Source organism: Xanthobacter wiegelii (genome assembly GCF_043193855.2).
GTDB classification, from domain to species: Bacteria; Pseudomonadota; Alphaproteobacteria; order Rhizobiales; family Xanthobacteraceae; genus Xanthobacter; species Xanthobacter flavus_A.
Map to the genome: position 1 here is coordinate 4403191 of NZ_CM195529.1, position 84310 is coordinate 4487500.

Consider the following 84310-nt stretch of genomic DNA (forward strand, 5'->3'; position numbering starts at 1 on the left):
TGGACCCGCGACGGCACCGTGCGGGCCTATGTGGTCACCGTCGCGCCGCAGATCTCGGGGCGCATCGTGGAGCTGCCGGTGAAGGCCGACCAGTTTGTCCACAAGGGCGATCTCCTGATGGTCATCGAGCCCGCCGACTACCAGAACGCCCTCGCCAGCGCCGAGGCCGCCGTCGCCCGCGCCAAGGCCGATCTCGAGAACAAGAAGGCGGAGGCGGAGCGCCGCACGAAGCTCAGCGCCATCGCCGCCTCGGAAGAGGAAAAGGAGAGCTTCGCGGCCTCGGCGGACATGGCGGTGGCGGCCTATCAGCAGGCGCTCGCCGACCGCGACCAGGCGAAGCTGAACCTCAGCCGCACGCGCATCGTCTCGCCGGTGAACGGCTATGTCACGAACCTCCTCACCCAGGTCGGCGACTACGGCATCAGCGGCCAGCGCGCCCTCTCCGTGGTGGACAGCGACAGCTTCTGGGTGGACGGCTATTTCGAGGAAACCGTCCTCTCCGGCATCCATCTGGGCGACACGGCGAAAGTGGCGCTGATGGCCTATGGCGCGCCCCTCACCGGGCATGTGAGCGGCATCGGCCGGGGCATCGCCATCCCCAATGTGGCGCCGGACGTTTCCGGCCTCGCCTCGGTCAACCCGGTGTTCACCTGGGTGCGCCTCGCCCAGCGCGTGCCGGTGCGCATCGCGCTCGATCCCGTGCCGCCGTCTGTCACCCTCTCCGCCGGGCTCACCGCGACGGTCACCATCACCGGCAAATGATCGCCGGCGCGCAGGGACGGCCTGCCCCGCAACGGGCGGGCCGCGTCCGCTTCCCGTGGCCTGATCTTTCCCCGAAATGACTGTGCCGCGCCATACCAAGGTATGCGCCGGACATATGTGAAGCCCATTTATTGCAGCCGACCCCGCAGGTCATCATTGGCTCGTCTTCCGGTTACTTCCGAACCGGCGACGCGCGCCGTCGAGCAGGACGCGCGCAAGAGCCTCTCACCCCTGCTGCGGGAGCCGCCCATGGGCATCGCGAAAACCATCCGTCCCTATCACGAGCCCGCCGGCGGCTGGGGCGCCCTGAAGGCCATGGGCAGCGCGCTGGTGGAGCAGCACGTCGCCGTGTCCGGCATGGCCACCCTTGCCCGCATGAACCAGCCGGGCGGCTTCGACTGCCCCGGCTGCGGCTGGGGCGATCCCAAGCACACCTCGCCCTTCGAATATTGCGAGAACGGCGGCAAGGCGGTGGCCTGGGAGGCGACCACGAAGCGCTGCACGCCTGAATTCTTCGCCGCCCACACAGTGACCGAGCTCGCCGCCCTCGGCGATTACGAGCTGGAGATGGAAGGCCGCCTCACCCATCCCATGCGCTACGACGCGGCAAGCGACCGCTACGTGCCGGTGCGCTGGGAGGAGGCCTTCGCCCTGGTGGGCCGGCATCTCAATGCCCTGTCCGATCCGAACATGGCGGATTTCTACACGTCTGGCCGCGCCTCCAATGAAGCAGCCTTCCTCTATCAGCTCTTCGCCCGCGAATACGGCACCAACAACTTTCCCGACTGCTCCAACATGTGCCACGAGGCGACCAGCGTCGGGCTGCCCCAGTCCATCGGTGTCGGCAAGGGCACGGTGCTCCTAGAGGATTTCGCGCGGGCGGACTGCATCTTCATCTTCGGCCAGAACCCCGGCACCAACTCACCGCGCATGATGAGCGAGCTGCGCAACGCCTCGCGGCGCGGCGCCACCATCATGTCGTTCAATCCCTTCCGCGAGCGGGCGCTGGAGCGCTTCCAGGCGCCGCAGAACCCGGTGGAGATGGCGACGCTGACCTCCACGCCCATCTCCTCGCGCATCTTCCAGGTGCGCGTCGGCGGCGACGTGGCCCTCCTCAAGGGCATGATGAAGCACCTCGTGGCGGCGGATGAGGCGGCCCGCGCGCAAGAACTGGCGCCGGTGCTCAACTGGGACTTCATCCGCGGCCACACCGCCGGCATCGACGCCCTCGTCGCCGATCTCGCGGCGACCGCCTGGGAGGATATCGAGCGCAAGAGCGGCATCGCCCGCGCCGACATCGAGACGGCGGCCGAGGCCTACATGCGGGCGGAGCGGGCGATCCTGGTTTACGGCATGGGCATCACCCAGCATCGCCATGGCACACAGAACGTGCAGCAGATCGCCAATCTCACGCTGCTCAAGGGCAATGTGGGGCGCGAGGGCGCCGGCATCTGTCCGGTGCGCGGCCATTCCAACGTGCAGGGCGACCGCACGGTGGGCATCACGGAAGTGCCCTCCGACGCGCTGCTCGCGGCCATCGAGGCGCGCTTCGGCTTCACCCCGCCGCGCGCGTTCGGCCACAACGTGGTCACCGCGCTGGAGGCCATGCTGCGGGGCGAGACGAAGGTGTTCATCGGCCTCGGCGGCAATTTCGCCGCCGCCATCCCGGATTGGCAGCTGACCCAGGAGGCCATGCGCCGACTGGACCTCACCGTCCACATCGCCACCAAGCTCAACCGCAGCCACCTCGTCCACGGGCGGGACGCGCTGATCCTGCCCTGCCTCGGGCGGACCGAGATCGACATGCAGGCGAGCGGGCCGCAGTCGGTCACGGTGGAGGATTCCATGTCCATGGTCCACGCCTCCAGGGGTCACAACCCGCCGGCCTCCGAGCATCTGAAGAGCGAGCCGGCGATCATCGCCGGCATGGCGCGGGCGACCCTCGGCAGCCGGTCCAGGGTGAACTGGGAGGCGCTGACGGCGGATTACGCGCGGATCCGCGAGGACATCGAGGCGGTGTTCCCCATCTTCCAGGGCTACAACGCCCGCATCCGGGAGCCGGGCGGCTTCCACCTCACCTCCACCGCCCGCGAGCGCATCTGGGCGACGGCCTCGGGCAAGGCGAACTTCATCGTCTGCGAGGGCCTGTGCGAGGACCCCGGCGTCACCGGTCACCCGCTCTGGCTCACCACCATCCGCAGCCACGACCAGTACAACACCACGCTCTATTCGCTCTCCGACCGCTATCGCGGCGTCCATGGCGCGCGCGACGTGATCTTCCTTGGCGAGACCGAGATGGAGAAGCGCGGGCTGAAGCCCGACGACCGCGTGGACATCGTGACCCTCTCCACCGACGGCATCGAGCGCGCGGTGCGCGGCTTCCGTGTCGTGCTCCATCCGTTCCCGGAGGCGAGCTGCGCGGCCTACTACCCCGAGACCAACCCCCTCGTGCCGCTCTACGCGCACGACCCGCAGAGCTTCACCCCGGCCTCGAAGGGCGTCCCCGTGCGCCTCGTGAAATCCGCCCCCGCCACCGGAGCGAAATGACCATGGACGCCCTTGCGCTCTCGCGCCTGCAATTCGCCTTCACCGTCGGCTTTCACATCCTGTGGCCGACGCTCACCATCGGCACCGCCTGGTTCGTCACGCTCCTCAGCTTCCTGTGGTGGCGGACCGGCAGGACGGTCTATCGCGACCTCATGCGCTTCTGGATGCGCCTGTTCGCCCTCGTCTTCGGCATGGGCGTGGTGACCGGCATCGTGCTGAGCTACGAGATCGGCACCAACTGGGCCGGCTTCTCGCGCTCCGTCGCCAACGTGCTCGGCCCGCTCCTCGCGTATGAGACCATGACCGCCTTCTTCCTGGAGGCGGGCTTCATCGGCATCATGCTGTTCGGCGAATCCCGCGTGTCGAGGGGAACGCACTTCTTCGCCTGCCTCATGGTGGCGGGCGGCGCGCTCATCAGCACCACCTGGATCATCGCCGCCAACAGCTGGATGCAGACCCCGGCCGGCGCCGTCGCGGATGCCGGGGGTATCTTCCATGTGGTGGACTGGTGGCAGGTGATCTTCACCGCGTCCTTCCCCTATCGCCTCGCCCACATGGTGTGCGCCAGCTTCCTCACCTGCGCCTTCATGATCGCCGGCGTCTCCGCCTTCCATCTGTGGCGCGGCCGGCATGTGGCCGCCTCCCGCACCGCCTTCTCCATGGCGCTGTGGCTGGCGCTGGTGCTGGCGCCGCTCCAGATCTTCATCGGCGACCTGCACGGCCGCAACACGCTGGTGGAGCAGCCGACCAAGCTCGCCGCCATGGAGGGCCTGTGGGACACCACCCGCGGCCCGGCCATGACGGTGATCGCCTGGCCCGACATGGCGGCGCAGAAGAACCTTTACGCGCTCGAAATCCCCCACCTCGCCAGCCTCTACCTCACCCACAGCTGGGACGGCGAGGTTCAGGGCCTGAAAGCGGTGCCGCCCGCCGACCAGCCCAACGTGCCGATCGTGTTCTTCGCCTTCCGCATCATGGCCGGCATCGGCATGCTGCTGCTGGTGACGGCGGTGACGGGGCTGGTGCTGCGGATGCGCGGCCGGCTCTACGACACCCGCTGGTTCCAATACCTCGCCATGGCGACCACCCCCCTCGGCCTCGTCGCCGTGCTGGCCGGATGGACGGTGACGGAGGCCGGCCGGCAGCCCTGGATCATCTACGGCGTGCTGCGCACCGCCGATGCCGTCGCCCCGGTCGCCGCCGGGGCGGTGACCACCAGCCTCCTCATCTTCTTCGCCGTCTACAATCTGCTGCTGCTCGCCTTCCTCTGGTTCGCCGGACGGGTGGCGTTCAAGGGCCCGACCGACACGTCGCCCGAGGTGGCCGAGCGCCCCGGCATGGAGCGCGCCAGCGTCGGCCTCTTCACCAACTCCCCCACCCGTCCGTCGCCCGTCCCCGGCGTCGGACAAGCGAAGGCCTGACCATGACCGAGCTGATGCAGGCGGACCATGTGCCGCTCCTCTTCGCCGCCGCCGCCCTCTTCTGCGTCACCGTCTACGTGCTCGCGGACGGGCTCGACCTCGGCGTCGGCATCCTCTTCCTCGCCGCCCCGCGCGATCAGGACCGCGACGTGATGATGGCCTCCATCGAGCCCGTCTGGGACGGCAACGAGACGTGGCTGGTGATGGGCGGCACGCTGCTCTTCGCCGCCTTTCCCGCCGGATACTACATCCTGCTGCCGGCCTTCTATCTGCCCATCATGTTCATGCTGTTCGCCCTGATCTTCCGGGGCGTCGCCTTCGGCTTCCGCCTGCAGGCGACGCGGTTCCGGCCGGTGTGGGATGCCGCCTTCTTCGCCGGCTCCCTCCTCGCCACCTTCTGCCAGGGGCTCATCCTCGGCGGGCTCATCGACGGGGTGCCGGTGGAGAACGGCATGTTCGCGGGCGGCGCCTTCAGCTTCCTGAGCGTGCTCGGCGTGCTGTGCGGCATCGGCCTCGTGGGCGGCTATGCGCTCATCGGCGCCGGCTGGCTCATCTGGAAGGCGGAGGGGCCGACGCAGGTGTTCGGCCGGGAGATCGCCCGGGCGGCGCTGATCCTCACCGCGGCGATGATGCTGCTGGTGAGCCTGTGGAGCGCCTGGAGCGTGCCCGAGGTCGCGGCGCGCTGGTTTGCCCTGCCGAACCTGTTCTGGCTCGCGCCCGTACCGCTCCTCACCGTGGCGGTGATCGCGTGGATCTGGTGGGCGATCTGGAACGGCCGCGAGGCGCAGACCTTCGCGCTCGCCCTCGTGCTGTACGCCCTCGGCCTGTTCGGCCTCGTGGTGAGCCTGTGGCCCTATGTGGTGCCGCGTCAGGTCACCGTCTGGGACGGCCTGTCCGATCCCCGGTCGCTCGCCTTCCTCGGGGTGGGCGTCATGGTCATCATCCCGGTGGTGCTGGCCTATCAGGCGCACGCCTACTGGATCTTCCGGGGCAAGGTGCAGCACGAGGCGGACGGCGCGCACGGCGGCTACGGCTGATCCGCACTGTTCACCTGACAGGCCCGGCCGAAACAGAGACGCCCCGCGCGATGGTGGTCATCGCGCGGGGCGTTTTTCTATTGGGGGGAGATTGAGATGGAGGGCCCGGCGAAAATCGCCGAGTCCTTCGTTCTACGCAGCTAGCGGAAATCGCCTGTGGCGACGGGGTCGGAGGCCGGGAAAGTCTCCTCCAGCGCCTCGTCCAGCAGCGCCGCGTCGGCGGTGGGGTAGTCGATGTAGCCCTCCGGTCCCTGCGTGTACCAGGTCTCCATCTGGTCCGGCGCCAGCGGGATGCCGCGCCGGATACGGGCGGGCAGGTCGGGATTGGCGAGGAAGCCCCGTCCGAAGGCGATGGCGTCGGCCTCGCCCGTCTCCAGCGCGGCAGCGGCGCGGGCGCCATCGAAATCGGAATTCAGCACCAGCGGCCCGTCGAACACGGCGCGGATCTCGGGATGCACCGGCGGATGGTCGGGCTTGCCCCGGGTGCCGTCCGGCGGCGGCTCGCGCAGTTCGAGGAAGGCGATGCCGATCTCCGACAGGAGCTTGGCGGCGTGGCGGAACAGCGGCACCGGATCGGGATCGTTGACGCCCTGGCTCTCGCCGTTGGGCGAGAGGCGCACGCCGGTGCGGTCGGCGCCGATCTCGCCGGCCACCGCCTCCGTCACCTCGCGCAGTAGCCGCGCGCGGTTCTCGATGGAGCCGCCATAGGCATCCGTGCGGTGATTGGCCGAGGCGCGCAGGAACTGGTCGATGAGATAGCCGTTGGCGGCGTGGATCTCCACGCCGTCGAAGCCGGCGAGGCGGGCGTTGCGCGCGCCCCGGCGATAGTCGTCGAGCAGGCCGGGAATCTCGCTCGCGTCGAGGGCGCGCGCCTCGGCGTGGGGCTGCTTGCCGTCATAGGTGTGGGCGTAGGCGGGCGCCGTGGTGGCCGAGGCGGAAACCGCCTTGGCCCCATCGAGGAAGCTCGGATGCACGATCCGCCCCATGTGCCAGAGCTGGCAGACGATGCGCCCGCCGGCCTGCTTCACCGCTTCCGTCACCGGCCGCCAGGCTGCGACCTGCTCGTCGCTCCAGATGCCGGGCGCGAAGGGCCAGCCGGTGCCCTGCCGGCTGATGCCGGTGGCCTCGGAGATGATGAGGCCGGCGCTGGCGCGCTGGGCGTAATACTCCGCCATGATCGGGGTGGCCGCATGCTGGCGCGTGCCGCGTGCGCGGGTGAGCGGCGCCATGAACATGCGGTTCGGCGCCGCGATGGCGCCGAGCTGGATGGGATCGAACAAGGTGGGCATGGGCGTTCTCCTTGGCAAGTGCGTTCTCCTGGATATGGCCGGCACCACGCGTGAGGCGTCTTTGCGCGCCGGACGTGCGGAACCGGGAGGCAAACGAACACGCCGGCGCCCCACGAGGAGACGCCGGCGATAGACATCAATGGGCCGCCCGACCTGAGGCCGGGCGGTGGGCTGGCGCATCAGCGCGGCAGCAGATTGGTCTCGGCGAGGTCGATCACCTCGTCGCCGCGCCCGCTCATCACCGCGCGGATCAGCCAGAGGCTGAACCCCTCCACCTCCTCCGCTGCGATGGTGGGCGGCATGGAGAGTTCCTGCCGCGCGGTCACCACGTCGAGCAGCGCGGGGCCGTCGTGGGCAAGGATGTCGTCCAGCGCGCCCGGCAGGTCGCCCGGATCCTCCACCCGGATGGCGTGGATGCCGATGGCCCGCGCCATGGCGGCGAAGTCCGGATTTTCGAGGTCCACGCCCGTCTCCAGGAAGCCGCCGGCCTTCATCTCCAGCGCCACGAAGCCGAGCACCCCGTTGTTGACGACGACGATCTTCACCGGCGTCTTCGTCTGCACCAGCGTCACCAGCTCGCCCATGAGCATGGTGAGGCCGCCGTCGCCGGAGAAGGAGATCACCTGCCGGCCCGGCTGGGCGGCCTGGATGCCCATGGCCTGCGGCAGGGCATTCGCCATCGAGCCGTGGACGAGGGAGCCCACCAGCCGCCGCTGGCCGTTCATCTTCAGGTAGCGCGCGGCCCAGATGGTCGGCGTGCCCACGTCGAAGGTGAACACGGCGTCCTCGTCGGCCGTGTCGCTCAGCATCTTCGCCAGATACTGCGGGTGGATCGGCTTGTTGCCGGGCGTGCCAGTGGCGAGGCTGTCGAGGCCCTCGCAGGAGGTCTTGTAGGCGGCGAGCGCCGTATCGAGGTGGCTGCGGTCGTCCTTGACCGTGAGGCGCGGCTTAAGCGCCCGGAGCGTCGCGCCCACGTCGCCCACCACGCCGAGATCGAGCTTGCAGCGCCGGCCGAGCTGCTCGGGACGGATGTCGACCTGCGCGATGCGGATGCCGGTGGGCAGGAATTGCTTGTAGGGGAAATCAGTGCCCAGCATCAGCAGAAGGTCGCAGGAATGCATGGCGTCGTAGCCGGACCTGAAGCCGATGAAGCCGGTCATGCCCACGTCGTAGGGGTTGTTGTACTCGACCCACTCCTTGCCGCCGAGGGCGTGGACGATGGGGCTCTTGAGGGTCTCGGCGAGCGCCATCAGATCGGCGTGGGCGCCGGCGCAGCCCCGGCCGCAGAACAGGGTGACGCGTTCCACCCCGTTCAGCAGGTCCGCCAGCGCGTCGAGATCCGCATCGGCGGGGGTCACGACGGGCGCCGGCGGCAGCAGGCCTGCGGGGGCGGAAGGGCCGCGCTCGGGCGCGGGACGCAGCGCCACGTCGCCGGGGATCACCACCACCGCCACGCCGCGCTTGCCGACCGCCGCGCGGATCGCATTCTCAAGCACATAGGGCAGCTGGCGCGGGTCGGACACCAGCTCGCAATAGACGCTGCATTCGGCGAACAGCGACTGCGGGTGCGTCTCCTGGAAATAGCCGCCGCCGATCTCCGCCGAGGGGATCTGCGCGGCGATGGCCAGCACCGGCACGCGGCTGCGCTGGGCATCGAACAGGCCATTGATGAGATGCAGGTTGCCCGGCCCGCAGGAGCCGGCACACACCGCGAGCCTGCCGGTGATCTGCGCTTCGCCCGCCGCCGCGAAGGCCGCCGCCTCCTCGTGGCGCACATGGAACCAGTCGATCCCGCCATGGCGCCTCAGGGCATCGGTGAGACCGTTCAGGCTGTCGCCGACGACGCCGAAGATCCGCTCGACGCCGGCGCCGGCCAGAACATCGACCATCAGATCCGCAACCTTGCGTCCCATTCGCAAACTCCTTCTGCATCCTGCATGACAGTGTCAGCGGCAGGCGGCGGCAGGCTTGGACGATCGCGCCGGCGTTGGCGTTTCCCGTCCCGGGTCGCAGCCATCACCTCTCACACCGAAGGGATGGTGCAGCAACCCGCCCGGTGCCATCGCGCCCACGACCATGATCGTTCAAGGCGACCGGACTAATCGACAAGAGACCGGCCCCTTCGCTTGGCAAGATCGCGGCGATTTGTGCAATGCGCCACGTGCGAGACCCGATGACTGCGAACGAGGCGGAGCCCGCCTTCATGATTGCCCGTCCCTCCCTGTGGCGCACGTCGCGGCACGCCTTGACGCGGGCGTCGTCACATGAGTTATTTGATCGAATGATAAATAGCAAGGTGCCTGCGTTTCCGCGCCTGTTCGCGCGGCGGCAAAATCGACGGGGGGACACCAGAGGGCGTTGCGGGGAGCCCTGCGTATTCGCAACCGGATGCGACCTGGCAACCGGATGCGACCTGGCAACCGGATGCGACCTGCAGGTGTCGTTGTACTGATCGGATGAAAGATCGCCAGTGGATAGAGCGCGCACCTTCGACGGCACCAGCCCCCTGCTTCGCAGCGGCGGGATGGATGCCGCATCCTTCGACCGCCTCGCGCTGACGTCCGAGACCATCCGGGACGGCAGAAGCGACGGGCTTGAATCCTTCCTCGCGCAGGACGAGCTGACGGGCGAGCGCTGGCGGGTGAGATCCGCGCTGCGCGGCAGCCCGGCGGCGGCGCGTCTCGATCGGGAAGCGGCGCTGGCGCTCGGGCTGCAGCCCGACCTCGCGGACCCGCCCCAGCGGCTGGAGCACCGCAACCGTTTGATCCTCCTCTACCCGGATCGCCCGATGGCGACCCTCGCGGACCTGACCCCCGGCACGCTTGCCCCTGACGCGCTGCTCGATCTCGGCATGGCGATCGCCGGCGCGCTCGCCCGGCTGCACGCCCTCGGCGCCGTCCATGGCGGCCTCAGGCCGCCCTGCGTGCTGCTGGAGGAACGGGGACGGGTGCGGTTCCGCCATCTCGTCGGCGCCACGGGCAGCGACATGCCGGGGTTGGCGGCGCCCGATGCCATCGCCTACGCCGCGCCGGAGCAGGCGCGGCTCCATCGTCCGACCTGCGATGCCCGCAGCGATCTCTATGCGCTGGGCGTGCTGCTCTACACGCTGCTGGTCGGCCGGCTGCCGCTGCAGGCCGGCAGCATGGCCGAATGGCTGCACGCCCATGTGGCGGTCGAGCCGCCGCGCCCCGGCGCCGTGCGCGCCGACGTGCCGTCGGTGATCGATGCCATCCTCATGAAGCTCATCGCCAAGGATCCGGAGCAGCGCTACCAGAGCGCGGACGCGCTCGGGATCGACCTGCGCCTCGCCCGCGCCGCGCTGGCGGCGGGCGACGGCGCGGCGAGCTTCCCCCTGGGCCGGGGCGAGCTGGCGCGGCAGGGTATCGCGGCGCGCGGGCTGTTCGGCCGGGCCACGGAGCTGTCGCAAGTGGTGGACGCCTTCGGGCGCGTCTCCCGCACGGGCTCCGGCGAGCTGGTCCTGATCCACGGCGAGGCGGGGGCGGGCAAGTCCGCTCTGGTCGAGCATTTCGCGAAGGCCTGGCTGCCGGCGGACGCGCAGTTCGCCGCCGGCAAGAGCGTGCTCTTGCAGGAGGGAATGCCCTATGCGCCGTTCGCCCAGGCGCTGCGCACCCTCATCATGCGCGCGCTGGGGGAAAGCGCCGACGTGCTGGACGGGATCAGGGAGCGCCTCGCCTCCCACCTGACGGGCTATAGCCGCCTCCTGATCGATCTCGTGCCCGAAGCGGAATTCATCCTGCCGGACAGCGGCGCCCTGCCCGAGGTAGCCGCGAGCCTGGCGCAGGCGCGCCTGGCGCGGGTGGTGATCCAGACCCTGAAAACGTTCGCGACGCCCGCCCGTCCCCTCGTCCTGTTCCTCGACGACCTGCAATGGATGGATGCGGCGAGCCTCGGCGCGCTTCAGGCGCTGATCCGCGAGGCGCCGCCCCATGTCCTGGTGATCGGCAGCTATCGCGCGGAGGAGGCGGCCCGCCATCCAGAGCTTTCGCGCCTGCTGACGGAGGCGCGCGACGGCCCGCTGCCGGCCACCGACATCCACATCGGCCCCCTGTCGGTGGCCGAGACGCTGGACTGCATCGCGAGCGCGCTGAACGGCGCGCCGGAGGACCTCGGCGAACTCGCGGACATCATCCATCGCAGGACCGGCGGCAACGCGTTCTTCATGAGGCAGCTTCTTCAGACGCTGTTCGACGACAAGGTTCTCGCCTTCGATCCCGAGACGCGGCGCTGGCACTGGGATGCGCGGCGCTTCGGCGCCTACGCGTCGGTGTCGGACTTCATGCTGCAGCGGCTCGATGCCCTGCCGCCGGCCCAGCGCGGCATCCTGCAACGGCTCGCGAGCGTGGGCGGGCGCTTTCCGGCAGCCCATGCCACGCGCCTCATCGACCGGTCCGAGGACGAAACGGCGCACATCGCGGCCGCGCTCATGGAGGCCGGCCTGCTCCTGCGGCAGGATGCGGACTACGTCATCGCCCACGACCGCGTTCTCGAAGCCGCTTATGCCTCGCTTCCCGAGGCGGATCGCCCCGCCGAGCATCTCGCCATCGCCCGCCGCCTGATGGAGATCGCGCGCGACGGGGATGCGGACTGGGCCTTCGCCCTGGCCGCGCAGATCGAACGGGCGGACCGCTCCGCGCTCGACGCGGCGGAGCGCGTGACCTTCGTGACGGCCTTGAGAACCGCCGCCCGCCGCGCCCGCAATGCCGGCGCCGTCCATCAGGCGGCAGGCCATATCGAGACCGCCCGCAGCCTCATGCCTGCCGACTGGCAGGTGAGCCACCACGCGCTGTTCGTCGAGGTGAAATGGCTGCATTGCGACAGTCTGCTCACCCTTGGACGGACGGATGAGGCCCTGCCGGCCATCGACAGGCTGCTCGCGATCGCCGCCAATCCCATCGACCAGGCGGACCTCTACCGCCTCAAGGCCACCGCGCGGACCATCCGGTCGGACTACGAAGGGGCGATCGACGAGGCCTTGGTGGGGCTCGCGCTCCTCGGTGTCGAACTCGAGCGGTCCGTGACGGACGAACAGCTCGAGCAGGCCTATCAGGCCTGTAGCGCCCGCCTCAACGCCCTCGACGTGTCCGCACTGCGCGACCTGCCGGAGAGCGCCGATCCCGCGCTGCGATCGGCGATGGCTCTGCTCTCCACCCTCAGCGCGTCCTTCTTCGTGCGTGGCAGCCTGCGCCTGCTGCACCTGATCAAGATCGTCGAGCTGACACTCGACCACGGATTGACGCCCGAGGGGGCCTACGGCTTTGCGTGGTTCGGCGTGTTCAGCGCCGATCTTTACGGCGACTACGAGGACGGGTTGAGCTACGCCATGATGGCGCAGGAGATCGTCCAGCGGGATGGCTACGAGGCGCAGCGGACGGCGACGCTCCTGGCCCTCGACCAGGTGAGCGTCTGGACGCGGCCGCTGCGCTTCGCTCTCGACCGCGCGCGCGAGGCCGCGCAGATCGGCCTCACGGCCGGCGATCTCGGCTGGGCCTGCTACGCCCGCAACCACATCGCGTCCAACATGCTCATGCTGGGCGCGCCCCTCCCGGCCGTGCGGGAGGACATCGAGGAAGGCTTGGCGTGGACGCGCCAGTACAGGTATCGCGACATCGAGTTCATCCTGGCCGCGCAGCTCCGCCTCGCGGACACCCTCGCCTCCGGGGACTATGACGGCGCGCAGGTCGTTCCGGATCACGAGATCACGTCGCTCGCCACCCTCTTCTGGGTACAAAATTATGCGGGAGTTATCTCCTTCCTGTTCGGCGATTTCGACCGCGCCCTGCTGCATCTGGAAAGGGCGGCGTCGCTGAGCTGGGCGGCGCCGGCGCACATCGACACGGCGGCGTGCGCGCTCTTCCTCGCCCTCGCGGTGGCGCGCACCAGCACCGGCCCGGCCGCCCGGAAGGGCGCGCTGGAGCGGCTCGACGCCATGCGGCAGTGCTTCGCCGACCGGGCGCGGCGCAATCCCTCCACCTTCGAGTGCAAGCACCTGCTGCTGGAGGCCGAGGCCGCGCGGCTCGCCGGCCGGACGGCGGAGGCGCAGCGCCTCTATGAGCAGGCCGCGGACGCGGCGGCGGCCTGCGGCTTCGTGCACGAGCAGGCGCTGGCCTACGAGCTGGCGGCTCATTGCTGCCGGGAGGCCGGGCTCGAGATTCCCGCCGGCGGATACATGCAGGCGGCGATCAGCCACTACCGGCACTGGGGCGCTGCGGGCAAGGCGGACCAGCTGCTGCGCGCATTCCCGCTTCTCGCCGGCGGCGGGGCCGGCGCGCGCCTGCTCCCGGCGGGCGACGCGACGCCGGAGCCGGCGGGACAGGACGGCCTGAACCTCGAAGTCATGACCCGCGCCGCGCAGACGCTCGCCGAGACGGTGGGGCTCGATCAGGTCATTCGCACCCTCATGCGGGAAATGATCGTCCATGCCGGGGCGCAATATGGCCTTCTGATGCTCATGCGCGCGGACCAGCCGGTGATCGAGGCCTCGGCGCGCATCGAGAACCAGCAGGTGGACGTGGACCTCCGCTCGGCCGTTCCCACCGCGCAAAACCTCCCGCTGGCCCTGCTCAACACGGTGATGCGCACGCGCCGCACCACCGTCTTCGCCGACGCCGCCAGCGAGGAACCGGGCCTGCGCCCGGCGGGACACGGAGGCGTGCCCGCGCGCTCGCTGCTGTTCATGCCGCTCATCAAGCGCGGCAGCCTCGTCGGCATCCTCTATCTGGAGAACAGCCTCGCGGCGGATGTCTTCACGCCGAACCGCACGGCGCTGCTGGAGCTGCTGGCGACGCAGGCGGCCATCTCGCTCGATGCCGCCCGCCTCTACAACGATCTCATGGACGAGAACACGCGGCGGGCCAGCGCGGAGTTCGACCTGCGCGAGGCGCGGGCGGAGCTGGGGCGGGCCTCCCGCATGATGGCCATGGGCAATTACGCCGCCTCCATCGCCCACGAGATCAACCAGCCGCTGACCAGCATCGTGGCGAGCGCGGACGCGGCCACGCGCTGGCTCAGGAGGGCCGAGCCGGACGTGGGCGAGGCGCTGCAGGGCGTCGAGCAGATCCGGGCCTCGGGCATGCGCGCGGCGGGCATCGTCAAGTCCCTGCGCGCCCTCGCCAAGCGTTCGGCGCCGACGCTGGAGCCGATCCGCCTCGAAGACCTCGCCGAGGACGTGCTGCGGCTGGTGGTCAAGGATCTCCAGGCGAACGGCATCGTGCTCGACGCCCGCCTGGCGGAGGACCGGCGTCTTGTGGAGGCCGATCCGGTGCAGCTCCAGCAGGTGGTCTTCAACCTCATCACCAACGCCATCCACGCCATGGAGACGGCCGATCCCGGCCGGAGGCGGCTGACCATCGAGACGGTGCAGGAGGCGGGAGAGGTGCGCCTGAGCATCGCCGACACCGGCCGCGGCATGAGCGAGGACGTGCTCGCCCGCATCTTCGAGCCCTTCTTCACCACCAAGCACGCGGGCATGGGCATCGGCCTGTCCATCTGCCGCTCCATCATCGACGCGCACGGCGGCGTGCTGCGGGCGCGCTCGACCGTGGGAGAGGGCAGCGTCTTCTTCTTCAGCCTGAAGGCGCTCGATGACACCGCCCGGCCGGAACCGGACGCGCAAACCTGAGTATAGAAGACGCGGGCGGCCCGACCGGCCATAAGATGCGGGCGGCCCGCGCAGACGCCAGCGCCGGAGCACCATTCCCGGACCGGAGGTCATCGTGACGACGACCAACGCGCGCGAGCACCAGATGTTTCCCGCCTTCACTCCGCAGCAGATCGCCGTCGCGCGGCGCTTCGCCAGCGGCCCGGAGCAGCATTTCGCGGCCGGGGAGGCCCTCTACGAGATCGGCGCCGTGGACGCCCCTACCTGGCTGGTGATCTCCGGGACGATCGAGGTGGTGCGGCGCGACGGGCTGTCGGGCGAGGCGCCCGTCACGGTCCACCATGCCGGGCAGTTCTCGGGCGAGGTGAGCCAGCTGGACGGGCGGCCCGCCATCGCCTCCGGCCGCGCCGGGGCGCAGGGCTGCACTGCCCTGCCCTTCGACGCCGCCCATCTGCGCGCCCTCGTCATCGGCTCGGCCGAGCTGGGCGAGATGATCATGCGCGCCCTCATCCTGCGCCGGGTCAATCTGATCGCCGAGGGCGGATCGGGGACGATCCTGATCGGCGTGCCGGACAGCCGGGAGGTGCTGGAGCTGCAAGGCTTCCTGAACCGCGCGGGCCTGCCCAACCTCGTCCTCGACGTGCGCAACGACGAGGAGGGCCGCGCTCTGGTCGCCCGCACCGGCGTGCAGCCGGACGAGCTGCCGCTGGCGGTATGCCCCGCCGGCGCGCTGCTGAAGCGTCCGACCATCGAGGAACTGGCCGGATGCCTCGGCATCGTGCCGCCGCTCGATCCCGAACGGCTCTACGACGTGGCCATCGTCGGCGCCGGGCCGGCAGGCCTCGCGGCGGCGGTCTATGCGGCGTCCGAAGGCCTGTCCGTTCTCGTGCTCGACGCGCGGGCCACGGGCGGGCAGGCGGGCGCCTCGGCGCGGATCGAGAACTATCTCGGGTTTCCCACCGGCATCTCGGGCCAGGCGCTGGCGGGACGCGCCTTCAACCAGGCGGTGAAGTTCGGCGCGGAGGTCGCCATTCCGGTCGCCGTCGAGCGGCTGGACTGCATCGGCGGCGCGCTGTCTCTGGCCTGCGCGGGCGACCGGCGCGTGCAGGCGCGCGCGGTGGTGATCGCCTCGGGCGCCCGCTATCGCCGGCCCGACGTGCCGGGCCTCGCGACGTTCGAGGGGGCGGGCATCTCCTATTGGGTGTCGGCGGTGGAGGCGCGCCTGTGCGGCGGGGAGGAGGTGGCCCTCGTCGGCGGCGGCAATTCGGCCGGGCAGGCCATCGTCTATCTCGCACCGCATGTGAAGAAACTGCACGTGGTGGTGCGCCGCCCCCTCGCCGACACCATGTCGCGCTATCTCATCGACCGCATCGACGCGCTGCCCAATGTGGAGCTGCATGTGGGCAGCGAGATCGCGAGCCTCGAAGGCGACCGCACCACGGGCCTCACCGCCGCCACCTTCCGCGACCGGCGCGACGGCAGCCTGCACCGGCGAGAATTGCGGCACATGTTCCTGTTCATCGGCGCGGACCCCAACGCCGCATGGGCCACCCCCTGCGTGGAGACGGACGGCAAGGGCTTCATCACCACCGGCGCCGGCCGCCGCCCGCTGGAAACGAGCGTGCCCGGCGTCTTCGCCATCGGCGACGTGCGGGCGGGCTCCGTCAAGCGCGTCGCGGCCGCCGTGGGCGAGGGCGCGGCGGTGGTGGCGCAGATCCATGCCATGTTCGCCGAGGCGGCCGGCGACGAGGCTCCGAGATGAGCTGCACGCACAAGAGAGCCATCCAAGAGGTGACGCCGAGCGCGAAGGGGTGCGAGGAGTGCCTGAAAATCGGCAGCGCGTGGGTACACCTGCGGCTGTGCCGGACGTGCGGCCATGTGGGCTGTTGCGACGACTCCCCCCACCGCCATGCACGCGCCCATTTCCGGGCCACCGGGCATCCCATCATCGAGGGCTATGATCCCCCCGAAGGCTGGGGCTGGTGCTACATCGATGCGGAGGAGGTGGACCTGCCCGACCAGACCCCGCAGGTCGGGCCGATCCCGCGCTTTTCCTGACGCCTGTCCGGCGCGTTCCGCCTGCGATGCGCGCGGCATACTTTGGTTTGCCGCCATCCAACGCAGGTGTCGTGCGAAGCAATCTTCATGCGATTTCAGGGAGGTGCCCCGCCGGGGAAGATGGGCCGATCCAACCGAGCCATCCGAAGCGGAGCGCATGATGTCCCTCGCCACTTCCCGCCCGAACGGCCCTTCCGCCATCCCCGCCGGCCTGGTGGTCGCCGGGCTCCTCGCCGATGCGCGCGAGGTCGTGGCCTTCGATCCCACGGTGGCGCGCTCGCTGCTCGCGCGGGCCATCGAGATCCTCGACACCGTGCCCGAGGCGCCCCGCGCGTCCGGCCTCGCCCCCTGGCAGATCCGGCGGCTGGAGGCGTTCGTGGCGGCGCACATCGCCAGCAGCATCACGCTGGAGCGCATGGCGGCCTGCGTCGGTCTCAGCCCCAGCCATTTCGGGCGGGTGTTCAAGATCGCCCTGGGCGAGACGCCCCATGCCTTCGTGCTGCGCAAGCGGGTGGAGCGGGCGCGCACGCTGATGGTGGAGAGCGCCCTGCCGCTGGCCGAGATCGCCCTCGACTGCGGCTTCTCGGACCAGAGCCACCTCAACCGCATCTTCCGCCGCCACAGCGGCATGAGCCCCAACGCCTGGCGCCGGATGACGCGCGCCTGACGCGCGGCCATCCGGTTGTCTCTGACGCGGCGCGCTCAGGCCGGCAGCGCGGCGACGAAATCCCGGGAATTGGACACCGCGCCGAAGACACCGCCCTGCATCTTCACCATCTTCACCGCGGCGGCATGGTTGCCGGCGTCGGTGGCGCCGCAGCAATCCTCCAGCAGCAGGCATTCGAAGCCGCGGTCATTGGCCTCGCGCATGGTGGTGTGGACGCAGACATCGGTGGTGATGCCGGTGAGAACCAGATTGCGGATGCCCCGCGTGCGCAGGATCATCTCCAGGTCGGTGGCGTAGAAGGAGCCCTTGCCCGGCTTGTCGATGATGATCTCGCCCGGCAGCGGGGCCAGTTCCGGCACGATGTCCCAGCCCGCCTCGCCGCGCACCAGCACCTTGCCGCACGGCCCCGGATCGCCGATGCCGGCGCCGATCTGCCGCGACCGCCAGCGCTTGTTCTCCGGCAGATCGGAAAGATCGGGACGGTGCCCCTCGCGCGTATGGATGATCCAGTATCCCGCCGCCCGCATGGCCGCGAGCACGCGGGAGATGGGCTCCAGCGGCGCGCGGGTGAGCGAGATGTCGTACCCCATCGCATCCACATAGCCGCCGGGGCCGCAGAAATCGGTCTGCATATCGATGACGACCAGCGCGGTGTCTTTCGGCGAGATCACGCCGTCGAAGGGCCAGGAATAGGGGTCGGCGGCAATCACGGGCACGGGTTCCTCCAGATCGATGGGACGCGCAGCAGGCGCCCTCTCGACCGCAGCAAGATGCGGGCCGCCCGCGGGCGCGGTTTAAAAATACGATGTTTTGCAGAGGCTTATATCGACTTCCGGTCACGCAGTCGCCGGCCAGAGCGGGCCATTGCCGCTGCATTGCATGCACAGTGCATGCATATGCCTATCTATTGTGCTTATTTTAGCACGCACGCTCTAAATCAGAGGTAGCAACGCGCGGCCGTTACGCCCAAACCGTCGCCCGGCAGGCCGGCGCCGCCTCTCTTCGTAAACCACTCTGCGAGCGTGGTTTTCCTCTCGGGCGTTCAGGACATGACAAAAATTGCGTGTGTCGCGGTGGCAGATGGCCCCTCGCTTGCTTTGGTCAGGACGATCGAGCCGTCCAGTCCTCGCCCGGCGAGCGAGATGGCGCACGATCGTTCACGATGATCCCGGTATGCAACTGACCATTTCTGATCGAATAATAGGCAAATAAATGCAGTCGGACATTTCGGGCTGGCGCCGCTGGGGGTACATGGCCATCGGGCCGCTCGCCCTCTTCCTGATCTGGTACGGCGTGTTCGCCGCCGGCCTCGTCACGCCCAAGCTGCTGCCCTCCCCCGTGCGCACGCTCCAGGCCATCTGGGAGAACATGGGCGCCGGGCTCGGGCAGGATTTTCTCTACACGCTGGAGCGCACGCTCCACGCCTTCGCCCTCGCCGCTTTGCTGGGCGTGCCGCTGGGCATCGTGGTGGGGGCGAGCGAGAAGGTCTACCGCTCCATCGAATTCCTCATCGACTTCTTCCGCTCCACGCCCGCCACGGCCATGTTCCCGCTGTTCATGATCATCTTCGGCCTCGGCGACTTCTCGAAGATCTCGGTGGCGGCCTTCGCCGCCTTCCTCGTCATCCTGTTCAACGTGGCCTATGGCGTGATGCACGCGCGCCCCACCCGTGTGCTCGCCGCCCGCGTGATGGGCGCCTCGCGCCTGCGCGTGTTCAAGGACGTGATGTTCTACGAGAGCCTGCCGCAGACCTTCATCGGCCTGCGCACCGGCGTCTCCATGGCGCTGGTGGTGATCGTGGTGGCCGAGATGTTCATCGGCTCCGACAACGGCCTCGGCAAGCGCATCATCGACAGCCAGATCACCTTCGACCTGCCGCAGCTCTACGGCACCATCCTGGTGTCCGGCATCCTCGGCTACGGCCTCAACCTCGTCTTTCTCGCCACCGAGAAGCTGCTGGTCCACTGGTCCGGCCGCTGATCTCCCGACCTTTTCGCCCTGCCCGCCCTGCCCTGAAGGAACCGACCATGACCACCCGCCGCAACTTCGTCCTCGGTGCCGGCGCCGCGACGCTCGCCGCCGCCTCGTCCTTCCCGCGGCCGCTCCGCGCCCAGCCGAAGGAGAAGGTGGTGGTCTCCTGGCTGCCCATCATGCAGTCCTTCGCCTATTACGTGGCGCTGGAGCAGAAGCTGTTCGAGAAGCGCGGCATCGAAATCGAATCCGTGCGCTTCCAGGCGCCCAACCAGATCATCGATTCCCTCGTCTCCGGCCGGGCCGATGCCGGCGCGCCGGGCGCCGCCGCCGGCATCGCGGTGATCGCCGAGACGCAGTTTCCCGGCACCTTCAAGGTGTTCGGCCTGCAGGGCGGCGGCATCAAGGTGAACCGCATCAACGATGCGCTCATCGTCGCCAACAACTCTCCCATCGCCACCTTCGCCGACCTGAAGGGCAAGTCGCTGGGCCATCTGCCGGGCATCCAGTGGCGCACGCTGTCGCGCTACATGGTGCGCAAGGCCGGCCTCGACCCGGACAAGGACGTGCGCCTCGTGGAACTGGCGGTGGGCCTTCAGGTGCAGGCCGTGATCGCCGGCACGGTGGACGCGACGCTCTCGCTGGAGCCGGTGGGCTCCATCGCCGTGGCGCTGGGCGAGGCGAAGCGCGCCATCACCAATCCCATGTCGATGGCGGTCTATGATCCCTTCTATTCGGGCGTGTCGCTGCTCACCACCAAGTTCATCACCGAGCGGCCCAAGGTGGCCAAGGCCTTCGTGGAGGCGCTCGACGAGGCCACCATCATGGCCGAGAAGAACTATACCTCGCTGCGCACCATCCTGCCCGCCTACACGGCGGTGAAGCCGGACCAGGTGGCGATCGTCGCCCAGCCCTATTTGCGGCCGTGGGCCGAGCTGAACGAGACCGACCTCACCTCCTACCAGACCTTCGTCAACGTGTTCCGCTCCGAGGGCGCGCTGAAGCAGGACTTCGACATCAAGCCCTTCATCCTCAAGCCGTCGGACCTGTCGTGAGCGCCTTCGCCATGACCGCCACGGAGCGCAAGACGCGGGAGCCGGCGGGGGAGACCCTGCCGGACCTCACCTGGTTCACGCCCGGCACCCACATCACCATCCGCGGGCTCACCAAGACGTTCCGTGGCAACCCGGTCTATACCGGCTTCGACATCGACTTCCCGCGCGGCGGCATCGTCTCCATCTTCGGGCCGAACGGCTGCGGCAAGTCCACGCTCATCAACATGATCTCCGGCATCCTGCCCTATGATGCCGGGCAGATCCTGTTCGACGGCAAGACCATCGCCGAGACGCGCATCGGCTATGTGTTCCAGAACTATCGCGAGGCGCTGTTTCCCTGGCAGAGAGCCATCGACAACATCCATTATCCGCTGAAGATGATGGGCGTGCCCAAGGCCGAGCGGGAGCGGCGCATCGAGAAGCTGGCGGCGCAGTTCGACCTCAAGTTCGACCTCCACCGCTACCCCTATGAAATGTCCGGCGGCCAGCAGCAGACCGTCTCCATCATGCGCGCGCTGGTGGTGGACCCGGAAGTGCTGTTCCTCGACGAGCCCTTCTCCGCGCTCGATTACGAGATGACGCTGACCATGCGCGACCTGCTCCAGAAGGTGCTCACCGAGACGCGCACCACCACCCTCCTCGTCAGCCACGATCTGGAAGAGGCCGTGTGGCTCTCCGACAAGGTGCTGCTGCTCACCCGCAGGCCGTCGCGCATCGCCGAATACATGGACATCGACTTGCCCCGGCCGCGCAATTCCGAGACCATATCGGACCCGCGCTTCGTGGCGCTGAAGGCCCATGCGCTGGAGGTGTTCCAGACGGCGGTGAGGAGCAGCGCCCCATGAATGCCACCACGAGTTCGACCAGTTCAGAAGCGCCCCCCTATCGCGGCTATCACGACATCGGCGGCCGGCCGGCCGGACCGGTGGTGAAGGACGAATACGCCTTCGCCGACTGGCAGAAGCTCTCGGAAGCCATGCGCGGCGCGCTGGAGGCCAAGGGCCGCATCGTCTCCCTCGACGAAATCCGCCGCGTGTTCGAGAGCTTCGGCGAGGACCTGTACAATACCCTCGGCTTCTACGAGCGGCGGGCGGAAGCCCTCACCGTGCTGCTCGACGAGAAGGGCATCGTGCCCCGCGCCGCCGTGCTCGCGCGCATGGACGCCATCGCCGCCATGGAATGCCGGCAGGTGGACCACGAGGCCAAGACGGTTTCCGGGAAGAGCGCCCCGCCCACCGGGATCGAAGCGCCATGAGCGCGCCCCGCTTCGCCCCCGGCGACCGCGTGCGCATCCTCGACATCGGCAAGCCGGGCCACGTGCGCATTCCCTGGTATGTGCGGCACAAGGTGGGGGTGGTGGAGCGCCATTGCGGCGCCTATCCCAATCCGGAAGAGCTTTCCTGCGCGCGGCCGGGCCTGCCGGCCATCGACCTTTATCGCGTGCGCCTCGGCCAGCGTGATCTGTGGCCCGATTATGCCGGCGCATCCGACGACACGCTGGAGATCGAAGTCTACGACCACTGGCTCGCGCCGGCACAGGACGACGCCCCATGATTGCGACACCCGCCTCCCCCGCCGAGATGAGCGCCGTTCCCGTGATCGAGGGGCATCAGGGCTCCGACTATTACGCCCTGATGACCCGTGCCCTGCACCAGATCCTGCTGGAGGAGGGCCTCCTCGCCCCCGAGGAGACGGACAGGGTGATCGCCGCCCTCGAGGCGCCCCGGCCGGAATGGGGCGCGCGGCTGGTGGCCCGCGCCTGGGTGGACCCCGCCTTCAAGGCCCGCCTGCTGAAGGACGGCGCCGGCGCCGCCGCGGAGCTGGGCTTCACCATCAAGGAGGCGCAGCTGGTGGTGGTGGAGAATACGGACGATCTCCACAACGTCATCGTCTGTACCCTGTGCTCCTGCTATCCGCGCTCGCTGCTGGGCCAGCCGCCGTGGTGGTACATCTCGAAATCCTACCGTGCCCGTGCCGTGCGCGCGCCGCGCGACGTGCTGAAGGAATTCGGGCTGGACCTGCCGGAGAGCGTGAAGGTGCGCGTCCACGACAGCAATGCGGACATGCGCTATCTGGTCCTGCCCCGCCGCCCCGCCGGCACCGAGGACGCGAGCGAGGCGGATCTTGCCCGCCTCGTCACCCGCGACAGCATGATCGGCACCGCGATCGTCGCGCCGTAACAGGCCCGTCTCAGCCGTCCGCGTCGTCGGCGCCGGAATCGGGAAGGGTGGCGGCCAGCCGTTCGGCGGCTTCCTTGAGGTTGGGCACCAGCGTCTTCGCCTTCTCCAGCGAGAAGCGCGGCAGCGGGCCGTGGCAGGCGACCGCCGCGACCACCGTGCCGCGCCTGTCCTTCACCGGAACGGCGATGGCGACGAGGCCCTCCAGAAACTCCTGATCGTCGGTGCTGTAGCCATTCTTCGCGATGCGCTCCAGCTCGGCGTCCAGCGCCTCCACGGTGGTGAGGGTGTTGGGGGTCTGCGCCTTCAGGTGCAGCGTTTCGAGGATGCGCCGGCGCTGCACGGGGCGCATGGCGGAGAGGAAGAGCTTGCCGGAGGCCGTGCAGTGCATGGGCACGCGCGAGCCCACCTCCAGATGCAGGCGCAGCGGCCAGGCGGCTTCCACGCGGTCGAGATAGATGGCTTCCGAGCCGACCCGGGTGACGAAATTGCACGTCTCGCCCGCCACCTCCACCAGCGCCTCGAGGATGCCCCGCCGCTCGGCGCTCACCGAATTGCGCAGCATGTCGAAGCCCATGCGCAGGAAGCGCGGCCCCGTCGCGAAGCGCCGGCCGTCCGGCTCGCGCAGCAGATAGGATTCCGCCTCCAGCTTCTGGCACAGGCGATGAACGGTGGGCTTGGGCAGGGACAGCCGCACGCACAGCTCCGGCACGCCGAGGGGCGTCTCCGATCGGGCGATCTCGCCGAGCAGATCCAGCGCCCGCAGCATGGCGGAGGCGTTGTCGCGCTCCTCCGGCTTCTCGGGCTTCTCCTGCGTCTCCAGCTGCTGCTTCGCTGCCTTGGCCATTTGAATCGCCAGCCTTTCGCTGCGTGCAGCCTTAGCGGCTGGCGGCGGGGTGTCAAACGCAACGCAGGTGCACACGGCGCCGCTCGCACTGCACAACATAAATCTCACTCAATGAGACGTTTCAGTTCAAAAAATGCATTGACTCATCTCATCCCTTCGTCGCATCGTCTGTTTCGCAGAGAGGAAACTGCCCATGCAAGGCGAGGAAAACTTCGACTTCGTCGTCGTCGGCGCCGGGTCGTCGGGGTGTGTTCTGGCCAACCGGCTGAGTGAAGACGGCAAAAGCCGCGTCGCTCTGGTCGAGGCCGGCCCCAAGGACACGAATCCCTGGATTCACGTGCCCATCGGCTACGGGAAGACCATGTGGAACGATCGCCTCAACTGGCGCTTCCACACCGAGCCGGAACCCACCATGGGCGACCGGCGCATCTACTGGCCGCGCGGGCGGGTGCTCGGCGGCTGCTCCTCCATCAACGGCCTCATCGTCATCCGCGGCCAGCAGGAGGATTACGACGGCTGGGCCGCGCGCGGCGCCACCGGCTGGGGCTTCGAGGATGTGCTGCCCTATTTCCGCAAGCTCGAGGACAATCCCGCCTTTGCCGGCGATCCCCTCCACGGCACCGGCGGGCCGGTGCGCATCAGCTCCATTCCGCGCAAGCACGAGCTGATCGAGGTCATCAAGGAGACCGGCGGCAAGCTCGGCGTGCCGGAAACCCAGGACTTCAACGGCGCCCGGCAGGAGGGCGTCGGCTATTACCAGCTCACCACCCGCAGCGGCTTCCGCATGAGCGCGGCGAGGGCCTATCTCTCCCCCGCCAAGGGCCGCGCCAACCTCTCCATCCTGACCGAGACGCAGGCGCGCCGCGTGCTGTTCGAGAACGGGCGGGCGGTGGGCCTGGAGGTGAGCACCGGCGGACAGGTGAAGGTCATCCGCGCGCGCCGCGGCGTGATCCTCTCGGCGGGCTCGGTGCAGTCGCCCCATCTGCTCATGCTCTCGGGCATCGGGCCGGCGGAGCACCTGAAGGCCAACGGCATCGGCGTCCATGTGGACAGCCCCGGCGTCGGCGGCAATCTGCAGGACCATCTCCAGTTGCGCCTGCTCTATCGCTGCACGAAGCCCATCACGACGAACGATGCGCTGAACTCCCTGTTCGGGCGCCTCAGGATGGGGCTGGAATATCTCCTCTTCCGGGGAGGGCCGCTCGCCATCGGCATCAACCAGGGCGGACTGTTCACCCGCGTGCTGCCGGAATCGAAGACCCCCGACATCCAGTTCCACATCGGCACCCTTTCGGCCGACATGGCCGGCGGCAAGGTGCATGATTATTCCGGCTTCACCCTCTCGGTGTGCCAGCTGCGGCCGGAAAGCACCGGCTGGGTGCGGCTCGGCTCGGGCGACCCGCTCGCGCCGCCGAAGATCACCGCCAATTATCTCGCCACCGAGACGGACCGGCGCTGCGCCGTCGCCGCCATGACATTCGCGCGCAAACTCGCCGCCACCGAGCCGCTGAAGAGCTATGTGGCGGAAGAGAAGCTGCCGGGACCGGGCGTCACCGACGACGAGGGCCTCCTCGCCTTCGCCCGCGAATACGGCGCCACCATCTTCCACCCCGCCGGCACCTGCCGGATGGGCCCCGACGCCGACCGCGACGCGGTGGTGGACCCGCGCCTAAGGGTCCGTGGCGTCGATGGCCTGTGGGTGGTGGATTGCTCCGTGATGCCGAGCCTCGTGTCCGGCAACACAAATATTCCCGCGATCATGATCGGAGAAAAAGCCGCTGACATGATCCGGGAAGACGTGGCGAACAACAGAAATGGGCGAGACAACGCCCCAAATCAAATCAATGACGGGAGGACACAACAATGGCTGGGCAAGCGGGAGCTTCAAGTCGCGAGCTGAGGCGCGTGGTCGGCGCCAGCGTCATCGGCGCGACCATCGAGTGGTACGACTTCTTCCTGTACGGCATCGTCGCCGGCATCGTCTTCAACAAACTGTACTTTCCGGCCGACGATCCGGTCGTTTCCATCCTGCTCGCCTACACCACCTTCGCGGTGGGCTTCGTGGCGCGGCCGGTGGGCGGGCTCATCTTCGGCCATTTCGGCGACAAGCTGGGCCGCAAGAGCATGCTCATCATCACGCTGATGATCATGGGCGTGGCGACGGTGGCCATCGGCCTCCTGCCCACCTATGCGCAGATCGGCATCGCCGCGCCCATCCTGCTGCTGCTCCTGCGCATCGCCCAGGGCATCGGCATCGGCGGCGAGTGGGGCGGCGCGGTGCTGATGGCGTATGAATACGCGCCGGAGAACAAGCGCGGCTTCTTCGCCTCCATCCCGCAGATCGGCCTCGCGCTCGGCCTGTGCCTCGCCTCGGGCGTCACCGCCATCGTCTCCATGCTGCCGGACGAGCAGTTCATGGCGTGGGGCTGGCGCGTGGGCTTCATCGGCTCCATCGTGCTCATCATCGTGGGCATGTACATCCGCCTGAAGGTGCACGAGACGCCGGAGTTCGAGCAGGTGAAGGCCGCCAACAAGGCGGAGGCCATCCCCTTCTTCACCATGCTGCGGGAGTATCCGCGCAACGTGCTCCTGGGCATGGGCGTGCGCTACATCGATGGCGTGTTCTTCAACGTCTTCGCGGTGTTCTCCATCGTCTATCTGGCGAACTACGTGAAGATCCCGCGCACGACCGCGCTGTGGCTGGTGACGCTCGCCGCCTTCGTGATGGTGTTCACCATCCCCATGTTCGGCAAGCTCTCCGACAAGTGGGGCCGTCCGCGCACCTATGCGGTGGGCTCGGCGCTCCTGGCCCTGGTGGTGTACCCGGCCTTCTGGCTGTTCTCCACCGGCTCGCTGCCGCTGATCGCGCTCGGCATCGTGTTCCCGTTCGGCGTGCTCTACGCCATGTGCTACGGGCCTGAAGCCGCACTCTTCTCGGACCTGTTCGACGCCCGGGTGCGCTACACCGGCATCTCGTTCGTCTACCAGTTCTCCGGCATCGTCGCGAGCGGCATCACCCCCATCATCGCCACCTATCTGCTCGCCCGTGGCGACGGACTGCCCTGGCAGGTGTGCGCCTACGTGGTGTTCGCCGCGCTGGTCTCCATGCTCTGCGCTTTGGCGATACGGGTGCCGGCCCCCGGCACCCAATTATCGAAGGCCGCGCGGGCCACCACTGAGGCGGCCCGGCAGCCGGCGCGCTGAGCCTCGGGACAGCGCGCAATCTGGAGGCGGCGCGTGGCCGCCGCCTCCCACTCCCCCAAGCACTCAAGATCTCACTGCAAGATCTCCAAAGGTTCCAAAAGGATTTTCCGTCATGAGGATGACCACCGAAGAGGCGTTCATCAAAGTCCTGCAGGCGCACGGCATCAACGAGGCCTTCGGCATCATCGGCTCGGCCATGATGCCGGTCTCCGACCTCTTCCCCAAGGCCGGCATCCGCTTCTGGGATTGCGCCCACGAGACCAATGCGGGCCTGATCTGCGACGGCTACACCCGCGCCACCGGCCGCATGGCCATGGCCATCGCCCAGAACGGGCCGGGCGTGACGGGCTTCGTCACCGCCATGAAGACCGCCTACTGGAACCATACGCCCATGCTGCTGGTGACCCCCCAGGCCGCCAACAAGACCATCGGCCAGGGCGGCTTCCAGGAAGTCTCCCAGATGGCCATGTTCCAGGACATGGTGTGTTACCAGGAAGAGGTGCGCGACCCCTCCCGCGTCGCCGAGGTGCTCAACCGCGTCATCGAGAAGGCCTGGCGCGCCTGCGCCCCCGCGCAGATCAACGTGCCGCGTGATTTCTGGACCCAGGTGGTCGATATCGAGCTGCCGCAGATCGTGCGCCTCGAACGTCCCGCCGGCGGCCGCAACGCCATCGCCGAGGCGGCGGAAATCCTCTCGCAGGCAAAGTTCCCGGTGATCCTGAACGGCGCGGGCGTCGTCATCGGCAACGCCATCGGCGAGGCCATGGCGCTCGCCGAGCGGCTCGATGCGCCGGTGTGCGCCGGCTACCAGCACAACGATGCCGCCCCCGGCAGCCATCCGCTCGCCGTCGGCCCGCTCGGCTACAACGGCTCGAAGGCCGCCATGGAGCTGATCGCGCAGGCCGACGTGGTGCTGGCGCTCGGCACCCGCCTCAACCCCTTCTCCACCTTGCCCGGCTACGGCATCGACTACTGGCCGAAGCAGGCCAAGATCATCCAGGTGGACATCAATCCGGACCGCATCGGCCTCACCAAGAAGATCACGGTGGGCATCTGCGGCGACGCGAAGGAAGTGGCCGGCCAGCTGCTCGACCGGCTCGCCCCCGGCGCCGGCGATGCCGGCCGGGCGGAGCGCCGCGCGCTGATCCACCAGACCCGCTCGCGCTGGCTCCAGCAGCTCGCCTCCATGGACCATGAGGACGACGATCCCGGCACCCGCTGGAACGAGGACGCCCGCGCCCGCGACAAGGGCCGCATGTCGCCCCGTCAGGCGTGGCGGGCGATCCAGGCGGCGCTGCCGAAGGACGTCATCATGTCCACGGACATCGGCAACAATTGCGCCATCGGCAATGCCTATCCGAGCTTCGAGATCGGCCGGAAATATCTGGCGCCGGGCATGTTCGGCCCGTGCGGCTATGCCTTCCCGGCCATCATCGGCGCCAAGATCGGCTGCCCCGACGTACCGGTGTTCGGCTTCGCCGGCGACGGCGCCTTCGGCATCTCCATCAACGAGATGACCTCCATCGGCCGCGAGGAATGGCCGCCGGTGACCATGGTGGTGTTCCGCAATTTCCAGTGGGGCGCCGAGAAGCGCAACACCACGCTCTGGTACGACAACAATTTCGTCGGCACCGAGCTGGACCCCAAGCTCTCCTACGCGAAGATCGCCGAGGGCTGCGGCTTCAAGGGCGTGCGCGTGGACACGCCGGAGAGCCTCAAGGAGGCCATCCACACCGCCGCCGAAGAGCAGAAGGCCGGCATCACCACCTTCATCGAGGTGGTGCTGAACCAGGAGCTCGGCGAGCCGTTCCGCCGGGATGCCATGAAGAAGCCGGTGCCGGTGGCCGGCATCGCCCGCGACGACATGCGCGCGCAGATCGCCCGCTGACCCGCCTCCGGGCGGGGATGGCCCCTCCGCACGCCCCGCCCGGCCTTTTCTGCCCCACCGAGATCACGGCCATGCTCGCCCTCGACCGGATCATCGACGCCGCCCGTGCCGCGCCCCGCAGCATCGTCCTGCCGGAGGGGAGCGACCCGCGCATCGCGGCCGGCGCCCGCCGCGCCGTGGACGAAGGCATCGCCCGGCCCATCCTCCTCGGCGCCCACGAGGAGGTGCTGGCGGCCCTCGGTGGCGATGCGCGGGGCATTGCCATCGAGGATCCCGCCACCGCGCCGCGCGGCGAGGCCTATGCGGAGGCCCTGCACCTCCTGCGCCACGCCAAGGGCATGGACCTTCCCGCCGCCCGGCGCCGCATCCGCGAGCCTTTGGCCTATGCCGCCATGATGGTGCGGCAGGGCGATGCGGACGGCACGGTGGGCGGCGCGGTCGCCACCACGGCGGAGACGGTGCGCGCCGCGCTCCAGATCATCGGCCTCGCGCCCGGGGCGAAGATCGTCTCCAGCTTCTTCCTCATGATCCTGTGCGAGGAGTATCACGCGCAGAAGGGCGCCTATGTGTTCTCCGACTGCGGGCTGGTGATCGACCCCGATGCGGCGGAACTCGCCGACATCGCCCGCGCGGCGGCGCACTCCTATACGGCCATGACCGGCGAGGCGCCGCGCGTCGCCATGCTCTCCTTCTCCACCAACGGCAGCGCGCGCCACCAGAGGGTGGACAAGGTGGTGGAGGCCGTGCGCCTCGTGCGACAGGCCGAGCCGGATCTGGTGATCGAGGGGGAATTGCAGTTCGACGCGGCCTTCGTCGCCACGGTGGGCGCGGCCAAGACGGCGCCGGGCTCGCAGATCCGGGGCGATGCGAACGTGTTCGTCTTCCCCAATCTCGATGCCGCCAACATCGGCTACAAGATCGCCCAGCGCATGGGCGGGGCGAAGGCCATCGGGCCGGTGCTTCAGGGCCTCGCCAAGCCCGCCAACGATCTCTCGCGCGGCTGCTCCCAGGACGACGTGTTCCACATGATCGCGCTCACCTGTGCGCAGGCTTCTCGCGCAGACGCGGGGCGAGCGCTTCCATCGGCGATGCCGGCGCGCGTCGACAGCCTGTGGCAGAGCCCTCGACCGTCAACGGATCTCGGCGTGACACGCGCGGGCTGAAGGGACGAAATCAGTTGCCCAGCTGGAGCAGGGGCGCAGCGTCCGCATAGGCCTCGCCCCACTGGGCGAGCGACTTGGAGACGGCCGACAGCGAGATCGGCTGCCCGGCCGCGCGCGGCGCCGCGGCGGCAAACAGCGCCGCCACCAGTACGAGCGGCAGGAAAACCTTGCGCAAGTCGTCTTGGGTCATCTCTGGTCACGGACGTGGTTTCGAAGGGATGAATATACACCTTGCGCGACCGCCCGCCAAGTGCGGCGCAACATCACTCCTATTGCACCGCACAATCGACCTCAGCCCGACCGCCGGCCCTCGCGCGCCGCATGGTGGCGGGCGAGATGGATGCGGTCGTCCAGCGTCGAGAAGGCCACCGCCAGAACGATGCCGATGCCGGCGCCCACCAGCGTGTCGAACACCCGTTCCGGCGCCATCGCTGTCCCGGCGGCGCCGGGGGCGGCGAGGTAGCTCATCAGCAAAGCCATGGGCGTGACCAGGATCTGGCCGAGCGCGTAATTGGCGCCGATGATCAGCTCGGTGGTGAATTGCAGCAGCACCAGCAGCGCGATGACGCTCCCCACCGAGGGTTCCTGCGCGAGGATCACCCACACGAGGCCGGCCCCGACCACGGTGCCCGCCATGCGCTGCAGGGCGCGGTTCATGCTGATGTGCAGATGGGCGCCCTGCATCACCGCCACGGTGCCGAGCGCCGCCCAGGCGGGATGCGCCGCGCCGGCCCCATAAGCGGCGAAAGCGGCGATGCCCGAGCCGAGCGCGATGCGCGCGGCCGCGATCAGCCGGTGATCCAGCGGCCGCAGCGGGTCCACCGGAAACGGCGCCTCATCCGAAGCCTGCCGGCGGAAACGCTCCGTCGCGGCGCAGATCAGCCAGGTGAGGCCCGCCGCCACCGCCGTCGCGGCGGCACGCTCGATCACGTCCCGCCCGGTCGTCGCATGGCCCATGGCGGCACCGGCGGCGAAGACGAAGATCAGCGCGCCGGGCGGTCCATATTGGCCGGTGGTGGCGACGAAGAAGAAGAATCCGCAGGCGACGGCCAGCAGCCCGAGTTGCACGGTGAAGGACGCACCGAGCCACGCCGCCGCGGACATGGCGAGCACCGCCCCCGTCAGCCACAAGGCGCAGGCGAGCACGATGCGGCCCCGTCCCGCCTGCGGGGCAAAGCGGCCGAACAAGGCGGCGAGCGTGCCCAGCGCCGCGAAGCCGACAAGATGCGGCCAGGGCGAGACCAGCGTCAGCGGCAAGGCGATGGCGGCGGCCAGCGCCGATTGCAGGCCGGCCAGCCCCGCATTGCGCAGCCACGGCTGCGGGGCGAGGCCCCAGCTTTCGCGGATCTGGTGCGGCTTCAACAGATGGCGCGCGGCATCGCGGCGGCGGGTCGGCAGCGTCGCCGCATCGGCGGAGGACGCGCGCGCGGGCTCGGGCGGGGTCATCACGTCACCTGTTCCGCGCGCTGCGCCTGAAGGGCCTGGAGCCGCTGCTCGATCAGCTGGAAATTGCGGAGCATGGCCGCGATGTCGGCGTCCGAAAGATCGGCCAGCATTTCCGCCTCTCCCTTCTCCAGCTCGCGGCGGATCTCCGCGACGCGCGCGCGGCCGGCGTCGGTGAGATGGACCAGCCGGGCGCGGGCGTCGGCCGCATCCACCCGCCGCTCCACGAGGCCCTGCCGACACAGGATGTCGAGCAGGCGCACGAGGCTCGACCCATCGATGCCCACCAGCGCGGCCAGCTCCTTCTGGGTGATGCCGTCACCGGATTCATGGAGATGGACCAGCGGCACCCAGGTGGCATCCGAGAGCCCCGCCTCGGCCAGACGGGCATCGAGCGCCCGGCGCCAGCGGCGGGCGAGAAGGGCGAAGCGCACGCCGAAACGGGCGCGGGGCGAGGTGGAGGCGGGGGCAGATTCCATGCCCGATGGAAACCAGAATATAATTTGAATTGCAATACAAATTATATGGGGATCTGGCCGGCTTATGCCATAGCGCGGAGAGCCTCGCGCCCTTTGCCGGCCGCGCCGCGTCGGGCGGGAGCTTGAGCGTCTCCGTATTGCCTTCCCCCCTCCGCGCCTGTACGCCCCCGCGACGCGGCGGGGGCTGGTGCGGCGAGGGCATCGGCCGGACGGCAGGAGGGGTCATGAACGAGCGGAATCCGAGGGCCGAAGCGGGGGGCGGCCGGGCGGCGGCGCTGAAGGAGATGGCGCTCCGGCAGGCGCGCAGCTTCCTGTTCCTGTTCCTCTATCTGTGGGTGCTACTCGGCCTGTTCGTGCTCAACCAGGCGCTGGTGGAGCGCGCCCACGGCAACGCCGTCACCTTCCAGGGCTTCGCCTTCCTCAACGCGCTGGTGCTCGCCAAGGTGATGCTGGTGATCGAGGAACTGGAGGTCGCCCGCTGGCTCAGGGGCCGCCCCCTCATTCTCGTCATCCTCTACGAGGCGGTGATCTGCACCCTGTTCTTCCTCGTCTTCCACGTCATCGAGCGGTCGGTGATCGCGAAGTTCAGCGGCCACGCCATCACCGCCAGCGCGGTCGAGGTCGGCGGCGGCGGGGTGGGCACGGTGATCGTCACCGTGATCCTGTTCGTGTCGCTGCTGCCCTTCTTCGCCTTCAAGAACGTCACGCGCGCCATCGGCGCGGACCGGATGCGGCAGATCCTCTTCCGCCGGCACACCCCCGCCGACTGACGGGACGGCGCCCGCTCAGGAGTGCGAGCGCTCGACGGTGCTCAGCGTCGCCGCCACGTCCTGGTCGAGGTTCGCCTTCAGGAAGTGCTCGGTCTCGGGCAGGATGAGGTGGAAGTCGGTGAGGTTCTCCACCGCGATCTTCAGCGGCCCCGCCTCCACCTCCAGCACATGGCCGCCCTGGCTGCGGTCGTCCGAGAGGAAGTGGAAGTGGTAGCCCTCCACGCTGAACTCGGCGGAGTATGAGGGCGACCAGATGCCCACCAGCGTGCCGTCCACGTCCTCGAAGGTGAATTCGCTCTGCGTCTTCGCCGCCTCGGCGAGCGGCGTGCCGGGCTTGGGCGGGCACACGGCGCGGGCCTTCACCTTCCTGAACCGCCCATCGAGCCGCACGGCGTGGAAGATGTTGTCGGAGGCGCGGAAGCAGTCGCAGGCGGCGCCGAGGCCGTCGAAGCTGGTGACGCTTTCGGTCTCCCCCACCCGATCGGCGGAAAAGCGCGTCACCACCGCGAAGGGCGAGCCGGCCTCCGCCGGCGCCTCATGCACCGCGCCGCTGCCGCGCACCTGGAAGGCCTTGCCATCCAGCACCACCATCTCGCCGTCGAGCCCGGCGAAGGTGCCGAGGCCGAAATCGCCGTGCTCCAGCAGCGTGCCGACGCTCACCTCCCGGTCGTACACGCCGGCCACCAGCGCGCCCGAGGTGGACACCTGGAACACGGTGTGGACCTCGGCCTTCAGATGATCGGCGAGGATGGCGCGAATGTGCGTGCCGAGATCCTTCCCGGCGCGGGCGGCTTCCTGTTCCAGCGCGGTCTTCAGGGAGAGCGGCAGATCGATCTCGACGCGCGGCATGGGTCCATCTCTCCGGGGGCTGGGAGCAACGGCCTTCAAGAGCAGATTTGCGGCGGGGAGGCAACGCGCCTCAAATCCCCAGATACGCCTCCCGCACGCGCGGGTCGGCGATCAGCTCCGCCGCCGGTCCCACCATCGTCACGCGGCCGGTCTCCATCACATAGCCGCGGTCGGCCACCGAGAGCGCGCCGAAGGCGTTCTGCTCCACGAGCAGCACGGTGACATCCAGCGCTTTGAGCCCCTTCACCACCTCGAAGATCTGCGCCACCAGGATGGGCGCGAGGCCCATGGAGGGCTCGTCCAGCAGGAGGCAGGCGGGCCGTCCCATAAGGGCGCGGGCGATGGCCAGCATCTGCTGCTGCCCGCCGGAAAGGCCTCCGGCCAGCTGGTTGCGCTTCTCCTTCAGGATGGGGAACATGGCGAAGGCGTCCGCCATGTCGCGCTCCACCCGCGCGTCGGCGAAGACGAAGGCGCCGAGGCGCAGGTTTTCCTCCACGCTGAGATTGGTGAAGATCTGCCGCCCCTCCGGCGATTGCGCCAGCCCCCGCGCCACCCGGCGATAGGCCGGCACGGCCGTCAAAGCCTCGCCGCGGAAGGTGATGGAGCCGCCCGACACCGGCTGCACGCCGGAGAGGCAGCGCAGCAGCGTCGTCTTGCCCGCCCCGTTCGCCCCTACCACGGTGACGATCTCGCCGGAGCCGACGAACAGGTCCACCCCGTGCAGCACCTCGATGCGCCCGTAGCGCGAGCGCAGCCCCTCAACCGTGAGCATTCAGCGCCTCCGTCGTGCCGGCGCCGAGATAGGCCTCGATCACCTTCGGGTCGCGGCTGACGACGGCGGGATCGCCCTCGGCGATCTTCTCGCCATGGTCCAGCACCACGATGGTGTCGGACAGGCGCATCACCAGCTTCATGTCGTGCTCCACCAAGAGGATGGCGACGCCGGTCTTCGCCACCTCGCAGATGAGGCGGTCGATCTCCTCCGTCTCCACCGCGTTGCAGCCGGCCGCCGGCTCGTCCAGCAGCAGCACGCGGGGGCTGGCGGCGAGCGCGCGGGCGATCTCGAGGCGCTTCAGCGCGCCGTAGGAGAGGGCGCCCGCCTCGCGCTCGGCCGCCCGCTCCAGCCCCACCCGCTCCAGCAGCACCCGCGCGCCCTCGGCCGCCGCCCGTGCCCGCTTGCGTGATCCGGGCAGGCCGAAGAGATCGGCGAGCACCGGCCCGCGCTCGTGCATGTGGAAGCCGACGATGACGTTCTCCAGCACGCTCATCTCGTGGAAGATCTGAAGGTTCTGGAAGGTGCGCGACATGCCCCGCACCGCCAGCAAATCCGGGCGCAGGCCCGTCACGTCCTCGCCGTCGAGGCGCACCCGACCGGATTTCGGCAGGTAGACGCCGGAGATCATGTTGAACAGCGTGGTCTTGCCCGCCCCGTTGGGGCCGATGACGGACAGGATCCTGCCCGTCTCCAGCGCGAACGACACGTCGTTGACCGCCGTGACGCCGCCGAAGGAGATGCCGAGGCCTTCCACTTGCAAGAGGCTCATTCCCCCCTCCCCCGCAACAGGCGCCGGGCGCTGGGGATGAGCCCCGCCGGCAGGAAGATCATCACGAGCATCATCACGAGGCCGAGGACCACGTGCTCGTAATCCTGCAGCACGGTGAGCACCTGCGGCAGGAGCGTGAGCAGCGCCGCGCCGAAGATGCCGCCCAGCACCGATCCCGCCCCGCCCAGCACCGCCATGGTGACCAACTCGATGGAGTGCATGAAGCCCGCCACGTCCGGCGTGATGAGCCGGTTCTGCAAGGCCAAAAGGGAGCCGGCAACCGAGGCATAGACGGCCGAGATGACGAAGGCGTTCAGCTTCGCCTTCGCGACGTCGATGCCCGCCGTGCGCGCCGCCACCTCCGAGCCGTGCAGCGCGCGCAGCGCCCGGCCGGTGGGGCTTTCGCGCAGGTTCAGCGCGAGCCAGGCGCCGATGAACAGCACGAGGCCGCAGAAGGCGTACCAGAATTGCGGGTTGGTGAGTTCGATGCCCGCCTGTTCCAGCAGCGCGCGCAGGCCGGGGTCCGGCACCTTGATGCCGTCCGGCCCGCCCGTCAGCCAGCCTTCATTGGCGAGCACCATGGAGACGAGCACGCCGAAGCCGAGCGTCGCCACCGCGAGGTAATAGCCCTTCAGCTTCAGGATGGGCCGGCCCACCCCGTAGGCGATGGCGCCGGAAATCGCCGCCCCGGCCACCACCGCGAGCGCGGGCGGCAGGCCGACATGCGCCGGCAGCAGCGCGCAGGCATAGCCGCCGATGCCGAGGAAACCCGCATGGCCGAGGCTGATCTGCCCGGCATAGCCGGTGAGGATGACGATGCCCACCACCGCGATGGAATTGACGAAGACCAGAGAGCCCACGCGGTAATAATAGTTCGACGGGAAAAAGAAGGGACTGGCGATGATGAGCACCGCCAGCACCAGCAAGGTGGACTGCTTGGAGGAGAGCCGCATGGTCACACGCGCTCCACCGGATTGCTGCCGTAAAGGCCGCGCGGGAAGGCGAACAGCACGGCGAGGATGACGAAGAAGGCCACCGCATCCTTGTAGTGGGAGGAGATGTAGCCCGCCGTCAGCGCCTCCATGAGGCCCAGCAGCAGCCCGCCTGCGAGCGCGCCCTTCGGGTTGCCCATGCCGCCCAGCATGGCGGCGGCGAAGCCCTTCAGCGCCAGCGTGATGCCGATCTCGAAGCTGGTGGGCAGGATGGGGGTGATGAGCACGCCCGCCAGCGCGCCGATGGCGGCGGACAAGGCGAAAGAGAACGTCATCACGAAGCGGGTGTTGATGCCAACGAGCTGCGCCGCGAGGCGATTGTTGGAGGTGGCGAGCACCGCGCGGCCCATGAGCGTGCGGGTGAAGAACAGCCACAGCGCCACGAAGATGGCCACCGCCCCCGCCACCACCCACAGGCTCTGCGGCAGCACGGTGGCGCCCAGCACGCGGATGGGATCGTCGCCGGAGAAGGAGGGCAGCCGGTGGGTGCCCTTGTCGAGCACGATCTGGGTCACGCCCCGGATGAAGATGGAGGCGCCGATGGTGATGATGATGAGCGACACCACGGGCGCCCCACGCGCCGGCTCGATGGCGAAGGTGTTCAGCGCCACGCCGATGGCCGCCGTGAGTGCGATGGCGATGAGCGCCGCGAGCGGCAAGGGCAATCCGGCGGCGACACCGGCCACCGAGATCATGCCGCCCAGCATCACGAACTCGCCCTGGGCGAAGTTCACCACGTCGGAGGCGTTGTAGATGATGGTGAAACCGAGGGCGACGAGGGCATAGACCGCGCCCACCGTGACCCCGGACACCAGGAATTGCAGCAGATCGGACATGCGCTCGCTCCCCGCGGGCGGTTCAAAGCGGCGGCCGGGTTGCACCGGCGGGCCGCCTCACGCTGTGTGGAAGGGTGCCGCGCCTTGCCGCCGGGCGCTGGCCCGGCGGGGGCGGCTTATGGTCCGCCGCGACGGGCGCGGCGGAAGATGTGCAGCAAAGCTGCGCCTACTTCACCAATTTCCAGCCGCCATTGCTGATTTCCAGCATGCGGAAGGCAGAAAGATCGAGGCCGAGATGGTCGGTCTTCGAATAATTGTAGGTGCCGGTGGTGCCGACGAGGCCGGTCGTGCTCTCGATGGCATCGCGGATGGCGGCGGGCTTCGCGGACGGCGCCTTATTGAGCGCCTCGGTGAGGATGCGCATGGCGTCATGGGCATAGCCGCCGAAGGTGGAGACCGGCGCGTTCGCCGCCTTCTCGAAGCTCGCCTTGTAGGCCAGCACCACGGGCTTCTGCGGGTCCTTCGGATCGAGCAGTTCGCCCACGAGCAGCGCGGTGCCGGGCAGGCGCACGCCCTCGGCATTCTTGGCGCCGGACAATTCGATGAAGGCGTTGGAGGCGACGCCGTGGGACTGGTAGAGCGGCAAGGTGATGCCGAGCTGCGCATAGTTGCGGGTGATGGTCGCCGGCCCCTGCCCGAAGCCGGTGTTGAGCACCGCCTGGATTCCCGGCTTGTTGCGGATGTTGGTGAGCTGCGGGGTCATGTCCGCATCCTTCGGCCCATAGGTCTCGTCGGCGACGATCTCGATGCCGGAGGTCTTGGCCACCGCGATGCACTGGGCGCGCATGGAGGCGCCGAAGCCGTCGGTGCCGGAGATGAGTCCGATCTTCGTCAGGCCGCGGGCCTTCATGTCGTCGAAGATCTTCTGGCACGCCATGCGGTCGGTGTGCGGGGTCTTGAAGGTGAAGGGCTTCACCGGATCGATGATCTCGATGGCGCCCGCCAGCGAGATGAAGGGCACCTTGCTCTCTTCCGCGACCGCGAGGATGGCGAGCGAGGTGCCGGTGGTGGTGCCGCCGACCATGGCGACCACGCCGTCGTCTTCCACGAGGCGGGTGGCGAAGGTCTTGGCCTTGGAAGGGTCGCCGCCATCGTCATAGAGGACGAGCTTGGCCTTCTCGCCCTTGATGCCGCCCTTGGCGTTCAGCTCCTCCACCATCATGCGGATGGTCTTGGCCTCGGGATCGCCGAGGGAGGAGGCCGGCCCCGTCTCGGAAACCACGGCGCCGATCTTGATGTCGGCGAGAGCGGGGGCGGCGGTGGCGAGCAGGGCCAGCGCGAGGGCGCCCGTGACAATCCTCTTCATGTGTCCTCCCCAGGATTGATGGCTGACGCCGCCGCGCCGTCGCCACCGCGGGCAAGCCTGCGGAGATCAGCGAGGGGGCATCACGCTTCGATCTATTATCGTTAGATCGTTCGGTCTTTTTAATTCAGATCGCACCGCATTGCCACCAGAATCTTGGGCGTTTGAACGCAAGGTCAGCGAAGCGGACTTTTTGCGGCAATTCAGGGACGTATCAATATCAAAGCGCGCCTTTCGCGCATCCGCCCCTCAAAGATTTCGCATCGGCACGTCGCAGGGTTCCGCTTGACATGGCGCAAGGATCGCGGGAATAGTTAGATCGATCGTTCGATGAATTATCCGCCAATCCAAAGACCACACCAGGGGTGGACCGCCATGCCGCACGCCGCCGTGTCCGAGGCCGCACAGGCCCGCGACTATCGCGCGCTCATCGAGCCCGCGCGCATCAACAGCCGTCTTTACTATGATCCGGCCATCTTCCAGGAAGAGCTGGAGAAGATCTGGTACAAGACCTGGGTCTATGTGGGCCACACCAGCGAAATTCCCAACAAGAACGATTACGTCACCAAGTCCATCGGACCCATGCCGGTGCTGATGGTGCGGGACAAGGAGGGCGAGGTCCGCCTCCTCCTCAACAAGTGCCCCCATCGCGGCAACCAGCTGTGCGCCTACCAGAAGGGCAACCGCACGTCCTTCACCTGCCCCTATCACTCCTGGACCTTCTCCAACACCGGCGACCTCATGGGCTATGCCTTGCCGGAGGGCTACGAGGGCCAGAGCAAGGCGGGGCTGAACCTCGGCAAGGTGCCGCGCATCGCCATCTATCGCGGCTTCGTGTTCGGCTCCCTGGCGGCCGAGGGCATCTCGCTGGAGGAACACCTCGGCGGCGCGAAGGCGGCCCTCGACCAGCTGCTCGACAATTCACCCACCGGCGAGCTGGAGCTGACCGCCGGCTTCCTGCAGCACCGCACCAAGGCCAACTGGAAGTTCATGCTGGAGAACGAGACGGACGGCTATCACCCCGGCTTCGTCCATGGCTCCGTCTTCCAGGTGACGAACTCCGGCATCGGCAGCCTCTATGGGGCGGATTCCACGGCGCTGACCCGCGACTATGGAAACGGCCACACCGAGTTCGATCTGCGCCCCGAATGGCGCAAGAACGACAAGCCGCTCCAGTGGTTCGGCACCACGCCGGAGCGCCTGCCCGACTATGTGACGCGCATGAACGCGGCCTATGGCGAGGAGCGCGCGCGCGAGATCATGATCGACGGCTCGCCCCACGTCATGATCTTCCCGAACCTCTTCATCGCCGAGATCCAGATCTTCGTGCTCCAGCCGGTGGCGGTGGACGAGACCATCCAGCATGTCACCGCCGTGCAGTTCAAGGGCGCGCCGGACATCAACCGCCGCCTGCGCCAGCAGACCATGGGCTCGGTGGGCCCCGCCGGCCTCCTCCTCGCCGACGATACGGAGATGTACGAGCGCAACCATCGCGGCGCGCAGATCCTCGATCCGGAATGGCTGGTGCTCTCGCGCGGCCTGCACCGCGAGCGCCTCGACGAGAACGGCTTCCGCATCGCCCATTCCACCGACGAGACGCCCCAGCGCGGCATCTGGCGCCACTATCTGAACCTGATGACGGAGGCCCGCTGATGACCGCCCTCGCTCACTCCTTCACGGACGCCTCCGCCCCCGACCTCGCCAAGATCGAGCCCGCGACGCTGCACCATCAGGTGGCGCAATTCCTCTATCTGGAGGCGCGCCTCGCCGACACCCACGATTATGACGGGTGGGAGGCGCTGTGGACCGACGACGCCATCTATTGGGTCCCCGCCAATGGCGACGACACCGACCCCGAGAAGGAAATGTCGGTGCTCTATGACAACCGCTCGCGCATCGGCGTGCGCATCCGCCAGCTCAAGACCGGCCGCCGCCACACCCAGACGCCGCGCTCGGAGCTGGCCCGCGTGATCTCCAACATCGAGATCGCCGAGGTGCGCGGCCCCGAGGTGGACGTGCGCGCCAACGTCCTCATCTACGAGGACAATCTGCGCGGCGAGACGCTCTGGGCGGCGCGCAACACCTACCGCCTGCGCATGACGGAACAGGGTTTCCGGCTGGTGCGCAAGAAGATCTGCCTCGTGAACAACATGAAGCCGATCTTCACCCTGTCGTTCCTGGTGTGAGGGCGGGCCCTGCCACCGTGCTCCCTCCCCTCCCACCCCAGAGGCTTCCATGACACACAGCACCACACACAGCACCCCCGCCCCCGAAAGCTGGATCGCCGAAGGCCCCGTCCTGCTCGACTATGCCGATGGCGTCGCCACCCTCACGCTCAACCGTCCCGGCTCGGCCAACGGCATGAACATCGAGCTGATGCAGGCGCTCTACAGGGCCATCATGGTGGTGCACCGCGCCGCCGATGTCCGGGTGGTGCATCTGCGCGGCGCGGGCGCGAATTTCTGCGCCGGCGGCGACGTGCGCGAGTTCGCCTCCAAAGGTGAGGCGCTGGGCGATTTCCTGCGCGAGGTGACGGCCTATCTCCAGGTCGCCATCGGCGCCCTCATCCGCCTGAAGGCCGTCGTCGTCACCGAGGTGCACGGCTATGCGGCTGGCGGCGGCGGGCTCGGCCTCGTCTGCGCCTCCGACATCGTGATCGCCGGCGCGGGTGCCAAGTTCATGGCCGGGGCGACGCGCGTGGGCATGGCGCCGGATGCCGGCGCCTCGGTCATCCTGCCCCATCTCGTGGGCTTCCGCCGGGCGGCGGAAATCATGCTCTCCAACCGCGTGGTGAGCGCCGAGGAGGCGCAGTCCATCGGCCTCATCACCAAGTGCGTGGCGGACGAGGCGCTGACCGAGGAAGCCGGCAAGGCCGCGCGCTTCTATGCCTCCGGCGCGCCGCTCGCCATGGCCGCCACCAAGCGCCTGTTGTGGAACGCGCTGGACGTGGAACGCGCCTTGCCGGAGGAGGCGCGCACCGTCTCCGAACTCTCCTTCACCGCCGACAGCCGCGAGGGCCTCGCGGCGGTGATCGAGAAGCGCAAGCCCGTCTTCACCGGCCGATGAGCGCGCCCGAGAAGCCGCTTTTGCCCCCGCGCCGCGCGCTCGTCACCGGAGGCGGCGCCGGCATCGGCGCCGCCATCGTCCGCCAGCTCGGCGCGGACGGCTTGGCCGTCACCTTCTGCGATCGCGATGCCACGACCGGCACCGCGCTCGCGGGCGAGACCGGGGCCACCTTCGTCCACATGGACGGCACGGACGCGGCGGCCGCGCAGGCGCTGTTCGCCACCCACGGCCCGTTCGACGTGCTGGTGAACAATATTGGCGCCGACCAGCACGCCTTCTTCACCGACACCACGGTGGACGACTGGCGGTTCCTGCTCTCGGTGAATCTGGAAACTGCCTTCCTCTTCACCCACCACGCGCTGCCGGCCATGCAGGCGGCGCGCTATGGGCGGATCGTGAACGTCGCGTCCGAGGCGGGGCGGCTGGGTTCGAAGGGCGGTGCGGTCTATGCCGCCGCCAAGGCCGGGCTCATCGGCTTCACCCGCTCCATCGCCCGCGAAAACGCCCGCTACGGCATCACCGCGAACGCCGTCGCCCCCGGCCCGATCCGCACCCCCATGGTGGAGCGGGCGGTGGCGGAGGTGGGCGAGAAGATCCTCTCCGACATGGCCGCCCTCACCCTCCTGCGCCGCATGGGCGAGCCGGAGGAAGTGGCGGCGGCGGTGGCCTTCCTCGCCTCGCCGGGCGCCGCCTTCATCACCGGCGAGGTGCTGGGCGTCTCCGGCGGCATGGGCTGCGGCGCCTGAATTTCGCAAGCAAGACCAATACACTGGAAGCCCCCGATGACCCGCATCGTCTTCGTCACGCCTGCCGCCGCGCGCATCGAGATCGATGCGGATGACGGGCTCTCCGTCATGGAATGCGCCCGCCGCGCCAATGTGCCCGGTATCGTCGCCGAGTGCGGCGGCGCCTGCTCCTGCGCCACCTGCCATGTGCATGTGGACCCCGCATGGTCCGCGCAGGTGGGCGAGGCCACCGGAATGGAGCGCGACATGCTGGAATTCGCCGAGGACGTGGGCGAAACCTCCCGCCTCTCCTGCCAGATCAAGGTGGCCCCGGCGCTGGACGGCCTCGTCGTCCATCTGCCCGCCGGCCAGGGCTGAGGACGATGCCGGGTCCGCTTTCGGGACTGCGCATCGTCGAGATGGTGGGCCTCGGCCCCGCCCCCTTCGCCGCCATGATGCTGGCGGATGCGGGGGCGGAGGTCATCCGCATCCACCAGAAGGGCGCGCGGGCGGAACTGCCGCTCATGAACACGCGGTTCGACGTGCTGGCGCGCGGCCGCCGGTCGCTGGCCCTCGACCTCAAGGCCGAGGCCGACCTCGGCGTGATGCACGATCTGATCGCCCGCGCGGACGGCCTCATCGAGGGCTTCCGGCCGGGGGTGATGGAGCGCCTCGGCCTCGGCCCGGAGCCGTGCCTTGCCGCCCATCCGCGCCTCGTCTACGGCCGCATGACCGGCTGGGGGCAGGACGGCCCGCTCAAGGACGCGGCCGGGCACGACCTCAATTATCTCGGCATGACCGGGGCGCTGGCCGCCATCGGCCCGGCCGATGCGCCGCCCCCCGTGCCGCTGAACCTCGTCGCCGATTTCGGCGGCGGCGGCATGCTGATGGCGTTCGGCATGGTGGCAGCGCTGCTCGCGGCGCAGACCACCGGTCAGGGACAGGTGGTGGACGCCGCCATGACGGATGGCGCCTCGCTCCTCGCCGCCATGTTCTGGGGCTTCCGCGCCGGCGGGATGTGGAGCGATGCGCGCGGCGCGAACCTGCTGGATGGCGGGGCCTATTTCTACGGCACCTATGCCTGCGCGGACGGGAAGTTCCTCGCCGTCGCGCCGGTGGAGGGCCGCTTCCACCGCGTCCTGCTGGAACGGCTGGGGCTGGAGCCCACCGAGTTTACCCACGCCGCCGATCCCGACCGCTGGGGCCGCCTGCGCGCGCGGCTCGCGGCGCTGTTCCTCACCGCGCCGCGCGACCATTGGGCGGCGCTGTTCGCGGGCACGGACGCCTGCGTCACCCCCATCCTCGACTGGGACGAGGCCGCCGCGCACCCCCATGCGCAGGCGCGCGGCGCGTTCGTGACGGTCGACGGCGTGACTCAACCCGCCCCCGCCCCCCGCTTCTCCGCCACCCCCTCGGAGGTGGCTCAAGGTCCCGCGGCACCGGGCGCGGACGGGCCGGCCATCCTCGCAGACTGGGGGCTCGATCCGGCGCGGCTGGGGTGAAACGAAAAAACCGGCCTCCCGGCGGTGGCGGGAGGCCGGCGAGTGCGCCCGGCGCAAGCGACGTCGAAAGGCGTCGGGAGGAGGCCGGGTTTCAAAGCCCGCGCAGGAAATCGCCGATCCGGGTCAGCGACTGAGCCGCCTCGGGCAGCTCCGCGAACACCTGGAAATGGTGGCACATGCCGGGGAACACCTCGACCTCCACCCGCCCACCCTGTTCCGCCGCGCGGCGGGCAAGAAGGTGGCTGTCGTCGAGCGTGATGTCGTGCCCGCCGGCGTGGACCAGCACCGGCGGCAGGCCGGAAAGATCCCCCAGCACCGGCGAGGCGGCGGGATCGGCCGGCGCGTGGTTCCGGCCGAGATAGGTGCGCGCCATGGCCTTCAACTGCTCGGGACGGGAGAAGATGTCCCGGTCCGCCAGCGCGCTATAGCTCTCCCCGCCCATGGTGAGATCGAGCCACGGCGAGAGCAGCACCAGCGCCTTGGGCAGCGCCAATCCCGCATCCCGCGCCCGCATCACGGTGCCGAGCGCCAGCGCCCCGCCGGCGGAATCCCCCATCAGCGCGAGCGGCGTTTCCCCCGCCTCCAACATCGCGCGATAGATTGCGAAGGCATCGTCATGCGCCGCCGGAAAGCGGTGCTCGGGGGCGAGGCGATAGTCGAAACCGATCACCCGCATCCCGCTCGCCGCCGCAAGCCGCGCCATCAGCCCGGCATGGGAGCGGATGGAACCGATCTGGAAGCCGCCGCCATGGCAATAGAGCAGGACGCGGGCGGCATCGCCCCCCGGGGCATCGAAGGCGCAGGCGGGAAGGCCGGCGCGGGCGAGCGGCGTGCGCGTCACCTCCGGCGCGCTCTCCCCGTCTGCGAGGAAAGCCTCGAAGCTGTCGCGGATCTCGGCCAGCGTCATGCCCGCCGCCCACGCCGATGTGGCGGCCGCGATGCGCGCGCGCACCCGCTCGAAGGCGGGTGCGTCGGAGGAAAGAGCCTCTGCCAAGGCCGCCTCAGTGGGTCGCTTCGGGCCGGTGCAGCACGCGCGTGGCCTTGGCCTCGTAGCGCGGCAGCACGCCTTCCGCGTGGCATTCCACGTTCACGTTGATGCCGAGGCGGGCCTTGATCTCGCGCCGCACGTCGGCCGCCGCATCCTCGCCGGGACGCTGCGAGGCGGTGACCGCCTCCACCGCCACCGTCATCTTGCCGATGGTGGTGGCTTCCTTGTCCACGTAGATCTGCCAGGCTTCCTTGGCGAGGCCGGGAATGCCGGCGATCACGTCTTCGATCTGGGACGGGAAGACGATGACGCCCTTGAACTTGATCATGTCGTCGGTGCGCCCGATGATCCGGCCGATCTTGCGCATGCCGCGCCGGCCCGAGGGGCAATCGTAGGGGCGCGGGGAGAGGCGCACGAGATCGCGCGTGCGCCAGCGCACCACCGGCGAGGCCTCCTTGCGCAGGGTGGTGATGACGATCTCGCCGACCTCGCCCTCGGACACCGGCTTCATGGTCTTGGGATCGAGGATCTCGACGATCACCGTATCCTCGTTGAGGAGCTGAAGCTCGTCGTCCGCATGGGTGTGGGGCGTGGAGATGGCGAGGATCGGCCCGCCGGCCTCCGTGGTGCCGTAGATGTTGTGGCTCATGAAGCCTTCCGGCATCTCGGCTTCCAGCTGCGCGCGGAATTCGGCCGAGACCGACTGGCCGCCGAGGATGGCGACCTTGAGCGTCCAGTCCGTGCGCGGATCGATGCCCTGGTTCTTGGCGGCCTGCACCAGCGTCATCAGCCACAGCGGCGACATGGAGGCGACATCATAGGCGTGGTCGCGCAGCCAGCGGGCGGCGAGTTCGCCGCGTCCGGGCCCGATGGGAAAGTTGGTGCAGCCCACGGCGGAGAAGCCGGCATCCAGCGCCGGGCCGCCGATCCACAGGCCATAGCCATAGCCCTGATAGGCGCGGAAGCCCGGCTTCACGCCGGCGGCGCTGAGCAGGCGCGCCATCTGATAGGGCAGCAGCGTGTTGTAATCATTCTTCGTCATGCCGAAGGTCACCGGCAGGCCGGTGGTGCCGGAGGTGGCGACGAAGCGTTCCACGCTCTCCATGGGCACGGTGAGGAAGGGGAAGGGATAGAGGTCGCGCAGCAGCGACTTGTCCATGAAGGGCGCGTTGGCGAGGCCGTCCTCGGAGGCGAGATCCTCCGGCTTCATGCCGGCCTGGGCAAAATGCGCCTTCCAGGTGTCGCACCGGGCGAGACGCGCGCCGAGGCCGGCGAGGCCCTCGCGCTGAAGCTTCAGAATTCCGTCGCGGTCGAGCGACTCCACCTCGGGATGCTGCATCTGGCTCCTCCCCCATCCGACCGTTGGAACACACGGCTCTTGTGGCCGCTCTCGATTGGCGAATTAATAGACCGAACGGATGGTCTATGTAAACGGCGATTTTGATCTGCATCAACGTCGGTGGCGCGCTGACACGGCGAGGCTACCATAGGGAAGGCGCCTTGATCACCTGTCGCGCCGCTCGATGCAGCGGCCGATGGTGCCTCAGTACGCGCTGCGCCGGTGTACCGCCCTTTGTACCGCCCTTGGCACCGACGCCCCATGCGCCTATAGACCGAATGATCGGATCATTCTTGCAGGTGTGGCCGCCGTGGCGAGAACGCGCTCAGCCGAATACGACAATATCCACGACACCATCCTCGAGCGGGCGGCGTCCGTGTTCGCGCAGCGCGGCTATGCCGCGACCTCCATCGGCGACATCGCCGAGGCGTGCGAGTGCTCCAAGTCGCGGCTCTATCACTATTTCACCTCCAAGGAGGCGATCCTTTCCGACCTGCTGACCTCGCATGTGGAAAGCCTCCTCATGAAGTGCCGGCAGACCCTCTACGGCTATCAGGACCCGGAGGAGCGCTTCCGCCAGCTCACCCGCCTGTTCCTGAACGTCTATTCCGTCTCGCGCGACCAGCATGTGGCGCTGCTCACCTGCACCGAATTCCTCGCGCCCGAGACGCGCAAGGTGCTGGTGGCCAAGCAGCGCGAGCTGATCGCCTATGTCAGGGACATCCTTCTGCAATTGCGGCCGGATCTCGCCCATTCCCCCACGGCGCACGTGGACACCATGCTCTTCTTCGGCATGATCAACTGGACCTACACCTGGTACCACGCCGACGGCGCCGTGACGCCCGACGAGCTGGCCGACCGCACCGTGGCCCTCTTCGTGAAGGGCTACGCCAATGCCCCCGCGCCGACGACCACCGGCGCGGCACATGCGAAGCCGGACGGGCGGCATGGGAGCCGGCATGAGGGGCGCGGCAAGGAGTAGAGGGGCGGGGCGACCCAGCGATCTGTCAGACGCCTTCAACCCCTTTCTCGCGCCGTCATCCCCCGGCTTGTCCGGGGGATCCACTCCACGGCTGGGCCGGCTTTTGGCGATCAAGCACCCAGGCCGCGGCCGGGTGGATGCCCCGGCCAAGCCGGGGCATGACAGCGCTCTAAATCACTCCGGCGTTCCCTACAGCCAGACCGGCGCCCCCTCACGCCGGCCGCTTCATCCGCGCCACCGGATCGAACCCCGCGTCCGCCACCTCGTCCAGCGTCAGGACCGCCCCCGCCTCCAGCAGCTTCTTCGCGGCCATGTAGGTGCGCGCATCGTTGAGGGCGTCCACCGCGATCATGCGCCCGTCGCGGAAGTACCAGAGCGATTCGCCCCGCTCGGACTGCCGGCGCAGCACCGCGTCATAGCCCCGGTTGAGGCCGACGATCTGCAATTTCATCTCGTACTGATCGGACCAGAACCACGGCACCGGCGCATAGGAACGGGTGTGGCCGAGCATGTCGTCGGCGGCGCATTCCGCCTGGTCCACCGCATTCTGCACGCTCTCCAGCCGGGTCGGCACGCCCTGGAACGGGAAGGAAGCGCAATCGCCCGCCGCCCAGATGCCCCCCACCGAAGTGCGGCCGTGCGCGTCCACCACGATGCCGTTGTCACAGGTGAGGCCGGCCGCGCGGGCGAGTTCGTCGCGGGGCAGCACGCCGATGCCCACCAGCACCGCATCCACCTCCAGGCGCGTGCCGTCATCCAGCGTCACCGCTGCGACGGTGCCCTCCCGCGCCTCCACCTGCGCCACGCTGCGGCCTTCGAGGATGCGCACGCCGTGGCCCGCATGGAGCGCGCGGATGGCGTCGGAGGTCTCGGCGCAGGCGACGCGCTCCAGAATGCGCGGCGCCCGCTCCACCACGGTCACGGTGACGCCGGCCTTCGCCGCCACCGCCGCCGTCTCCAGCCCCACATAGCCGCCGCCGAGCACGAGCAGCCGCCGGCCGGGGCGGATCTCGCCTTCCAGCCGGTCCGCATCAGCGAGGCTGCGCAATTCGTAGACGCCTGAAAGATCGGCGAATTCCGGCGGCAGCGGGCGGGGCCGGGTGCCGGTGGCCAATGCCAGCTTCGTCCACGCCACGCTGCGCCCGCCCACCTCCAGCGTGCGCGCGGCGGGATCGAGCGCAGTGACGGGCGCCCCCGTCACCACATCGACGCCGAGGCCGCTCCAGAATTCGGCCGGGCGCAGATAGAGCCGGTCCACCGTCCATTCGCGCTTGAGATAGGCCTTGGAGAGCGGCGGGCGCTGATAGGGCGGGTGCGGCTCGTCGCCAAAGATCGTCAGCGCTCCGGAATAGCCCCCATGCCGCAGGCGCAGCGCGAGGGAGGCGGCCGCCTGCCCGGCCCCGACAATGGCGATGTGCTCCTCACCCGTCCGCACGTCTCCCATGGCGCCCCCCTTCTGGATATTTATTGACCGAACGTTCTGATTATTATACTGCCGAAATGCGGGCGGCAATCGGCTTTCCCGCGCGCCGTCGACCCCGACGTTCGGCGCGCGGCGACCGGTGAAGCCCCCTCCCCCGGCCGCACAGACGGGCACCACATGACGGGCATCACAGCACTCGCGATCCACCTGCCGCGCCTGCGCCTCCAGCGCGCCGCCATGGCCGCCGCCATGGGCTGGCTCTGCCCCCGGGGCGAGGCCCGCGGCGCCCGCACCCTGGCCTATTGGGACGAAGACCCCATCACCATGGGCGTCGCCGCCGCCCGCGCCTGCCTGGCACAGGTTCCGCAGGCGCGCACCGCCATCCGCGCCCTCACCTTCGCCACCACCACCCCGGTGTTCGCCGAGCCGCAGCAGGCCGCCCTCGCCCATGCCGCCCTCCGCCTCCCCGAGGCGACCCGGACGCAGGATACGGGAGGTACCATGAGGTGCGGATTGCTCGCGCTGCATGCGGCGCTCGAATCCACCGACCCGGCATTGCTGATCGCCGCCGATATGCCTCTCAACAACCCGGGTGGAATGGCCGAAATGCGCTATTCGGACGGGGGTGCCAGCGCCCTCGTCGGCGGCGACGTCGGGGGCGACGTCGGCGGCGGGCCGGACCTCCTCACCTATCGCGGCGGTGCCAGCCTCTCCGCCCCTTTCATCGAGCGTTACCGCGCCCCCGACCGGCCGCTGGCGACCGACTGGGAGGAGCGCTGGGTGCGGGAAGAAGGCTTCCTCGACCTCGTGCCCCGCGCCATCGCGGAAGCCCTTGCAAAGGCGCAGCTTTCCGCCGCCGACATCGACCATTTCGTGCTGCCCTGCGTCATCCCCGGCGCGGTGAAGGCGGTGGCGCAGGCGGCCGGCCTCTCCCGCTCAAAACTCGCGCAACCCCTTGATCTGGAATGCGGAGACACCGGCGCGGCCCATGCCCTCGTGATGCTGGCGCGAGTGATGGAAGACATGCACCCCGGCGAGCGGGTGCTGGTCGCACAGTTCGGCCAGGGCGCCACCGCTCTGGTGCTGGAGGCGACCGACGCCATCACCACCTTCCCGACCGCCGCCTCGGCCGCTCTGGCGGCTGGGGTCACCGAGGGCAACTATCTGAAACTCCCCATCTTTCGCGGCCTCATGCCGTGGGAGCGCGGCCTGCGCGGACGTTTCCCGGTCAACGAGGCGCTCACCACCGCCTACCGCAATTCCGAGGCCCTGCTGGGCTTCGTCGGCAGTCGCAGCCCCGAGACAGGGCAGGTGCAGTTTCCCCCCTCCCGCCTCGCCGTGGCGGAGGCTGGTTTGTTCGCGCAAACCCAGCAACCATGCCCCCTTGCGGACCTCGGCGGCACGGTCGCGACCGCCACTGCAGACCGCCTCGCCTTCTCCCGCAGCCCGCCCAATTGCTACGGCCTCATCGACATCCCCGGCGACGCCCGCCTGATGATGGACTTCACCGACCCCGAAGCGGAGCGTCTCTCGCCCGGCGATGCGGTCAATTTCGTCTTTCGCATCAAGGATTTGGACGAGCGAACCGGGTACCGTCGCTATTTCTGGAAAGCGGTCGCGGCCCCCGCGCCGTCCGCCGCAGACTGACGAGAGGGCGAGAAAATGGCCAATGGAATCAAAGACAAGGTCGCCATCCTCGCCATGGGCTGCTCCCGCTTTGGCGAGCGCTGGGATGTGGGGCAGGAAGAGCTGATGGCGGAAGCGTATCTTGAGGCGCTCAGCCATGCCGGCATCACGCCCGAACAGATTGGCGCGGCTTGGTATTCTTCCCATTATGACGATATCGGCGCCGGCAAGGCCGGCACCCCGATGGCCCAGGCTCTGCGCCTTCCGAACATCGGCGTCACCCGTGTCGAAAACTTCTGCGCCGGCGGCACGGAAGCCTTTCGCGGTGCCGTCTATGCCGTGGCGTCGGGGGCGGTGGACATTGCACTGGCGGTGGGTGTCGAGAAGCTGAAGGACACCGGCTTTGCCGGCCTGCCCCCGGCCTCGCGCGGCACCTTCGCGCCCATGTATCTGCCAACACACACGAATCCGGGAAACTTCGCCCAGCTCGCGCGGGCCTATGGAACGCGGCACAACATCTCGCCGGGTGATCTCAAGCGGGCCATGGGGCACACCTCCATGAAGAGCCACGCCAATGCGGTCAGCAACAAAAACGCCCATCTGCGCAAGGCGATAACCGTCGAGCAGGCGGTGAATGCGCCCCTCGTGGCGGACCCGCTGGGCCTGTTCGATTGCTGCCCGGTGTCGGACGGCGCCGCCTGCGCCATCGTCACCACGCCGGAAATCGCCCAAAGCCTTGGAAAGACGCCGGTTCTGGTCAAGGCGATCCAGCTCGTCGCCTCCAATGGCTGGGAGGTGCAGAGCAGCGGCTGGAACGGCTCCTATGTCCACACCGCCCGCATCGCCGCGCGCCGGGCCTATGCCGAGGCGGGCATCGCCGAACCCCGCGCCCAGCTGAGCTTCACCGAGCTGCATGACTGCTTCTCCATCACCGAGCTGGTGACGCTGGAAGACATCGGCCTCGCCGACGAAGGCACCGCCTGGAAACGTATGCTGGACGGCGCTTTCGACGCAGACGGCACCCTGCCCTGCCAGGTGGATGGCGGCCTGAAATGCTTTGGCCATCCCGTCGGCGCCTCCGGACTGCGCATGCTCTACGAATGCTGGCTGCAACTGACGGGGCAGGCCGGCGAGCGCCAGCTCGGCAATCCCAGTCTCGCCCTCACCCACAATCTGGGCGGTGCGCCGGCGCAGAACGTCTGCTCCATCACCATTGTCGGTGCCGCCTGATCCGACCGTGGCGGCCCGCTGACTGCCCCGCCGCCCGGCACGCGCCGGCGGCGGGGTTTTTTACTTCTGGGCGAGAGGCTTAGGCCTTCTGCCAGTCTGCGAATGTCTTCCCCTCGGCGGCGAGCTGGACGAGGAGCGGTGCGGGGTCGGAGCCGGTGCCGCCGGTGGCGTGGGCGGCTTCGACTTCGGTGAGGATGGTGGGGAGGCCGAGGGCGTCGGCGGCGTGCATGGGGCCGCCCTTCAGGCGGGGGAAGCCGTAGCCGTTGACGAAGGCGAGGTCGATGTCGGACGGCCGCAGCGCGATGCCCTCTGCGAGGGCCTTGGCGCCTTCGTTCGCCATCACCGCCAGAAGCCGGAGCTGGATCTGCTCTTGGGTGAAAGCGCGCGGCACGATGCCCTTGGCGGCGCGGGCTTGCGCGATGATCTGCGTGACGGCCGGGTCGGGCGTGCGGTTGCCGGCGGCATCGTAGGCATACCAGCCGCCTTGGGTCTTTCGGCCGAGCCGCCCCGCTTCCACCAATTGATCGGCGATATCCACGTAGCGCTCGTTCGCGTCCCGCGTCGCCGCCCGGCGCTTGCGCATGGCATAGGCGATGTCGAGGCCCGACATGTCGGACACCGCGAAGATGCCCATGGCGAAGCCGAAGGCCTCCAGCGCCGCATCGACCTCTTCCGGTGCCGCCCCGTCCTCCACCAGATATTCCGCGTGGCGCCGGTACACCGCATAGATGCGGTTGCCGATGAAGCCGTCGCAATTGCCCGCAACAACCGGCTGCTTGCCCATCTTCTTTGCCAGCGCGAGGGCGGTGGCCAGCACATCCGGCGCGGTATGGGCGGCTTTCACCACCTCCAGCAGCTTCATGATGTTGGCCGGGGCGAAGAAGTGCAGGCCCACCACATCCTGCGGCCGGGCGGTGGCGGCGGCGATGGCATCGAGGTCGAGATAGGAGGTGTTGGTGGCGAGCACCGCGCCCGGCTTTGCCACCGCATCGAGGCGGAGGAAGATGTCGGTCTTGACGGCCAGGTCCTCGAAGGCGGCCTCGACGATGAGGTCGGCGCTCGCCAGCGCCGCATAGTCGGAGGCCGGGGTGAGGCGGGCGAGGCGCTCGGCCTTCTGCGCCTCGGTGATGCGGCTGCTCTTCACCTGCCGGGCATAGAGGGCCTCGATGCGCGCGACGCCGGCCTGGGCGGCCTCGTCATCCCGCTCCACGAGGATCACCGGGTAACCTGCATCCAGCAGCGCCACGGCAATGCCCGCGCCCATGGTGCCGGCGCCGATGACGGCGGTCGAGGAGACCGGGCGCGCCTTCGCCCCCTCCAGCCCCGGCACCTTCACCGCCTCGCGCTCGGCGAGGAAGAGATGGCGCAGGGCTTTCGCTTCCGGGCTCTCGCGCAAGGCGAGGAACGCCGCGCGCTCGGTGGCGAGACCGGAGGCGAAATCGCCCTCCCGCGATGCCTTGATGACGCGGATGGCCTCGGCGATGGCGGGCACGCCCTTGGCCCCCTTCAGCGCCTTGGCGGCCGCGGCCTCCTCCTCGCCAATATCGCCCGCCGGCACCGGCATCTCCGAGAGCCGGCGCTTCGCGACCGTCGGCGCGCGGGCGACGGCTTCGGCGAGGAGATCGCCCTCCACCACCGCATCCATGAGGCCCAGATCCAGCGCCTCACCGGCCTTCAGCACCCGGCCCTCGCACACCAGAGCGATCGCCTGCGCGACCCCGACCAGCCGCACCAGCCGCTGGGTCCCCCCCGCGCCGGGGATGATGCCGAGCCTTGTCTCGGTGAGCCCGACCAGCGCCTTCGCCGATCCGAGCCTGAGATCGCAGGCCAGTGCGATCTCGCAGCCCCCGCCCAGCGCCGCGCCATCCAGCGCGGCGACCACGGGCTTGGTTGAGGCATCGATCGCGCCCACCACCTCGGGCAAAAACGGCTCATCCGGCGGCAGCGCCATCTCGCGCAGGTCCGCCCCGGCGATGAAGCGTCCCGGACCGCCGCTCAGGACGATGGCGGAGACGGCGGGGTCGGCATCCAGCGCGCAAATCGCATCCAGCAGACCCTGACGCACGCCGCGAGACAGCGCATTCACCGGCGCATGGTCGATGTGAATGACAGCCACAGGGCCGTGGCGGATGATCGTGACGGGGGAAGCTCCCTCATGCGCGGGCACGCCGCGCGGAGGCACGGGCCGATGGTCGGTCATGGTTCGCTCCAGAGGGGGGAGGCCAGATCAACCGCAGGGCGCGGCTGGAATTTATAGACTAATCGATCGATCTATTAATTCCAAGTCCAGGTCACGCGAGCGCTTTGGTCTCATTTACAGCTGTAGCGCCCCCCCGGATCGTTGCCCGACGATGCCAGCTCTATCGACGGGCTGCTGAGCGCGCCCGTCACGGTGAAACTGTGCCCGGCCGGCCCCTCGGGCGCGTTGAGCGGCCGGGGCGCCACGCGCAGGTCGATGCGATTGCGCACGAGGTCGACCGTCCCTCGGGCGAGCGCCTGCACATTCTCCGTATTCACGACGATGACCGGATTGGTGCGGCCGACGCCCTTGTGGAACACCAGGGGCACCTTGGCACAGCGCATCACGCTCTCGCCCTTCTGGACCGACGAGGTGAAGATGCCCGCGATAATGCCGACACCGGCGAGATCAAGCAGGCCAGTGCCGATGCGGCCGCTGCCCACGCGGCCGGTGAGCGTGCCGGCGAGGGTGGCGAGAGGATCGGCGGCATCCATCCGCGCGGTGAGATTGAAGACGATCTGCAGGGTGCCGGACACCGAGATGGCCGAGCCGCGCCCAAGCACGGAGGACAGCGGCCAGCCCTGTCCCGACCCCTTGGCGCGCATGACGGAGCGGCCCTCGCTCGCCACGACGCCGGTGATCACGCCACCCCGGTAGCCGATGCGCATCGGGTCCACCCTCAGGCTGCCGTCTTTCACCGCGAGACGCGCCTGAACGCCGGTGGCGCTGTCGCCGCCGCCCTGGAGACGCGTGGCGGTAATGCTCACGTCCGCGTCCGTGGTGCCGATCAGGTCGAGCTGGCTGCCGCCCTCCCGCTCGCGGGCGCCCACCACCCGCACGGTCTTGGGGCGCCGCTGGCCCGCCGGCCGAAGGAACGAGATGAGTTCGTCCGCATAGACCATCGGGGAGCTGATGGTGCCCTTCACCAACGAGCGTCCCCCGGGGGCGGCAAGGCTGGAGAGGGTTCCGTTGATGCGTGTGCGCCCGATGTCGGTGCGGCCCTCCATCGTCAGGGCGTCGGTGTTGCCGCTGAGGCGCCCCTCGAACCCCAGCTGCCCCCGGAAGTTGGATGCTTCCCCCAAAGCAGCTGCGAAGGCGGAATAGTTGGGCACCTTGAGGCGCGCATCCACCTGGGTGGTGGCCGCCACGCCGGGCTTGCCGAGCTCGTCCAGCACGAGAGCGAGATCGGCGGAGATCAGGTCGCTGCCGTCTATGCGGGCCGCGAAGGAATCCACCCCGAGGCCGTCCCCGGCGTCCGACAGGGACAGGCTGCCGACGATACGGCCGAGCCTGTCCTGGGCCTCAGCGGGCAACGAAAGAACGCTGGCCACGGGAATGTCGATGCTGCCCGCCAGTTCGACGCCGGCAAGGCCGAGGACGTCATCCACATTGCCCTCAAGCTGGGCGATGGGCCGATCCGGGGGGCCGGCGCGCACAGATAGGCCCCGGAAGGCCACGTGACCTTCCGGGTCACGGGCGACCGAGCGCACGCGGATGGGGCCGATCTCGCGCAGGCTCTGGTCGAACGCATTGGTGGAGATGAGCGCCTCGTCCAGCATCATGCCTTCGGCACGGCTGTGGAAGGTGCCCGTCAGGCGGGTCACGACGATCTCCCGGAGGGAGACGGCGGGCGGCGCGTCCGTCTTGAGATCGGCGACCGCCTTCAGCTCGGCGCCGGCGAGGGTTTCGAGGTCGTCGGCCTGCCCTGTGACTGAAATCCTTTGGCCCTCGGCCAAATTGAGGACGAGATCCAGATCGTGAAAGCTGGCGTGGTCCGGCTCGACCTTGAGGCGCACGGCGATTTGGCCGGTCCCGTCAATGGTCGGCGCGATCCCGGCGAGGGTGAGCACCTTGGCGAGGCTGCCGGCATCGGCATGCAGCCGCATTGAAAGGCCGTGATCGAAGCGCTTGGTCGGCGCGCGCACATCGAGACGGGCCGAGAGGCCCCGGGCGTCGGCCTCGCCGGCAGTCGCGAGCGTGATCTGCGCGCCATAGGGGCGCTCCCGCTCCTCTTTCTCCACATCGATGTCGAAGGCAAATGCGAGGGTCAACGCCTGGCCGTTCAACGCCGCGTCGGCGACGAGCACGTTGCGCCCCGTCTCGATCGCGCTCTTCAGGTTCGACACCTTCAGTTCGAACAGCCAGCCGTTCATTGGATCGGTGAAGCGCATCACCGTGTCGCGGATCGAAAGGTGGGGCAGCAACGAGAGCACGTGGATGGGAGATGCCAGCAACGATCCGGGGCGGGCCTTCAGGCCGGCGTCGAACGGCAGGTCGAAATCGCCACCCCCGACCTCGAGGCCGTAGCGCAGGCGACCGGCGAGCAGTTGCGCATAGCGCGAAATGGAGACGGTGAGGCGGTCGATGCGCGCGTTGGCGCCATCGGCACCGCGGGCCTCCACGCCGTCCATGTCCACCGACACGCGGGGCCAAAGGCTAACGGCGACGGCTCCTGTCACTCGGACCGGCTCGCCCCAAAGCTGGGTCAGCCCCTCTTCCGCCAGCGCCCGGCGCGCGCCCTCCGCCTGCGGAAGGTTGACCGCGAGCACCAGCGCGAGGATCGCGACACACGCCAGCGCCAGCAGGACCGCGACTGCCCGCAGCGCAAAGCGAACCATTTGCTCCTCCAGCTTGCCCCTGGCCGCGACGCGACCGCCTCGCGCGAGCATACCTATCGCAGCACCAGCAGGCCAATTCTGCCGCGCGCGTCCCTCAGTCCGACGCAGGCCCCGCGCGGCGCACGTTGGCGATGGTCTGGCCGATGAGGCGTTCCAGCGTCTCCGCCACGATGCGGCCCACGCGCGTCAGCGGCTTGCGCCCGTCGATGGCGATGGACACCATCTGCGGCTCGGCGCCCTTGTCGCGCACGGGCCGGAACACCAGCGTGCCGGCAATCAGCTCCGGCGCCGCGTCCAGTTCGGAGGTGAACGCAACGTAGCCCTCCTCGCGGGCGAGGATCTTCACCAGTTGCAGCGAATTGGTCTCCAGCGTCTTGCGCTCCTGCGTGAACAGCCAGCCGTGCCGTGCCTCCAGATAGCGGCGGATCATCAAGGCGCGGCTTTGCAGCACGATGGGATGGGCCACCACCTCCTGCAGGCTGATGGAGCCGCGCCGCGCCAGCGGATGGTCCGGCGCGATGACACAGCCGAACGGCAGCTCCGCCGACCACAACACATGGATGTCGCGCCGGGGCGACAGATTGAAGATCGCGGCGATGTCCGCATCCCCGGCCGTCAGGGCGGCGACGGCGGCATCCGTGCTCGCCACCTCCACGTCCAACGAGATGCGCGGATGGCGGACGTCGAGATCGGCGATGAGGGCGGGCAGGATGCCGTTGACGTGGCTGTCCATGGCCATCACCCGCACATGGCCCTGATCCACCCCCTGAAGCTGGCGCAGCTCGGCGGCGGTGCGCCGCTCGTCCGCCATCCAGCGGCGGGCGAGGGTGACGAGGGCATCCCCGGCGGGAGTGAGGCGCATGCCCTTTGCCACCCGCTCGAACAGGGGGACGCCCAGCGTCTCTTCCAGTTGCAGCACCTGCCGGTTGATGGCCGAGGCGGCGACGTTGAGATCCTTGGCGGCGCGCTGGATCGAGCCGGAGCGGGCCACCTGCTCGGCATAGCGCAGGGCGGCGGGAACGAGGGATGCCGGCACCACTGCCTCCATACGCATTTTGCGTATGGAAAAGTATCAAATCTGCGATGGACGGCAATGGCTCGCACGGCGACACTCCTGATGTTGCGGGCGATGGGGCGTCCCGATCAGACTGCACCCTTGAGGCTTCAAACATGAGCCAGTCCGCCGGACACGCGCTGACGCTGAGGGGCATTTCCCACGCGTTCGGGCAGGTGGTGGCCGCGAACGCCGTCGATCTCGACATCCGCCCCGGGGAACTCGTCTCGCTGCTTGGCCCCTCGGGCTGCGGCAAGACTACGCTGCTCAAGATCATCGCCGGCTTCCTGCGCCAGACCTCCGGCGACGTGCTGGTGGACGGTGCCTCCATCTCCCACCTGCCCACCAACCGGCGGCGCATCGGCATCGTGTTCCAGAACTACGCCCTGTTCCCGCACATGAGCGTGGCGCAGAACATCGCCTACGGCCCCATCGCCGCCGGCCGGCCCAAGGCGGAGACGGACGCGGTCGTCACCGAGATGCTGGACGTGGTGCAGATGGCCGCGTTCCGCGACCGGCTGCCGCGCGAACTCTCCGGCGGCCAGCAGCAGCGCGTGGCCCTCGCCCGCTGCCTCGCCATCCGCCCGCGCATCCTGCTGCTGGATGAGCCGTTCAGCGCCCTCGACAAGAATCTGCGCCTCGACATGCAGATCGAGATCAAGCGCCTCCAGCGCCAGTCGGGCATCACCACGGTGATGGTGACCCACGATCAGGAGGAGGCGCTCAGCATGTCCGACCGCATCGCCGTGCTCTCCCGCGGCAACCTCGAGCAGTTCGCCCCGCCGGCCGACATCTACGACCGGCCGGCCTCCCTGTTCGTCAACACTTTCGTCGGCACCACCAACCTGCTCCGGGCCACAGTGGCCGGCACGTCCGCCAACGGAACTGCCGTACGCCTCGTGGACAGCATCGTCATCGAGACCGGGCGCGAGACATCGCTGCCCGTTGGCGCCCCCGTCCTCGTCGCGGTGCGCCCCGAGGGCCTTCGCGTGAGCGCAGCAGGCGGCGTGGACGCCATCGCCGCCGAGATCACCGCCGTCATGCCCATCGGCCCCGCGCTCATCTACGAGGCGCGGCTCATGGACGGCTCGTCGGTGAAGGTGGTGCAGGAGCGCGAGGCCAATGCCCCGCTCGAAGGCGCCGTCTTCCTCGAGTTCAAGCCCAACCGCATCACCGGACTGTTCCCGGACCCGTCTGGCGACACCCACAAGAAGGGGAATTGAGCATGACGTTCGAAATGTCCCGGCGAGGGTTCCTCGCCTCCGCCGCCGCTGCCGCTGCCGGCCTCGCGCTCTCCCCGCGCGGTGCGTTCGCAGCGGACGAACTGGTGGCTGCCACCTTCGGCGGCACCTGGGCCAATGTGCAGAAGCAGATCCTCGCGCCCTATTTCGTCAAGCGCACCGGGGCGAGCGTGGTGCAGTCGCCCATGCTGGCGACCGAGCAGATCGCCAAGCTCACCGCCGCCAAGGGCAACCAGCCGCCGTTCGACGTCGCCATGCTGGACGAAGGCCCGGCGCTGGAAGCCATCGATGCCGGCCTCATCGCCAAATACGATCCGGCCAAGTCGCCGAACTTCGCGGCGCTGAACCCCAAGTTCCAGGGCACGTTCGGCCCGGCCATCACCATGCAGGCCATCGGCATCGCCTACAATCCGAAGACGGTGAAGACCCCGCCCACCTCCTGGGAGGACCTCTGGAAACCGGAATACAAGGGCCGGGTGGGCATCACCTCGCTGGCCTCCACCCTCGGCCTCGCCTTCCTGCTCGACATCAACCGGCTGGCCGGGGGAACCGAGGCGAACATGGAGCCGGGCTTCAAGAAGCTGAAGACGCTGCTGCCGAACCTCGCCGCCGTCTCCGCCAATTTCGGCGCCCACGGGGCGTTGTTCCAGCAGGGCGAGATCGACATCGGCGTGCAGAACTTCAATTTCGCCGAGGAGCTGAAGGCCAAGGGCGTGCCCATCGAGTTCGTCCGCGTCGATACCGGCACCCCGGCCTGGAAGACCACCATGCACATCGTCGCCGGCGCGCTGAAGCCGGAGCTGGCCTATGCCTATGTGGACAGCCAGATCTCGCCCGAGGTGCAGAGCGAGATGCAGAAGTCGCCGTGGAACGTGATCCCCACCTCCAGCAAGGTGCCCTACACCGGGCTGGTGGCGGAGAAGATCGCCAAGACCCCCGCCGACCTCGACAAGATGGTGTTCTTCGACTGGGCCAAGGTGAACCAGAACCGCGCCGCCTGGACCCAGCAGTTCAACCGCGACATCCGGGCGTGACCATGGCGGGCGCCCATCACTCCAAACCAAGAGACTGGGCGCTCGCGCTGCCGCTTGCGGCCTTCTTCGCGCTGTTCTTCGTCGCGCCGCTCGGCCTGCTCGTCGCCATCAGCTTCGAGACCGAGCGGCAGATGACCGGCACGCTGGGCCTTGCCCAATACGCCGCCTTCCTCACCGACGGCCTCAACCTCGCCGTGCTGCGCGACACCCTGCTGGTGGGCGCGAAGGCGACCCTTCTGTGCCTCCTGTTCGGCTATCCCCTGGCCTGGCTCTCGACACGGGTCGCGGCCCGCTGGCAGGCCGTACTGATCTTCCTTGTGGTGCTGCCCATCGTTACCAGCGTGGTGGTGCGCACCTTCGCGTGGATCGTCATCCTCGGCCGGCACGGCATCGTCAACGAGGCGATCCTCGCGCTCGGCCTCTCGGCGCAACCGCTCAAGCTTTTGTTCAGCGAGACCGGCGTGGTCATCGTGCTGGCGCAGGTGCAGATGCCGCTCATGGTGCTGCCCCTCATCACCACGCTCCAGCGCATCGATCCCAATCTGGAGAGCGCCTCGCAGGCGCTGGGCGCGGGGGCGTGGCGCACCTTCTTCAAGGTCACGCTGCCGCTCTCCCTTCCCGGCATCATCGCCGGCACCATCCTCACCTACACGGCGAGCGTGACGGCCTTCGTCACCCAGTCGCTCATCGGCGGTTCCCGGCTGCTCTTCATGCCCATGATGATCTTCCAGCAGGCCATGGATTTGCAGAACTGGCCGTTCGCCGCCGCGGTCTCGGTGATCTTCATGATTTCCGTGCTGCTCATCGTCGCCATGCTGGTGGCGCTCTCGCGCAGCCGCGCGGCCCGGCTCTACGGCTAGGAGGACGCCATGCTCCGCGACTGGCAGACACTCTCCTTCAACACCGTGTTCGGCCTCCTCTCCCTCATCTCCGTCATCGTGCTGGCGGGGCCGACGCTGGTCATCCTCATCCTCTCCTTCACCGGGGAGGAGGCGCTGCACTTCCCGCCCGCCAGCTATTCGCTGCGCTGGTATGCGGCGCTGATCGACGCCAACGAATTGCAGGCCGCCCTGTGGGTGAGCCTGAAGGTGGCGGTCATCAGCGTCACCGCCTGCGTGGTGCTGGGGGTCGCCGCCGCACTCGGCATCGCTCGCAGCGAGGGGGCGGTGGCGCGGGGGCTGGAGACGCTGTTCCTGTCGCCGCTGATCCTGCCGGCGCTGGCCTTCGGCTTCGCGGCGCTGATGCTGTTCTCGATCCTGGGGATGCGGCCCTCGACGCTGACGCTCGCCATCGGCCATATCGTGGTGTGCGTGCCCTTCGTGCTGCGCACCACGCTCGCCAGCCTCGCCCAGCTCGATCCGGCCCTGCTCGACGCCTCGCGCAGCCTCGGCGCCTCGCGCGTGCACACCTTCCGGACGGTGACGCTGCCGCTCATCAGCCCCGGCGTCGCCTCGGGCGCCTTCATCGCCTTCATGGCCTCGTTCGACAACGTGCCGGTGTCGCTGTTCCTCCAGGATGCCCGCACGCAGGTGCTGCCTATCTATCTCTGGGACATCATCCAGAACCAGCTCGACAGCCGGGCCGCCTCCGCCTGCGGCGTCATCATCATCGCCACCGTGCTGATGATGGTGCTGATGGAGCGCGTCGCCGGCTTCTCACGCTTCATGAAATGACCGGGAGAGAGACATGACCGGCCACCTCCTGAGCCTCGACGCGCTGAACGCCATGTCCGCGCCGGACTTCGCCGCCGCCCTCGGCCCAGTGTTCGAAAACGCGCCCTGGGTGGCGCAGGGCGCCGCCGCCACGCGCCCGTTCCCCACCCTCACCGCTTTGCACAAGGCGATGCTCGCCGGCATCGAGGCGCTGCCCGCTCCTGCGCTGGCGGACTTCCTCAACGGCCATCCCCGCCTCTCCCCCGAGACGCTCCGGCGCGGCACCACGGCGGAATCCACCGCCGAGCAGACCGCCCTCGGGCTCGATGCGCTCGACGCCGAGATCAGCGCCCGGCTGGACCGGCTGAACGCCGCCTATGAGGCGCGCTTCGGCTATCCCTTCATCCTCGCGGTGCGCAAGGCCTCGCTGGAGACCCTGTTCGCCACCTTCGAGCGTCGGCTCGCGGCGAGCCCCGAGGCGGAGCGCACGGAGGCGCTGGCGGAGGTCGCGGCCATCTCCTGGATGCGGCTGCTCGACCGCGTGCGCGCCGCGCCCACGGGCAGCGTCTCCACCCACGTGCTCGACACCGTGCGCGCGGCACCGGCCGGCGGGCTGGGCGTGGAGCTGTGGCGGCGGGAGAGCGATGGCGGCATGACGCGCCTCACCTCCTTCGTCACCAACGATGACGGCGCCTGCGACCACCATCTCCTCGGCAACGGCGACCTTGCCGCCGGCACCTATGAGTGGCGCTACGACACGCCCACCTATTTCGCCCGCCACGGCTATTCCACCACCGCCCGCGCCTATCTCGGCAAGGTGCGCGTGGCCTTCACCGTGTGGAATCCGGAGGAGCATTTCCACGTGCCGCTCCTTCTCTCCCCCGGCTCCTACACCACCTATCGCGGGAGCTGAGGACGATCTGGCGCGCAATGTGCTTCTGGGTGGGCAATGTCGATTTTTGTCGCATGTCCAACGACCCACCCGACAGGAGCGTATTTTGCCGGCATTGCAGGAAACCCGCACCAGCGTGACACTGGCCCCCGCCAAGCCCACCGGGCTCGCCGACCTCGGCGTGCTGCCCGCCGACGGCCTCGCGGTGAAGAAGGGGCGCGTGCATGAATTCCCGCAATTGCTGGCGGACGGCAGCATCGGCCGGCGCTTCCAGGACCTGAAGGTCATCGCCATCAGGACGGAGGAGGCGGGCGCCCCGCTGGTGAGGCTCGTCGTGCAGTTCGAGGTGTTCGGCGACAACACCGCCGCAGCTGAAGCCGGCCCCGGCTTCGAGGCGGTGCTGAAGGCGAGCGACACGCCGCTCGCCACCTTCACCTCCGGCAGCCTGTTCCTGCCCTTCGGCAATTTCTGGTACGCGAACCGCTTCGCCTTCGCGGTGCCTGTGGCGGATTTCGACGCAGCGGACACGCTGGAGTTCGTCGCCAAAGCGGAAGAGGTGCGGGCGATCTGAGCGGCCGGACTTCGCCATGAGCCTCAAGCAATGACCGACCACAGCGTCCCCTACCCCCTCGTCCGGCGCGTGTCCCACCGCCTGCTCGGCGACATGCTGCGCATGACGCTGAGCGAGGCGCTGCACTATGACCTGACGCTGGAGGAAGGGCGCACCCTGTCGCGCGCCTTCACCGCAGTCGCCCACGACTGGCGGCGCACGGATTTCCTCTATCTCAGCCCCGTGGGCATGGACGGCGACTTCTCCGCCACCGTCCATGCGGAGGGCGTCGATGTGGACACCGGTGGCGACGCACGCCACCGGCTGAGCTGGGACGACGTGCGCGAACTCGCCGAGCGGTTGGCGGTGGAATAGGGGCGCGTCTCGATGAGCCTCATCTGCCCCCGCCTTATCGCAGACGGGGAACCCGAGATGCGCTCCGAAGCCCTACTGACCCGACAGCGGCACGCCGGGCCATGGGGAAAAAGCCGTGGGGAGCAGGATGCGGTTTTCCATGGTCCGGATCATGGGGCGTATCTTCATGAGGCATCCCTGCCAGGCGGGCTGGGCCGCAAGTTTTTCCCGGCGCTTGCGGCGCTCCTCCAGGTCCGCATAGGCCCAGAAGTGGATGAGCTGGTTCTGCGTGCCGATCTCGGTCGTGAAGTAGCCGAGGAAGCCGCCAAGGATCTCCCGCTGCACCGGCAGGCCCTCGCTGGTGTAGATCGCCATATAGTCGGCGATGTTCACCTCGGTGTGGAGCACGTACATCCGCTCTTCGACGATCATCGCCGCACGCCTTCCTGTTCGCCTGCGCCAGAGGCTTCGTCCACGATGGTGTTGGCGAGAATGCCGATACCTTCGATCTCGATCTCGATGAGATCGCCGGCCTGCATGAAACGCGGTGGCGTGCGGGCAAAGCCGACGCCGGCGGGTGTGCCGGTGGCGATCACATCGCCGGGATCGAGCGTCATGACGGCGGAGAGGATTTCGATGAGGTCCGGCACCGGGAAGATCATGTCGCCGGTGGAACCATCCTGCAGCGTCTCGCCGTTGAGGCGCGCGGCTATGCGCAGGTTGCCGACGCCTGAGGGCAGCGCCTCCTGGGTCACCAGTTCGGGACCGATGGAGCCGGACTTGTCGAAGTTCTTGCCCATGGTCCACTGGGTGGACTTCCGCTGGAAGTCGCGCAGCGAGCCATCGTTGAAGCACGAGTAGCCGGCCACGAAATCCAGCGCCTCGGCCGCGCGGACATGCCGGGCGGTGCGCCCGATGACCACCGCCAGCTCGGCCTCGTAGTCGAAGCGGTCCGAGGCCATGGGCCGCAAGAGAGGCTGGCCGTGGCCGACCAGCGAGGTGGCGGTGCGCAGGAAGACCGCCGGATAGGTCGGAATGGGGTGGCCACCTTCGCGCGCATGGTCCGCATAATTGAGGCCGATGCAGATGATCTTGCCGGTCAGCGGCACGGGCGGCAGCAGGTTCACCTGCGTCTGCGCGACAGCCTCAGCCTCGGGAAGGGGTGTCCCGTCGCGAAGCCCGGCGAGGAGGGCGGCGAAGGATCCTCCCGCCAGCCCGGCGAAAGGTGCCACATGGCTTCCACGGCGCGCTCCGAACTGGATGCGCCCCTGATGTTCGAAACGGACGATGCGCATGATGCTCTTTCGCACGGGCCTGGAGCCGGACGCCGGTCCGGCCCCGAACGTGGCCCCAGGGATTACTTCAGTTCCTGGCCGGCGAGATCGCCGTCGAGGAACTTGTTCGGGCGCAGGAACATGGAGATGACGAGCGCGCCGTTGGGGGAGCGTGCCACATGCTGGTTGCCCGCCGGGCGCCACACGTAGTTGCCGGACAGCGCCTCGCCCTCGGCATCCACGATGCTGCCTTCGAGCACGTAGGTCTGCTCGATCTCCACATGCTCGTGGCGCGGCAACACGGTGCCGGGCTCCCAGCGGAAGAGCGCGGTCATGAGCCCCGTCTCCTCGTCGAGGAGGAGGATCTTCATGTCGATACCCTTGGTGGGCGTGGGCTTCCACGGCAGGCTCGCCACATCCACATAGCGCGAGTCCGTCGGCCCGAGCTTGTCCTCGCCGGCGAGGCCGGGGGTGATTGCAACCATGATCTGCTCCTGAAAATCGATGCGGGACCGAGAGTGTGCGGGGGCAAGTTGCCGGGAGCCCGCAGCCTCCCGGCTTCGCTGAAGGAAAAGCCCGCCCGCTCAGTTCTGCTTCACCAGGGCGCAGCCGCCGGCATCAAGGGGCTTGAAGGCCTGCTCCGCGGGCGTTTCGCCGATCTTGGCGTAGAGATCCCACGGACCCTTGGATTCGTCCGGGCTCTTCACCTTGAACAGGTACATGGGGTGAATCTTGCGGCCATCCGCCCGGACGTAGCCCTTGCCGAAGGCGAGGTCGTCGGTGGGCAGCTCCTTCATCTTGGCAACAATGGCGCGGCCGTCCGCGTCGCTGTTGAGGGCCTGGAGCGCCTTGAGATAGTGGAGCACGCCGGAGTAGACGCCCGCCTGGAAGGAGGTGGGCATGGCACCGTTCATTTTCTCCGAGAACTTCTTGGCGAAGGCGCGCGTCTGGTCGTTGAGATCCCAGTAGAACGGCTCGCTGAGATAGAGCCCCTGCCCGCTCGTGAGGCCGAGCGACTTGATATCCGTCAGGTAGACCGCCAGCGCCGCAAGCTTCTGCTTGCCCTGGGTGATGCCGAACTCCGCCGACTGCTTCATGGAATTGGTGAAATCGGCGCCTGAATTGGCAAAGCCGATCACCTTGGCGCCGGAAGCCTGGGCCTGCAGCAGGAAGGAGGAGAGGTCCGACGAGCCGAGCGGATGGCGGACGGAGCCGACCACGGTGCCGCCGGCATTCTTCACGATCTGTCCCGCCTCGCGCTCCATGTCATGGCCGAACGCATAGTCCACCGTCACGAAATACCAGCTGCTGCCGCCGGACTTCAGCACTTCCGTCGCCGTGCTCTTGGCGAGGGCGTAATTGTCGAGCGTCCAGTGGACATGGTTGGGCGTGCACGAATCGCCGGTCAGCCGGTTGCTGTTGGAAGTGGCGATGACGGCCACCTTGTTCTTTTCCTTCACCAGCTGGACGAGCGCCAGGGAGATGGAGGAATTGGGGATGTCGGCGATCATGTCGACGCCGTCCACGTCCAGCCACTTGCGCGCGATGTTGAGGCCGATGTCCGGCTTGTTCTGGTGATCGCCGACGATGATCTCGATGGGCGTGTTGCCGATCTTGCCGCCGATCTGCTCCACCGCGATCTTGGCCGCCGCGACGGAGCCGGGGCCGGCCATGTCGGCGTAAATGCCGTTCTGGTCGTTCAGCACGCCGATGCGGATCACGCCATCGCTGAACTGCGCCCGCGCGGCGGATGTCGCCGCGAGCGAGAAACCGCCCACCGCCAGGGCAACGGCGGCGCGGGCCAACATGCGCTTCATCTGTGTCTCCTCCCCTTGATCGGACGCCGGAGCGTTCCAACGCGCGCCTGCTTCGCAGGTCGTTTCCGCATCTGATAGCGAATAGCTAAAAATCTCATTTTGTGAGACTAGTGTCAACCGCGACGCGCATCAGTGCATGTGCATGCCGCCATTCACATCCACCGACGCGCCGGTGACGTAGCCGGCCAGGTCCGAGGCCAGGAACAGGCACGCGCCGGCCACGTCGTCCGGCGTGCCGAGCCGGGCGAGCGGAATGGTGGAGATGACACTCGCGCCGCGCTCGCCCTCATAGGCGCCCGCGGTCATGCCGGTGAGAATGACGCCCGGATTGACGGCGTTCACACGGATTCCGGCCGGGCCGAACTCGCGCGCCATGGACTTCACCAGCGCCAGCACACCGCCCTTCGAGGCGGCATAGTGCGGCCCGCCCATGAGCCCGCCGCCGCGCTGCGCGGCGATGGAGGCGATGCAGACGATGGAGCCGCCCGGCCCCATGTGCGCCAGCGCCTGCTGGGACATGTGGAGCGTGCCGCGCAGGTTCACGTCCATGACGAGGTCGTAGTCGTCGCGGGAGATGTCGCGCGTCCGGCGGGACTGGACCACGCCGGCGTTGTTCACGAGCACGTCGAGCCGCCCCCAGCGGGCCACCACCTCGGCGATGGCGGCGGCGCAGGCGGCCTCGTCGCGCACGTCGGCGATCACCGCCATGGCGTCAGGTCCCAGCTCGTGCTCCAACTCCTGTGCCGATCTGGGCGAGCGATCGAGCAGTGCCACCCGCGCCCCCTCCCGTGCGAAGCGGCGCGCCACCCCATAGCCGATCCCCTGCGGGCTGCCCGCGCCCGTGACGATGGCCACCTTGCCGTCCAGCAACATGATGTTTTCCCTGATTAAAAGGCGCCGCGGCCTTCAGCCCATGTAGGCGCCGCCGTTCACGTCCAGAATGGCGCCGCACACGAAGCTCGCGCCAGGGGAGCAGAGAAAGGCGATCGGCCAGGCAATCTCCTCGGGCCGGCCGAATCGCGGCACGGGCATGGCCTCCAACGCCCTGGGATCGGCAGTCGCCACCATGCGCGTGAGGGTGGATCCGGGCGCCACCGCGTTCACCAGCACCTCCGGCGCCGCACGCCGCGCCAGCCATCGCACGAAGGTGTGGATCGCGCCCTTGGAGGCCGCATAGCTCACAGGAGAATGAGCGTAGGTGCCGCCGGTGTGGGCCGCCACCGAGCCCAGAAGCACGATGCGGCCGTTGCCCCGCGCCTTCATGGCCGGAACGAGCGCGCGGGCAAAATGCGCCGGCCCCGCCACATTCACCGCCATCACCTCGTGGAAGAGGTCGTCCCAATCGTCGGCGAGCCACTGCTCCTGCGGAAAGATGCCGGCGTTCAGCACGGCGGCGTCGAGTGCGCCCACGGATGCGCAGAGCGCCTCAACGGCAGCGCGGTTGCGCACGTCGCAGGCCGCGTAGCTGTGGGCCTGACCATGGTCGCGGGGCAGATCTTCGGCGAGGCCCGGAGCGGGCGCGACGTCGGTCAGCACCATTTCGGCGCCAAGACGCGCACACAGCTGCGCCGTCGCCTGACCGATGCCGCCGGCAGCGCCGGTGAGCAGGATGCGCATGCCGGAGAGGTCGTAGGGGGCACGAGCTGTCACAGGCGGACCCTGCCCGACCGGACAGGGGTGGCTATGGCCTGCAGCGCGACGTCTTCCGGATCAAACACGGGCATTTCCTCGTATTAAATTATTCTCGTATTATGAGATTATTTCTTGATCTTGAGCCATGTCAATGTCTCATGGCATTGTGTCGCCTCGATTTACAGAGGCTTGGCTTCTCCTGACGTTCCCGCGCGAACATTGCCGCCGGGGGAGCGGGAGCGGAGTTGAAACTGCTCGCAAATTTCAATCCGCGGGGGTGGCCCCTATAATGCGGTGACGGTTGGTGCGCCGCGGGTGCATGAAACTGGGCGCATGAAACCGAAGGGACGCAGCCATGAGCAGTCTCGACAAGATGCTGAAGGTTCTCGACCTTTTCGGCGAGGACCGCATGAGCATCCAGCTCGAGGACGTCCAGGCGGCCGGCGCCTCCCGCGCCACCGCCTATCGCTATATCCAGTCGCTGTGCGATTCGGGCCTGCTCGCCCCGACCACGGGCGGCAGCTACGTGCTCGGCCCGCGCATCATTGAGCTCGACCGCCTCGTGCGCCGCGCCGACCCGCTGCTGACCCGCGCCGGCGCCCCCATGCGGGACGTGAGCGCGCGCCTCGGCATCAATGTGATGCTGTGCAGCTATTACGGCGACAAGGTCATGTGCGCCGATATCGTCTGGCCGGAGCGCTCGGTGCCGGAATATTACGAGCGCGGCCGGCCCATGCCCATGTTCCGCGGCGCCATGGCGAAGACCATCCTCGCCCATCTGACCCCCTACCAGCTGCGCAACATCATGCTGTGGCACGGGGAATTGGTGCGCGAGGCCGGCCTCGGCGAGAACTGGGAGCAGTTCCGTTCCAATATGTCCCGCCTGCGCCGCGACGGATATTGCGTCACGCGGGGCGAGGTGATCCCGGATCTCGTGGGCATCGGCGCGCCAGTGTTCGATGCGGAGAAGCGCATCCTCGGCAGCGTGGTGTTCGCGGTGCGCGAGGCGCGCTTCGAGAGCGACGGCAAGGAAGACCTGGTGGGCGAGATCAAGGATCTGGCCGCCCGCATCACCAGTGCCATCGCCGGAGAGGCCGGAGACCGGCCGGCGCAGCGGGCGGCGCGCCCCCGCAGGATCCGTACCCCGTCCCCCGAGGATGCCTCGCCCGTCGACTGAGGAGGGGGCGGCGCCCCCGCGAACGCTGCCCGCCCCCTCAACCCGCGATCTTGCAGGCCGGGCTCGCCGCGACCGTGGCCGTATCGGCCGGGACCGACATCTTCACCACCGGGCGCAGCTTGCCGTCGAACACCTCCACGACGCCGAAGAAGTTCGGCCCGACCAACTGGTTGTCCTCGCGGCGCATCTGCTGGTCGCCCAGAATGGTCGCGTAGGTGCGGCCCGGCAGGGCCTTGGCGATGTCCGCCGCCTTCACGCTGCCGGCAGCCTTCACCGCCTGGAACAGCACCTGCATGGCGATGTAGGTTTCGCCCTCGAAATTGGTCGGCGTGGTGCCGGGATACACCTTCTCCCACGCCGCCACGAAGGTCTTGTTGGCCGGATTGTCGAGGGTGGACGAGTAGTTGATGATGCCGGCGATGCCCTTCGCTGCGTCGCCGATGGAGGCGACGGTGTTGTCGGTCACGAAGCTCACCCCGGCCACGGTGGCGCTGTCGAGCAGGCCAGCCTGCTTGGCCTGCATGGCGAAGTTCACCGCATCGCGGCCGGCCAGAGCCACCCACACGCCCTTGGCGCCGGAATCCTTGATCTTCTGGATGTAGGTCGCGAAATCATTGGTGCCGAGGGCGGAGAAATTCTCCAGCACCACCTTCTTGCCCTGCGCCGCCGCGGCCTTGCCGAAGCTCGCGGCCACATCCCGGCCCCAGGCGATGTCGGCGGCCATCACCGCCCAGGTCTCCTCACCCCGCCCCTTCAGCCACGGCGCCATGGTGGCAGCGTCGGAGCTGTCGGGACGGTTGACGCGAAACAGGCGCGGCACGCAGGCCTCGCCCGTGATCTTGTCGCTCTTGTTGGTGGTCGCGATGTAGAGCGCGTCCCAGCGCGCCAGCAGGGGCGCGATGGCGAGGGCCTCGCCGGAGGCGATGGCGCCGATGAGCACCTTGTTGCCCTGGAGCGCCAGCTTTTCCGCCTGGCGCCGGGCGAGATCGGGCTTGGCCTCCGTGTCGAGATATTCCACCTCCACCTTGTGGCCGTCGACGCCGCCCGCCGCATTGGCCTCGGCGGCGGCGAAGGCAATGGCGCGCTTCACCTGGCTGCCGAGGTCGGCATAGGTGCCGGTCAGCGCGGTCGGCACGCCGATCCGCAGCGGCTCCTGCGCCATCGCCGCGACCGGCAGTATTACGGCGGCCGCAAGCATGCCGCCCAAACGCATCGTCCATCCCATTGGCAGTCCCACCCTTTTTTGCGCCTTCAGACGGCGACGTGTTGCTTGAGCTTTTTCGGTCGTCAGCTGGGCCAACGGTCCGCTGTCCACGATCATGCCCTTGGCCATGATGTGGTACCTATCCACCACGCGACGGATGAGGCTGATATGCTGCTCGATGAGGAGCAGGCTGGTGCCCTCGTCCGCGAGGCGCACGAAAACCTCTGCAAGCTCATCCACGATGACCGGCGCCAGCCCTTCGGACGGCTCGTCCAGGACCAGGAGGTCGGGATTGGCCATCAGCGCACGGCCGATAGCGAGCATCTGCTGCTGGCCGCCGCTCAAGGCGGTGCCGGGCGTGTGTTGACGCTCCTTCAGCACCGGGAACAGGTCGCACACCCGCGCCAGCGTCCAGGGACCGGGCCGGGCGACGGCGGCGCCGAGCAGAAGGTTCTCCCGCACGCTCAGCGCGGGGATGATGCGCCGGCCCTGCGGCACCACCGAGATGCCGGCGCGGGCGGCGCTGTAGTGGCGGATGCGCGGCGCCGGCCGCCCGCCCATCACCACCGTGCCGCCGCCAACCTGCGCGATGCCCTGCAGCGCATTGACCACCGTGGTCTTGCCGACGCCGTTGCGGCCCAGCAGCCCCACCCGCTCGCCCTTGCCGATGGCGATGCTGACGCCCCTCAACACCTGGGCGCGACCATAGAAGGCGTCCACCGCCTCGAAGCCGAGCAAGGTCATGCGGCAGTCCCCAGATAGGCGGAGATGACTCGCGGATCGGACCGGATTTCATCCGGCGTGCCTTCTGCGAGCAGGCGGCCGAGGTGGAGCACGGTGATGCGGTCGCAGATGCCGAACACCACCTCCATGTCGTGCTCCACCAGCAGCACCGTGACGTGCCAACGGCGGGCGAGATCCTTCAGCAGGCCGGCCATGGAGAGGGATTCCTCAACCGTGAGGCCGGCCGCCGGCTCGTCGAGTAGCAGCACCTGCGGGCGGCCCACCAGCGCCAAAGCGAGATCCAGCCGGCGCCGGTCGCCATAGGAAATGTCGGCGGCGGGACGGTGGGCGATCTCGGCGAGGCCCAGCGCCACCAGCACCTCCTCGCCGTTGTCGAGCGTTGCGCAGCGGCCGGCGAGGCGGATCTGCTCTCCGACGGTGAGGTCGAGGAAGACGTTGGTCTTCTGGAACGACCGGGCGAGGCCGGCGCGCTGGCGGGCGCGGGGCGCCAGCGCGCTGATGTCCCGCCCGCCCAGCAGCACCGTGCCGCCACGGGTGGCCGCGCGACCGGTGAGCACGTCCATGAGCGTGGATTTTCCCGCTCCGTTGGGGCCGATGATGCCGCGCACCTCGCCGCGCGCCACCGTGAGGTCGACGCCGTCCAGCGCGCGGAACCCGCCGTAGGTGCGGGAGAGGGCACGCCCCTCGATGGCCGGCACACTCATGCCGCCCTCCCGGAGAAAAGCCGCGCGAGCAGCCCGCTGAGGCCGACCGGCGCGAACAGGGTGACCACGATGAGGGTGACGCCGATCACCGCCGGCCAATGCTCGGTGGCGTCGCCCACGATTTCCTTGAAGAAGAAGAACACCACCGCGCCGAGCGCCGGCCCCCACACGGCCCGGGTGCCGCCGATGACGGCCATCACGAGGGCCGAGCCGGAGAGGGTCCAGTGCATCATGTCGGGGGAGATGAAGGCGTTGTAGAAAATCGCCAGCACCCCCGCGAGGCCCGCCACGCCCGCCGACAGCGCATAGACGGCGGCGCGCGGCACCACGGTCTCGTAGCCGATGAAGCGCGCGCGCTCCTCATTGGAGCGGATGGCCAGCGTCAGCAGGCCATAGGGCGAGCGGGTGAACAGCCACAGGCCGAGAAGAACCGCCGCGAGCAGCCCCCAGCAGATCAGGAACATGGAGCGCGGCTCCTGCAGCAGGGCCACGTCGAGCCCGAAGATCCGCACCGGGAAGGTGATGGACATGCCGTCGTCGCCGTTGGCCAGCGTCCGCACCTTCAGCACGACCTCGTAGAAGGTCTGCGCGCAGGCGAGGCTGAGCATGGAGAAGGCGACGCCGGGAATGCGCGTGATGACGAGGCCGAGCAGGAAGGCGAGCAGCGCTGGCACGACCAGTGCCAGCAGCACCGCCACCTCCGGCGGCAGCAGCCCGTGCGCCATCGGCACGCCGAGCACATAGCCGCCGAGGCCGAAGAACAGGGCATGGCCGAAGCTGACCATGCCGTTCTGCCGCACCAGGAAGCCGACGCCGGTCGCCAGGATGGCGCCGATGACGGCCTGGACCAGCAGCGACAGGAGAAGCGGCGACGCGCCGGCGAAGGGCAGCAGGCACCCGGCAGCCACCACGATGGCGGCGACGAGGCCGCCCGGTAGGCGCGCACCGCGCACGGGGGCGGCGGTTGCGAGGGTGGCGGGGGTCGTCATGCCGCCCTCCCCGTGAGGCCGAGGGGACGCCACAAGAGGATGAGCATCATCAGCAGGAAGGGGATCATCGTGGCGAAGGACGGGATGAAGACGATGCCGAGGTTCTGGAGCTGGCCGATCACGAGGGCCGCCACGAACGCGCCGGAGAAGCTGCCGAAGCCGCCCACCACCACCACGATGAAGCTCTCGATGAGGATGGACCCGCCCATGGCCGGCGAGAGGGCGAGGAGGGGACCTGCGATGATGCCGGCGAGCCCCGCGAAGCCCGCGCCCAGCGCGACCACGGCGGCGCTGACGCGCTCGGTGTCAACGCCCTGCGTGCCGGTGGTGAGCGGGTCGGAGGCGAAGGCCCGCACATAGAGGCCGATGCGGCTGCGCTTGAGCCACAGTGTGAGCCCCGCCCCCATGCCCGCCGCGACCAGGATCACGAACAGGCGGTAGACCGGGAAATCCTCGCCGGCGATGCGCACCATGCCGCTCAGCAGGTCCGGCATGGCGATGGTCAGCGTGTCCTTGCCCCAGACCGTGCGCACCAGATCCTCCAGCACCAGCAGGAGGCCGAAAGTCACGAGCAGGGTGACGATGGGATCCTGGTCCTGCAGTGGGCGGAACACCGCGCGGTCGAGGAGCAGGCCGAGCGCTGCGAGCACCAGCGTCGCCACCACAACGCCGGCCCAGAATCCGGCCACGGCGGTGGCGGCGTAGCCCACATAGGCCCCCAGCATGAAGAGGCTGCCGTGGGCGAAATTCACCACCTGCCGGAGCCCGAAAATGAGCACGAGCCCGATGGCGACCAGATAGAGCAGGCCCCCGTAGACGAAGCCATTGAGGATATGGATGATCAACAGACCCCTCCTGTGGGCGGGCGGCTGCGGTCTGGCGGCGAGGCGGTATCCCTACCGCCAGGTGGCGGGCCCTGACCGCTCCCTGGCGGTAGGGATGCGGTCGGCTGGGTCAGGAGATGGAGAGGCCGCTATCCACGGGCAGCACATGCCCGGTGGTCCGGCCGGAAGCCTCGGACGCGAGGAACAGCGCCGCCTGCGCCACATGCAGCGGCTCGACCATGCCCAGCAGGTGGGCGGCGGTGAGGCGCTGGGTGGTCTCAAGCTGCTCCAGTTGCGCCACCACGCGGGGCGTGCGGGTGACCCCCGGCGCGACCGCGTTCACGCGGATGTTGTGGGGCGCGAACTCCACCGCCATGGAGCGGGTGAGCGCGGCGACGGCCCCCTTGGCTGCGGTGTAGGCATCCTTGCCCGGCCACCCCATGAGGGCCACCACCGAGGCCGCGTTCACCACCGCCCCGCCACCGGCCTTGATAAGCTCGGGAATGCCGAAGCGGCTGACGAGCCAGGTGCCGTGCAGATCGAGCGTCATGGCCCGCCAGAATTCGTCGTCCGGCGCGCGGGTGACGTCGCTGTCCCGGGTCGTGGAGCCGCCGGCATTGTTGTAGATCACCTCCAGCCGGCCATAGTGCGCGACGCCGGCCGCCACCGCCGCCTCGACGCCGGCCGCGTCGGTCACGTCGGTCTGCACAAAGAGAGCTTCGCCGCCCTGGGCCTGGATGCGCTCGGCTGTTTCCCGGCCCGCCTCCTCGTTGATCTCGGCCACGACGATGCGGGCGCCGTTGCGGGCGAACAGCTCCGCCGCACAGCGGCCGATCCCGATGCCGGCCCCCGTGATGAGGGCGACCTTTCCTTGCAGCATCCCGTTTCCTCCCCCGTCCCGGTTCTGCGACCCTGTCGAGTCCGGAGATCGTTGAGCGACGATTAATCTCGTATTATGCGATTTTTAGTTTATTCTAAAATCTGTGGCAAGGGCTTTCCGGTGGCCCCTCTTGGGCTAGACGTCCACGGCCGGCCGGGCTCGAACACCAAATCCGGGGAGAAAAGCATGAGGGAACTGGAGGGGCGCGTTGCCGTCGTCACCGGCGGGGCGCGAGGCCAGGGCGCGGCGGAGGCGCGACGCCTGGGCCGCGAGGGGGCGGCGGTGATGGTGTGCGACGTGCTCGCACCGGAGGGCGAAGCCTTCGCGGCTGAGCTTGCCGCAGAGGGGATCGAGGCCCGCTTCCGCGCGCTCGACGTGACCGACGCGGCCGACTGGTCTCAGGCCATCGCGGCGGTGCGCGACTGGAAGGGGCGGCTCGACATCCTCGTCAACAACGCCGGCATCATCAACCGCACAACGGTCTCCGCCACCGAGCCGGAGGCGTGGGAGCGCGTTCTCAAGGTCAACCTCACCGGCGCCTTCCTCGGTATCCGGGCAGCGGTGCCGCTGATGGAGGAGACCGGCGGCGGGAGCATCGTCAACATTTCTTCGAACAGCGCCTTTTCCGGCCATTACGACCCGGCCTACACGGCGAGCAAATGGGGGCTGCGCGGCCTCACCCGCAGCGCCGCCATGGAATATGCCGCGCGCGGCATCCGCGTGAACGCCGTATGCCCGGGCCTGGTGGTGACGGCCCTCAACGCCGCGAGCCCGCATCTCCAGCCCATGATCGGCATGACGCCCATGGGCCGCAGCGGCACACCGGAAGAGATCGCCGAGCTGGTACTGTTCCTCGCCTCCGACCGCTCCGCCTTCATCACGGGCGAGGATTTCGTGATCGACGGCGGCTTCACCGCCGGCGCCAGCTATCGGCGTGTGGCCGTGGAAACCGGCATCATCTGAGGTCATGGGGCAGCCGGCCCAGGCTGCCCCTACTCTGCCGGCACCTCCATGCGCCCGCGCAACGCGCCGGCCAGATGCTCGGCGAACTGGGCGCTCGCCAGCGGGAGGTTGCGGTCGCGCAGCTGGCCGAGCACCAGATCGGCGCTCGGCAGGTCGCGCTCGTCCACCGGACGCACGACGATGCCGGGCGGCATGGCCTCGGGCTGCGCGCCGATCTCGATCTGGAACGAGATCATGCCCGTGTGGGCGACCAGCCCGCGCAGCAGCTCGAACGAATTGGTCTCTGCCGCCACCGACAGCTTCAGCCCCGCGCGGGACAGCCGCTCCTCGATCATCTGCCGGCCGCCGGTGGAGAATTCCGGCAGGGCCAGCGGATAGCCCGTGCAGTCGGCGAGACGCAGCTTCGCCTTGCGGGCGAGGGGATGGTCCTCGACCATCAGCGCCACCAGCCGCTGCGGCAGGGTCATGATCGGCCGCAGGCGCCCCAGGAACGGCGGGCGGAAGACGAGGATGAGGTCCACCACATAGTCCACCAGCAGGCCCATCGCCCGCTCGTGGTCCACAACCATCACCTCGAACGTCATCAGCGGATAGCGCTTGCGGAAGGCGCCGATCTGCCGGGGCAGGAAATCATGCGCCAGCGCCTGGCTGCAGGCGATGCGCACGGTGCCCCGGCGCAGGCCGCGCAGATCCTCGAGCTGCGAGCGCATCCGGTCAGCGTCGTTCAACTGCTCGCGCACATAGGTGAGGAAGACCTCGCCGGCCGAGGTGAGCCGCACGCCACGGGGGCGCCGCTCCAGCAGCTTCAGCCCCAGTTCCTCCTCCAGATCCATGATGCGACGGTTGAGGGCGGAGGGCGTCACATTGAGCCGGTCGGCGGCGCCGCGAATGGAGCCGGTGCGCGCAACTTCGTCCATGTAGCGCAGGAATCTGAGGTGCCGCATGCCGTCCTCACCTATCGTAGCCTTTTAGGCTACAGCATGTGGAATAATCGGCAATGGATCGCATCACTGTGTCGTGCCAGTGTCATCTCTCAGCAGGAGAGCCCTTCTCCGGCGTGTCGCGAGAGCAATTGTATGTCCGCGTCCGACCCGAGCCCGCTGAAACAGGCCCCGCTGAAATTCGCCCGATCGGTGGTCGCCCCACGCATCGTGACGCTGCCGGCGGCGCCGCAACCGGCGGAAATCGACCTGGCGCGCAGCGCGCTCGTCGTCGTCGACATGCAGAACGATTTCCTCGAACCCGACGGCTGGTTTCCCCGCCTCGGCGTCGACCCGTCCCCGCTTCTAGCCATCGTTCCCACCCTCCAGGCGCTGACGGCGTCCGCGCGGGCGGCAGGCTTGCCGGTGATCTTCGTGAACTGGGGGGTGCGGGCGGACCGTGCCGAGCTTTCGGCCCCGCTGCTCGCCAAGGCGTCCGGCGCAGGGACGCGGCCCGTCTATGGCGACCCCTCGGTGGAGGGGCGCGGCCGCATTCTCGTGGAAGGCGAGTGGGGCGCCGCGACCATCGACGCGCTCGCACCGGAGCCGGGCGACCTCGTGGTCCACAAGCATCGCCTCTCCGGCTTCCACGACAACGAGTTCGACTCCATCCTGCGCAACCGGGGCATCGACACGCTCGTGTTCACCGGCGTGAACATCGACCGCTGCGTGTTCTCCACCCTCTGCGACGCGAGCTTCCGGGGCTACGGCTGCCTTCTGGTGGAAGACGCCTGCGCCACCGTCTCCCCGGCCTTTGTGTCGGACGCCGTCCTCTTCCTCGTGCGCCAGCTCTACGGCGTCACGCTTTCGAGCGGCGACCTCCTCGCCGCCCTTGAAGACCAGCCTCAACAATAACCAGAGCCAGACGGGACCCTCAGAATGACACTCCGGACACTCTCGCGACGCCTTTCAAGCAGCAAATTTGCGCTTGCCCTTGCCCTCGGCGTCGCCTCGACGGCCGTCGCCGGCCTGCCGGCGCTGGCGGACACCAAGCTGAAGATGGTGCTCAACTGGAAGTATCAGGGCCCGCAGGGCATGTTCTTCCTCGCGCAGGACCGCGGATACTTCAAGGCCGAGGGTCTCGACGTCACCTTCGACCAGGGCAACGGCTCCGGCGCCGCCGTTCCGCTGGTGGCCAACGGCACCTATGACATGGGCTTCGGCGACGTGAACGCGCTGATCGAGCTCGCCGCCAAGAAGCCCGAGGGCGCGCCGACCGCCGTCTACATCATGTTCAACCAGCCGCCCTTCACCATCGCGGTGAAGGCGGACAGCCCGATCAAGACGCCCAAGGATCTGGAAGGCAAGACGCTGGGCGGCGCGGCCAATGACGGCGCGCTGAAGCTCTTCCCCGCCTTCTGCAAGGTGGCGAAGATCGACTGCTCCGGCATCAAGATCACCAACATGCAGCCCAACCTGCGCGAGCAGATGCTGATGCAGGGCCAGGTGGACGGCGTGTTCGGCTATGTGAACACCATCCGCTTCTCCGCCAAGCTCATCGGTGCCGACGACGACAAGCTGCGCTACATCAGCTTCGGCGACTACGGCATGGACCTTTATTCCAACGGCATCATCGTGTCGGCCGATCTCATCAAGAACAATCCGGAGGCCATCAGAGGCTTCCTGCGCGCCCTCAACAAGGGCGTCATGGACACGCTGAAGGATCCGGACGCGGCGGTGGCCGCCGTCGCCAAGCGCGAGCCGCTCATCAAGGTTCCGCTTGAGAAGGAACGCCTCGACGCCACCCTGAAGGCGGAGATGAACCACCCCGAGATCGCGAAGATCGGCCTCGGCAACGTGGACATGAAGCGCCTGCAGCAGTCCATCGACATCCTGGTGGACGCCAACAAGCTGCCCACCACGCCGAAGGCGTCGCAGATCTTCGATCCCGCCTTCCTGCCGCCGGTGGCGGACCTGCCCAAGAAACTGTTCTGACCGAACCGGCCTGACCTTCCTTTTCGAGACCCGGCGCCGCTCCCCGAAGCGGAGCGGCGCCCCATACCCTACGGAATTCCCATGGATCTCAAGCTCAAGGATCGCGTCGCGCTGATCACCGGCCCCGCCAAGGGCATGGGCGCCGCCATCACCCGCGCGTTCGCGGCCGAAGGCTGCCGCCTCGCCCTCATCGGCCGCGACGTGGCCGCCATCGCGCCGGTTGCGGATGACGTGCGCGCCGCCGGCGCCGAGGCCCTCGTGATCGCCTGCGACCTCACCGACGCCGATGCCTGCGATGCCGCCGCCGCGCGGACGGTCGAGGCCTTCGGCACGGTGGACATCCTCGTCAACGTGGCCGGCGGCTCCGGCCCCATCGGCAAGACCGGGGTGGAGACGACGCCTGCGGAGTTCGACGAGATCGTCACCCTCAACATGAACGGCTGCTTCCACACCATGCGCGCCGTGCTGCCCACCATGATCGAGCGCCGCTATGGCAAGATCGTCAATGTGGGCGGCACCTTCGGCATGCGCGGGCGGGCCGGACGCATGGCCTATTCGGCCTCCAAATGGGGCCTGCGCGGCATCACCAAGAGCTTCGCGCTGGAGGTGGGCCAGCACAACATCAACGTGAACTGCGTGGAGCCCGGCATGGTGGACGGCCCGCGCTTCCGCGAGAAGGTCTGCGCCGACATGGCAAAGAAGCTCTCCATCACGCTGGAGGAAGCCATGGCCCGCCACGCGGCGGACTATGCCCTGCGCCGCGTGACCACCGACGAGGACGTGGCCAACGCCTGCCTGTTCCTCGCCAGCGACGTATCCCGCCAGCTCACCGGCATCGACATGCCGGTCGACGGCGGCTGGGCGATGCTCTGAGGAGGATGACATGAACGAACCGGTCGATCTCGTCATCCACGGCGGGCGCATCGTCTCCCCCGAGACGGTCATCGAGGCCTCCATCGCCATCCGCGGCGAGACCATCGTCGCCGTGGGCGCGCCCGATGCCATGCCGGAGGCGAAGGAGACCTTCGACGCCACGGGCCTCCACATCCTGCCCGGCGCCATCGACGTGCATGTGCACTTCCGCGATCCCGGCTACACCCACAAGGAAGACTTCGAGAGCGGCACCGCCGCCGCGGCCTTCGGTGGCGTGACCACGGTGTTCGACATGCCCAACACCATCCCGACCGTCGCGGATGGCGAGACACTGAAGGTCAAGCACGCCATCGCCGCCTCCAAGGCGCATGTGGACTACGGCCTCTATGCCGTGCTGGGAGAAGACACCATCGACAAGGTGCCGGAGCTGATCGAGGCCGGAATCATCGGCTTCAAGTGCTACATGGGCAACACCTTCGGCCGCATCCCGACGCCCTCCACGGGGGCGATGCTGGAGGCGTTCGAGATGGTGGCGCCCACCGGCAAGCGCATCTCGCTGCATGCCGAGACCAATTCCGTGATGGAGCGGCGCCAGAAGCGCCTGACCGAGAGCGGGCGCACCGATCCCCTCGCCCATCTCGCCTCCCGACCCGCCGTCGTGGCGGTGGAGGCCGTGGCCCGCGCCGCCATTCTTGCGGAGTGGACCGGCGCGCGCATCCACATCCTGCACATCTCCTCTGCCGCCGAACTCGGACCGCTGCGCGACGCCAAGGCGCGCGGCGTGGACATCACCGGCGAGACCTGCCCGCATTATCTCATGCTCGGCGAGGCCGATTACGCCCGCTGCCGCGGCATCATCCGCGTCAACCCGCCGGTCCGGGAGAGCGTGAACAACGAACCGCTGTGGGCCGGCCTTCTCGACGGCACCATCGACATGATCGCCACCGACCACGCTCCCCACACCCCGGAGGAGAAGACCCGCGCCGACATCTGGAGCGTCGATTGCGGCTTCCCCGGCGTGGAAACCCAGATGCCGCTGATGCTCACCGAGGTCGCGGCCGGCCGCTACGATATCCGCGACTATGTGCGCTGGAGCGCGGTGAACCCGGCCAAGGTGTGGGGCCTCTACCCGAAGAAGGGCGCCATCCTGCCGGGTGCCGACGCCGACCTCGCGTTCGTGGACCTCGACCACGCCTGGACGCTGCGCGACGCCGACCTTCAGTCCCGCTCGAAGATCTCCCCGTGGGATGGCCGGAAGGTGGTCGGCCTGCCGCGCCATACCATGGTGCGCGGGCGCTTCGTGATGAAGGATCGCGCGCTGGTCGCCGACACGAAGGGCCATGGCCGTTCCGTCCATGCCATCCAGCAGATGCCGGAGGCCCGTCCCCTGCACACCGACGAGACCCTGTCGGCGGTCACCGCCGACCGACCGGAGGTGGCGGCATGACCGAGGACGCTCCCCCCTTCGTCCAGCTCCAGGACGTGCGCCTCGCCTACGGGCGCGGCGAGCGCACCGTCGAGGCGCTCGGCACCACAAACCTCAAGATCGGCAAGGGTGATTTCGTCGCCCTCGTCGGGCCCTCCGGCTGCGGCAAATCCACCATCCTGAAGCTGGTGACGGGGCTGATTTCCGCCTCGGCTGGCTGGGTGTTCGTGGCCCAGCGCGAAGTGGGTGCCGAGCCCGTGCGGGTGGGCATGGCCTTCCAGAACCCGACGCTGCTGCCGTGGCTTTCCATCCGGCAGAACGTGATGTTGCCGCTGAAGATCGTGCCGCCCTTCCGCCAGCAGTATCGCGCCAAGAAGAAGACCGAATTCCGCGACCGCGCCGATGCGCTGCTGGCGCAGGTGGGGCTCGCCGGCTTCGGCGACAAGTTTCCCTGGCAGCTCTCCGGCGGCATGCTCCAGCGCGCCTCCCTGTGCCGCGCGCTGATCCACGACCCGCAGCTTCTGATGCTGGACGAGCCGTTCGGCGCCCTCGACCAGTTCACCCGCGAGGAATTGTGGGCGATCCTTCAGGATCTCTGGCTGACCCGGCGGCCGACCGTGCTGCTGGTGACCCATGATCTCAAGGAAGCCGGATACCTTGCCAACCGCGTCTGTGTCATGCGCGCCCGGCCGGGGCGGATCGTCGAGGATTGCGTGGTGGATTTCGCCCGCCCGCGCACCATCGAGATGACCTACGAGCCGGGCTTCGTCTCCCTCACCCAGCGCCTGCGCAGCCTCATCGTCTCGGCCCGCGCGCCCGCCGCCACACCCGACGCCACGGTGGAGAGCGCCGCATGACCTACACCCTGCGTCGCCGCCTCAATTCCGCAGCCGTCATCGTCGGCTTCTTCCTCGTCTGGGAACTCGCCTGCGTGGTCTTCCACATCAAGGAGATCGTGCTGCCGCGCCCGAGCCAGATCTTTGAAACACTCTGGCTGCAGGCCCCGGCCATCTGGCCGCACACGGTGCAGACGCTCTACACCACGCTGGTCGGCTTCGCCCTCGGCATCGTCATCGGCGTGCTGCTCGGGGTGCTGATCGGCTCCTCGCGCCTTGCCTATGACACGGGCTATCCGCTGCTGATCGGCTTCTCCTCCATCCCCAAGGTGGCGGTCGTCCCGATCTTCGTCCTGTGGTTCGGCGCGGGAACGGTGCCGGCGGTGCTCACCGCCATGATCATGAGCCTCTTCCCCATCGTGGTGAATGTGGCCACGGGCCTTGCCACCACGGAGCCTGAACTGGAAGACGTGATGAAGGCGCTGCGCGCCACCAAGCTCGACATCCTGTTCAATGTCGGCCTGCCCCGCGCCATGCCCTATTTCTTCGCCTCCCTGAAGGTGTCGGTGACGCTCGCCTTCGTCGGCACCGTCATCGCCGAGACCGTGGCCTCCAACCGCGGGATCGGCAATCTGATGATGATCGCCTCCTCCTCCTTCGACGTGCCCCTCGTCTTCGCCGGACTGCTCGTGCTGGCGCTGCTGGGCGTCGGCCTCTACGCCATCTTCTCCCTCATCGAGGGGCGGGTGATCGGCTGGGCCCGACGCAAGGACGGCGCGGAATTCACCTGAGACACGCCATGCGCACAGCCAAGGTCCATCGCATCCCCACCGCGAGCCCCGACGACGTGTCGGGCCTTGCTGCCGCCATCGCCTCCGGCGCCATCGCGCCCGAGGGCATTCTCGCGATCTTCGGCAAGACCGAGGGCAACGGCTGCGTCAACGATTTCTCGCGCGGCTTCTCGGTTTCCGCCTTGCAGGCGCTGCTGCGCGCGCATGTCGGCGCGGCGGCGGACGATATCTGTCTCGTCATGTCGGGCGGGACCGAGGGCGGCATGTCCCCGCACCTTCTCGTGTTCGAGGTTGCCGAGGCCGCGCCGGGCGGTCCCTCCCCTGCCCTCGCGGTTGGCCGCGCGCATACGCCGGACCTTCCGTCCGAGCATCTCGGCCGGATGGGACAGGTGCGGGCGGTGGCTGAAGGCGTGCGCCAGGCTATGGTCGCGGCCGGCATCAGGGACGCCGGCGACGTTCATTTCGTGCAGGTGAAGTGCCCGCTGCTCACCGCCGCGCGGGTACGCGAAGCCGATGCGCGGGGCGCCACCACGGCCACCTCCGACACGCTCAAATCCATGGGGCTGTCGCGCGGGGCCAGCGCCCTCGGCATCGCCCTCGCGCTTGGGGAGGTGGCCGAGGCGGCGCTGTCCGATGCCGCCATCTGCGCCGATTACGGCCTGTGGTCCGGACGCGCAAGTTGCTCCAGTGGCATCGAACTGCTCGGCCATGAGATCGTCGTGCTAGGCCTGTCGAAAGACTGGAGCGGCCCCCTCGCCATTGCCCATGGAGTGATGGCGGATGCCATCGACGTGGCGCCGGCGCGCGAGGCCATCGGCACGCTGGGTGTTAGTACAGGCGACGACACCATCGTGCTCGCAAAGGCGGAGGCGAGCCGCAGCGGCCTCATTCGCGGCCGACGCCACACCATGCTGGACGACAGCGACATCTCCTCGACCCGCCACGCCCGCGCCTTCGTCGCCGGTGCGCTGGCCGGTGTCGTCGGCCACACGGACATCTACGTTTCCGGCGGTGCGGAGCACCAGGGCCCGGATGGAGGAGGCCCGGTGGCAATCATCGCGCGGCGCATCGTTGCCGAGCAAAGGTAATTTGCCCGCTCCCTTACAGCAGGCGGGCCTTGAGCCGCGCCTGCCATAAAGCCCGGCGCTTCTTCAGTTCGTCGTCCCGTTCGAAATCGGGAAAATCATCGCGCAGGCGGTCGAGTTCCTCATAACGGAACTCGCCGGCGCCATGGGCGGTCCAGGTCGCTTGGAGCGCGCCGTTCGCGTGGCTGCCGATGGCGAGCTCGAACCAGAGTCGGTTCTTGATCGTGTCCAAGGTCCGGCTGGTCCCGACCCACGTTTCTCCCGTCGCGGTGCAGATCACCGTATAGACGCCGAGTGCGGGTTTGCGCTCCCTGTAGGCCGTTATGGCCGCTTTTCGCTCTTGCCTGTCCACCGCAACCTCCATTTTACCCGGATGATATATCCCATATTTGACTCCGGGTAAATATGACCGGACCGGCACTCATCCCTGCCCGTCTGGGCAGGGACCAGCCGATGCGGTTCAGGCGTAATGCGCGATGCCGTTGCCGAGCGACCAATTCTCCTTTTTCACCTCAATGAGATTGATGAACACATCTTCCTGCCGCAGCCCAGGATTCTCGCTCAAATATTGAGCGATCCGCCGAAACAACTCCTTCTTCTGGTCCAAGGAGCGGGTATCGATCGCAGCGATCTGGATGAACACCAGATCTTCGCTGCGGGAGATGCCGAGATATGCGGGATCAAATCTGAAGTTCTCCGCCGAATGCTCCGAGAGGGTCATGAACTGGTTGTCTTTCGGGACATCGAACGTTTCGCGCATCGCGCGGGCCAGGCTGTCGCAAACAGCCTGTCGATACGCTGCCGGCTTGCCGGCCCTGAGGTAGATCTGCGTGAGGGGCATCTCTGGGCTCCGTTCTTATGATGAACGAAGCGACGGTAGAGGCCGCCCGATCATTTTGATATCCTATCTGCAATGATACCTGTAATAGCGATTTTTAATGATAGACCCGCCACTCGATCTTGATGCCGTCCGCGCGTTCGTCCACATCGCGGAACTGCAAAGTTTCACGCGGGCCGCAGAAGCGATGGGGACGAGCCAGGCAGCAGTCAGCCTCAAGCTGAAACGGCTGGAGGAGCGCCTCGCCTGTCGCCTGTTCGAGCGCAGCCCCCGTTTCGTGCATCTATCAGCCCGCGGCTCGGCCTTCCTCGATCAGGCGCGCGCCTTGCTGGAGGCCCATGACCGGGCCATTGCGTCGCTTTACGAGCAACGGCGGCGCTTGATTGTTGGAATCAGTGACCATGTTGCGGGGCCGGAGCTTCCGGCATTGATCGCGCGCATGAACGCACAGGATCCCCAGCTCGTGATCGAGATCCGGATCGGATCATCGGTGGATCTGCTCCAGCAGTTCGATCGACGGGAGCTCGATGCGGTTCTGGTTCGCCTACGGTCCGACCGGGACGATGGCACGCTGATCGCCGAAGAGCGGTTCGGCTGGTTCGCCGCACCGTCGTGGCAACACCGGCCAGACGAACCGCTGCCCATCGCCACGATGGCCGAGCCCTGCGGCGTCCGCGCGCTGGCGTGTCATTTGCTCGATGGAGCGGACGTGCGGTGGCGGGAGACTTTCGTCGGCGGGGGCGTCAATGCAGTTGCTGCAGCCGTGATGGCAGGTCTTGGCGTCGCAGCGCTTTCTCCGCGCATGGTGCCTTTCGGCGCGATGGACGTCGGGCGAAGGCTCGGGCTTCCGGACCTTCCGCGTCAGCCGATCATGCTCCATAGCCGTGCCAGAGACGCTTTGTC

78 protein-coding genes (2 of these 78 running past the window's edge) are annotated in these 84310 nt (G+C 68.5%); 45 read left to right on the top strand and 33 right to left on the bottom strand.

Annotation, left to right across the window (positions count from 1 at the left end; translation table 11 throughout):
* The 4 genes from V5F63_RS20595 to cydB all read left to right on the top strand — a co-directional run.
* Positions 1-762 carry the 3' portion of an efflux RND transporter periplasmic adaptor subunit gene (locus V5F63_RS20595; RefSeq protein WP_394102696.1) on the top strand. 138 nt of this gene lie to the left of the window's left edge, so 762 of the gene's 900 nt are visible here — the last part of the coding sequence; the start codon falls outside the window, past its left edge; it ends in the stop codon at positions 760-762.
* Between the two features lie 249 nt (positions 763-1011).
* Positions 1012-3309 carry an FdhF/YdeP family oxidoreductase gene (locus tag V5F63_RS20600; RefSeq protein WP_394102695.1) on the top strand — a complete coding sequence of 766 codons (2298 nt, stop codon included), beginning with the start codon at positions 1012-1014 and terminating at the stop codon, positions 3307-3309.
* Positions 3310-3311: 2 nt separating this feature from the next.
* Positions 3312-4730 (top strand): cytochrome ubiquinol oxidase subunit I, encoded by a 1419-nt coding sequence (locus V5F63_RS20605; RefSeq protein ID WP_394102694.1) that lies wholly within the window; start codon positions 3312-3314, stop codon positions 4728-4730.
* Between the two features lie 2 nt (positions 4731-4732).
* Positions 4733-5767 carry a cytochrome d ubiquinol oxidase subunit II gene (cydB, locus tag V5F63_RS20610; RefSeq protein WP_209485222.1) on the top strand — a complete coding sequence of 345 codons (1035 nt, stop codon included), beginning with the start codon at positions 4733-4735 and terminating at the stop codon, positions 5765-5767.
* A gap of 140 nt (positions 5768-5907) precedes the next feature.
* Here cydB and V5F63_RS20615 read toward each other — a convergent pair whose 3' ends face one another.
* Together V5F63_RS20615 and poxB are read right to left on the bottom strand one after the other, a co-directional pair.
* On the bottom strand, positions 5908-7056 hold the full coding sequence (locus V5F63_RS20615; protein WP_394102693.1) for an alkene reductase: 1149 nt from the start codon (positions 7054-7056) through the stop codon (positions 5908-5910).
* A gap of 179 nt (positions 7057-7235) precedes the next feature.
* Entirely contained in the window at positions 7236-8969 is a 1734-nt protein-coding gene (poxB, locus tag V5F63_RS20620) for a ubiquinone-dependent pyruvate dehydrogenase (RefSeq protein WP_394102692.1), read from the bottom strand.
* Positions 8970-9580: 611 nt separating this feature from the next.
* Between poxB and V5F63_RS20625 the strand changes: the two genes are divergently transcribed.
* The 4 genes from V5F63_RS20625 to V5F63_RS20640 all read left to right on the top strand — a co-directional run bounded on the left by V5F63_RS20625 (position 9581) and on the right by V5F63_RS20640 (position 17399).
* The gene (locus tag V5F63_RS20625) at positions 9581-14695 is read left to right on the top strand and encodes an AAA family ATPase (protein WP_509210808.1); all 5115 of its coding nucleotides are present in this window, start codon (positions 9581-9583) and stop codon (positions 14693-14695) included.
* 94 nt (positions 14696-14789) lie between these two features.
* A complete protein-coding gene (locus tag V5F63_RS20630) occupies positions 14790-16436 on the top strand; it encodes an FAD-dependent oxidoreductase (RefSeq protein ID WP_394102690.1) in 1647 nt (548 codons plus the stop codon).
* Positions 16433-16732: a UBP-type zinc finger domain-containing protein gene (locus tag V5F63_RS20635; protein WP_209485229.1), complete on the top strand. Its 300-nt coding sequence runs from the start codon at positions 16433-16435 to the stop codon at positions 16730-16732. Before V5F63_RS20630 ends, V5F63_RS20635 begins: the two co-directional genes overlap by 4 nt.
* Before the next feature lie 160 nt (positions 16733-16892).
* A complete protein-coding gene (locus V5F63_RS20640; RefSeq protein WP_394102689.1) occupies positions 16893-17399 on the top strand; it encodes a helix-turn-helix domain-containing protein in 507 nt (168 codons plus the stop codon).
* A gap of 35 nt (positions 17400-17434) precedes the next feature.
* Here V5F63_RS20640 and biuH read toward each other — a convergent pair whose 3' ends face one another.
* Positions 17435-18115 carry a biuret amidohydrolase gene (biuH, locus tag V5F63_RS20645; protein ID WP_394027655.1) on the bottom strand — a complete coding sequence of 227 codons (681 nt, stop codon included), beginning with the start codon at positions 18113-18115 and terminating at the stop codon, positions 17435-17437.
* Between the two features lie 496 nt (positions 18116-18611).
* Here biuH and V5F63_RS20650 point away from each other — a divergent pair, with 496 nt between their 5' ends.
* The 6 genes from V5F63_RS20650 to nthA are packed head-to-tail and all read left to right on the top strand — an operon-like array spanning position 18612 to position 22605.
* On the top strand, positions 18612-19379 hold the full coding sequence (locus V5F63_RS20650) for an ABC transporter permease (protein ID WP_394102688.1): 768 nt from the start codon (positions 18612-18614) through the stop codon (positions 19377-19379).
* 47 nt (positions 19380-19426) lie between these two features.
* A complete protein-coding gene (locus tag V5F63_RS20655) occupies positions 19427-20425 on the top strand; it encodes an ABC transporter substrate-binding protein (RefSeq protein WP_209485235.1) in 999 nt (332 codons plus the stop codon).
* On the top strand, positions 20422-21270 hold the full coding sequence (locus tag V5F63_RS20660) for an ABC transporter ATP-binding protein (protein ID WP_394027652.1): 849 nt from the start codon (positions 20422-20424) through the stop codon (positions 21268-21270). Before V5F63_RS20655 ends, V5F63_RS20660 begins: the two co-directional genes overlap by 4 nt.
* The gene (locus V5F63_RS20665) at positions 21267-21680 is read left to right on the top strand and encodes a hypothetical protein (RefSeq protein ID WP_394102687.1); all 414 of its coding nucleotides are present in this window, start codon (positions 21267-21269) and stop codon (positions 21678-21680) included. Before V5F63_RS20660 ends, V5F63_RS20665 begins: the two co-directional genes overlap by 4 nt.
* Entirely contained in the window at positions 21677-21979 is a 303-nt protein-coding gene (locus V5F63_RS20670) for an SH3-like domain-containing protein (RefSeq protein WP_281066335.1), read from the top strand. The genes V5F63_RS20665 and V5F63_RS20670 overlap by 4 nt, the downstream gene beginning before the upstream one ends.
* Positions 21976-22605, top strand: a complete 630-nt coding sequence (gene nthA / locus V5F63_RS20675; RefSeq protein ID WP_394102686.1) for a nitrile hydratase subunit alpha — start codon at positions 21976-21978, stop codon at positions 22603-22605. Before V5F63_RS20670 ends, nthA begins: the two co-directional genes overlap by 4 nt.
* A gap of 10 nt (positions 22606-22615) precedes the next feature.
* Here the strand turns inward: nthA and V5F63_RS20680 are convergent, their stop codons facing one another.
* Entirely contained in the window at positions 22616-23449 is an 834-nt protein-coding gene (locus V5F63_RS20680) for an IclR family transcriptional regulator (protein ID WP_209485245.1), read from the bottom strand.
* A 193-nt stretch (positions 23450-23642) separates the two neighbouring features.
* On the opposite strand from V5F63_RS20680, the gene V5F63_RS20685 reads away from it, so the two are divergent.
* The 4 genes from V5F63_RS20685 (at position 23643) to pta (ending at position 29704) form a co-directional block, all read left to right on the top strand.
* Positions 23643-25349: a GMC family oxidoreductase gene (locus V5F63_RS20685; protein ID WP_394102685.1), complete on the top strand. Its 1707-nt coding sequence runs from the start codon at positions 23643-23645 to the stop codon at positions 25347-25349.
* A complete protein-coding gene (locus tag V5F63_RS20690) occupies positions 25313-26653 on the top strand; it encodes an MFS transporter (protein ID WP_209485249.1) in 1341 nt (446 codons plus the stop codon). The genes V5F63_RS20685 and V5F63_RS20690 overlap by 37 nt, the downstream gene beginning before the upstream one ends.
* A 112-nt stretch (positions 26654-26765) precedes the next feature.
* On the top strand, positions 26766-28541 hold the full coding sequence (gene xsc / locus V5F63_RS20695) for a sulfoacetaldehyde acetyltransferase (protein ID WP_394102684.1): 1776 nt from the start codon (positions 26766-26768) through the stop codon (positions 28539-28541).
* Positions 28542-28612: 71 nt separating this feature from the next.
* On the top strand, positions 28613-29704 hold the full coding sequence (gene pta, locus V5F63_RS20700; protein ID WP_394102764.1) for a phosphate acetyltransferase: 1092 nt from the start codon (positions 28613-28615) through the stop codon (positions 29702-29704).
* Between the two features lie 10 nt (positions 29705-29714).
* On the opposite strand, the gene V5F63_RS20705 is transcribed toward pta, so the two are convergent.
* From V5F63_RS20705 to V5F63_RS20715, 3 genes are all read right to left on the bottom strand, one after another.
* The gene (locus V5F63_RS20705) at positions 29715-29894 is read right to left on the bottom strand and encodes a hypothetical protein (protein WP_394102683.1); all 180 of its coding nucleotides are present in this window, start codon (positions 29892-29894) and stop codon (positions 29715-29717) included.
* 101 nt (positions 29895-29995) lie between these two features.
* Positions 29996-31150: an FUSC family protein gene (locus V5F63_RS20710; RefSeq protein ID WP_394102682.1), complete on the bottom strand. Its 1155-nt coding sequence runs from the start codon at positions 31148-31150 to the stop codon at positions 29996-29998.
* Positions 31150-31626 carry a MarR family winged helix-turn-helix transcriptional regulator gene (locus V5F63_RS20715; protein ID WP_394102681.1) on the bottom strand — a complete coding sequence of 159 codons (477 nt, stop codon included), beginning with the start codon at positions 31624-31626 and terminating at the stop codon, positions 31150-31152. Before V5F63_RS20715 ends, V5F63_RS20710 begins: the two co-directional genes overlap by 1 nt.
* 224 nt (positions 31627-31850) lie before the next feature.
* Here V5F63_RS20715 and V5F63_RS20720 point away from each other — a divergent pair, with 224 nt between their 5' ends.
* Positions 31851-32396: a hypothetical protein gene (locus tag V5F63_RS20720; protein WP_394027640.1), complete on the top strand. Its 546-nt coding sequence runs from the start codon at positions 31851-31853 to the stop codon at positions 32394-32396.
* 15 nt (positions 32397-32411) lie between these two features.
* On the opposite strand, the gene budA is transcribed toward V5F63_RS20720, so the two are convergent.
* From budA to V5F63_RS20750, 6 genes are all read right to left on the bottom strand, one after another.
* Entirely contained in the window at positions 32412-33245 is an 834-nt protein-coding gene (budA, locus tag V5F63_RS20725; protein ID WP_209485262.1) for an acetolactate decarboxylase, read from the bottom strand.
* Positions 33246-33315: 70 nt separating this feature from the next.
* On the bottom strand, positions 33316-34017 hold the full coding sequence (locus tag V5F63_RS20730) for an ABC transporter ATP-binding protein (protein ID WP_209485264.1): 702 nt from the start codon (positions 34015-34017) through the stop codon (positions 33316-33318).
* Entirely contained in the window at positions 34004-34789 is a 786-nt protein-coding gene (locus V5F63_RS20735; RefSeq protein ID WP_394102680.1) for an ABC transporter ATP-binding protein, read from the bottom strand. Before V5F63_RS20735 ends, V5F63_RS20730 begins: the two co-directional genes overlap by 14 nt.
* Positions 34786-35742, bottom strand: coding sequence for a branched-chain amino acid ABC transporter permease (locus V5F63_RS20740; RefSeq protein ID WP_394102763.1), 957 nt, complete (start codon positions 35740-35742; stop codon positions 34786-34788). Before V5F63_RS20740 ends, V5F63_RS20735 begins: the two co-directional genes overlap by 4 nt.
* Before the next feature lie 2 nt (positions 35743-35744).
* Positions 35745-36617, bottom strand: coding sequence for a branched-chain amino acid ABC transporter permease (locus V5F63_RS20745; RefSeq protein WP_394027634.1), 873 nt, complete (start codon positions 36615-36617; stop codon positions 35745-35747).
* Positions 36618-36783: 166 nt separating this feature from the next.
* Positions 36784-37923, bottom strand: a complete 1140-nt coding sequence (locus tag V5F63_RS20750; protein ID WP_394102679.1) for an ABC transporter substrate-binding protein — start codon at positions 37921-37923, stop codon at positions 36784-36786.
* A gap of 372 nt (positions 37924-38295) precedes the next feature.
* On the opposite strand from V5F63_RS20750, the gene V5F63_RS20755 reads away from it, so the two are divergent.
* Genes V5F63_RS20755 through V5F63_RS20780 form a run of 6 tightly spaced genes read left to right on the top strand, consistent with a single transcriptional unit; the run spans position 38296 to position 43213 of the window.
* Positions 38296-39573: an aromatic ring-hydroxylating oxygenase subunit alpha gene (locus tag V5F63_RS20755; protein ID WP_394102678.1), complete on the top strand. Its 1278-nt coding sequence runs from the start codon at positions 38296-38298 to the stop codon at positions 39571-39573.
* Complete coding sequence (locus tag V5F63_RS20760) at positions 39573-40106, top strand: aromatic-ring-hydroxylating dioxygenase subunit beta (RefSeq protein WP_209485275.1); 534 nt, start codon at positions 39573-39575, stop codon at positions 40104-40106. Before V5F63_RS20755 ends, V5F63_RS20760 begins: the two co-directional genes overlap by 1 nt.
* Before the next feature lie 49 nt (positions 40107-40155).
* Complete coding sequence (locus tag V5F63_RS20765) at positions 40156-40986, top strand: enoyl-CoA hydratase/isomerase family protein (RefSeq protein WP_394102677.1); 831 nt, start codon at positions 40156-40158, stop codon at positions 40984-40986.
* The gene (locus V5F63_RS20770; RefSeq protein WP_394027628.1) at positions 40983-41732 is read left to right on the top strand and encodes an SDR family NAD(P)-dependent oxidoreductase; all 750 of its coding nucleotides are present in this window, start codon (positions 40983-40985) and stop codon (positions 41730-41732) included. Before V5F63_RS20765 ends, V5F63_RS20770 begins: the two co-directional genes overlap by 4 nt.
* Positions 41733-41768: 36 nt before the next feature.
* Complete coding sequence (locus V5F63_RS20775; protein ID WP_394102676.1) at positions 41769-42089, top strand: 2Fe-2S iron-sulfur cluster-binding protein; 321 nt, start codon at positions 41769-41771, stop codon at positions 42087-42089.
* A 5-nt stretch (positions 42090-42094) separates the two neighbouring features.
* Positions 42095-43213, top strand: coding sequence for a CaiB/BaiF CoA transferase family protein (locus V5F63_RS20780; RefSeq protein ID WP_394102675.1), 1119 nt, complete (start codon positions 42095-42097; stop codon positions 43211-43213).
* 91 nt (positions 43214-43304) lie between these two features.
* Here the strand turns inward: V5F63_RS20780 and V5F63_RS20785 are convergent, their stop codons facing one another.
* Together V5F63_RS20785 and V5F63_RS20790 are read right to left on the bottom strand one after the other, a co-directional pair.
* Entirely contained in the window at positions 43305-44207 is a 903-nt protein-coding gene (locus tag V5F63_RS20785) for an alpha/beta hydrolase (RefSeq protein ID WP_394102674.1), read from the bottom strand.
* Between the two features lie 7 nt (positions 44208-44214).
* Complete coding sequence (locus tag V5F63_RS20790; RefSeq protein ID WP_394102673.1) at positions 44215-45540, bottom strand: phenylacetate--CoA ligase family protein; 1326 nt, start codon at positions 45538-45540, stop codon at positions 44215-44217.
* 310 nt (positions 45541-45850) lie between these two features.
* Here V5F63_RS20790 and V5F63_RS20795 point away from each other — a divergent pair, with 310 nt between their 5' ends.
* Entirely contained in the window at positions 45851-46522 is a 672-nt protein-coding gene (locus V5F63_RS20795; RefSeq protein WP_209485289.1) for a TetR/AcrR family transcriptional regulator, read from the top strand.
* A 211-nt stretch (positions 46523-46733) separates the two neighbouring features.
* On the opposite strand, the gene V5F63_RS20800 is transcribed toward V5F63_RS20795, so the two are convergent.
* The gene (locus V5F63_RS20800; protein ID WP_394102672.1) at positions 46734-47966 is read right to left on the bottom strand and encodes an NAD(P)/FAD-dependent oxidoreductase; all 1233 of its coding nucleotides are present in this window, start codon (positions 47964-47966) and stop codon (positions 46734-46736) included.
* Between the two features lie 156 nt (positions 47967-48122).
* Here V5F63_RS20800 and V5F63_RS20805 point away from each other — a divergent pair, with 156 nt between their 5' ends.
* Both V5F63_RS20805 and V5F63_RS20810 read left to right on the top strand, forming a co-directional pair.
* Complete coding sequence (locus tag V5F63_RS20805) at positions 48123-49592, top strand: 3-oxoacyl-[acyl-carrier-protein] synthase III C-terminal domain-containing protein (protein ID WP_394102671.1); 1470 nt, start codon at positions 48123-48125, stop codon at positions 49590-49592.
* Between the two features lie 15 nt (positions 49593-49607).
* Positions 49608-50801 (top strand): acetyl-CoA acetyltransferase, encoded by a 1194-nt coding sequence (locus V5F63_RS20810; protein ID WP_394027616.1) that lies wholly within the window; start codon positions 49608-49610, stop codon positions 50799-50801.
* Positions 50802-50880: 79 nt separating this feature from the next.
* On the opposite strand, the gene V5F63_RS20815 is transcribed toward V5F63_RS20810, so the two are convergent.
* From V5F63_RS20815 to V5F63_RS20825, 3 genes are all read right to left on the bottom strand, one after another.
* The gene (locus V5F63_RS20815; RefSeq protein WP_509210809.1) at positions 50881-53001 is read right to left on the bottom strand and encodes a 3-hydroxyacyl-CoA dehydrogenase NAD-binding domain-containing protein; all 2121 of its coding nucleotides are present in this window, start codon (positions 52999-53001) and stop codon (positions 50881-50883) included.
* 110 nt (positions 53002-53111) lie between these two features.
* On the bottom strand, positions 53112-55658 hold the full coding sequence (locus tag V5F63_RS20820) for an AsmA family protein (protein WP_394103125.1): 2547 nt from the start codon (positions 55656-55658) through the stop codon (positions 53112-53114).
* Between the two features lie 94 nt (positions 55659-55752).
* Entirely contained in the window at positions 55753-56694 is a 942-nt protein-coding gene (locus tag V5F63_RS20825) for a LysR family transcriptional regulator (RefSeq protein WP_209485302.1), read from the bottom strand.
* Positions 56695-56828: 134 nt separating this feature from the next.
* Between V5F63_RS20825 and V5F63_RS20830 the strand changes: the two genes are divergently transcribed.
* The 7 genes from V5F63_RS20830 (at position 56829) to V5F63_RS20860 (ending at position 62456) form a co-directional block, all read left to right on the top strand.
* On the top strand, positions 56829-57935 hold the full coding sequence (locus tag V5F63_RS20830; RefSeq protein ID WP_394103126.1) for an ABC transporter ATP-binding protein: 1107 nt from the start codon (positions 56829-56831) through the stop codon (positions 57933-57935).
* Positions 57936-57937: 2 nt separating this feature from the next.
* Positions 57938-58987 carry an ABC transporter substrate-binding protein gene (locus tag V5F63_RS20835; protein ID WP_394103127.1) on the top strand — a complete coding sequence of 350 codons (1050 nt, stop codon included), beginning with the start codon at positions 57938-57940 and terminating at the stop codon, positions 58985-58987.
* 2 nt (positions 58988-58989) lie between these two features.
* Entirely contained in the window at positions 58990-59847 is an 858-nt protein-coding gene (locus V5F63_RS20840; protein WP_394103146.1) for an ABC transporter permease, read from the top strand.
* A 9-nt stretch (positions 59848-59856) separates the two neighbouring features.
* Complete coding sequence (locus V5F63_RS20845) at positions 59857-60660, top strand: ABC transporter permease (protein WP_209485310.1); 804 nt, start codon at positions 59857-59859, stop codon at positions 60658-60660.
* Between the two features lie 13 nt (positions 60661-60673).
* Positions 60674-61552, top strand: a complete 879-nt coding sequence (uraD, locus tag V5F63_RS20850; RefSeq protein WP_394103128.1) for a 2-oxo-4-hydroxy-4-carboxy-5-ureidoimidazoline decarboxylase — start codon at positions 60674-60676, stop codon at positions 61550-61552.
* A 115-nt stretch (positions 61553-61667) separates the two neighbouring features.
* Positions 61668-62102, top strand: coding sequence for an RNA-dependent RNA polymerase family protein (locus V5F63_RS20855; protein WP_348634259.1), 435 nt, complete (start codon positions 61668-61670; stop codon positions 62100-62102).
* A 30-nt stretch (positions 62103-62132) separates the two neighbouring features.
* Positions 62133-62456 carry a hypothetical protein gene (locus V5F63_RS20860; RefSeq protein ID WP_394103129.1) on the top strand — a complete coding sequence of 108 codons (324 nt, stop codon included), beginning with the start codon at positions 62133-62135 and terminating at the stop codon, positions 62454-62456.
* A 72-nt stretch (positions 62457-62528) separates the two neighbouring features.
* On the opposite strand, the gene V5F63_RS20865 is transcribed toward V5F63_RS20860, so the two are convergent.
* The 6 genes from V5F63_RS20865 to V5F63_RS20890 all read right to left on the bottom strand — a co-directional run bounded on the left by V5F63_RS20865 (position 62529) and on the right by V5F63_RS20890 (position 67176).
* Positions 62529-62867, bottom strand: a complete 339-nt coding sequence (locus V5F63_RS20865; RefSeq protein WP_394103130.1) for an NIPSNAP family protein — start codon at positions 62865-62867, stop codon at positions 62529-62531.
* Positions 62864-63730 carry a fumarylacetoacetate hydrolase family protein gene (locus tag V5F63_RS20870; RefSeq protein WP_394103131.1) on the bottom strand — a complete coding sequence of 289 codons (867 nt, stop codon included), beginning with the start codon at positions 63728-63730 and terminating at the stop codon, positions 62864-62866. The genes V5F63_RS20865 and V5F63_RS20870 overlap by 4 nt, the downstream gene beginning before the upstream one ends.
* Before the next feature lie 62 nt (positions 63731-63792).
* Positions 63793-64194 (bottom strand): cupin domain-containing protein, encoded by a 402-nt coding sequence (locus V5F63_RS20875; protein ID WP_209485322.1) that lies wholly within the window; start codon positions 64192-64194, stop codon positions 63793-63795.
* A 99-nt stretch (positions 64195-64293) separates the two neighbouring features.
* Positions 64294-65526 (bottom strand): ABC transporter substrate-binding protein, encoded by a 1233-nt coding sequence (locus tag V5F63_RS20880; RefSeq protein ID WP_394103132.1) that lies wholly within the window; start codon positions 65524-65526, stop codon positions 64294-64296.
* Positions 65527-65655: 129 nt separating this feature from the next.
* Entirely contained in the window at positions 65656-66399 is a 744-nt protein-coding gene (locus V5F63_RS20885) for an SDR family NAD(P)-dependent oxidoreductase (protein ID WP_394103133.1), read from the bottom strand.
* Positions 66400-66432: 33 nt separating this feature from the next.
* The gene (locus V5F63_RS20890; RefSeq protein ID WP_394103134.1) at positions 66433-67176 is read right to left on the bottom strand and encodes an SDR family NAD(P)-dependent oxidoreductase; all 744 of its coding nucleotides are present in this window, start codon (positions 67174-67176) and stop codon (positions 66433-66435) included.
* A 337-nt stretch (positions 67177-67513) separates the two neighbouring features.
* Here V5F63_RS20890 and V5F63_RS20895 point away from each other — a divergent pair, with 337 nt between their 5' ends.
* Positions 67514-68335 (top strand): IclR family transcriptional regulator, encoded by an 822-nt coding sequence (locus V5F63_RS20895; protein WP_209485329.1) that lies wholly within the window; start codon positions 67514-67516, stop codon positions 68333-68335.
* A gap of 37 nt (positions 68336-68372) precedes the next feature.
* On the opposite strand, the gene V5F63_RS20900 is transcribed toward V5F63_RS20895, so the two are convergent.
* From V5F63_RS20900 to V5F63_RS20920, 5 genes are all read right to left on the bottom strand, one after another.
* The gene (locus V5F63_RS20900) at positions 68373-70283 is read right to left on the bottom strand and encodes an ABC transporter substrate-binding protein (protein WP_394103135.1); all 1911 of its coding nucleotides are present in this window, start codon (positions 70281-70283) and stop codon (positions 68373-68375) included.
* Positions 70280-70987 (bottom strand): ABC transporter ATP-binding protein, encoded by a 708-nt coding sequence (locus V5F63_RS20905; RefSeq protein WP_394103136.1) that lies wholly within the window; start codon positions 70985-70987, stop codon positions 70280-70282. The genes V5F63_RS20900 and V5F63_RS20905 overlap by 4 nt, the downstream gene beginning before the upstream one ends.
* Complete coding sequence (locus tag V5F63_RS20910; RefSeq protein ID WP_394103137.1) at positions 70984-71976, bottom strand: branched-chain amino acid ABC transporter permease; 993 nt, start codon at positions 71974-71976, stop codon at positions 70984-70986. Before V5F63_RS20910 ends, V5F63_RS20905 begins: the two co-directional genes overlap by 4 nt.
* Complete coding sequence (locus V5F63_RS20915; RefSeq protein ID WP_394103138.1) at positions 71973-72821, bottom strand: branched-chain amino acid ABC transporter permease; 849 nt, start codon at positions 72819-72821, stop codon at positions 71973-71975. The genes V5F63_RS20910 and V5F63_RS20915 overlap by 4 nt, the downstream gene beginning before the upstream one ends.
* 109 nt (positions 72822-72930) lie before the next feature.
* Positions 72931-73680 carry an SDR family NAD(P)-dependent oxidoreductase gene (locus V5F63_RS20920; protein ID WP_394103139.1) on the bottom strand — a complete coding sequence of 250 codons (750 nt, stop codon included), beginning with the start codon at positions 73678-73680 and terminating at the stop codon, positions 72931-72933.
* 186 nt (positions 73681-73866) lie between these two features.
* Here V5F63_RS20920 and V5F63_RS20925 point away from each other — a divergent pair, with 186 nt between their 5' ends.
* The gene (locus V5F63_RS20925) at positions 73867-74643 is read left to right on the top strand and encodes an SDR family NAD(P)-dependent oxidoreductase (protein ID WP_209485344.1); all 777 of its coding nucleotides are present in this window, start codon (positions 73867-73869) and stop codon (positions 74641-74643) included.
* A gap of 29 nt (positions 74644-74672) precedes the next feature.
* Here the strand turns inward: V5F63_RS20925 and V5F63_RS20930 are convergent, their stop codons facing one another.
* A complete protein-coding gene (locus V5F63_RS20930; protein WP_209485345.1) occupies positions 74673-75587 on the bottom strand; it encodes a LysR family transcriptional regulator in 915 nt (304 codons plus the stop codon).
* Between the two features lie 132 nt (positions 75588-75719).
* On the opposite strand from V5F63_RS20930, the gene V5F63_RS20935 reads away from it, so the two are divergent.
* The 7 genes from V5F63_RS20935 (at position 75720) to atzD (ending at position 82572) form a co-directional block, all read left to right on the top strand.
* Positions 75720-76478, top strand: coding sequence for a cysteine hydrolase family protein (locus V5F63_RS20935; protein ID WP_209485347.1), 759 nt, complete (start codon positions 75720-75722; stop codon positions 76476-76478).
* A gap of 24 nt (positions 76479-76502) precedes the next feature.
* Positions 76503-77558, top strand: coding sequence for an ABC transporter substrate-binding protein (locus V5F63_RS20940; protein WP_394027577.1), 1056 nt, complete (start codon positions 76503-76505; stop codon positions 77556-77558).
* 81 nt (positions 77559-77639) lie between these two features.
* A complete protein-coding gene (locus tag V5F63_RS20945; protein ID WP_209485350.1) occupies positions 77640-78431 on the top strand; it encodes an SDR family NAD(P)-dependent oxidoreductase in 792 nt (263 codons plus the stop codon).
* 10 nt (positions 78432-78441) lie between these two features.
* Positions 78442-79878 carry an allantoinase AllB gene (allB, locus tag V5F63_RS20950; RefSeq protein WP_394103140.1) on the top strand — a complete coding sequence of 479 codons (1437 nt, stop codon included), beginning with the start codon at positions 78442-78444 and terminating at the stop codon, positions 79876-79878.
* Entirely contained in the window at positions 79875-80714 is an 840-nt protein-coding gene (locus tag V5F63_RS20955; protein WP_209485352.1) for an ABC transporter ATP-binding protein, read from the top strand. Before allB ends, V5F63_RS20955 begins: the two co-directional genes overlap by 4 nt.
* Positions 80711-81484: an ABC transporter permease gene (locus V5F63_RS20960; protein WP_394103141.1), complete on the top strand. Its 774-nt coding sequence runs from the start codon at positions 80711-80713 to the stop codon at positions 81482-81484. Before V5F63_RS20955 ends, V5F63_RS20960 begins: the two co-directional genes overlap by 4 nt.
* Before the next feature lie 8 nt (positions 81485-81492).
* Positions 81493-82572, top strand: a complete 1080-nt coding sequence (atzD, locus tag V5F63_RS20965; RefSeq protein ID WP_394103142.1) for a cyanuric acid amidohydrolase — start codon at positions 81493-81495, stop codon at positions 82570-82572.
* 13 nt (positions 82573-82585) lie between these two features.
* On the opposite strand, the gene V5F63_RS20970 is transcribed toward atzD, so the two are convergent.
* The gene (locus V5F63_RS20970; RefSeq protein WP_394103143.1) at positions 82586-82921 is read right to left on the bottom strand and encodes a GIY-YIG nuclease family protein; all 336 of its coding nucleotides are present in this window, start codon (positions 82919-82921) and stop codon (positions 82586-82588) included.
* A gap of 108 nt (positions 82922-83029) precedes the next feature.
* Positions 83030-83410: a tautomerase family protein gene (locus V5F63_RS20975; protein ID WP_394103144.1), complete on the bottom strand. Its 381-nt coding sequence runs from the start codon at positions 83408-83410 to the stop codon at positions 83030-83032.
* A gap of 97 nt (positions 83411-83507) precedes the next feature.
* Between V5F63_RS20975 and V5F63_RS20980 the strand changes: the two genes are divergently transcribed.
* Positions 83508-84310, top strand: the 5' portion of a protein-coding gene (locus V5F63_RS20980) for a LysR substrate-binding domain-containing protein (RefSeq protein WP_509210810.1). Its footprint extends 55 nt past the window's final position; the window shows 803 of its 858 coding nt (coding positions 1-803); its start codon is at positions 83508-83510; the stop codon falls past the right edge of the window.

Excerpts from the sequence above, each read along its gene's own strand:
- V5F63_RS20600 (WP_394102695.1), top strand. The coding sequence starts at position 1,012 with ATGGGCATCGCGAAAACCATCCGTCCCTATCACGAGCCCGCCGGCGGC.
- V5F63_RS20605 (WP_394102694.1), top strand. The coding sequence starts at position 3,312 with ATGGACGCCCTTGCGCTCTCGCGCCTGCAATTCGCCTTCACCGTCGGC.
- cydB (WP_209485222.1), top strand. The coding sequence starts at position 4,733 with ATGACCGAGCTGATGCAGGCGGACCATGTGCCGCTCCTCTTCGCCGCC.
- V5F63_RS20615 (WP_394102693.1), bottom strand. The coding sequence starts at position 7,056 with ATGCCCACCTTGTTCGATCCCATCCAGCTCGGCGCCATCGCGGCGCCG.
- poxB (WP_394102692.1), bottom strand. The coding sequence starts at position 8,969 with ATGGGACGCAAGGTTGCGGATCTGATGGTCGATGTTCTGGCCGGCGCC.
- V5F63_RS20625 (WP_509210808.1), top strand. The coding sequence starts at position 9,581 with ATGGATGCCGCATCCTTCGACCGCCTCGCGCTGACGTCCGAGACCATC.
- V5F63_RS20635 (WP_209485229.1), top strand. The coding sequence starts at position 16,433 with ATGAGCTGCACGCACAAGAGAGCCATCCAAGAGGTGACGCCGAGCGCG.
- V5F63_RS20640 (WP_394102689.1), top strand. The coding sequence starts at position 16,893 with ATGTCCCTCGCCACTTCCCGCCCGAACGGCCCTTCCGCCATCCCCGCC.
- V5F63_RS20650 (WP_394102688.1), top strand. The coding sequence starts at position 18,612 with ATGCAGTCGGACATTTCGGGCTGGCGCCGCTGGGGGTACATGGCCATC.
- V5F63_RS20655 (WP_209485235.1), top strand. The coding sequence starts at position 19,427 with ATGACCACCCGCCGCAACTTCGTCCTCGGTGCCGGCGCCGCGACGCTC.
- V5F63_RS20665 (WP_394102687.1), top strand. The coding sequence starts at position 21,267 with ATGAATGCCACCACGAGTTCGACCAGTTCAGAAGCGCCCCCCTATCGC.
- V5F63_RS20670 (WP_281066335.1), top strand. The coding sequence starts at position 21,677 with ATGAGCGCGCCCCGCTTCGCCCCCGGCGACCGCGTGCGCATCCTCGAC.
- nthA (WP_394102686.1), top strand. The coding sequence starts at position 21,976 with ATGATTGCGACACCCGCCTCCCCCGCCGAGATGAGCGCCGTTCCCGTG.
- V5F63_RS20680 (WP_209485245.1), bottom strand. The coding sequence starts at position 23,449 with ATGGCCAAGGCAGCGAAGCAGCAGCTGGAGACGCAGGAGAAGCCCGAG.
- V5F63_RS20685 (WP_394102685.1), top strand. The coding sequence starts at position 23,643 with ATGCAAGGCGAGGAAAACTTCGACTTCGTCGTCGTCGGCGCCGGGTCG.
- V5F63_RS20690 (WP_209485249.1), top strand. The coding sequence starts at position 25,313 with ATGGCTGGGCAAGCGGGAGCTTCAAGTCGCGAGCTGAGGCGCGTGGTC.
- xsc (WP_394102684.1), top strand. The coding sequence starts at position 26,766 with ATGAGGATGACCACCGAAGAGGCGTTCATCAAAGTCCTGCAGGCGCAC.
- pta (WP_394102764.1), top strand. The coding sequence starts at position 28,613 with ATGCTCGCCCTCGACCGGATCATCGACGCCGCCCGTGCCGCGCCCCGC.
- V5F63_RS20705 (WP_394102683.1), bottom strand. The coding sequence starts at position 29,894 with ATGACCCAAGACGACTTGCGCAAGGTTTTCCTGCCGCTCGTACTGGTG.
- V5F63_RS20710 (WP_394102682.1), bottom strand. The coding sequence starts at position 31,150 with ATGACCCCGCCCGAGCCCGCGCGCGCGTCCTCCGCCGATGCGGCGACG.
- V5F63_RS20715 (WP_394102681.1), bottom strand. The coding sequence starts at position 31,626 with ATGGAATCTGCCCCCGCCTCCACCTCGCCCCGCGCCCGTTTCGGCGTG.
- V5F63_RS20720 (WP_394027640.1), top strand. The coding sequence starts at position 31,851 with ATGAACGAGCGGAATCCGAGGGCCGAAGCGGGGGGCGGCCGGGCGGCG.
- budA (WP_209485262.1), bottom strand. The coding sequence starts at position 33,245 with ATGCCGCGCGTCGAGATCGATCTGCCGCTCTCCCTGAAGACCGCGCTG.
- V5F63_RS20730 (WP_209485264.1), bottom strand. The coding sequence starts at position 34,017 with ATGCTCACGGTTGAGGGGCTGCGCTCGCGCTACGGGCGCATCGAGGTG.
- V5F63_RS20735 (WP_394102680.1), bottom strand. The coding sequence starts at position 34,789 with ATGAGCCTCTTGCAAGTGGAAGGCCTCGGCATCTCCTTCGGCGGCGTC.
- V5F63_RS20740 (WP_394102763.1), bottom strand. The coding sequence starts at position 35,742 with ATGCGGCTCTCCTCCAAGCAGTCCACCTTGCTGGTGCTGGCGGTGCTC.
- V5F63_RS20745 (WP_394027634.1), bottom strand. The coding sequence starts at position 36,617 with ATGTCCGATCTGCTGCAATTCCTGGTGTCCGGGGTCACGGTGGGCGCG.
- V5F63_RS20750 (WP_394102679.1), bottom strand. The coding sequence starts at position 37,923 with ATGAAGAGGATTGTCACGGGCGCCCTCGCGCTGGCCCTGCTCGCCACC.
- V5F63_RS20755 (WP_394102678.1), top strand. The coding sequence starts at position 38,296 with ATGCCGCACGCCGCCGTGTCCGAGGCCGCACAGGCCCGCGACTATCGC.
- V5F63_RS20760 (WP_209485275.1), top strand. The coding sequence starts at position 39,573 with ATGACCGCCCTCGCTCACTCCTTCACGGACGCCTCCGCCCCCGACCTC.
- V5F63_RS20765 (WP_394102677.1), top strand. The coding sequence starts at position 40,156 with ATGACACACAGCACCACACACAGCACCCCCGCCCCCGAAAGCTGGATC.
- V5F63_RS20770 (WP_394027628.1), top strand. The coding sequence starts at position 40,983 with ATGAGCGCGCCCGAGAAGCCGCTTTTGCCCCCGCGCCGCGCGCTCGTC.
- V5F63_RS20775 (WP_394102676.1), top strand. The coding sequence starts at position 41,769 with ATGACCCGCATCGTCTTCGTCACGCCTGCCGCCGCGCGCATCGAGATC.
- V5F63_RS20780 (WP_394102675.1), top strand. The coding sequence starts at position 42,095 with ATGCCGGGTCCGCTTTCGGGACTGCGCATCGTCGAGATGGTGGGCCTC.
- V5F63_RS20790 (WP_394102673.1), bottom strand. The coding sequence starts at position 45,540 with ATGCAGCATCCCGAGGTGGAGTCGCTCGACCGCGACGGAATTCTGAAG.
- V5F63_RS20800 (WP_394102672.1), bottom strand. The coding sequence starts at position 47,966 with ATGGGAGACGTGCGGACGGGTGAGGAGCACATCGCCATTGTCGGGGCC.
- V5F63_RS20805 (WP_394102671.1), top strand. The coding sequence starts at position 48,123 with ATGACGGGCATCACAGCACTCGCGATCCACCTGCCGCGCCTGCGCCTC.
- V5F63_RS20810 (WP_394027616.1), top strand. The coding sequence starts at position 49,608 with ATGGCCAATGGAATCAAAGACAAGGTCGCCATCCTCGCCATGGGCTGC.
- V5F63_RS20815 (WP_509210809.1), bottom strand. The coding sequence starts at position 53,001 with ATGACCGACCATCGGCCCGTGCCTCCGCGCGGCGTGCCCGCGCATGAG.
- V5F63_RS20820 (WP_394103125.1), bottom strand. The coding sequence starts at position 55,658 with ATGGTTCGCTTTGCGCTGCGGGCAGTCGCGGTCCTGCTGGCGCTGGCG.
- V5F63_RS20830 (WP_394103126.1), top strand. The coding sequence starts at position 56,829 with ATGAGCCAGTCCGCCGGACACGCGCTGACGCTGAGGGGCATTTCCCAC.
- V5F63_RS20835 (WP_394103127.1), top strand. The coding sequence starts at position 57,938 with ATGACGTTCGAAATGTCCCGGCGAGGGTTCCTCGCCTCCGCCGCCGCT.
- V5F63_RS20840 (WP_394103146.1), top strand. The coding sequence starts at position 58,990 with ATGGCGGGCGCCCATCACTCCAAACCAAGAGACTGGGCGCTCGCGCTG.
- V5F63_RS20845 (WP_209485310.1), top strand. The coding sequence starts at position 59,857 with ATGCTCCGCGACTGGCAGACACTCTCCTTCAACACCGTGTTCGGCCTC.
- uraD (WP_394103128.1), top strand. The coding sequence starts at position 60,674 with ATGACCGGCCACCTCCTGAGCCTCGACGCGCTGAACGCCATGTCCGCG.
- V5F63_RS20860 (WP_394103129.1), top strand. The coding sequence starts at position 62,133 with ATGACCGACCACAGCGTCCCCTACCCCCTCGTCCGGCGCGTGTCCCAC.
- V5F63_RS20865 (WP_394103130.1), bottom strand. The coding sequence starts at position 62,867 with ATGATCGTCGAAGAGCGGATGTACGTGCTCCACACCGAGGTGAACATC.
- V5F63_RS20870 (WP_394103131.1), bottom strand. The coding sequence starts at position 63,730 with ATGCGCATCGTCCGTTTCGAACATCAGGGGCGCATCCAGTTCGGAGCG.
- V5F63_RS20875 (WP_209485322.1), bottom strand. The coding sequence starts at position 64,194 with ATGGTTGCAATCACCCCCGGCCTCGCCGGCGAGGACAAGCTCGGGCCG.
- V5F63_RS20880 (WP_394103132.1), bottom strand. The coding sequence starts at position 65,526 with ATGAAGCGCATGTTGGCCCGCGCCGCCGTTGCCCTGGCGGTGGGCGGT.
- V5F63_RS20885 (WP_394103133.1), bottom strand. The coding sequence starts at position 66,399 with ATGTTGCTGGACGGCAAGGTGGCCATCGTCACGGGCGCGGGCAGCCCG.
- V5F63_RS20895 (WP_209485329.1), top strand. The coding sequence starts at position 67,514 with ATGAGCAGTCTCGACAAGATGCTGAAGGTTCTCGACCTTTTCGGCGAG.
- V5F63_RS20900 (WP_394103135.1), bottom strand. The coding sequence starts at position 70,283 with ATGACCTTGCTCGGCTTCGAGGCGGTGGACGCCTTCTATGGTCGCGCC.
- V5F63_RS20905 (WP_394103136.1), bottom strand. The coding sequence starts at position 70,987 with ATGAGTGTGCCGGCCATCGAGGGGCGTGCCCTCTCCCGCACCTACGGC.
- V5F63_RS20910 (WP_394103137.1), bottom strand. The coding sequence starts at position 71,976 with ATGACGACCCCCGCCACCCTCGCAACCGCCGCCCCCGTGCGCGGTGCG.
- V5F63_RS20920 (WP_394103139.1), bottom strand. The coding sequence starts at position 73,680 with ATGCTGCAAGGAAAGGTCGCCCTCATCACGGGGGCCGGCATCGGGATC.
- V5F63_RS20925 (WP_209485344.1), top strand. The coding sequence starts at position 73,867 with ATGAGGGAACTGGAGGGGCGCGTTGCCGTCGTCACCGGCGGGGCGCGA.
- V5F63_RS20930 (WP_209485345.1), bottom strand. The coding sequence starts at position 75,587 with ATGCGGCACCTCAGATTCCTGCGCTACATGGACGAAGTTGCGCGCACC.
- V5F63_RS20935 (WP_209485347.1), top strand. The coding sequence starts at position 75,720 with ATGTCCGCGTCCGACCCGAGCCCGCTGAAACAGGCCCCGCTGAAATTC.
- V5F63_RS20940 (WP_394027577.1), top strand. The coding sequence starts at position 76,503 with ATGACACTCCGGACACTCTCGCGACGCCTTTCAAGCAGCAAATTTGCG.
- V5F63_RS20945 (WP_209485350.1), top strand. The coding sequence starts at position 77,640 with ATGGATCTCAAGCTCAAGGATCGCGTCGCGCTGATCACCGGCCCCGCC.
- allB (WP_394103140.1), top strand. The coding sequence starts at position 78,442 with ATGAACGAACCGGTCGATCTCGTCATCCACGGCGGGCGCATCGTCTCC.
- V5F63_RS20955 (WP_209485352.1), top strand. The coding sequence starts at position 79,875 with ATGACCGAGGACGCTCCCCCCTTCGTCCAGCTCCAGGACGTGCGCCTC.
- V5F63_RS20960 (WP_394103141.1), top strand. The coding sequence starts at position 80,711 with ATGACCTACACCCTGCGTCGCCGCCTCAATTCCGCAGCCGTCATCGTC.
- atzD (WP_394103142.1), top strand. The coding sequence starts at position 81,493 with ATGCGCACAGCCAAGGTCCATCGCATCCCCACCGCGAGCCCCGACGAC.
- V5F63_RS20975 (WP_394103144.1), bottom strand. The coding sequence starts at position 83,410 with ATGCCCCTCACGCAGATCTACCTCAGGGCCGGCAAGCCGGCAGCGTAT.